This window comes from Streptomyces sp. NPDC058239, assembly GCF_042882185.1.
In the GTDB taxonomy this organism is placed as follows: domain Bacteria; phylum Actinomycetota; class Actinomycetes; order Streptomycetales; family Streptomycetaceae; genus Streptomyces.
The window spans coordinates 2,394-115,060 of the sequence record NZ_JBHVWS010000008.1; the positions used below are offsets into that span (position 1 = coordinate 2,394).

A 112,667-nucleotide genomic window follows, 5' to 3' on the forward strand; every position below is an offset into this window, starting at 1 on the left:
GTTGTTCGCGGTTCTTTTTGATCGCTTGTTTTATGTTTTACCACTCGCCTAGCCCCCATTGTATCCACACGGCGCGGCTCTCGACCTCAGGTCTTCCGGCGCCCGTTCCTCGTGCAGGGGCTGTTCAGCGGCGGTCGTCGAGATCGGTGCCGTCCACACCTTCCGGGCCGTCCGTCCCCTTGTTCTCCGCCTCGGTCTGCTTGGCCTGGACCTCCGGGTCGAGCGAGCTCGGACCACTGCCGTCGACCGAGGACAGGGGCGCGCGGTCGGAGACCTCCGTGGGAGCGGGTGGTTCGACCAGCCAGTCCGGGTTGGCCTGCTTGTCCCACCACCTCCAGGCGGCGTAGGCACCGCCCGCCACGATGCCGACCACGACGAACCCCTTGAACAGCCGCCCGGCCTTCGCCCGCCGCTCGTGCTTTCTGGCCAGCTGCCTGATCTCCTTCGCGGTCACCTGACTGCGCAGCGCGGCCAGCGCGGCGGCGCTGCGGGCCGAGGCCTCCTCGGCCACGGGCTGGGCGACGGCCATCGCGTGCCCGACGCGCGGCACGGTGTAGTCCGCGGCGGTACGGGCGGCCCGGCGGGTGTGGTGCGCGGCGCGCTGGGCGGCCTCGTCGACCTTGGGGGGTACGTGAGCACGGGCCAGTTCGATACGTGGTGCGAGATGCGCGTCGTATTGGACGCGGGCCTGCTGGGCTGCCTTCGACACCTTCGGCGCGAGCCGCGCGCGGGCCTCGTACGCAAGATGTGCGGCCTGGTCCTTGGCCGTGTCGGCGTAGGGCGCCACCACTTCCGCGGCGTGCTGCACGCTGTCCTTCGCCGAGTCGGTTGCGGCGCGCACGCTGTCGATGCGGGTCACGGGATCCTCCTCCTTGGTGGCGGGTTGATACTCCGCCTTTCCACCCATTTCGAGATCATGCCTGCCGGAGGCCTGTACGGCATGCGGGGCAGGCATCCGGGTTATTCAGGTCATCGGTGACGCCTTCGGGCAATGCGGTGCAAGGGGAGCTTGCCGATGACAATGCCACGGTTCGGTTCAGCCCGCGCCGGTTCGTCACGCACTTGGCCGCATTTGTTCCTGCGGGGAGCGGCACGTAAGGGTTTCGGGGAAGCCGCAGGCGAGCGGGGCGAAAACGGCCTGGGCGCACGGGCGCGGAATCGGGCAAGAAGGTGAGTGAGGTGCGTTGGTGGTGGCGGCCGGGCGCCGGAGCGGACGGTCCGTGCGAGGATCGGTGAACGTCACTGAAGACTTACGGAAGGCAGATCGTGGCTGAGCAGCTTTACGCCACCTTGAAGACCAATCAGGGCGACATCGAGATCCGGCTTCTGCCGAACCACGCGCCCAAGACGGTCAAGAACTTCGTCGAGCTCGCCAAGGGTGAGCGTGAGTGGACGCATCCCGAGACCGGCAAGAAGTCCACGGACAGGCTGTACGACGGCACCGTCTTCCACCGCGTCATCAGCGGCTTCATGATCCAGGGCGGTGACCCGCTGGGCAACGGCACCGGTGGCCCGGGGTACGAGTTCGGTGACGAGTTCCACCCCGACCTCGGCTTCAACAAGCCGTACCTGCTGGCCATGGCCAACGCCGGCCCGGGCACCAATGGCTCGCAGTTCTTCGTGACCGTTTCGCCGACAGCCTGGCTGACCGGCAAGCACACCATTTTCGGCGAGGTCGTCGACTCCGCCAGCCAGAAGGTCGTGGACGCCATCGCGGCCACCAAGACCAACGCCCGCACCGACCGTCCGCTGCAGGACGTCGTGATCGAGTCGGTCGTCATCGAGAACCGATGATCGCCGGCGGTCATCAAATGATCACGCTCTGATTGTCCTTTCGGGGAACCAACCGCCCTGCTCGTCCGTACTTGTTACATAGCGGACGAGCAGGGCTGCGTTGTGCGTGCTGCCGCCACGACGAGCACCGAGGGGACCGGGAAGTGATGGGACCGATGGACCAGCAGCCGCCGGGAGACCAGGATCGGTCCGCCGCCACTGACGGCTCGCCCAGCTGCTACCGCCACCCCGGTCGTGGGACGCACATCCGCTGCACCCGCTGCGACCGCCCGATCTGCCCCGAGTGCATGGTCAACGCCTCGGTCGGCTTCCAGTGCCCGGACTGCGTCCGCCAGGGATCCGGTACGGGGCACGGACCGGCGGCCAATCAGCCGCGTACCCTCGCCGGCGGCACCGTCGCGGCCGACCCCCGGCTGGTCACCAAGATCCTGCTCGCTCTCAATGTCGCCCTGTTCATCGTGGTGCACGTGAAGGGGGCGCTGCTCCAGGACCTGACGCTCTTCGGCCGGGCCAACCTCTACTACGGCGGCCCGCCGGAGGGCGTTGCGGAGGGCCAGTGGTACCGGCTGGTCACGTCGATGTTCCTGCACCAGGAGGTGTGGCACATCGCGTTCAACATGCTGGGACTGTGGTGGCTCGGCGGCCCCCTGGAGGCGGCACTCGGGCGCGCCCGCTACCTCGCGCTCTATCTGCTCTCCGGCCTGGCGGGCGGCGCTCTCACCTACTGGATCGCTGCACCGAATCAGCCCTCACTCGGTGCCTCCGGCGCCATCTTCGGCCTGCTGGGCGCCACTGCGGTGCTCATGCGCCGCCTGAACTACGACATGCGGCCGGTCCTCGTGCTCCTCGCGCTGAACCTGCTCTTCACCTTCACCTGGAGCGGAATCGCCTGGCAGGCACATGTCGGCGGTCTGATCGCGGGCACGCTGATCGCGATCGGCATGGTGCACGCACCCCGCGAGCGGCGCGCACTGGTGCAGTACGGCACCTGTGCCCTGGTCCTGGTGGCTGTGGTCGCCATCGTCATCGCCAGAACAGCCGCGCTGACCTGAACGGACGCCGTTCGCCGGGCGTTCCCTCGGTCAGTTGTCCACAGCGTGTGCCGGATCTTGTGCATTCTGTGGGAACAACTGTGCCCCTTGTCGCTGAGCTGGGTTTTTCCAGCAGAGACAAGGGGCGTGCCATCCCCCGATGGGGGAGGCTGCAGTCACATCGGCGTCAACAGCCAGGGAGTTATCCACAGATCGTCTGACCTTTTCCCCTGCCTGTGGATAACGCTGTGGGTAACTCGGGGCAAGGGTTGCAGGACCGGGCCCTGCTGTGGGGTCACGTGCCCTGCGGTGCTACTTCCACTGCGTGGAGACACCGAAGCCGCCGGCGATGAAGCCGAAGCCGACGACGATGTTCCAGTTCCCCAGCGACTTGATCGGCAGATCGCCGTCGGTCACATAGAAAACGACGATCCAGGCCAGACCGATCAGGAAGAGCGCCAGCATCACCGGCGCCACCCAGCTCCGGCTGGACAGCTTTATGTTGGTTGCCTGCTTCGCCGGAGGGGGCGTGAAGTCGGCCTTCTTGCGGATACGTGACTTCGGCACGAGGAACTCTCCTGTCGATGCGCTGCGTGACCGCGCAGGGAACTGTGGCTGGCGCCGGGGCGGGGCGCGAGGGGGAATGCTGCCTCCCCCGGGCGTCCGTTAGCGTAGTGCTTCCGCGGCGCCGAAGGAGATAAGGGTACGTTGAGCAATTCTGCCGACTCCCCCCAAGGACCGGTCCGGCGCACCTTCCGGCACCCGGTCAGGGTGCTCACCGCTGCGGTCTTCGCCCTCGCCGGACTGATCTTCGTCACCAGCGCCAACACGGCCAAGGGCACAAATATCCGCACCGACTCCTCGCTGCTGAAGCTCTCCGACCTCATCCAGCAGCGCAGCGGCAAGAACGCCCAGTTGGACGAGACCAACGCATCCGTGCGCGAGGACATCGACACCCTCGTCCGGCGCGACGACGACAGCACCAAGGCGGAGGACGCCCGGCTCAAGGAGCTGGAGCGGGCCGCGGGCACCACAAAGCTCTCCGGCCGGTCCGTGGCCGTCACGCTCGACGACGCCCCGCCCAACGCCACCGCCAACCCCGGCTACCCCGACCCGCAACCCAATGACCTGGTCATTCACCAGCAGGACCTGCAGGCGGTCGTCAACGCCCTCTGGCAGGGCGGCGCACGGGGCATTCAGGTCATGGACCAGCGGCTGATCTCCACCAGCGCCGTGCGCTGCGTCGGCAACACCCTGATCCTCCAGGGCCGGGTCTACTCCCCGCCGTACAAGATCACCGCAGTCGGTGACCCGGCCGAGCTCAAGCAGGCTCTCGACAACTCCACGGCAATCAGCAACTACCTGCTGTATGTGAAGGCGTACGGACTCGGCTGGAAAGTCGACGAGCACAAGGCGGTGACTCTTCCCGGCTACTCGGGCACAGTGGATCTCCACTATGCGGAGCCGGTGAAGTAGCGAGCAGCTGTGGGGAGGCCGACGAGGTGTCGGTGCGACTGATCGTGAGGACGTTCAGCGAACTCTGCATCACCATCGGCGCCCTGATCGTGCTCTTTGTGGTGTACGTGCTGTTCTGGACCGGAGTGAAGGCCGCCGACGCGACCGAGGGACAGATCGACACCCTGCGCGACCGGTGGGCGCAGGGAACGGTGTCCGCACCCGCGCCGCACACCTCCCCGACGCCGGCGGCGCGCCCCGCCCCGGCGGCGTACCAGGACGGCAAGCCGTTCGCGATGCTGTACATACCCCGCTTCGGGAAGGGCTGGGAGTGGCCCGTCCTGGAGAACACCGAGGTCAGGACCTTACAGAAGGGGCTCGGTCACTACACCGGGACCGCCCGCCTCGGCGCGAGGGGCAATTTCGCGGTCGCCGGACACCGTCGCACATACGGGGATCCGTTCAAGGACTTCCCGAAGCTGCGCCCGGGAGACGCGGTGGTGCTGACGGACGGGGCGACGTGGTTCACGTACCGCATCGACAAGAAGCCCTACCGGACGGTACCGAGCGACATCGGGGTCATCGACCCCGTCCCCCGTAAGTCCGGCTTCGACGGGCCGGGCCGCTATCTGACGCTGACCACCTGCGATCCCGAATGGGGCAGCAGCCACCGGCTGATCGCCTGGGCGCACCTCGATGCGACCCAGCCTGTGACCGACGGCAAGCCGGCAGCTTTCCACAGCTGACCCACGCTCCTGCCCCGGCCCTTTAGTCTGGTCCCGTACCGAATGGAGGGGACAGCATGTACGGCTGGATCTGGCGGCATCTGCCGGGCAACGTATGGGTGCGTGCGCTCATCTCGCTCGTGCTGGCGCTGGCTGTCGTCTACGCGCTTTTCCAGTACGTCTTCCCGTGGGCGGAGCCGCTGCTTCCGTTCGGTGACGTGACGGTCGACGGCTCGACCGGATCGGGGGCCGGCCAGTGAGTGCCCGCATCCTTGTCGTGGACAACTACGACAGCTTTGTCTTCAACCTCGTCCAGTACCTCTATCAGCTCGGCGCCGAGTGCGAGGTGCTGCGCAACGACGAGGTGACCACGGCGCACGCCCAGGACGGCTTCGACGGCGTACTGCTGTCACCCGGCCCCGGCACCCCGGAGCAGGCAGGTGTCTGCGTCGAGATGGTGCGTCACTGCGCGGCCACGGGCGTTCCGGTCTTCGGGGTCTGCCTCGGGATGCAGTCGATGGCGGTGGCGTACGGCGGTGTGGTGGACCGGGCCCCGGAGCTGCTGCACGGCAAGACCTCGCTGGTGACCCATGAGGGCACCGGGGTCTTCACCGGTCTGCCGTCCCCCTTCACCGCGACCCGCTACCACTCGCTCGCCGCCGAACCCGACACGGTTCCGCCGGAGCTGGAGGTGACCGCGCGCACCGCCGACGGCATCATCATGGGACTGCGCCACCGCGAACTGGCGGTGGAGGGTGTGCAGTTCCACCCGGAGTCGGTGCTGACCGAGCACGGCCATCTGATGCTGGCCAACTGGCTGGCACAGTGCGGCGACACAGGAGCAGTAGCGAGGTCGGCGGGGCTCGCGCCGGTGGTGGGCAAGGCCGTCGCGTGACCGCACTCCGCCCCGAACACGACGCCGGACAGGACGGCCCGTACGAGCAAGGAGCGTACGAGGCCGCAGGCGCGTTCGAGGCGGCGGTCGACCAGCTGGCGGATCCGCTGAACGATCCGCTGCCGGGGCAGCATGCCTCGCCCTGGTTCCGGGCGGACAACGTCCCGTCCGAGGAACCGGGGGCGGGGCAGGAGCAGAAGCCGGGGCGGGGGCTGCACCGGGCCCCGGATCAGCCGCCGCAGGCGCAGGCACAGCCACCACAGCCGCCACGGGGGGCGCAGAAGCCCGAGGAGACTCCGCCGGAGTGGTACGACCCCGAGGGGTTCGAACGGGACTGGTACGGGCAGCAGGCGCCCGCGCCGACGCACCGGGCGCAACCTGTCGCCCATCCCTTCCCGCTCGACGACGAGACGGTCGGTCTGCGGACGGCGGACATCCGGCGCCTGGCCGACCAGGCGATGACGACCCGGCAGCCGAATTCCGGGCCGGATCCGGAGCTGGGGTCGGGGTCGGGGTCGGCGAGCGATGCGGAGAGTTTCGCGGAACCGGACACGGGGCCCGAGAAGGACGGTCCGGAACCACGCACCGGAGGCCGCGCCGAGCGCCGGCGCGCTGCCAAGGGGCGCGGCCGTCGACGCAGCGAACCGCAGCCGGAGACAACGGCGTCGGCCGCGAAGCCGATGTCACGCGTCGAGGCACGGCGTGCGGCGCGCGCGGCCAAGGACAGCCCGGCCGTTGTCGCCAGCCGGGTCGTCGGGGAACTGTTCATCACCCTCGGCGTGCTGATGCTGCTGTTCGTCACATACCAGCTGTGGTGGACGAATGTGCGTGCCGAGCAGTACGCCGGCAAGGAGACGCACAAGATCCAGGACGACTGGGCGAAGGGCGACCGCGATCCCGGTGTGTTCGAAGCGGGGCAGGGATTCGCCATCATCCACATCCCCAAACTGGATGTCGTCGCCCCGATCGCCGAGGGCACCAGCAAGGAGAAGGTCCTCGACCGGGGCATGGTCGGCCACTACGGCGAGGGCGCGCTCCGCACCGCGATGCCGTCGGCCAAGCAGGGCAACTTCGCGCTGGCGGGCCACCGCAACACGCACGGCGAACCCTTCCGATACATCAACCGGCTGCGCCCCGGTGACCTGATCGTGGTCGAGACGCAGGATGCGTACTACACGTACGAGGCGACGAAGACCCTTCCGCAGACATCGCCGTCCAATGTCTCGGTGATCGGCCCGGTGCCGCCCGGTTCGGGGTTCACCGGGCCGGGCCGGTACATCACGCTGACGACCTGTACGCCGGAATTCACGAGTACGTACCGTTTGATCGTCTGGGGCAAGATGGTCGACGAACGACCGCGCAGCAAAGGGAAGCCCGACGCACTCGTCGGCTGAGACACCATCACGACAGGGACGGGTGCGGTGACAGCGAGGACCGAGCACGAAGAGCGAATCGGTGAGTCCGCGCCCCCGCAGCGGCGCAGCGGCCGCCATCCCGTCGCGACCGCGGTCAGTGTTTTCGGCGAACTGCTGATCACCGCAGGCCTGGTGCTGGGGCTCTTCGTCGTCTACTCCCTCTGGTGGACAAATGTGCTCGCCGATCGCGAGGCCACCAAACAGGGCCACACCGTCCGTGACCGATGGGCGAGCGGACCGGGGGCGCTGGACACCAAGGACGGCATCGGCTTCCTGCACGTCCCGTCGATGAAGAACGGCGAGGTGCTGGTCAAGAAGGGCACCGACACCGAGAACCTCAACGACGGCATCGCGGGCTACTACACGGACCCGGTGAAGTCGGCTCTCCCCTGGGACAAGCAGGGCAACTTCACCCTGGCGGCACACCGAGACGGGCACGGTGCCAAATTCCACAACATCGACAAGGTGAAGACGGGTGACGCGGTCGTCTTCGAGACCAGGGACACCTGGTACGTCTACAAGGTCTTCAAGGAGCTTCCCGAGACGTCGAAGTACAACGTCGATGTGCTGCAGGCGGTGCCCAAGGGATCGGGAGCGAAGAAGCCCGGCCGCTACATCACGTTGACGACCTGCACGCCGGTCTATACGTCGAAGTACCGCTACATCGTGTGGGGCGAGCTGGTGCGTACGGAGAAGGTGGACAAGGACCGTACGAAGCCGGCGGAGCTGCGGCAACCGTGACTGAGCTCCTTCGAGGAGCTCAGTCGTTCCAGGACGGAGGGGGCCCGAAGTCGCAACCAGCCTTTGCGACTTCGGGCCCCCTTCTTTTCCTGGTGACGGCTACCTCAGGATCGGGAGCGGTACTCCGGCGCTCCACTTTTCGAGGTGAGCGCGGTTGACGACGCTGATGCCGTAGGTCTCGGTGATGGCGCGTGCGTCGGGTGTGAAGGAGGCCGTGGCGACGAAGAGAGCCACATCGGCCCCGTGCTGGACGAAAGAGGCGCCGAGGAACTTCTGTAGCTCTCCGCTCCACACCGGACGGTAGGGCGCGAAGCTCTTGCACTGCACGACGATGCTGCGGCCGTCCGCGGACACTGCTGTGACATCCACACCTCGGTCGCCGCGGCCGCCATGCACCACGACGCCCGTGCAGCCGTCGCGGCGGAGAAGTACGGCGACGTGGTGCTCGAACTCCCGCCAGTTCATGGCGTCGGCAGAAGGCATCGCTGCGGACACAGCAAAGGGCCCCGGTCACCGTTGAGGTGCCGGGGCCCGATGGGTGGTGCGGCTCGAGGTCAGCGTCGTGAGCCGGACGGGCCGCCGAAGATGTTGCCGTCTCCACCGCCCGGCATGGTCTGGACGTTGACCGCACTGTTCTTGTCGACCTGCTGGCCCACGCCGGGCTGGTAGGCGACAACCGTCGCGTTGTCGTCGTTCGGTCCCTGCACCTGGCCGAGCTGTAGACCTGCCTGGGCCAGCAGGGCCTTCGCCTCCGCGAGGGTCTTGCCCTGCAGATCGGGAACCGTGGCCTTCTCCGGCTGCTGCGGACCCTTCGAGACCGTCAGCACGATCTGGGCAGTCAGCGGCTGCGAAGAGTCGGCGGGCGGAGTCTGGCTGATCACCTGGCCCGCGGGCTTGTCCGAATCGACGTCGGTCCTGGAGATGTTGGTGAAGCCCACGCCATTGAGCTGAGCCACCGCGGCGTTGTAGTCCCGGTCGGCCACGTTCGGCACCTTCTGGGTGGCCTGCTTGGCGACGGTGATCGTGACCTCGGAGTTCTTCTCGGCCTTCGTGCCGCCCTCGGGGTCCTGCTTGGTGACCGTACCCGCGGTCTTGTCGGACTCGACCGCGGTGACGTTCACCGTGAAGCCCTTGTCCTCAAGGTCCTTACGGGCGGTCGCCTCGGTCTTCTCCACGACGTCCGGGACCTCGACCTTCGGCGCACCGGTGGAGACCACGACCGTGACGGTGTCCTTCTCCGCCATCGTGCCGTCGGCGGTCGGATCCTGGCTGCAGATCTTGCCCTCGGGCTGGTCCTCGCAGGGTTCGCGCGAGCCGACCTTGAGAATGACGTCGGCGGTTTCCGCGAGTTTCTGTGCTTCCTTCACGGTCGAGCCGACCATGTTCGGCACATCGACCTTGCTGCTGTTGCTGTTGGTGTCACTGAACACCGCCCGGCCGATCAGGATCGCGCCGATGAGCACCAGGATGCCCGCGACGATCAGCAGGATCGTCGAGGTGTTGCTCTTCTTCTGGCGGCGGCGGTCCGGGCGGTCGTCGTAGCCGTAGCCGCCGTCGTCCGGATTGACCGGGGGCAGCATGGATGTGGGCGCGCCGTTCTGGTCCGTGGCGCGCAGCGCGGTGGTGGGCTGGTCGTTGCCGTATCCGTCGTAGCCGCCGTACCCGGGCGCACCCATCGCCGCGGCGGCGGCGACCGGCCGGCCGTCGAGGCAGGCCTCGATGTCGGCACGCATCTCGTCGGCCGACTGGTAGCGGTAGTCGGGGTCCTTGACCAGGGCCTTCAACACGATCGCGTCCATCTCGGGCGTGATCTCGGGGTCGAAGTTGCTGGGCTTCTGCGGTTCTTCCCGTACGTGCTGGTAGGCAACCGCGACGGGTGAGTCCCCGATGAACGGCGGCCGGACCGTCAGCAGCTCGTAGAGCAGGCAACCGGTCGAGTACAGGTCGGAGCGCGCGTCGACCTGTTCGCCCTTGGCCTGTTCCGGGGAGAGGTACTGGGCGGTGCCGATGACGGCCGCGGTCTGGGTCATCGTCATACCGGAGTCGCCCATGGCGCGGGCGATGCCGAAGTCCATGACCTTGACCTGGCCGGTGCGCGTCAGCATGACGTTCGCCGGCTTGATGTCGCGGTGGACGATGCCTGCGCGGTGCGAGTACTCCAGCGCCTGGAGGATGCCGACGGTCATCTCGAGGGTGCGCTCGGGCAGCAACTTGCGGCCGGAGTGCAGAAGTTCCCTGAGCGTCGACCCGTCGACGTACTCCATCACGATGTACGGGATGGAAACCCCGTCGACGTAATCCTCACCGGTGTCGTAGACAGCGACGATCGCCGGGTGATTGAGCGAGGCGGCGGACTGGGCCTCACGGCGGAACCGGGCCTGGAAGGACGGGTCGCGGGCCAGATCGGCCCGCAGCGTCTTCACAGCTACGGTGCGGCCGAGCCGGGTGTCGTGTGCGAGGTAGACCTCGGCCATGCCACCACGGCCGAGCACCGAGCCCAGCTCGTACCGGCCGCCGAGGCGACGCGGCTCTTCCATAACTGTTCCAGCCCTCTCCGTCAGTCCCGACCGCACCGGTGTGCGGTCCGGCGGTGTGCTGCTCGCGCATACGCTACCGGCCGCGCACCACCTGATCGGCCCGGAGTCCGGACCTGATACCTGACCGGTATCCCAATGTGCAGGTATGGCACCCGATGTGACGGGCATCACTTCTTGCTGTCGATGACCGCCTTCATTACAGCCTTTGCGATCGGGGCGGCCAGACCGCCACCGGAGATGTCGTCCCGGTTGGCCTGGCCGTCCTCGACGACCACGGCGACGGCGACCGGGGAGCCGCTGTCGGTCTTGGCGTACGAGATGAACCAGGCGTACGGCTTCTCGCTGTTGTTGAGACCGTGCTGGGCGGTGCCGGTCTTGCCGCCGACAGTGACGCCGTCGATGAGGGCGTTGGTTCCCGTGCCGTTCTTGACCACGGTCTCCATCATCTGCTGGAGCTTCTGGGCGTTCTCACCCGAGAGGGGCTGGCTGAGCTGCTCCTTCTCGTGGGTGTAGATCACGTCCAGGTTCGGGGCCTGGCGCTTGTCGATCATGTACGGCTGCATCAGCTTGCCGTCGTTGGCGACCGCGGCGGCGACCATCGCCATCTGCAGCGGGGTGGCGCGGTTGGACGCCTGGCCGATGCCGGCCATGGCGTTCTGCGGGCGGTTGTCCTTGGGGTAGACGCTGGCGTCGGCGCGGACCGGGGTGAAGATGTCCTTGTTGAAGCCGAACTTGTTGGCCTGGTCGATCATCTTCTGGTTGCCGAGGTCATCGCTGATCTTGCCGAAGACGGTGTTGCAGGACCACCGCAGCGCTTCCCGCAGCGAGGCGTTCTCGCACGGGATGTTGCCCTCGTTCTCCAGGTTGCCGCTGGTCAGCGGGAGCCGGTAGGGCAGCGGCGACTTGGTGTGCTCATCGATGCTGGTGTACAGCCCGTTCTCCAGCGCGGCCGCGGCGGTGACGACCTTGAAGGTCGAGCCCGGAGGGTAGGTCTCGCGCAGTGCCCGGTTGAGCATCGGCTTGTCCTTGTCCTTGGAGAGCTTTTCCCAGGCCTTGGAGTCGGCGTCGGAGTTGCCCGCGAAGGTCGAGGGGTCGTACGACGGGGTGCTGACGAGGGCCAGGATGGCGCCGGTCTGCGGGTCGAGCGCGGCGACGGCGCCCTTCTTGTCGCCGAGTCCCTTGAAGGCAGCCTTCTGGGCGGCGGCGTTGAGGGTGGTGACGACGTTGCCGCCCTGCTTCTTCTCGCCGGTGAACATCGACAGCGTCCGGTCGAAGAAGAGTCGGTCGTCGTTGCCGGTGAGGATGCCGTCCTCGAGCTTTTCGAGGAAGTTGGCGTCGAACGCCTGCGAGGAGTACCCGGTGACGGGCGCCCACATGGGGCCGTTCTTCCAGACGCGCTTGTACTTGAAGTCGCCGACCTTGGTCTCGACGGAGCCGGTCACCGGGTTGCCGTCGACGATGATGTTGCCGCGCTCGTGTGCGTAACGCTCGATGCGGACGCGGCGGTTCTCGTCGCGGCTGTTCAGCTCGTCGGCACGGACGTACTGCAGGTAGTTGGTCCGTACGAGCAGGGCGAGGATGAGGACGCCGCAGAAGATCGCGATCCGGCGGAGGGGCTTGTTCACGGTCGGACCACCTGGGTCATCTCGGCGTCGGAGGACGGGGCGGGGGCCGGGGCGGGACGGCGGGCGGTGTCGCTGATCCGGATCAGAATGGCGATCAGCGCCCAGTTGGCCAGCACGGACGAACCACCGTACGCAAGGAACGGCATGGTCATACCGCTCAGCGGGATGAGCCCCATGACACCGCCGGCGACGACGAAGATCTGGATCGCGAAAGCCCCCGACAGCCCGATGGCGAGCAGCTTGCCGAAGGGGTCACGGGCGGCCAGCGCCGTGCGGACGCCTCGCTCGACGATCAGGCCGTAGATCAGCAGGACGGCCATCATTCCGGCCAGACCCAGCTCCTCGCCGACGGTGGCGAGGATGAAGTCGGCATTGGCGGCGAACATGATCAGGTCCGAGTGGCCCTGGCCCAGTCCGGTGCCGAGCGTGCCTCCGGAACCGAAGGACATCAGTGACTGGGCGATCTGATCGCTCTGCGCCATCGTCGCCTTGGAGAACGGGTCGAGCCAGGCGTTCACGCGGGACTGCACGTGCGGCTCGAAGGACGCCACACCCACCGCGCCTGCCGCGGACATCAGCAGACCGAAGACGATCCAGCTGGTCCGCTCGGTGGCGACGTACAGCATCACCACAAAGAGGCCGAAGAACAGCAGTGAGGTGCCGAGGTCAGTCTCGAAGACCAGGATCAGGATCGACAGAGCCCAGATGGTGATGATCGGTCCGAGATCGCGTCCGCGCGGCAGGTACAGCCCCATGAAACGGCGGCTGGCCAGCGCCAGCGCATCTCGCTTCACCATGAGATAGCCGGAGAAGAACACCGCGATAAGGATCTTGGCGAACTCTCCCGGCTGGATCGAGAACGGGCCGAGGCTGATCCAGATCTTTGCGCCGTTCACCGCCGGGAAGAACATCGGCAGGATCAGCAGGATCAGCGCCGCGGCCATCGAGATGTAGGTGTAGCGCTGAAGGATGCGGTGGTCCTTGAGGATCATCAGCACGGCGACGAAGAAAGCGACACCGATTGCCGAGTAGAGCAGCTGCTTGGGGGCGTCGGGGCTGTACGCCCCGTACGCAGCCTCCGCACGCTGGATCAGTCTCGGTGACTGGTCCAGCCGCCAGATCAGCACCAGCCCCAGGCCGTTGAGCAGGGTCGCCAGCGGCAGCAGCAGCGGGTCCGCATAAGGCGCGAACTTGCGCACCACGAGGTGGGCGACGCCGCCGAGCAGGATGAGCCCGGCTCCGTATCCGAACATGCCGGACGGGAGCTTGCCGTCCATGGCGAGTCCGACATTGGCGTAGGCGAATACCGAGATGGCGACGGCGAAGACCATCATCATCAGTTCGGTGTTGCGGCGGCTCGGTGCGTCGATCGCGCCGATCGTGGTCGTGTTGGTGACAACGCTCATGGTGCTGAAGGCCCCCTACGGCTTTACTGCTTACCGCACTGCGGGACCAGCTTTTTCTCTTCCTCCGAGAGGCTGGGACCAGGAGTGGGAGTTGCGGTCGGCTTGGTCTTGGTGGCACCGGAAGCGGCGGACGTCTTGTTGACGTCCGAGCCCGTACCACCGGCTTGGCTCTCGTCGGAGCGGGCTTTCTCGGCCGCGCGTCGCTGGGCGTCCTTCTTGCAGGCGGATGCCTGGACAGCGAGTTCGTCGATCTTCTCGCGTGCGGCGGTGAGGTTGCCCTCGGCGATGGTCGCCTCGACCTGCTTGCGCTGGTAGGGCGGGAGGTACTTGAGTTCGATCTCGGGGTGGTCCTTCTCGATCTTCGAGAGCGAGACCCAGGCCAGGTCCTGGTTGATGCCACGGAACAGCGCGACATGTTCGTTCTTCGCGCCGACATAGAACTGGTTCTGGGTCCAGCGGTAGCCGCCGTACACACCGCCGCCGATGACAGCGAGCGCGAGCACGACGTAGAAGGATCTCTTGAGCCACTTACGGCCGCCGCCGGGCTTGATGAAGTCGTCGTCGGTGTACGCGTCGAAGGAGCCGTCAGGCATTCCGCCGTAGCCGGCGCCGTCACCGCTTCCGGGCGGACCGAAGCCGCCTGCGGGCGGCGGGGCGGGAGGGCGGCCGAGGCCGGCCGCTCGTCCGGCGGGGGTCTGCATGGCGGCTGTGCTTTCGGCGGCGCTCATCTGTGCTGCCTGGTTCTCGGCGACCGCGCCGACGATGACCGGGGTGTCGTTGAGCTGTCCGGCCAGGGTGTCATTGCTGTCGACGTCGAGGACGTCGGCGACGATGCAGGTGATGTTGTCCGGGCCGCCGCCGCGCAGGGCGAGCTGGATCAGCTCCTGGATGGTCTCCTGGGGGCCCTGGTAACTGGCGAGGGTCTCTTCCATCGTCTGGTGGGAGACGACGCCGGAGAGCCCGTCGGAGCAGATCAGATAGCGGTCGCCGACCCGGACCTCACGAATGGAGAGATCGGGTTCGACGTGGTCGCCACTGCCCAGGGCACGCATCAGAAGGGCGCGCTGCGGGTGGGTGGTGGCCTCTTCCTCGGTGATCCGGCCCTCGTCGACCAGCCGCTGCACCCAGGTGTGGTCCTGGGTGATCTGGGTGAGTACGCCGTCGCGCAGCAGGTACGCACGGGAGTCGCCGACGTGGACGAGGCCGAGGCGCTGGCCGGTCCAGAGCAGGGCGGTGAGCGTGGTGCCCATGCCCTCCAGCTGGGGGTCCTCCTCGACCATCATGCGCAGTTGGTCGTTGGCCCGTTGGACCGCCGTACCGAGCGAGGTGAGGATGTCCGAGCCCGGGACATCGTCGTCGAGCTGGACGAGCGTGGAGATCACCTCGGAGCTGGCGACCTCGCCGGCTGCCTGGCCACCCATGCCGTCGGCGATGGCGAGAAGGCGCGGGCCGGCGTAGCCGGAGTCCTCGTTGCCTTCCCGGATCATGCCCTTGTGCGATCCGGCGGCGAAGCGCAGGGAAAGACTCATGCGCACCTCTCCCGTCGGCTCGGGGTACAGCCGGTCTCGAGCCACACTGCCCACCCTCCGGTCGGGAGCCGGGCCGGGTCCGTTACCCGGACCGCCGCGGCTCGCTCGCTCCGCTCGCTCATTGTCGTACTACTTCCGCAGCTCGATGACGGTCTTGCCGATCCGGATCGGCGCGCCCAGCGGAACAGGTGTCGGGGTGGTGAGTCGGGTCCGGTCGAGATACGTGCCGTTGGTGGACCCGAGATCCTCGACGATCCACTGGCCGTCACGGTCGGGGTAGATCCTGGCATGCCTGCTGGACGCGTAGTCGTCGTCCAGGACGATTGTTGAGTCGTGGGCACGGCCCAGCGTGATGGTCTGCCCCTGGAGCGCCACCGTGGTGCCGGTGAGTGTGCCCTCGGAGACGACCAGCTTTGTGGGTGCCCCCCGGCGCTGGCGGCCGGGTTGTTGACGTTGCTGCGGCGGTGCCGCGGCATTCTGGCGTGCCTGTGGCGGCCGTGCGTCGGTCGCAGTGCGGCGTGAGCCGCGCTGCGTGACGCGCGTTCCGAACAGGTCGCTGCGAATGACCTGAACGGCCACGATCACGAACAGCCACAGAACAGCCAGGAAACCTAGCCGCATGACCGTCAGGGTCAGCTCTGACATTGCCCCCGCTTCACCCTTCGGCTTGCCGGTAAACGATGGTGGTGCTGCCCACGACGATCCGCGAGCCGTCGCGGAGCGTAGCGCGGGTTGTGTGCTGCCCGTCTACCACGATGCCGTTGGTAGACCCGAGATCCTGGATCGTCGAGGGCGTTCCGGTCCGGATCTCACAGTGCCGGCGCGATACACCGGGGTCGTCGATCCGCACGTCGGCGTCGGTGCTGCGTCCCAGCACCAGCGTCGGGCGGGAGATCTGATGGCGTGTGCCGTTGATCTCGATCCAGCGCCGCACCTGCGCGTTCGGCAGGGGGCTGGGTCCGGCCGGCGGGTGCCGGTCGCTACTGGGCGCTCCGGGCCTGCCCGCGCCCGGCGGCGGGGCCGCGGGCATGGGCGGGGCGGAGCTGGGCGGGTAGCCGTAGCCGCCGGTGGGCTGTGCAGGCCGCCCCGGGCCCGGGTAGGGGGGCTGGCCGTGCTGTCCCGGGGCGCTCTGCAGTCCTTGTCGGCCCAGGGGGTCCTGCTGCTGTGACGAACTCGACGCCAGGGTGCGGCTGCGCACCCGGTAGAGCCCGGTGTCGAGGTCGTCGGCCTTCTCCAGATGGACCTTGATGGGGCCCATGAAGGTGTACCGCTGCTGCTTGGCGTAGTCGCGGACCAGGCCGGAGAGTTCGTCGCCCAACTGGCCGGAGTACGGGCTGAGTCGCTCGTAGTCCGGGGTGCTGAGCTCGACGATGAAGTCGTTGGGGACGACGGTCCGCTCACGGTTCCAGATAGTTGCGTTGTTGTCGCACTCGCGCTGGAGGGCTCCCGCAATCTCGACCGGCTGGACCTCGGACTTGAAGACCTTGGCGAAGGTGCCATTGACCAGACCTTCGAGACGCTGCTCGAAACGCTTCATGACTCCCATGGGGCACCTCCTCCGTTGTAGTCGTCCCTGTACTGCTTACTGATCGTATCCACGCGTCGGGAAATCGGCTGGTTCCCCTTGTCTGCCCTGTGGATGAGTGTCACCTCTCACACGGATCGTAGAGGCGGCCTCCTGACAGTGTCCCGCACCTTGGGTGCACTGAGGAGGAGTGGGGGCGGCCGCACGGCGTTCCCGGTTCCCGCCAGGCGTTCGGTGAAACAACGGATGTGAATCCACCCTGTCCAGCGTGCTAATCTTCCGGATGTCGCCAGGCGCTCGCACCAAACGGTGAGAAAGTCTGGAAACACCACTCTTGCGCGAGTGGCGGAACGGCAGACGCGCTGGCTTCAGGTGCCAGTGTCCTTAGGGACGTGGGGGTTCAAATCCCCCCTCGCGCACAAGAGAGAAGCCCCACAGGCCAACGGCCTGTGGGGCTTCTTCGTTCCCGGGTTTGGTTTCACGTGAAACGCCTGATTCGGGGCGTCCCGTGGAGGGATGGGGCTTTCGGGCTTTGTGGGGCTTGTGGGGGCATCGAAGGGGATCCGCTGCAGCCCGCGGAGTCTTGACCTCCGCGGGCTGCAGTTGGGATCCCGGCTCCTGCGGGCCCTGGTGGGCTCTGTGCCGTACGACTCAGGCTGCGAGGCGAGCAGCGAGGGCCTTGGCCTTCTCCGCAGCCGCAGTGAACGCCTGGGCGCGGGAGGCGTCGGCGAGCGGAATGAGCTCGGCCATCGAGGGCTGGGACCGGGCCAGCGTCAGTTCCGGGACGATGAAGTCGACCTCGGCACCGAACATGCTCGTCAGCAGCTTCTCCAGGTAGTTCTGGACGAACTCGGCGTCCTCGCGCGGGGTGCCGGCGGCGTACGAGCCACCGCGGCTGGCGACGACGGTGATCGGGGTGCCCGTCACGGGGCTGTCCGGGCCCGCGTTGTGGCCGACGATGATCACCTGGTCGAGCCAGGCCTTCAGCGTGGACGGAATGCTGAAGTTGTACATCGGAGCGCCGATCAGAACGGCGTCCGCCGCTGCCAGCTCGTCCGCGAGCTCGCGGCGCAGCGGGTCCTCGGTACCGGCGGCGACGGCCGCTGCGTCCAGGTGGGGCAGCGGGGCGGCGGCGAGATCGCGGTAGATGACCTGTCCCTCGGGGTGCTGCTCGCGCCAGGCCTGCACAAAGGCGGCACTGACATCGCGGGACGCGGAGCCCTCGGGGAAGACGGCGGAGTCGAGGTGCAGAAGTGTGGCCATGGGGGTCTCCACGGATATCTAGGGATGACGGCAGGCCGATGAGGCGTGCCTTATTTTCGTTCGTACCTAGTAATAACATAGGTACTTACTATTCGTAAGTCCCGCACGGTGGCGCAGTACCCTGGGTGTATGGCGGAGCACAGCGAGCAGGCGTGTCAGCGAGTCGATGTGGGCATCACCCGCGTCTTCGAGCTGTTCGGCAAGCGTTGGACGGGGCCGATCGTCTCGGTGCTGATGCAGCAGCCGGTGCACTTCGCGGATCTGCGGCGGGCGATTCCGGGCATCAGCGAGCGCATGCTCTCGGACCGGCTTTCCGAGCTGGGTGCGGCCGGGCTGGTAGTCCGCGAGGTCGATGAGGGGCCACCCTTGCGGGTCTCGTACCGCTTGACCCGGGCCGGCGCCGCGATGGAGCCCGCGCTCAAGGAGTTGGCTCACTGGTCGAAGACGTACCTGACCTCCGACGGCCCCTGTTGACGCGTGCCGGATGTCGCGGGCAAGCGGGGGTCTGAGGACGTCCTGGCCGTCGCGCTGGTTGTAGTGGGTCGGAGGATGTTCTGCCGGGTCAGGCCTTCGGCGTCTGCGGGGAGGTCGTGTTCGGGTCGCCCGCCGCGTTGTAGCGCAGCAGGTACTCCGCGAAGCCTGCGAGGTCGTCCGCCGTCCAGTCCGCGAGGCGCTCCTGGTAGGCGGAGCGGCGGCTGGCCTGTGTTGCTGCGAGCGCCTGGGTTCCGGCCTCGGTGGGGTGCAGCACCTGGATGCGGTGGTCGTCCGGGTCCGGGTGCCGCTCGACCAGTCCCAGTTTCTCCAGGGCGCCGATCTGTCGGCTGACCGTCGATTTGTCCAGCATGTAGTGCGCGGCCAGATCTGTTGCGCGGCAGCCGTGCCGGTCGTCGATGTGTGCCAGCAGTGTGTACGAGACAAGGGGCAGTTCTGGATGGAGGCGGGCCGCTGCGGCGCGCGCGCGGCGCGCGAAGGCGGTCAGTTCGCGCTGGATGACATCCAGTGATTCTTGGCGTTCTTCGGGGGTGCCTGGCACTGCTTCGCCTTCCTCGGGATTTCAGTTGTATAGTACAACGGGTTAGGAGTTGTAAAAGCCAACTATTGGAGTGTTCTGAATGTCGTCAGGCCCGAGCGCCGCCACCGGCTCCACCGCCGCCGCTCTGCGTCATGTGCTGAGCCATCTCGTCACGCCGCTGCTGATGTGCATCGGCATGGGGCTCGCCTACCTCGGGGCGTTCCACGCTCCTGAGCCGCACGATCTGCGGGTGGACGTGGTCGGGTCGGGGCCGAGAGCGCAGGTGCTCGCGCAGACGCTGCAGGACAAGGGTGACGGGGCGCTGAGTGTGCGCACGGTCCCCGATCGCGCGACGGCTGTGAACCACCTCAGGACGCAGGCGAGTTACGGTGCCTACCTGCCGGGGAAGCACCCCGAGCTGCTGGTGGCCAGCGCGTCCTCCGACACCAGCGCCACGGTGGTCGAGAAGGTCTTCACCGAGGTTGCGGCCGCGGAGGGGGATCCGCTGAAGGTGACGGACACGGCACCGACCGCTGACGGCGATCCGACCGGCCAGGGCATCTTCTTCCTGCTGGTCGCGGTGAGTATCGGCTCGTACGCATCGGTCGCGGTGATCGGTGGTGCGGGCGCGGTGCTGGCGCTGCGGATCAGGGCCGCTCTGACGGTTGCCGCTTCCCTGGCGGTGAGCATGATCGGAGTGGTCTTCGCAGGTCCGCTGTTCGGTCTCGTGGACCATGGGCTCGGCGGTCTCTGGGCGATGGCCTGGCTCTACTCGCTGGGCATTCTGCTGATCGGCGTCGGACTGCACACCTTCCTCAAGCGGTGGACGACGCTCGGTGTGATGGTGCTCTTCGTGATGCTCAACTTCACCAGCTCCGGCGGCATCTTCCGGCCCGAACTGCAGCCCGGCTTCTTCGGTGCGCTGCACTCCTTCTGGAACGGTGCGGGCTTCATCGAGGGTGTACGCAGCCACGTGTACTTCGGCGGACACGCGCTCGGCCGGCATGTGCTGGTGCTTGCGCTCTGGTTCGTGGTGGGCCTGGCCGTGATGGGTGTGGCGGGGCTGGCCGAGGCGAAGCGGCGGAGGGTCGCCCTGGAGACGGCTCCGGCCGGCGCCGTCGTCGGGTCCACCGAGGCCGGGGGAGCACAGGGACGGGGGCGGCACGTCAAGGCCGAAGCCCGGACCGAGGCGGACGACGAGGAAGAGCTGGAGGAAGAACTGGAAGAGGCGGCCGTCGGCGTCTGACCAGGACAGAGTGTTGTCCACAGGCCGTGAGGTGAGTTTTCCACAGGGGCAGACGGCTCTCGGCGGACGGCGGTACCTTCGTCGCAATTGATCTGCGACAGGGCATGGGGCCGGGAGCGCAGGGCGAAGGCGGGGGAGGCTGCGCGCCATGGGCGAAATCGAAGCGACAGTGCCGGTTCAACGGGCTGCGACAGATGATCCGCGCATTCCGGTCGTGCCCGGATTCGCGTCGCGGCGGACTATGGCGACTGTGGCAGGCAGGAGTGCGCCGCAGTCGCCCAGGGACGCGGGCAAGGCGCTGCGGGAGAGGGTGCCCAGGGCCTCTCACTCCGCCCTTGACCTTCCGGCCGGGCGGCCCGATGCCGTGCAGGCGGTCGAGGAGTCGAGCCGGGGCAGGGTGCCAGGTCTCACCCCGATCCGGGTGGGGCGGATGGCAGCCGCACCGTTCGCGTTTCTGCGTGGCTCGGCCGGGCTGATGGCGCATGACCTGGTGGGCACGCCGGTCAGCGGGGTGGGCGCCCAGCTCTGCGGCGATGCGCATGCGGCCAATTTCGGGCTGTACGGCGATGCGCGGGGCAGCCTGGTGATCGATCTGAATGATTTTGACGAGACCGTGTTCGGCCCCTGGGAATGGGACCTCAAGCGCCTCGCCACCTCGCTCGTGCTCGCCGGGCGCGAGGCCGGGGCGGACGAGGACACCTGCCGCCAGGGCGCATACGACACGGTGGGCGCATACCGGCGGACGATGCGGCTGCTGGCCAAACTGCCCGCGCTTGATGCCTGGAACGCCATCGCGGACGAGGAGTTGGTCTCGCACACGGATGCACGGGATCTGCTCGGCACCCTGGAGCGGGTCTCGGAGAAGGCCCGTAACAACACCAGCGCCCGATTCGCGGCCAAGTCCACCGAGGATTCCGGGGACGGCGGACGCCGTTTCATAGACGCGCCGCCGGTTCTGCGGCGGGTGCCGGACGAGGAGGCAGCGGCGGTGGCGGCGGGACTCGGTGACTATCTGGGCACGATCTCGGAGGACCGGGTACCGCTCCTTGCCAGATACGCGATCCACGATGTGGCGTTCCGGGTGGTCGGCACGGGGAGTGTCGGCACCCGGTCGTACGTGGTGCTCCTGCTCGATCACCGTGGCGAGCCCTTGGTGCTGCAGGTGAAGGAGGCGCGGCCGTCCGTGCTGGCGCCCTACCTCCCGGCTGTCGGGTTCGATGTGCCGGCGGTGGCGCACGAGGGGCGCCGGGTGGTGCTCGGGCAGAAGCGGATGCAGGTCGTAAGCGACATTCTCCTGGGTTGGGCCACCGTCGACGGGCGCCCGTTCCAGGTGCGGCAGTTCAGGAACCGCAAGGGCAGTGTGGACCCGGGGGCACTGGCAGCCGACCAGGTCGACGACTACGGCCGGATGACCGGGGCGCTGTTGGCTCGGGCGCATGCGCACAGCGCCGACCCGCGGCTGATAGCGGGCTACTGCGGCAAGAACGAGGAGCTGGACGAGGCGGTGGCGGCGTTCGCGGTGACGTACGCGGACCGTACTGAGGCGGACCACACGGAGCTGATGCGTGCCATCGGTTCGGGGCGGATAGCCGCCGAACTGGGCGTGTGAGGGGCATTGAGTCGACCGCGCGTCCTCGGGGCGTGGACGGTGGCCATACGCTGGACGGGTGACCCACGAAGCCGCCGGGGTGCCGACCACCCGGAACGACGATGACCGGCAGGAAAACGACCGGCAGCACGAGCAGGATACGCAGCACGGAGGGCCGGCCGGTGCCGGTGCCGGTGCCGGTTCGGAGGCCGACGCTGCCGCTGGGACTGACGGCGGGGCTGCCGACGGAACTGCCGAGGGAGCTCGGCCCGAGGCTCGGCTCGCCAAGGCTGTGCGGGTGGCGGAGCAGGCGCTGATCGAGTTCGAGATCGCGGTGGAGACCTTCCGGGTCGAGGTCGAGAACTTCTCCCGGTTGCACCACCAGAAGCTCGGGCCGATGTACGCCCGCCTCGATGAGCTCGATGCGCAGATCGCGGAGGCCCAGGCCGCCAGGACCGGTGACCCCGAAGACCTTCGCAAGGCGCAGGAGGCCCGGGCGATCGTGATGCCGATGCCGGGCGTCGACGAACTGTTCCACGACTGGATCGACTCCGACGGGCTGTCCCCCGAGGCGGCGGCGATGCTGACCGAGCAGCCGGTTCGGCCGCCCAAGCGGGTCCGGCCGACAGAGGAGGCGCGCAAGCTCTACCGCGAGCTGGCGCGCAAGGCCCACCCGGACCTGGCGCAGGACGAGACGGAGCGGGCACGCCGGGAGGAATTCATCACCCGCGTCAACGCTGCATATGGGCGTGGGGACGAGGCGCTGCTGATGGAGCTGGCGCAGGAGTGGGCGGCGGGGCCGGTGGTGCCGGAGGCGGAGCTCAGCGAGAGCGAGGAGCTCTATGCCCGGCTGAACTGGCTGACCCAGCGCAAGGAACTCCTGACGGTGCTCGCCCAGGAGCTCGAGGAGAGCGCGATCGGAGCCATGCTGCGGATGGCGCCCGACGATCCGGACCGGCTGCTCGACGAGATCGCCGATCAGCTGCTGGGCGAGGTCGCTCAGCGTGAGGCGGAGCTGGCGGGTCTGGTGCAGTAGCGTTCCCGGTGACTCTGGAGCGTACGTACGAGAGAAGGCATGACCCATGAATTTCGCCCCGCTGCCCTCGGTGGATGTCGCGGCGGTTCCGTCGGACGGCTTTGTGCTGGACGTCCGGGAGAACGACGAATGGGCGGCCGGGCATGTCGCAGGCGCCTTGCACATTCCGATGAGTGACTTCGTGGGCCGTTTCGGTGAGCTGACCGAAGCTGCCGAGGACGGTCGGCGTGTCCATGTGATGTGCCGGGTGGGTGGCCGGTCCGCCCAGGTCACCCAGTACCTGGTGCAGCAGGGCATCGACGCCGTGAACATCGATGGCGGGATGCTCGCCTGGGACGGTGCCGGACGTCCGATGGTCACCGACAACGGCAACCCGGCTTTCGTGCTCTGAGACCGGGGCCGCTCGGCTGCTGGAGTGCCGAGCGGACGCTCGGCCTGTGTTGTTTGAGGGCCTGGCCGGTGTCAGCCGAGGAGGTGCCCGGCCAGTAGGTCGCCCAGTGCCTCCTCGTGCGCCGCCGCCGGGCCGAGGGAGAGCTCGATCTGCTTCGCCCAGGCATGGAAGCGGTGCAGCGGGTAGTCGGTGTCCGCGCCGAAGCCGCCGTGCAGATGCTGTGCCGTCTGTACGACCCGGCGGACACCGTCCGACGCCCAGATCTTCGCCACGGCAATGTCGCCCTCAGCGGGCAGCGCACCGCCGGCCCCGGTGGAGATCCGCCAGGCCGCCTGCCAGAGCGTCACTTCCATGGCCCGCAGGTCGATGTAACGGTCCGCGGCCTGTACGGCGACAGACTGGAAGGTCGCGACGGGAAAGCCGAACTGTTCGCGCTTGCCGGTGTATTCGCTCGTCATGGTCAGCACGGCCTCGCCCAGACCCAGTGCGAGCGCGCATGTACCGGTGATGAGCAGGGCGCGCAACCACTCCCAGGCCCCGACGGTGTCGATCAGCGCACGGCTGTCGATCCGTACCGAATCCAGCCGGACCTCGGCGAACAGCTCACCGCTGGTGGAGACCTGCTCGGCCAGAGTGACGCCGTCGTGGGTGGGCCGGATCAGGGCCACAACGGCCCGGCCCTCGCCCGTGTGGGCAGGAACCGCGATCCAGTCAGCGGCCTGCGCCCACGGCACCCCTGACTGCACCCCGTCGAGCACCCAGCCCGCAGCATCACCGTCGGCGTTGCCAGGCCCCTCGCCAGGACCATCGCCAGGCCGGTTGCTCGCGGGGGCTTCCCGGCGGGCGCTGACGGCGAGCTCGGCCGGATCGTGGCCGGTGCGGCCGTTGGCCCCGACGGTGAGGACCAGCTCGCCCCGGCCGACCCGGGGCAGCAGCTCGGCGGCCAGCCCCGCGTCGCCGTAGCGCTGGAGCGCCATCGCGACCGCGCACGTCTCCAGCAGGGGCACCCGCGCAAGTACCCTGGCGGACTCGCGCAGCACCAGACAGAGCGCGACTGGATCGAGCCCGGCCCCGCCATGCTCCGGCGGCAGCGTCAGACTCAACAGGTCGCCTGCGGCGAGCCCGGCCCACAGAGGCCGGTCGATGTCCTCGGCCACCGCTCCCGGTACGAGAGCGGGGCTGGGCACTCCGTCGGGCGCGGCGCCCGAGAAGACCGCTCTCGCTGCCTCAGTGGCTGCCTGCTGTTCCTCGGTGAAGGTGAAGTCCACTGCCCTGGCCTCCCGCGAACCGCTGCTCCCGTACCTGGACCTGACGGATCGTCAAGATAGAACAGGTTCTATGAGAAGGGAACAGGGGGAAGGGGACGGAGAGAGGGCGCGGTCAGCGGTCGAAGTCGAGCTCCACCTCCGGAGTGACGGGATGCGACTGGCACGCCAGCACATAGCCGGCGCCCGTCTCTTCGGGCTCCAGCGCGAAATTGCGGTCCATCCGTACCTCGCCCGAGACCAGGAATGCCCGGCAGGTCCCGCACACACCGCCCTTGCAGGCGTACGGCGCGTCGGAGCGGCTGCGCAGCACGGTCTCCAGCAGCGATTCGCCCTCCTCTACCGGCCATGTGCCGGAGCGGCCGTCCAGGGTCGCGGTGAGGCTGCTGTGAGCAGGCGTTTCGACCCGGGTGCGGGCAGGTGCGTTCGGGCTGTCGTCCACATGGAAGATCTCCTGGTGGATACGGGTACGGTCGACGCCCAGGCCGTGCAGCGCGCCTTCGGCGGCCTGTACCAGTCCGAACGGTCCGCACAGATACCATCCGTCCACCTCCGGCACGGGTAGCAGCGCGGGCAGCAGCTCGGTGAGCCGGTCCCCGTCCAGCCGGCCGGAAGGGAGACCTGCCTGCTGTTCCTCCCGGGAGAGCACCGTGACCAGCTGGAACCGGTCCGGATAGCGGTCCTTGAGGTCGGCGACCTCGTCCAGGAACATCGTCGAGACCGCCGTCCGGTCGCTGCGGATCAGACAGAAACTGGCGTCGGGCTCCCGCGCCAGCAGTGTCGCCGCGATCGACAGCACCGGGGTGATCCCGCTGCCCCCTACGATCGCCGCAAAATGTCCGGTGCGGGGCGTGAGTACGAAGCGGCCCATCGGGGGCATCGACTCGATCAGGTCACCGACGGCGAGTTCCTTCAGCGCGTACGTGGAGAACGCGCCACCGTCGACGAGCCTGATGCCCACTTGCAGCGCCGGATCCGACGGTTCCTCGGTGGCCGGGGAACAGATCGAGTACGAGCGGCGGATCTCCTCACCGTCGACGCTGTAGCGCACATTGAGGTGCTGGCCGGGCTTGTGGCGGAAGGTCTCGCGCAGCTCGGGCGGCACAGTGAAGGTGACGGCCACCGAATCGTCCGTGAGTCGTCCGATCGCGCGGACCCGGAGCGGATGAAACATCTACAACTCCTTGAAGTGGTCGAACGGTTCGCGACACGTCACACAGCGGCGCAGTGCCTTGCATGCGGTGGAGGAGAACCGGCTCAGCAGCTCCGTATCGGTCGAGCCGCAGTGCGGACAGCGGACCGAGAGCGTGAGCGGCACTGGGCCGCCTGCGGGGGCCGTCGCATTGTGCGGGCGCGGGGGCGCGATGCCGAACTCGGCCAGCTTGCGCCGCCCTTCCGCGCTGATGTCGTCCGTGGACCAGGCAGGCGAGAGCACGGTGACCACGGAGACTTCCGGTATGCCGTGGTCGTGCAGCACGCGCTCGATATCGGCGGACATGGCCTCGATCGCCGGGCAGCCGGTGTAGGTCGGGGTGAGGCGCACCGTGACCTTGCCGGGCGCCACCACGTCCACGCCCCGGAGCACCCCCAGCTCGTCCAGGGTCAGCACGGGCAGTTCGGGATCGGGGACGGAGCCTGCCAGTCGGTGCAGCTCCTCCTCCAGGAGCGTCTCGGTCACCATGACGCCCCCGGGTGGCTGCGATGCAGGTGCTGCATCTCGGCGATCATCCGGCCGAAGGGTTCGGTGTGGATGCCCTGGCGTCCCGCGCCCGCCGTCCATGCTCCGGACTGCGGGCCGGCCGGTACGGTCAGCGTGGCCTGCTGCAGCACTGCGGTGACGGACTCCAGCCAGCCGCTGTTCAGCGACTGCCAGTCGATCTCCACGCCCTCGACGGGCTGGAACAGTTCGCCGGTGAACCGCCACAGGGCGTCGACCCCGCGCTGCATCCGCTCATGGCTCTCGGCCGTGCCGTCGCCGAGCCGCAGCGTCCAGTGCTCCGAGTGGTCCTGGTGGTAGGCGACCTCCTTGACCGCTTTCGCCGCCAGCCCGGCGAATGGACTTCCACCGGCCGCCAACTGCCCGTAGAGCAGCCGCTGGTACGTGGAGAAGTAGAGCTGGCGGGCGATGGTGTGGGCGAAGTCGCCGTTCGGCTGCTCGACCAGTTGGACGTTGCGGAAGGCACGCTCCTCGCGCAGATACGCCAGCTCGTCCTCGTCCCCGACAAGGGAGAGCAGCACCCGGGCCTGTCCCAACAGGTCCAGGGCGATGTTGGCCAGGGCCACTTCCTCTTCCAGTACGGGGGCATGGCCCGCCCACTCCCCCAGCCGGTGCGAGAGCACCAGCGCGTCGTCGCCCAGGGCGAGAGCCGCGGTCACAGGTGCTTCACCCCTTCCGGGATCTCGTAGAACGTCGGATGCCGGTACGGCTTGTCACCGGCCGGCTCGAAGAAGGAGTCCTTCTCGTCGGGTGAGGAGGCCGTGACCTGTGCGGACGGGACCACCCAGATGGAGACGCCCTCGGAACGGCGCGTGTACAGATCGCGCGCGTTGCGCAGGGCCATTTCCGCGTCCGGGGCGTGCAGGCTGCCCGCGTGGGTGTGGGACAGCCCGCGGCGCGAACGCACGAACACCTCCCACAGCGGCCATTCGGTCGAGCTGCTCATGCTGTTGCCTCCCCGTTCCGTACTGCTGTGTGCTTATCGGCGTACGCAACCGCCGCGTCCCGGACCCAGGAGCCCTCTTCGTGCGCCCGGCGGCGCTGGGTGAGGCGCTGCTCGTTGCACGGGCCGTTGCCCTTGAGGACCTCCTGGAACTCCTGCCAGTCGATCGCCCCGAAGTCGTGCTGTCCACGCTCCTCGTTCCACCGGAGGTCCGGGTCCGGGAGGGTGAGCCCCAGCGCCTCGGCCTGTGGGACACAGATGTCCACGAAGCGCTGCCGCAGCTCGTCGTTGGAGTGCCGCTTGATCTTCCAGGTCATCGACTGCGCCGAGTGGGCCGATGCGTCGTCCGGCGGGCCGAACATCATCAGGGACGGCCACCACCAGCGGTTCACCGCGTCCTGCGCCATCTCGTGCTGTGCCGGGGTGCCGCGGCTGAGGGTGAGCAGCAGTTCGTAACCCTGACGCTGATGGAAGGATTCCTCCTTGCAGATACGGACCATCGCCCGGGCGTACGGGCCGTAGGAGCAGCGACAGAGCGGAACCTGGTTGGTGATCGCGGCGCCGTCCACGAGCCAGCCGATCGCGCCGACGTCCGCCCAGGTCAGCGTCGGATAATTGAAGATCGATGAATATCTCTGGCGGCCTGCGTGGAGCTTGTCGAGCAGCTCCTCGCGGCCGGTGCCGAGGGTCTCCGCGGCGCTGTACAGATAGAGCCCGTGTCCGGCCTCGTCCTGCACCTTGGCCATCAGGATCGCCTTGCGGCGCAGTGAGGGCGCTCGCGAGATCCAGTTGGCCTCCGGCTGCATTCCGATGATTTCGGAGTGGGCATGCTGGGCCATTTGCCTGACCAGTGAGGCACGGTACGCATCCGGCATCCAGTCACGCGGCTCGATGCGCTCGTCCGCCGCCACCGCTGCATCGAAGGCCGCCTCCAAGGCCTCGTCCGCCCCTTCAGGCCTGTCTGCTCCTGCCTGCGCTGTCTGGTCCGCAGTCACTGCCGTCATCCCGGACTCCCTACCGACCGACCGATCGTTCGGTTCAATGTCTTCAATGGTGAGTCGGTGGCCCGTAGGGTGTCAACCCTGTGGATAACTCACCGGGGATCGACGGGGATCGGGGCGGGATGGATTCGTACGACGACAGGGGTGTCGGGGGCGGGAACGGGAGCGCCGGGCCAGGGCCGGGGCAGCGCGAGGACGCGTCGTCCGGCGCCGGTCGGGGGGCGGGTCAAGGCCCCCGTGTCGGCATGGCTGCCCTGTCTCTTCCGTACCAGATCGTTGCCGCGATCGCACTGTCGGTCATCGGGCTGGTCGCCTGTACTCAGATGGCCATGGTGTTTCTGCACGTTGCACCCTCCAACACCTTGACCAAGCAGCACGGCGAAGCGGTCGACGACTGGATCTATCCCGAGTTCGAGCAGAACTGGAAGCTCTTCGCCCCGAATCCGCTTCAGCAGAACGTGGCCATTCATGTGCGAGCCGAGATAGTCGGCGCCGACGGCCGCCGCACCACCTCCTGGATGAGTCTCTCCGGTGAGGACGGCAAGGCGATACGCGGCAATCTGCTCCCCAGCCACGTCCATCAGAACGAGCTCCGTCGTGGCTGGGACTTCTATCTCGGTTCCCATGACAACGAGAACCGGGCGAATGGCCTGCGCGGTGAGCTCTCCGAGCGTTACATCCGCCGCATCGCGATGCTGCGCCTCGGCGAACACGACTACGGCGGCACCGTCGAGCGCATCCAGATCCGTTCCGAGGTGCGGTCCATCGCGGCGCCCGGATGGAGCGAGGAGAAGATCAGCACGAAGCCGTCCTACCGGGTGCTGCCGTGGTGGACCGTCACCCCCGCCGACCTTCCCGAGAACGCCAAGGGGGCGGACAAGTGAGTACGTTCACCTTCGACCGCAAGCTCGCCCGTGCCATCCAGCGCATTACTTCCTCGGCCATGGGCCCGTACCAGAGCGCCGTCATCCGGATCGGTTTCTCCGCCACCTATCTGCTGTTCCTGCTGCGCGAACTGCCGCACCGCCACGAGATGTACGGACCCGACGCCCCGTGGCGCTGGGACATGGCGCAGCAGCTCATATCGGGCAATCGGTCCTTCACTGTGCTCATGTGGTCGGACAGTACGGTCTGGTTCGAGATCGTGTACGCGGTTGCTCTGCTCTCCGCCGCGCTGCTGATGGTCGGCTGGCACACCCGCGCCATGTCGGTCCTCTTCATGGCCGGTGTGCTCTCCCTGCAGAACCGCAGCATTTTCATGGGCGACGGCGGCGACAATGTCATCCATCTGATGGCGATCTACCTCGTGCTGACGCGCTGCGGGCAGGTCTGGTCGTTGGATGCACGGCGTGCGGCGCGTGTGGGCCGTGTGGCGGATGCGGAAGACGACGGCCCGCGGCGTTCGGTGCGGGGAGATGCGGCCGGTCCGGTTCTCTGGGTGGTGCTCGGCCTGGTTCTGACCGTGGCCACCGTGACGGATGGCCTCGGCGGCACCTGGTGGCTGCCGGTTCTCTTCTGGGTCCTCTGGGCCGGCCAGGGTGCCTGGTGGGCCGTGAATCGCTACGCGCCGCACAGCGAAGCGCGCACCCTGCTGGATGTCGTCGCCAATCTCGCCCACAACGCGACCCTCGTCGTGATCATGGCCGAGGTCTGTCTGATCTACGCGACAGCAGGGTGGTACAAGATCCAGGGTTCGCGGTGGCAGGACGGCACGGCGCTGTACTACCCGCTCAAGCTCGACTACTTCACGCCCTGGCCCGGGCTGTCGGACATCCTCGCGTCCAACGGTGTCATGGTGATGCTGCTGACGTATGGCACGGTCATCGTCCAGGTTGCCTTCCCCTTCACCCTGTTCAACCGGCGGGTCAAGAACGTCCTGCTCGTCGCCATGATGTGTGAGCACGCCGGCATCGCCCTGCTGCTCGGGCTGCCGTTCTTCTCGATGGCGATGATCGCCGCCGACTCCGTCTTCCTGCCGACCGTCTTCCTGGTGTGGCTCGGCGGCCGGGTGACCCTCGGGCGGGAGCTGCTGTTCTCGCGCAGGGGCAAGGTGCCGGGGCAGCGGCGTGCCGTCGATGACGAGGAGGCCCTGCAGCACAGCGGCGACGGGGGCCATACGCTCGTCGGGTGAGTAGTGAGAGCGGCAGCAGTAGCAGCACCGGTAGTGCCGGCAGTACCGGCGGGGATTCGTTGACCGAAGAGTCCGGAGGGTTCGGACGCGAACGGTCCGTCGGATCCGTGCCGACGACGGAACCCATGCAGTACGACGACGGATTCGGGACGGAGATCGGCGTCGGGCCGCATCCGCTGCCCTGGCCCGTGGACGAGCGGTACGACCCCGAGCTGCTTGCCCACGGCGACCGGCGCAACGTGGGCGACGCCTACCGGTACTGGACACGGGAGGCGATCGTCGCCGATCTGGATCTGCGACGGCATGACTTCCATGTGGCGGTCGAGAACTGGGGCCACGACTTCAATATCGGCTCCGTGGTGCGCACCGCGAACGCCTTCCTGGCCAAGGAGATCCACATCGTGGGGCGGCGGCGCTGGAACCGGCGCGGTGCGATGGTCACCGACCGGTATCAGCATGTGCGGCATCACCCCGACACGGAATCGCTGACCGCGTGGGCGGCGGCGGAGGGGCTGCCGATCATCGGGATCGACAATCTGCCGGGGGCGGTGCCGCTGGAGCGGACCGAGCTGCCGCGGCGGTGTGTGCTGCTCTTCGGGCAGGAAGGGCCCGGGCTGACCGAGGAGGCCCGAAAGCACGCGGCGATGGTGTGCTCGATTGCGCAGTTCGGGTCGACGCGGTCGATCAATGCGGGGGCTGCGGCTGCGATTGCCATGCATGCGTGGGTGCAGCGGTATGCGGAGATTTCGGGGGCGGGGCGGGAGTAGGGGCCCGGGCCCCGGGGAGGCGGGCCCCGGGCCCCGGGGAGGGATGAGGTTCTGGCGTAGGTGGGGCGGCGGTGTGGGCGCGGGTGGCCTGCGGCGGGTCTGCTCTCCTACCCGCCCCTTCCCGTAACCAGGGGCTCGCTCCCCCCGGACCCCCGCCCCTCAAACGTCGGAGTGGCTGATTGGAGAGCCCGGAAGACGATTGGCGTAGGAGCGGAGGATTACGCCTGGCGGCGGACTTCCACCATGCGGAAGCGGCTTGCTACGAAGGCTCCGTCGCACAGGGCCGCGTTCGCTGCCGGGTTGCCGCCCGAACCGTGGAAGTCGGAGAACGCCGCGGTCTGGTTGAGGTACACCCCGCCGGTCAGGTTCAGCGAGAGCTGAGCCGACTCTTCCAGACAGACGTCCTCCACCGCGCGCTCCACCTCCGGTGAGGTGGTGTACGCGCCCACCGTCATCGCGCCCTTGTCGCGGATCGTGCGGCGGAGCAGTTCCACGGCGTCGTCTGTCGAGTCGACCGCTACCGCGAAGGAGACCGGTCCGAAGCACTCCGACAGGTAGTGCTCCTCGTCGTCGGGCTTGGTGCCGTCCAGTTTGACGACGACGGGGGTGCGGACCACGGCGCCGGGGAATTCCGGGTTGGTTACCTCGCGGGAGGGAAGGGCGACCTCGCCCAGCTCCGCGGCGGCCTCCAGGCGGGCCTTCACATCGGGGTTGACCAGGGCGCCGAGCAGTGCGTTCGCCCGGGCGTCGTCGCCCAGCAGTCCGTTGACGGCGGTGGCGATGTCGTCGACGACTTCGTCGTACGTCTTGTCGCCGGCATCGGTCGTGATGCCGTCCCGGGGGATCAGCAGGTTCTGCGGGGTGGTGCACATCTGGCCGCTGTACAGCGAGAGGGAGAACGCCAGGTTGGCGAGCATGCCCTGGTAGTTGTCGGTGGAGTCGAGGACGATCGTGTTGACTCCGGCCTTCTCCGTGTAGACCTGGGCCTGGCGGGCGTTGGTCTCCAGCCAGTCGCCGAAGGCGGTGGATCCGGTGTAGTCGATGATCTTGATCTCGTGGCGGACCGCGAGGGTCTTCGCGATGCCTTCGCCCGGCCGTTCGGCCGCCAGAGCTACCAGGTTGGGATCGAAGCCCGCCTCGACGAGCACCTCTCGGGCCAGCTGCACCGTGAGCGCGAGCGGAAGCACGGCGCGCGGGTGCGGCTTGACCAGGACGGGGTTGCCGGTGGCCAGGGAGGCGAAGAGGCCCGGATAGCCGTTCCACGTGGGGAACGTGTTGCAGCCGATCAGGAGCGAGATGCCGCGGGGTGCCGCAGTGAACGACTTGTGCAGTCGGAGCGGGTCGCGCTTGCCCTGCGGCTTGGACCAGTCGGCGCTCTGCGGGGTGCGGATCTGCTCCTCGTACGCGTACGCCACCGCCTCCAGGCCGCGGTCCTGGGCATGCGGGCCGCCCGCCTGGAACGCCATCATGAAGGCCTGGCCGCTGGTGTGCATCACGGCGTGGCCGAACTCATGGGTCCTGGCACTGATCCGCGCCAGGATTTCCAGACAGACCAGGGCCCTGGTCTCGGGTCCCGCCGCACGCCAGGCGGCCATTGCCGTACGCATCGCCGGCAGCAGGACGTCCAGGTCGGCGTGCGGATATTCGACGCCGAGCTCCGGTCCGTACGGAGAGGTCTCTTCGCCCGTCCAGCCGTCGGTGCCCGGCTGGCCGAGGTCGAGCCGGGTGCGCAGCACGGCGTCGAAGGCTGCCTTGCCCTCGGCGGCGCTCAGGCTGCCGGGGGCGCCGCCCTCGCCGTATGCCTTCGGATGCTCGGGATGCGGGGACCAGTAGGCGCGCGTACGGATCGCGTCGAGGGCCTGGTCGAGCGTGGGGCGGTGCTTCTCGGAAAGCAGGTGCAGGGAGAGCTCGGCGGCCATGACGGACCAACTCCTCATCGAGCTGGGCAGGGACGGGCGGACAGAGTTAGAGTAACCGAACGATCGGTCGGGACAAGGGGGCCCGCCAAACCTGTGGACAACTCGTAGGGGAGGATCGCGGACATGACCACGGCCAAGCGGGACACGTACACCCCGGAGACTCTGCTCACCGTCGCCGTCCGTGTCTTCAACGAGCGCGGCTACGACGGCACGTCCATGGAGCATCTCTCCAAGGCGGCGGGCATCTCCAAGTCGTCCATCTATCACCACGTCGCGGGCAAGGAGGAACTGCTCCGCCGTGCGGTCAGCCGGGCGCTGGACGGGCTCTTCGGAATCCTCGACGAACCGGGAGCGACGCAGGGGCGTGCGATCGAGCGGGTCGAGTACGTCACCCGTCGTACCGTCGATGTGCTGATAGCCGAACTGCCCTACGTCACGCTGCTGCTGCGCGTACGGGGCAATACGAAGACCGAGCGCTGGGCCATGGAGCAGCGGCGCGAGTTCGACCATCGGGTGACCGATCTGCTCAGGGCGGCGGTCGCGGACGGCGACCTCCGCTCCGACATGGACATACGGCTGGTGACACGGTTGCTGTTCGGGATGGTCAACTCCCTGGTGGAGTGGTATCGGCCGCAACCGGACGGTGGCGTCGACGGGGAGCGGCTGGCGGACACGCTCGTCCGGGTGGCCTTCGAGGGGATGCGGTCCAGCCGCTGAGCCGTTGACGGCCGGACAGGCCCAGACCACCATCCTTCGGCATGACCGCTGTCGCGCGTGCTCCTGTTCTGCGTGTTCCCGGGATCCTGTCCGCTGCAGTGCTGCTTGCGGCCGTGTCGCTGACCGGATGCGGTGGAGGCGACGGCGACGGAGGGGCCGGCGCGGACGGACGCGGCGGCCGCCTGAGTGCGACCGAGGCCGCGGCGCCGGACGATTTCGGCTGTCTGACGTCGGAGGAGGCGAAGGTTGCTTCCCTCACCTTCAAGTCCGCGGACGGGACCGGGACTGGCGCCTATGCACCGGGCGGTGCGAGCGGCGGCGGGACCGGCGCGGGGATCGTGCTCGCGCACCAGTCCGACGGCACCGCCTGCCAGTGGAAGGACAAGGCCGACGAACTGCACCGGGCCGGCTATCGGGTGCTCGCGGTCAATTCGGCGGGCCAGGAGGTCTCCGAGATCGTAGGGGCGGCCGGGTACCTGCGCGGCAAGGGCGCGAAGAAGCTGCTGCTGATGGGGGCGTCGAAGGGAGGTACTGCGGTGCTCACCGCTGCGCCTGCCATACGGCCGCAGCCGGACGCGGTGATCGCGCTCTCCGCGCCGACGGTGTACTCCGCAATGAACGCTCTGGACGCCGTCCCGAAGCTGACCGCGCCGGTGCTCTACATGGCCGCCGAGTACGACGAGTCCTTCGGGGAGGACGCGAAGGCGCTGAACAAGGCCAGCACCAAGGCGTCGGAGCACAAGCTGATCTACGTCAGGGGTGCGGGCGAGCACGGGGTGGCGCTGCTCGCCGGCGTGAAGAACTGGGCCACGGTCCAGGCATTCCTCAAGAAGTACGGTTCCTGAAGAAGTTCCGGTCCCGATTCGGATTGCTGGTTCCCGCTCACCGGTTCCCGTCAGGTCAGCTCGGTGGTTCCGGCCGGGCCCGGGGCCAGGTCCGTCTCCTCGAACACCAGAAGTGTGCGGGTGGAGAGCACCTCCGGGATGGCCTGGATCCTGGTCAGGACCAGCTCGCGCAGCGACCGGTTGTCCGGGGTGTGCACCAGCAACAGGACATCGAAGTCGCCGCTGACCAGTGCGATGTGCGTGGCCCCCGGCAGCGCCTGGAGCTGCTCGCGCACGGTGCGCCAGGAATTCTGGACGATCTTGAGAGTGATGTACGCGGAGGCGCCCTGCCCCGCCCGCTCATGGTTCACACGCGCGCTGAAACCGCGGATCACACCGTCGTCGATGAGCCGATTGATCCGGGCATACGCGTTGGCCCGGGACACATGGACGCGATCGGCCACCGACCGTATCGAGGCACGGCCGTCCGTCTGGAGCAGTCGCAGGATGTCGCGGTCGATGGCGTCGAGCGGGCGCGCGGGCGGTACCTGGCCGGGGTCCTCGCCCCCGTCGGCCATTTGTTCAGCTGACATGTGCCCCCGCCTCCCTGTCCTGGACGACCTGCCCCTATCCCAGGCTGTGGAGAACCGTTTGTCCACAGGCTGAAGGTGCCTGTAGCCAAAATGCGCTCGCGACCGAACAATCGGTAGGTGAGGCACACCACGTCCGTGCCTCGGACAGCGCTCGACATTTCGAATTATTTCGACACCCCTCGACATCGGACGATCCCCCGATGTCGCAAGACGCCGCTCGAAAACCCCTCGATGCCAGGAGGTGCTTGTCATGACGGTCCAAGAGCTGCCCGGCGCGGCCGCTTACCGGCCCACGCCGCCCCCGGCCTGGAAGCCGCTCACCGATCCCGCGCCGCTGCTCCCGGACCCCGAGCCGTACCGCGTGCTCGGTACGGATGCCGCGGCCGATGCCGACCCCGAACTGCTGCTGCGGCTCTACACGGAGCTGGTGCGCGGACGGCGGTACAACGCGCAGGCCACCGCTCTCACCAAGCAGGGCCGGCTCGCCGTCTACCCGTCGAGCACGGGGCAGGAGGCCTGCGAGATAGCGGCCGCGCTGGTGCTGGAGGAGCGGGACTGGCTCTTTCCCAGCTATCGCGACACGCTGGCGGCCGTGGCGCGCGGCCTGGACCCGGTCGAGGCACTGACGCTGCTGCGCGGCGACCGGCACACCGGTTACGACCCGCGCGAGCACCGCATCGCCCCGCTCTGCACCCCCCTCGCCACCCAGCTGCCGCACGCGGTGGGCCTGGCACACGCGGCGCGCCTCAAGGGCGACGACGTGGTGGCGTTGGCCATGGTCGGTGACGGCGGGACCAGCGAGGGTGATTTCCATGAGGCGCTGAATTTCGCGGCCGTCTGGCGGGCCCCGGTGGTCTTCCTCGTACAGAACAACGGCTTCGCGATCTCCGTACCGCTGGCCAAGCAGACCGCTGCTCCGTCCCTGGCGCACAAGGCCGTGGGATACGGGATGCCGGGCCGGCTGGTGGACGGCAATGACGCGGCCGCCGTGCATCAAGTCCTCGGTGAGGCGGTCGCGCGGGCCCGTAGCGGTGGCGGTCCTACCCTCGTCGAGGCGGTGACGTACCGCATGGACGCCCATACGAACGCCGACGACGCCACGCGCTACCGCGTCGACAGCGAAGTGGAGGCGTGGCGTGCACACGATCCCATTCAGCTCCTGGAGCGGGAGCTGACCGGGCGGGGGTTGCTCGGCGACGACGGGATCGAGGAGGCGCGCGCGGCTGCGGAGCGGATGGCTGCCGCTCTGCGCGAGCGGATGAACGCCGATCCGGTGCTGGAGCCGATGGATCTCTTCGCCCACGTCTACGCGGAGCAGACCACGCAGCTGCGGGAGCAGGCCGCCCGATTGCGTGTCGAGCTGGAGGCCGAGCAGGGGCTGCACGGCCACAACGACCTGGAGGAAGGGCGATGACCATCGCAGCGGCGCCGGCCGGAGAGCGGGCGGCGAAGGCCAAACCCGCCACCATGGCGCAGGCGCTCGGGCGAGCGCTGCGTGACTCGATGGCCGAGGACCCGACGGTGCATGTCCTGGGCGAGGACGTCGGCACGCTCGGTGGGGTCTTCCGGGTCACCGATGGTCTGGCGAAGGAGTTCGGCGAGGACCGTTGCACGGACACCCCGCTGGCCGAGGCGGGCATCCTCGGTACGGCCGTCGGCATGGCCATGTACGGGCTGCGGCCCGTGGTGGAGATGCAGTTCGATGCCTTTGCCTATCCGGCCTTCGAGCAACTCATCAGCCATGTCGCAAAGATGCGGAACCGGACGGCCGGTGCCATGCCGTTGCCGATCACGGTCCGGGTGCCGTATGGCGGCGGGATCGGCGGGGTCGAGCATCACAGCGATTCCTCGGAGGCGTACTACATGGCGACGCCCGGCCTCCATGTCGTCACGCCCGCCACGGTCGAGGACGCGTACGGGCTGCTGAGGGCCTCGATCGCCTCCGATGATCCTGTGGTCTTCCTGGAGCCGAAGCGGCTCTACTGGTCGAAGGCGGACTGGTCGCCCGAGGCGCCGGTGGCCGTGGAACCGATCGGACGGGCTGTCGTCCGCCGGCCTGGGCGCAGCGCGACGCTGATCACGTACGGGCCGTCGCTGCCGGTCTGTATGGAGGCTGCGGAAGCGGCCGTCGACGAGGGCTGGGATCTCGAAGTCGTCGATCTGCGCTCGTTGGTGCCGTTCGACGACGAGACCGTGGCCGCTTCCGTGCGGCGTACGGGGCGCGCTGTCGTCGTCCATGAGTCCTCCGGTTTCGGCGGTCCGGGCGGCGAGATCGCGGCCCGGGTCACCGAGCGCTGTTTCCACCATCTGGAGGCGCCGGTGCTGCGGGTCGCCGGGTTCGACATTCCGTATCCGCCGCCGATGCAGGAGCGGCACCATCTGCCGGGCGTGGACCGGGTGCTCGACGCGGTTGCCCGCCTGCAGTGGGAGGCGGGGAGCTGATGCCCCAGGTATTTGAATTCAAGCTGCCGGACCTCGGCGAAGGGCTCACCGAGGCGGAGATCGTGCGCTGGCTGGTGGAGGTCGGCGATGTCGTCGCCATCGACCAGCCGGTCGTCGAGGTCGAGACGGCCAAGGCGATGGTGGAGGTGCCGTGCCCTTACGGGGGCGTGGTGACCGCGCGGTTCGGCGAGGAGGGAACGGAACTTCCGGTCGGAGAACCGCTGTTGACGGTGGCGGTGGGGTCCGAGGCCTTGGGGTCAGTGGGGCTGGCGGGCTCGGACGCGGGGGCTGGGGCGGTGGTATCGACTGTGGGGTCGGGGGCCGGTTCAGACGGGGCGGGTTCCGGGTCCGGTTCTGGGGCCGGTGAGGCGGAGGCATCCGGCAATGTGTTGGTCGGGTACGGGACGGGCGCACCGGTGGCGCGCCGTCGACGGGTCCGTCCCGAGGCGATGGCGGCGCCTGTTGCCGTACATGTGACGGCTGCGGCTCCGGCGGCTGTTCCGGACGCGGTGCCGGGGCCGGTGGCCGTCGTCTCACCACTGGTGCGGAAGCTGGCGCGGCAACATGATCTTGATCTGCGGCAGCTGGCGGGTTCCGGGCCCGACGGGCTGATCATGCGGGCCGATGTCGAATCCGCCATCAGGGCAGTCACAGAGAGGGCGGCCGCTCCCACGCCGGCCTCGGCCGCGGTCTCGGTGCCGGAGTTGGTTTCGGAACCGACGTCGCTGCCTCCGGTACAGCCGTCGGCGTCTCCTGTGCAGCCGTTGGCGGCTCAGCCGGCTGCGAGCCCGGCCGTGGAGCGGATTCCGTTGCGCGGTGTACGGGGCGCGGTCGCCGACAAGTTGGCGCGCAGCCGACGGGAGATCCCCGATGCCACGTGCTGGGTCGACGCCGACGCCACCGAGCTGATGGCGGCCAGATCCGCGATGAACAGTGCCGGTGGCCCGGCCGCCGGGCCCAAGGTGTCGGTGCTCGCCCTGCTGGCGCGTATCTGCACAGCTGCGCTGGCCCGGTTCCCCGAGCTCAACTCCACGGTGGACCTGGAGGCACGGGAGATCGTGCGGCTGCCGGAGGTCCATCTCGGGTTCGCGGCCCAGACCGAGCGGGGCCTGGTCGTCCCCGTCGTACGGGACGCGCAGGCCCGGAACGCGGAGTCGATCGGGGCCGAGATCGCCCGGCTGACCGAGGCGGCCCGGACCGGGAGGCTGACCCCGGCGGAGCTGACCGGCGGCACGTTCACGCTGAACAACTACGGGGTGTTCGGAGTCGACGGTTCGACCCCGATCATCAACCACCCGGAGGCGGCGATGCTGGGTGTCGGCCGGATCGTGCCCAAGCCGTGGGTACACGAGGGCGAGCTGGCCGTACGCCAGGTCGTCCAGCTCTCGCTGACCTTCGACCACCGGGTCTGCGACGGCGGTACGGCGGGTGGCTTCCTGCGCTACGTGGCCGACTGCGTGGAGCAACCGGCGGTGCTGCTGCGCACGTTGTAGACGTAAAGGGGCGCGGGCTCCCGTTTCCTCCCCTCACTGATCCACTGGATTGCGGACGGGGAGGATCAACGGGAGGCTGCGGCCCGCATACTCGGATACATGACCGCGTATGACGCCATCGTCCTTGCCGGAGGGGCCGCCAAGCGGCTCGGCGGCGCCGACAAGCCCGGAATCCGGGTCGGTGGCCGTGCGCTGCTCGACCGGGTGCTGGCGGCCTGCGCCGATGCCTCGGCCACCGTGGTGGTGGGCGGGCGGCGGCCCACCGTGCGCGCAGTGGCCTGGACGCGGGAAGAACCGCAGGGCGGCGGCCCGTTGGCCGCGCTCGATGCCGGGGTCCGGCGCACCGCCGCGGACTGGGTTCTCGTACTCTCCGCCGATCTGCCGTTCCTCGGGGAGAGCACGGTCGCAGCGCTGCTGGCCGCCGCCGGTGAGGGGCAGCAGGAAGGGGCCCTGTGCACCGATCAGGACGGTCGTGACCAGCCCCTCGTCGCCGTGTACCGTGCCGAACCGCTGCGCCGCGAGCTCGCCCTGCTCGCCACCGAGCACGGCAGTCTGTCCGGACTCCCCTTGCGGTTGCTGACGAATGAACTCGACCTTGCCCGGGTGGAGGCCGGCCCCCTCGCCTCCTTCGACTGCGACACCTGGGAGGACATCGCGTCGGCCCGGGCCCGTATCAGAGAGCATGGGACCGTGCTGGACGAATGGATCAACGCAGTCAAGAACGAACTGGGCATCGAACTCGACGTCGACACCGACGTCCTGCTCGATCTCGCCCGTGACGCCGCCCACGGCGTCGCCCGGCCCGCCGCGCCCCTGACGACCTTCCTGGTCGGGTACGCGGCGGCGAAGGCGAGCAGCGACGGCGACGGACCGGCGGCGGTGGCCGAGGCCGCCCGCAAGGCTGCCGCGCTCGCACTTCGGTGGGCGGACGAGAACGAGACGCAATGACAGCCCATAACGGCAGGTTCGACCCACCTCCGGCGGCCGACGTCGCGTCGATGGACGTCGGGCCCTCGGCAGGTGTCGGGCCTTCGGCCCGTGACCGTCCGGCGTCGGCCGACCGAGGGCTGGATGCGGGCGATCGGTCGTCGGCTGCCAACTCATCCTCGACGGTCAGTTCGCCTTCGGCGGCCAACCCGTCGTCAGGGGTCAACTCGTCCTCGGCGAGCGACCGTCCTGCAACGGCGGGTCGGGGCCCGACTCCGGAGGAACTGCGGGCTGCCGAGGAGGACCGGGCTGTTGAACAGGCCCTCGCTCTGGTCGGGCGCCAGTCGTCGGGTGAGCCCCGCCCCGCACGTCGACCTCAGTCCGCGGATCAGTCCCACTTCATGGACTCCGGCTCCTCGGGGCAGCCGAACTCCACGGATCGGCCCCACCCCACGGAAAGATCCGAGTCCACATCCCAGTTCCCGCCCCCGAACCAGAGCGCCGACCGGCCCCACGGGCGTGACCGGCACAGGCGGGCCGCACCCTGGCGGGAGGCGCGCGCCCTCGCCGCACGGTCGGGCCGGAATGCTCCCGCCCGCGTCCGGCGACTGCCCCTCGACCAGGCGCTCGGACACGTACTCGCCGAGCCGCTCGTGGCGCTCACCGATCTGCCGTCCTTCGACACCTCCGCCATGGACGGCTGGGTTGTCACCGGACCGGGTCCGTGGACCATCCGCGAGGTCGAAGGAGCAGGCAAGGAGAAGGGTTCCGGGGACAGGGGTGTGGGTCCGCACCCAGGCCAGGATCTGGGCATCCTTGCCGGGCACAGCACCCCCGCCGCGCTCCCCGACGGCGATGCCGTACGGATCGCCACCGGCGCCCGCATCCCGGCGGATGCCAACGCCGTGATCCGCAGCGAACACGCTCACGTGGACGAGACCAAGCGGCTGCTCCACGCGAAGCAGCGGGTGCTCCCCGGACAGGACATCAGGCCTCGTGGTCAGGAATGCCGTTCCGGCGATCAGCTCCTGCCCGCCGGGGCCCTGGTGACGCCCGCTGTCCTCGGTCTGGCCGCCGCTGCCGGGTACGACGAGCTCGTCACTGTCCCCCGCCCTCGCGTCGATGTCCTCGTCCTCGGTGATGAACTGCTGACCAGCGGTCTGCCGCACGACGGATTGATCCGCGACGCGCTGGGCCCGATGATCGGCCCCTGGGTGCGAGCGCTGGGCGCCGAGGTCTCCGCCCCGCAGCGCCTCGGCGACGACGCGGCGGCCCTCCGGCGCGCCCTCACCACCTCGGACGCCGATCTGGTCATCACCACCGGCGGTACCGCCTCGGGCCCTGTCGACCACGTCCACCCGGTCCTTGCCGAGATCGGGGCCGAGTTGCTGGTCGACGGCGTCGCGGTCCGCCCCGGTCACCCGATGCTGCTGGCCAGGCTCAGGACGGAGGGTTCAGACGTGGGCCCGTATCTCGTCGGACTGCCCGGCAATCCCCTGGCCGCCGTCTCCGGGCTCCTCACGCTTGCCGAACCGCTGCTCCGCGGGCTGGCCGGCCTTGCGCCGGAGACGCCGTACCGGGTCGTCGTACGTGACGAGGTGCACGGGCACCCGCACGACACCCGTCTGGTGCCTGTCGTCCACAGCACAGGCAGTACCGGCGACAGCGTCGGCTACCTCGGCGACGCGGGAACCGGCGGCGGTGCCGAGCACGTCATACCGCTGCACTACAACGGTCCGGCGATGCTCCGGGGAATTGCCGCAGCGGACGGGCTGGCCGTCGTACCACCGGGCGGGGTACGGTCCGGCACCGAGGTGGAGATTCTCGACTTGCCGTGGGCGTCGGCGACGCCGTGGACGGAAGGGTGTTTCACGTGAAACTTCCCGGCCACGATGCGATGGCCAGGCGCGCCGATGAGCATGTCGCGCCCACACGGGTGCAGCTCCCGCGCAGGGTCGTCCACGGACCGGCGCGGCAGGTCGCCAAGCGGCTGATGATGGCGTTGGTGGTGCTTGCCGCCACCGTGCTGATCGTCTGGCTCGACCGCAGTGGATATCACGACGCCGCCGATGGCAACGTCGACCTGCTGGACGCGGTGTACTACGCGACGGTCACCCTCTCCACCACCGGCTACGGCGACATCACCCCGTACGGGGACAGCGCCCGGCTCACCAATGTGGTGCTCGTGACACCGCTGCGGGTGCTCTTCCTGATCATCCTGGTCGGCACCACTCTCGAGGTCCTTACTGAACGGACCCGGGAGGACTTTCGGCTGAAGCGTTGGAGAACCAACTTGCGTGACCACACCGTTGTCGTCGGCTTCGGCACGAAGGGCCGTTCGGCCATCCAGACCCTGCGGGCCACCGGCCTGAAGAAGGAACAGATCGTCATCGTCGACCCGGCGACCAAGGTGATCGAGATCGCCAACGCCGAGGGATTCGTGGGCGTGGTCGGCGACGCGACGCGCAGCGAGGTGCTGTTGCGGGCCGAGCTCCAGAAGGCGCGTCAGATCATCATCGCCACCCAGCGCGACGACACGGCGGTGCTGGTGGCGTTGACGGCGCGGCAGCTCAACCGCGGCGCGAAGATCGTGGCCGCGGTGCGCGAGGAGGAGAACGCCCCGCTGCTCCGGCAGTCCGGCGCCGATGCTGTGATCACCAGCGCCAGCGCGGCGGGCCGGCTGCTCGGCCTCTCCGTCCTCAGCCCCAGCGCGGGCACGGTGATGGAGGACCTGATCCAGCAGGGCAGCGGTCTCGATCTCGTCGAACGGCCGGTGATAAAGGCCGAGGTGGGCAAGAGCGTCCGGGAGACCGACGATCTCGTGGTCAGCGTGTTGCGGGGGCATCGGTTGATCGGATACGACGATCCGGCGGCCAGTCCGCTGCAGTTGACGGACCGTCTGATCACCATCGTGCGTGCCTCGAACGAACCACCGCTGAGCAACCCCGCTACGGGCACGCCGCGCCCGTAGCGGGCCTCGCGCCGCGCCCGTAGCCCAGACATCGCGTCGGCACGGTTTCCGTCGGCCCGGCCCGCGGCCCAAGGTGTCGCCCGGCCCGCGGCCCACGGTGTCGCCAGGCCTCCCGGAGCCGTGGCGTCGCCCGGCCCGCGCCACGGAGTAGCCTCGCCGCCATGTATGCGATCACGATCTCCGAACCCGGTGGCCCCGAAGCGCTCGTATGGGCCGAGGTGCCAGATCCGGTAGCCGGCGAGGGCGAGGTTCTCGTCGATGTCGTGTCCAGCGCGGTCAATCGCGCCGACGTGCTGCAGCGGCAGGGGTTCTACAACCCGCCGCCCGGCGCCTCCCCGTACCCGGGCCTGGAGTGCGCGGGCCGCATCTCGGCGATCGGTCCCGGTGTCACCGGCTGGTCGGTCGGCGACGAGGTCTGTGCGCTGCTCGCAGGCGGCGGTTACGCGGAGAAGGTCGCCGTGCCCGCCGGGCAGCTGCTGCCCGTACCGGACGGAGTCGATCTGACCCTGGCCGCGGCGCTGCCCGAGGTGACGGCCACGGTCTGGTCGAACGTGTTCATGGTTGCCCATCTGCGCCCCGGCGAGACGCTGTTGGTGCACGGCGGGTCCAGTGGCATCGGCACGATGGCGATCCAGCTGGCCAAGGCTGTGGGCGCAACGGTCGCGGTGACCGCGGGCGGACCGGAGAAGCTCGCGCGCTGTGCGGAGCTCGGGGCCGACATCCTGATCGACTACCGGGAGCAGGACTTCGTCGAGGAGCTGCGCAAGGCGACGGACGGGGCCGGTGCGGATGTCATTCTCGACATCGTCGGCGCGAAGTACCTGGACCGGAACGTGCAGGCACTCGCCGTCAACGGCCGGCTTGCCATCATCGGCCTCCAGGGCGGCGTCAAGGGCGAGCTGAATCTGAACACCCTCCTGCACAAGCGGGCCGCCATCACCGCGACCTCGCTGCGTGGCCGTCCGCTCGCCGAGAAGGCCGCCATCGTCGCTGCCGTATGCGAGCACGTCTGGCCGCTGATCGCCGACGGTGTCGTCCGGCCGATCGTGCACTGCACGCTGCCGATGCCCGATGCCGCCGAGGCCCACCGGGTGCTGGAGTCCAGCGCACACATCGGAAAGGTGCTTCTGCAGACCCCCGCGGGCTGACGCGCGCCCGTCATCGAGCACACATGACGGGGCCCGGCACACAGGTCGTCGACCATGTGTGCCGGGCCTCGGTGTTGCTACGTGATCGGGGTGTACGAACCAATTGCGATGTACGGACTAGAGATACGGGCCCGACCGGATGGCCCCGTGCTGGTCCCCGCTGCCGTCCTCGTCCTCGTGTCCGCTGCCCGGCGGAAGAGCGCGGCGCATCTGCTCCAGCTGGGCCCGCGCCGCCATCTGCTGGGCGAACAGTGCCGTCTGGATGCCGTGGAAGAGGCCTTCCAGCCAGCCCACCAACTGGGCCTGTGCAATCCGGAGTTCCGCCTCGGACGGCACCGACTCCTCGGTGAACGGCAGGGAGAGCCGCTCCAGTTCCTCCACCAGCTCCGGTGCGAGGCCGTCCTCCAGCTCCTTCACGGAGCTTGCGTGGATCTCCTTGAGCCTGACCCGGCTCGCCTCGTCGAGAGGAGCTGCCCTGACCTCCTCCAGGAGCTGCTTGATCATGCTGCCGATGCGCATGACCTTCGCGGGCTGTTCGACCATCTCCGTCACCGGGACCTCACGCGATTCGTCGTCAGTGCCACCGCCGCCGATCGCCATGCCGTCCTGCCCCACTACGAGGACTTGGGGGTGCTCCTGCGACCGTTCATTCCTCGGCATCTCCATGGCGCCATTGTCTCGCACGCCTGCCGTACAACACGGTGGTGCCCCCGCAAACGGTTGATCCACCGTTTTCGAGGGCACCAAATCAGCCGGTCAGGCCACTGACCGCACCGCCCGTGTCATCATCCGGCCCGCCGCGCCAGCGCCAGGCGCGACCGCGTGAACGCCGCCGCGAGCACCCCGGCCAGCAGCGGAATGCACACGACGAGCAGACCGATGGTCGCCCAGGGCAGCACGATGGGCGTGTACGCCGACTGCGTGGGATCGAGCCGCATCGCCTTCAGCGCTTCCCGCAGGTCGGTGAGGCGCAGCGCCACCGCAGGCACCAGGCCTGCCAGTGTGCCGAGCACCACACCTGTGAGCGCCACCACCACGCACTGGAAGCCTGACAGCTTCCGCCGCACGCTCGGAGGCGCACCCACCGCGCTGAGGGTGTTGAGGTCGGCTTCCGCGTCCGCCTTGGCGAGGCCCGTAGTGATCGCGGCCGCGCCCAGTGTCACCATTCCGGCGAACAGGGTCAGGATCAGCAGGATGGTGTCCTGCTCCTGGCTGGGGCCGTAATCGGACTGCACCCAGATGCCGCCGCCGGCCTGCTCGATGGCACCGGAGACCCGCTGGTCCTCGGCGGCCGTCGGCGCATGGGCGACGGCATACACGCTCCCGGACGCCCTGGTGTGCAGGCCGAGCCGCTCCGCGGTCTTCTCCGGGAGGATCATGCGGATTCCAGGGGTGGTGGCGTACTTCGCGGGGGCCACGTACACCTTGAGCTTGTCCGTGGTGGTCCGCGCCTTGCCCGGGTGCTGCTTCCCGTACTTCTTGTCCTTCCCGCTGTACTGGTGGACCGCCTTGACGGTGACCTCGCCGTTCTCCGCGTACACCGGGTTGAGCAGCACCGGTGTGCCCGCGGCCAGTGCCTCGGCGGCTGCGGGGTCGTCGAGCTTCACATACGTGTCGAGCAGGGCCGCGTCCGCGACGACGATGTTGCTCTCATCGGTGTTGAAGAGGCCCGACGCCATCAGGTCGGTGAGGCAGGCGGGGGACCGCATCAGCTTCTTGTGCTCGTCGGCGGAGAGCCGCGCGGCGAGTTCCTTGGCTCCCTTGCGGGTGAGCGGGCAGCTGCGGGCCTTTCCGGTGGGCTTGACCAGTTCCAGCGAACCGCAGTGGTTCTCCTCGTAGTCGTTGCAGTCGCTGCCTGACCAGACCCGTCGGAAGTCCGCGTGTCCGCTGGTGACGGCCATGTTCCGCTCCACCGCCGTCCGTGCCAGCGGGAGGTGCTCGGCCGCTTTCTCGTCGGAGGACGAGACGACGATGGTCCCCTTGGTGAGCGAGGGGATGTAGTTGTACTCGGCCTCGGCGGAATGGCTGGACATGTACGTGGCGATGGCCACCGAACCTGCGACGGCCGCCATCACCGCGGCGACGGCGGGAGCGGTACGGCCACGGTTGCGGGCCGCGTCGCGCAGCGCCATCCGGGGCGAGAGAGGCAGCCTCCTGCCGAGCCGCCCCAGGAAGCCGACGATCACCGGGATGCAGGCGAGCAGCCCGAGTTCGGCGACCATCGAGCCGCCGGCGACCAGTGTCGAATTGTCGCTGGTGCCGCCGTAGAGGGCGATCGCGGCACCGAACGCCAGCACGCAGGCGCCCAGGACGGGCAGCACCCGTGAGGAGCGGCGGACGCCGCGTCGTCCGGTGAGCGACTCCAGTACGGACTGCCGGCTCGCCACGATCGCCGGGGCGAATGCCGCCAACAGGCCGGTGATCAGGCCGATCACGGCGATGAGCAGCAACTCCAGCGGCGGCATCGCAAGAGAGCCGAACCGGTGTCCGGCCCAGTTCTCGATCACGGGCTGGAGAGCCGCGGTGAGCCCGAGGCCGACCATGACACCCGCCACCGCTCCGATGCCACCGAGCACCAGACCGCCACCGAGCACCACGGCCCTGACGTGGCGCCTGTCTCCGCCGCAGGTGCCGAGGAGGCCGAGCTGGCGGCGGGAGCGGCGCGCACCGACCGCGAAGGCCGGACCGGCGAGCAGCACGATCTCCAGGACCGCCATGGCGATCACGGTGACGAGTTCCGGGCTGAGCTTCTCGGAGCCGCTGTCGGCGGTGCCTGGGTTCCTGGCCATCAGCGGGACCTCGGAGTCCGGCGGCGGGTCGAGGGCGACCTGCCGGGACGTGACGAGCACGCCCGACTCATTGGCCTCCATGATGTGCGGCCAGGTCACACCGACCCCTGCGGGGCCTTTGACCAGCCAGTCCGTGGACCCGGCGTTCGGCGGAAGCACCTTCTTGTCGTGGTCGGCCCTGTCCTTCCACGGCGCGATGACCGTACCGGGGTCGGCGTAGAGCGCCTTGGTCCTCAGCTCGCTGGGCAGCTCGACCACACCGGTGATGGTGTACGTCCGTCCGGAGTTGCGCACGGTGGTGGTCGAGCCGACGTGCAGCCCGGTCTCCTTCAGGAACGGCTCGGTGGCGGCCATCTCGTCCTTGCCGTGCGGATGGGCGCCGCGCACGAGGTCGATCTTGCCGCGGGCCATCTTGTCCGACGTCCGGACCTCGAAGATGTCGGTGTTCGTGACGCCGAACCGGGTGGTGACACTCGCCGGGACGGACTGGATGCTGATCGCCCGCGAACCCTTGGGGAACGTCGTCCTGACGTCGACCGGGTCAGCGTTCTCCACGGGCGGTGCGTCGTCGGCGCCCATGTAAATGTTGCTCATCCCCCCATCGGGGAGCTGCTCGATGGGCCCCATCATCTGGTCGCTGAAAAGCGCGTCGGCGGAACCCAATTCGCTGGTCAGCTGCTCGGCGAGGGTCGGCGTCATGCTGCGGTACGTCACATCGACGGCCGTGACACCGAGTACCGGTACGGCAATCATCGCGACCACCAGTGCGCTGCGGCCCTTGGCGCGCATCGCGTCGCGCCTGGCTATGCGGAGGGAGGCGCGCCAGCCCGTGAAGACGCTCACTCGGCGCCCTCGGCGGCCAGCAGCGAGTCGGCGTCGGCGGTGAGCGCCTGGTCGACGATCGAACCGTCCCGGAGGAACACGACCCGGTCCGCCCAGGCGGCGTACCGCGACTCGTGCGTCACCATCACACCGGCCGCGCCCTGGTCGCAGCGGTTGCGCAGCAGCGCGAGCACGGCCTCGCCGGTCTCGGAGTCGAGTGCCCCGGTCGGTTCGTCGGCGAGCACGAGGCGCCGGTCGCCCACCAGCGCACGGGCGATCGCGACGCGCTGCTGCTGGCCGCCGGACATCTCGTCCGGGAACCGGTCGGCGATCTCCAGGAGCTTCAACTCCTCCAGCGCCGCCCGCGCCTCCTTGCGGGCCTTGCGCACGGAGACCCCGTCGAGCTCGCGCGGCAGGGCGATGTTCTCGGCGGCGGTGAGCGCCGGGATCAGGTTGTAGTCCTGGAAGACGTAGCCGACGCTGCGGCGGCGCAGGGCGGCGACGCCCTTGCGGCCGAGGCCGGCGATGTCCTGGCCCTCGATGATGACCTGGCCGCCGGTCGCGGTGTCGAGACCGCCCGCGATGGTCAGCAGGGTGGACTTGCCGGAGCCGGAGGGGCCCATCACGGCGACGAGTTCACCGGCGTGTACGGAGAGGTCGATGCCACGCAGGGCGTGTACCTCGGCGATGCCGGTGCCGTGGGTGCGGCTGAGCGCTCGGAGTTCGAGCACCGGTGCGTCGGCCGACAACGGTGAACCGGACGAGGACGCGGATCGGGACGGGGCGCGCGTGGACATGGTGGGTGGTTCCCCCTTGGAACGGATCTGTGGGACCGGCGCCGGAGACCGAAGCGGTCAGTGGCCGGTGCCGGGTGCGTACGTGGCAGTGTCGGCGGCGCCCAATGCATAAGTGGATGGTCCGAGGGCCGTGCCGGTTTCCGGGTGGTTGGTGGTCAGCGCCGGGTGCGTGGGCGGGCGGTGCGGGCCGGGGCGCGGTTCGCCGTACGTACCTCGGGCCCCGGCTCCGTGGCGGCGGCCTCGGCGAGGCGGACCAGCCGCGACTCGCAGTGATCCAGCCAGCGGGCCTCGGCCTCCGCCTGGAAGATCAGCTGCTCGAGTACGAGCAGCCAGGCGACCTCGTCGCGGTTGGCCGGGACATCGGCGAGGGCCTGCGCCTTGAGGCGGGTGTAGTCCTGCATCGCCTTCACGGTGTGGAGGCGCTGGGACTGGATGACGGCCCGGATGTCGACTCCGGGCGCGCCGACCGCCATGGCGAGCTTGATGGCCAGCTCGTCGCGGGGCGGGTTGCTGCGGTCGACGGGTGTCTCGAACCAGTTCCGCAGCTCGGTGCGGCCGTCGTCGGTGATCGCGTAGAGGGCGTGTCCCTGGTCGTCCTCGTCGTCCTGGGCGACCAGGCCGTCGCGCTCCAGCCGGCTCAGCGTCGTGTAGACCTGGCCGACGTTGAGCGGCCAGGTGGAGCCGGTGCGCGACTCGAATTCACTACGGAGCTGGGAGCCGTATCGGGGCCCCCGCTCCAGCAGGGCCAGTAGCCCGTGACGGATCGACATACTGAGTATGTATACCGAGTATGTTGTTCAACGCAAGCCCCGGCCGGAGCGGTGGGAGGCCTGTGGTTCGTCTCAGTTCGGGCGGCGCAAACGGAATGCCAGGAAGCCCAGCCCCAGTCCTATCAGTGCGATTCCCGCGCCCAGCGACACCCGTTGCACCCGTTCCACGGACGGCCCGTCGAGGGCCTGTGGAGCGAGCGGGCCGGCCTTGGGGGATGTGCTCGCCGCCGGTGTCACGGCGTTCACCGGCGCCGGGTCGGTCGCCGCGGGCCGTGCGTCGGGCTCGTCGAACGAACTGTCCGCGGGGCTGAGCTCCGACGGCGGGAGTTGCCGCCCGGGCCTCGGTCGCCCCTCCCCGGCCTCGCGCCCGGCGAGTGGGGGCTGCGCTTCGGGAGGCGGCGACCCTGCGTTCGCGGCGTCGGAGGAGGGGTCGGAGCGGGGTGAGGCCGAGGGGGAGCCGGAGGCCGGGGAGGAGGGCGAAGGGGATGCCGGAGGTGCGGGGGCGGCCGAGGCGCCCCCCGAGGGAGTGGTCGTAGGTATGTCCGAGCGTACGGCCGAAGGAGTGGTCGAACCCTTGCCTGACGGTTCGGCACCGGGGATGGCGGAAGGCGGGGTGGAAGGTCCGGCCGACGAGGTCGTGGGCGGCGTCACCGAGGTGCTGACCACCCCCGGCGTCCCGCCGGGGGTGCGCCGGTCCGCGTGCGCCTCGCCCGTCGCGGCCCCCAGTGTCGCGACCGCCGAGAATATGAGATGGACCACGCACCTCGTGGACCGTGAAGGGAGAAGTCCTGGAGCCATGAGGGCAGCGTCACATGTGACGGTATGTCCGGCATCTCGGTCATACGAAGCCCCCAGGAGGCGCCGGCACGTGTATGCGGCCCGGGAAGCCCGCCCTCACATGTACCGGGCCGTCACTTCCGTGTACCCGGGTACGCGTCCGGTCAGGCCGGGTCGCCCGTTGCGATGCGCAGCTCGAAGTGTGCGCCCGTCTTGGGCACAGCAGTCCCGGAGGTGGGGAACTGGTCGATGACCTGGTCCTCCGCGTAGGCGTTCCCCGGCACCTTGATCTGCTTGATGGTCCAGCCCGCCGCGTCCGCGCACGTCTTCGCCGAGAGGATGTCCTTGTAGAGGAAGCTCGGTGCGTCGACCTTGTTCGGGTCGTCGTTGTCCTCCATCGCGTCCGTGCAGTCCTCGGTTTTCATCGTCCGGTTCCGCTCCGGATCCTTGTGCTCGCCCGCGGCCGGCGATTCATTCGCGGAGTTGTTGCCGTCCGTACCCGGGTCGTCCTTCAGCGAGAGCACCGTGATCAGCCCGCCGATCGCGATCAGCGCGACCACGATCGAGCCCACGATCACCGGCATGTTCCGCTTGGAGCCGCCCGCGCCGGAGCCGGAGTGCGTCTGCGGCGCGATCGTGTAGGGCGGCGGGGTCTGCTGCTGCATCGGGGACATCGGCGCCTGGCTCTGATACGTCGGAGCCGACTGCGGATAGCCGTACGACGGAGCGGGCGCCGGGGTCGGCGGACCGTACGGCCCCGACTGGTACGGGCCCGGCTGGTACGGCGTCTGGACATTCTGCGGCGCCGGGGCGGACTGGTCGACCGGCGGGAAGACCGCCGAACCGACGCCCGAGCCGCTGTTCGACGGCGCGCCGCCGCCCGCGACGATCGCCGGGGCGCCCGTCTGCCCGCTCGCGCTCAGGACGCGCGCGATCTCGTCCTGCATCGCCGCGGCGCTCGGGAAGCGCTCGTTCGGGTTCTTCTTCAGCGCGCGGGCGACGAGCGCGTCCATCGCCGGGGTGATCGACCGGTTGATGGTGGAGGGCGCGACAGGCTCCTCCTGGACGTGCGCGTACGCGATGGCGAGCGGCGAGTCCGCGTCGAACGGGATCCGTCCGGTCAGCAGCTGGAACAGCATGATGCCGACCGAGTACAGGTCGGAGCGCGCGTCCACCCCGCGCCCCAGGGCCTGCTCGGGGGAGAGGTACTGCGGGGTGCCGACGACCATGCCGGTCTGTGTCATCGATGTGACGCCCGACTGCATGGCGCGGGCGATGCCGAAGTCCATGACCTTCACGACACCGCGCTTGGTCACCATCACGTTGCCGGGCTTGATGTCGCGGTGGACCAGGCCCATCTCGTGGCTGGTGTCCAGCGCGGCCAGTACGTCGGCCGTCACCTTGAGCGCCCTGTCGGCCGGCATCGCACCGTAATGCCGGATGTCCGCCTGGAGCACGGAGCCGAGCGGCTGCCCCTCCACGTACTCCATGACGATGTACGGCATCAGCGCGCCGCCGAGCTCGTCCTCGCCGGTGTCGAAGACCGAGACGATGTTGGTGTGCTGCAGTTTGGCAACGGCCTGCGCCTCGCGCCGGAACCGCTCACGGAAGGACTGCTCGCGGCCCAGCTCCGTGTGCAGCGTCTTGATCGCGACCTGGCGGTCCAGTGCGGAGTCGTACGCCAGATATACGGACGCCATCCCGCCCTCACCGAGCAGGTCGCGAAGCTGGTACCGGCCGCCGGCGACCGAACCGCCCGCATAGCGCCCCTGAGCGCCGTGTGCGCCGTCCTGGCTCATGACTTGCTTCCCCCTCGGCGCGCGACTGACGCGATGATCCCTATCTACGCGCCAAGTCTGCCCGAGGGGTACGACACGTCAAGCCAGGTGCCCGTTCCGTGACCCTACGCACAAGAAGCGTCTCGGAAGCGTTACAGGAACCGCATGGAATTTGCGCGCGCGGCACGCCGGCCGGTTGGATGACCCGTCCCTCTCGGAAACGGTGTGTCCGGCAGAGGCTGTAGCGTGACGTGGCAATGCAGCTAGACACCGTGAGAACCCGCGGACGCGCGGACAGATACGACGGCGAGGACTGATGGCACCCGATTCCGAAGCAAACGGCGGCGGAGTTTCGGATGGCACCGACTCCTGGGGCATCGGCGGCGTCGTCGGTGACGGACGTTACCGGATGACCCACCGGCTCGGCCGGGGCGGCATGGCGGAGGTCTTCGCGGCCGAGGACGTCAGGCTGGGACGTACGGTCGCGGTCAAGCTCCTGCGTTCCGATCTCGCCGAGGACCCGGTCTCCAAGGCCCGGTTCACGCGCGAGGCACAGTCGGTCGCGGGCCTCAACCACCATGCGATCGTCGCCGTGTACGACTCCGGCGAGGACGTCGTGGGCGGCCAGACCGTCCCCTACATCGTGATGGAGCTCGTCGAGGGCCACACCATCCGCGATCTGCTGCTCAATGCCGAGGCCCCGCCGCCCGAGCAGGCGCTGATCATTGTCTCGGGGGTGCTGGAAGCCCTCGCGTACTCGCACCAGCACGGCATCGTGCACCGTGACATCAAGCCCGCCAACGTGATCATCACGAACTCGGGTGCGGTCAAGGTGATGGACTTCGGCATCGCCCGTGCGCTGCACGGCGCGCAGTCGACGATGACGCAGACCGGCATGGTCATGGGCACGCCGCAGTACCTCTCCCCCGAGCAGGCGCTGGGCAAGGCCGTCGACCACCGCTCCGACCTCTATGCCACCGGCTGCCTGCTGTACGAACTCCTGGCACTGCGGCCCCCGTTCACGGGTGAGACGCCGCTCTCCGTGGTGTATCAGCATGTGCAGGACATTCCGGTCCCGCCGTCCGAGGTCCTGGAGGCGGTGCCGCCGGAGCTGGACGGGCTGGTCATGCGCTCGCTCGCGAAGGACCCGGACGACCGGTTCCAGAGCGCCGAGGAGATGCGCGGCCTCGTCCAGTACGGCCTGCAGATGCTTCAGGTGCAGGGCGGCCACACGGGTACGTGGAACACCGGCCCGGTCGCGATGCACGAAGGCGGACACACCCCGGCCATGGGCATCGCCGGGGGCACGATGGCGATGAGCCACCCGCAGCACGGGGACACCTCGCAGGGCCCGATCCTGCCGCCGATGAACCCCGACGACGGTGGCTATGAAGGCGGACACCAGGGCGGTGGCGGCCGCGGCAAGCTGTGGCTGTTCGTCGTGCTCGCGCTGATCGCGATCGGGGCCGGTGTCGCCATCGCCGTCAACGCGGCGAACAGCAACGACAACCAACGCGAGAAGACGCCCACGAAGACCTCCAGCTCGCCGTCCGAGACGGAGAGCTCGCCCTCGCCGAGCGACGAGCAGAGCGAGGAGAGCCAGCAGCCGGAGAACTCCACCGGCAACCAGGAGAACACGCCGCCGCAGCAGTCCTACACCCCGCCGGTCACCCCGAGCGAGTCGTCCGAGCCGCCGTCGACCGAGCCGTCCGCACCGGCCACAGGTGGCAGCACCGACGCCGGCACGGGCACGGCCGACGGCGGTACCGGGACAGCTGACGGAGGCACGGGTACGGCCGACGGCGGTACCGGGACAGCTGACGGAGGCACGGGTACGGCCGACGGCGGTACGGGTACGGCCGACGGCGGCGCCGGTGGCGAGGCCGCCGGGACCACCACCGGCACGTCCACGGGGGCCGGCACCACGGCGGGCACCACCCCTTAACCCCGGACGGCCCGCACGGGGCGGCCTCACCCTGTGAACGCCTCGCGCACCGCCTCGTACTCACGCGTCCACCAGACCGCCAGGGCCGACACCGCAGGGAACTGCGGGTCGGCCCTTCGGTCGTGCAGGCAGTACCGCCAGCGCAGTATCCAGAAGTCGTTGAGCCGCTCCCACCACACCCGGTGCACCGCCGCGGCCAGTTCCGCGGCCCCCGCCCCGGCCGCCCGCCGGTACGCCCCCGCGTACGCCCGTACCTTCTCCAGCTCCAGCTTCCCGGCCGGCTGTACGAAGAAGATCGCCGCGGCCCGTACCGCCTCCTCCGCGCGCGGCTGGACCCCGAGCCGGTCCCAGTCGAGGATCGCGACCGGGTCCGTGCCCCGGTAGAGGACGTTCAGCGGGTGGAAGTCGCCGTGCACCCAGCCGGTGGCCGGGATGTCGGGGGTGGGCGGCCTGCGGTCGGCGTGCTGTTCCAGCAGGGTGCGCCGCTCCAGGAGGCGGTGCTCGGCCAGTTCGTCGAAGGAGTCCCGGGGGCGGCGCCCGCGCGCGGCCGTCAGCAGGTCGTCGATCAGCGCGAAGGTGTCGGCGGGGTCGGGGCTCCGGTAGCCGCTGGACCGCCCTGCGAGTCCCGTGCCCGTCTCCATGACCTGTTCGAGCCCGGTGTGCACGGCCCCGAGCAGCGCTCCGAGCCGCTGCGACTGGGCGGCGGTGAGCTGGGCGCCGGCCCGGTGCAGTCCGTCGACCCAGGGGTGCAGGGCGTAGCACCGGCCGCCGATCTCCGTGACCGTGTCGCCCTCGGTGTCCTCCACGGGCGGCGCGACGGGCACGCCGAGTGACTGCAGCCGCTGGGTGGCGCGGTGCTGGCGGACGATCGTGGCACGGTCGCCGGTGGAGTCGTCGAGGTGATGCTTGAGGAAGTAGGAGCCGCGGGTGGTGGAGACGCGGTAGCCGTGATTGAGCAGGCCCTGGGTGACGGGCTTGCAGGTGAGGGGCTCACCGGCATCCGGGTAGCGGCGCAGCACCTCGTCCACCGGAGGAACGGGCGGACGGGGCACGGACGAGCACAGCACCTCGCCCGGCGGCGGAGCAGACGGAAGGGTTACAGATGAGCGCGGCACTCGCCAGATGTTAGATCACGCTGCGTTGCGGATCAGTTGACTTGCGTGAAAGCCCAGGGTGTGCACGGAGACGAAGTGCGGGTCGACCCCGAGGTAGGCCGGGGCGAACGGCTCCCCGTTCACCTGGAAGGGGGCGGCGCCGAAGTGCTCCCGCTGTTCGGGGGTCGGGTGCACGATCTCGGCGGGGCCGGTGAACTGCACGGACCACAGCTCGCCGTCGTCCCCCGAGGACGCGGCGTTGAAGTTGTCCGCTCCGTATGCCACGACCGTGCCGTCGCAGGCCTCGTGGTAGCCGAGGCCGCTGTGCATCCGCAGGACGACGCGGCCGTCGACCACGATGTGGCGGGCCACCGCCAGTATCGGGAGGGCCCGCATGCTCGTCGCCAGCCGGCCGTACGGGACGCGGCCGAGCAGTTCGATCGCGTGGAGTTCCTCAGAGGGCATGCTCTCCACTCTCCGCCACCGGGGAGGCCGTAAAAAAGAGGCCGCGGCCCCAGGTGGTCCGGGACCAAAGTCCCGAAGGATCACCGGGGACCGCGGCCGCTCCGTGCACGTCCCGGCCCTGTCACCACGCGGCGTTCAGCCCTTTTTCTCCGCCTGCAGCCTGGCCACGTACGCGGCGGCCTGCGAGCGCCGTTCCATGCCCAGCTTGGAGAGCAGACTGGAGACATAATTCTTGATCGTCTTTTCGGCGAGGTGCAGCCGCTCGCCGATGACCCGGTTCGTCAGCCCCTCCCCGATCAGATCGAGGATCTTGCGCTCCTGATCGGTGAGACCGGCGAGCTTGTCGTCACCCCGGCCTTTCTTGCCGTCGCGCAGCCGCTCCAGCACCCGGGCGGTCGCCACCGGGTCCAGCAGCGACTTCCCGGCCGCCACGTCCCGTACCGCGTTCAGCAGTTCGTTGCCGCGGATCGCCTTCAGTACGTATCCCGACGCGCCTGCCATGATCGCGTCGAAGAGCGCCTCGTCATCGGCGTACGAGGTCAGCATCAGGCATTTGATGTTCTCGTCCTGGGAACGGATCTCCCGGCAGACCTCCACCCCGCTTCCGTCCGGCAGCCGCACATCGAGCACCGCCACATCGGGCCGGGTCGCGGGGATACGGACCAGCGCGTCCGCCGCCGTGCCGGCCTCGCCGACGACCTCGATGTCGTCCTCGACCGAGAGCAATTCATGGACTCCGCGCCGGACGACTTCGTGGTCGTCCAGCAGAAAAACGGTGATTTTTCCTTGTTCGCGCACAAAACGCAGTCTCACACACTCGCCTCTTCCCTGCCGCCGAACGGCGGGATAACGTGCCGTTGTTCCGGCGGCCTGCAAGGCTGTTCCCAGTGCTGTGACCAGCGAGAGTTCCCGACTTTTTCGATTTACTTGGAAATCCAAGCAAAATCGCAGGTCAGATAGGGTTTCGCAGTTATGCGGCGTACTGGGTAACGTGCTTTTGGCAGGGCGCTCGCCGGGGCACCTGTCACGCCTGTTCCCGGACCGAGCGGCACCCACCCCGTGCACGGGTACGGACACAGGCGAGCCGCACTGGCTTCCCGGCAGACCCCGGGGGCCGGACCGACGGAGGAGCACGCACGTGACCGTGGAGAGCACTGCCGCGCGCAAACCGCGACGCAGCAGCAAGCGGACCAGCGCCGTGAAAACGCCCGCTAAGACGCCCGCGAAGACGCCACAGAGTTCCGAGCCCGAGCTCGTACAGCTGCTGACGCCCGAGGGCGAGCGGGTGGAGCATCCGGACTATCAGATCGACCTGACCGCCGAAGAGCTGCGCGGTCTGTACCGGGACATGGTCCTGACCCGCCGCTTCGACGCCGAGGCCACCGCTCTGCAGCGCCAGGGCGAGCTGGGCCTGTGGGCCTCGCTGCTCGGCCAGGAGGCCGCCCAGATCGGCTCCGGCCGGGCCCTGCGCGACGACGACTACGTCTTCCCGACCTACCGCGAGCACGGTGTCGCCTGGTGCCGGGGCGTCGACCCGACCAATCTGCTCGGGATGTTCCGCGGCGTGAACCACGGCGGCTGGGACCCGAACACCAACAACTTCCACCTGTACACGATCGTCATCGGCTCGCAGACCCTGCACGCCACCGGCTACGCCATGGGCGTCGCCAAGGACGGTGCGGACTCGGCCGTGATCGCGTACTTCGGCGACGGTGCCTCCAGCCAGGGAGACGTCGCCGAGTCCTTCACCTTCTCCGCGGTCTACAACGCCCCGGTCGTCTTCTTCTGCCAGAACAACCAGTGGGCGATCTCCGAGCCGACCGAGAGGCAGACCCGCGTCCCGCTCTACCAGCGCGCGCAGGGCTTCGGATTCCCCGGCGTCCGGGTCGACGGCAACGACGTACTCGCCTGTCTGGCCGTCACCAGGTCGGCGCTGGAGCGGGCCCGCCGGGGGGAGGGGCCCACGCTCGTCGAGGCGTTCACCTACCGCATGGGCGCGCACACCACCTCCGACGACCCGACGAAGTACCGGGCGGACGAGGAGCGGGCCTCCTGGGAGGCCAAGGACCCGATCCTGCGGCTGCGTACCTACCTGGAGAAGCAGCAGGCCGCCGACGAGGCGTTCTTCACCGCGCTGGAGGAGGAGAGCGAAGCCCTCGGCAAGCGGGTGCGTGAAGCGGTACGGGCGATGCCCGATCCGGACCGGATGGCGATCTTCGACCACGCCTACGCCGACGGGAACCCGCTCGTCGACGAGGAGCGTGCCCAGTTCGCCGCCTACCAGGCATCGTTCGCCGAGGAGGGCAACTAGCCATGGCCATGGAAAAGATGTCCATTGCGAAGGCTCTCAACGAGTCGCTGCGCAAGGCCCTGGACACCGACCCCAAGGTCCTCATCATGGGTGAGGACGTCGGCAAGCTGGGCGGGGTCTTCCGGATCACCGACGGGCTCCAGAAGGACTTCGGCGAGGACCGGGTGATCGACACCCCGCTCGCCGAGTCCGGCATCGTCGGTACGGCGATCGGCCTGGCCCTGCGCGGCTACCGGCCCATCGTGGAGATCCAGTTCGACGGCTTCGTCTTCCCCGCGTACGACCAGATCGTCACGCAGCTCGCGAAGATGCACGCCCGGGCGCTCGGCAAGATCAAGCTGCCGGTCGTCGTGCGGATTCCGTACGGCGGCGGCATCGGCGCCGTCGAGCACCACAGCGAGTCCCCCGAGGCTCTGTTCGCGCACGTCGCGGGCCTGAAGGTGGTCTCGCCCTCGAACGCGAGCGACGCCTACTGGATGATGCAGCAGGCCGTCCAGAGCGACGACCCGATCATCTTCTTCGAGCCGAAGCGCCGCTACTGGGACAAGGGCGAGGTCGAGACCGACTCCATCCCTGGCCCGCTGCACCGGGCCGCAGTGGCGCGTACGGGCTCCGACCTCACGCTCGTCGCGTACGGCCCGATGGTGAAGGTCTGCCTGGAGGCGGCCGCGGCCGCCCAGGAGGAGGGCAAGTCGATCGAGGTCCTGGACCTGCGCTCGATGTCCCCGATCGACTTCGACACCATCCAGACCTCGGTCGAGAAGACCGGCCGGCTCGTCGTGGTCCACGAGGCGCCGGTGTTCTACGGCTCCGGGGCCGAGATCGCCGCCCGGATCACCGAGCGCTGCTTCTACCACCTGGAAGCACCGGTGCTGAGGGTCGGCGGCTATCACGTCCCGTACCCGCCGGCGCGGCTGGAGGACGAGTACCTGCCGGGTCTCGACCGTGTGCTCGACGCCGTCGACCGCTCGCTGGCGTACTGAGGACTGGGGCGTGACAACGATGACCGACACTTCCAACGCTGCTCGCTTCCGTGAGTTCAAGATGCCCGACGTGGGCGAGGGACTGACCGAGGCCGAGATCCTCAAGTGGTACGTACAGCCCGGCGACACCGTCACCGACGGCCAGGTCGTGTGCGAGGTCGAGACGGCCAAGGCAGCCGTGGAGCTGCCGATTCCGTTCGACGGGGTGGTGCACGAGCTGCGCTTCCCCGAGGGCACGACCGTCGACGTCGGCCAGGTGATCATCGCGGTGGACGTGGCGCCGGGCAGCGGTGACGCGGCGCCGGCTCCTGAGCCGGCCGCCGCGCAGCCGGAACCGGAGCCCGAGGCTCCCAAGGGCCGTCAGCCCGTCCTGGTGGGGTACGGCGTCTCCGAGAGCTCGACCAAGCGGCGTGCTCGCAAGGGCGCCACGGCGGCGGTGCCCGCTGCCGCGGCCGCGATCCAGGGCGAGATGAACGGCCACGGCGCCGTGGCCGTTCGGGAGAGCCGGCCGCTCGCCAAGCCGCCGGTGCGCAAGCTGGCCAAGGACCTGGGCATCGACCTGGCGACGGTCGTCCCGACCGGCGAGGGCGGGACCATCACCCGCGAGGACGTGCACGCGGCGGCCACGCCCGTACCGGCACAGGCCCCGGCGCCGATCGCCGTGGAGGCCGCCCCCGCTCCCGAGGCCCCGGCTCCGGCCGTGGTCACCACGGTGGGCGCCCGCGAGACCCGTATCCCGGTCAAGGGCGTACGTAAGGCCATCGCCCAGGCCATGGTCGGCAGCGCCTTCACGGCGCCGCATGTCACGGAGTTCGTGACCGTCGATGTGACGCGCACGATGAAGCTGGTGGCGGAGCTCAAGGAAGACAAGGACATGGCGGGGGTCCGGGTCAACCCGCTCCTGATCATCGCCAAAGCGCTCCTCGTCGCGATCAGGCGCAACCCGGACGTCAACTCCGCCTGGGACGAGGCGAACCAGGAGATCGTGCGCAAGCACTACGTCAACCTGGGCATCGCCGCCGCCACCCCGCGCGGTCTGATCGTGCCGAACATCAAGGACGCGCACGAGCAGACGCTCCCGCAGCTGGCCGCGTCCCTGGGCGAGCTGGTCTCCACGGCCCGCGAGGGCCGGACGTCCCCCGCCGCGATGGCGGGCGGCACGGTGACCATCACCAACGTCGGTGTCTTCGGCGTGGACACGGGGACGCCGATCCTGAACCCGGGCGAGTCCGCGATCCTCGCGGTCGGAGCGATCAAGCTCCAGCCGTGGGTCCACAAGGGCAAGGTGAAGCCCCGTCAGGTCACCACGCTGGCTCTGTCGTTCGACCACCGCCTGGTCGACGGTGAGCTCGGCTCCAAGGTCCTGGCGGACGTCGCCGCGATCCTGGAGCAGCCGAAGCGCCTGATCACCTGGGCGTAGCAGTCACTTCGGTACCTGTACGAGATGGGCCCGCGCGAACGGCTTCGCGCGGGCCCATCGGCATCTCCGGCCCCTGCCGCAGGGCGAGTTCGGCGAACACGGTCTTGCCGACGGAGCGCGGCTCGACGCCCCAGCGGTCCGCGATCCGCGCGACGATCAGGAGCCCCCGCCCGTAGCACTCGTCGTCCCCGGCCTCGCGCAGCCCGGGCAGCCGTTCGCCTCGCGGGTCACTGACCGCGACGCGCAGCGTGGCCGCGCTGAGCGTGAGGTGGACGCGGAAGAGCCGCCCCCTGATGGCGCCGTGCAGTAACGCGTTGGTCGCCAACTCGCTGACCAGCAGGGCCGCGTCGCCGGCCAGCCCCGGATGTCCCCACTCCCGTACGAGACGCGCGGCACGGCGCCGGGAGAAGGAGACGCTGCGGGCGGTGGGGGCGAAGTCGAGCCGGTCCTCGCGGAGGACGGGTTCGGGGACGGAGATTTGTTCGGCTGCGGTCATGGGCGTGTGCCTCCGTGGGTGCGGGCGGTGGCGATGTCGTACCTGCGGGGCGCCGGTTTCGGCGCGGGGCAGGGCGGTGCACTTCCGCCAACTGATTCCGCTGTGCGAGCGGCTGTGTGCCGAACGTAGCGATTCCAGCTATGCCACACAACATCTCGGAGATAATTTTCCCCATCAGGGTGATTGTGAGGTGCCGCCTGCCGGTTGGAGACTGTCTCCGACAACAGGAGGTGTCGAGCTGTGCCGAAGCCGCGCGCAGACATGGGGAACCGTGTGTCCACGGTCCTTGCACGTCAGTTGGGCAGTCAGCTGCTGAGCTTCAGGGAAGCCGCCGGACTGAACCAGACGCAGGCCGCGCAGGCACTCAGTGCTCAGGCGGCCAAGATCGCCAAGATGGAACATGGCTGGGTTCCGTTCCGGGATCCCGACGTTGTGGCGCTGTGCGCGGCGTACGGAGTTGACAGTCCGGACACGGTGGACGCTCTGCTTCGGCTGGCCAAGTTGGACCGGGAACGGCGGAGGGCAAAGGGCTGGTGGGCCACCTCGCTGACGCAAGGGAGCCTGCGCGAGTACATCGCTATGGAGGACGTGGCTCTCAGGCTGCGTACGTGGCAACTTGCTCTGATTCCAGGCTTGTTCCAGACACCTGAGTACATGAGGGCCCTCTCCGTCGCGGCCGTCTCGCCCGACCGGATCGACGAGGTCGAACGTCTGGTCGACGTGCGAGTACGCCGCCAGCGGCGCCTGCATGGCGACAACCCGCTACGAGTTCACGCGGTGATCTGGGAGGCGGCATTGCGACAGATGATTGGCGGCCCGCAGGTCATGCGGCAACAGCTTGAGCATCTGTGCTCACTGGCCGAGATGCCCAATGTAGACGTGCAGGTACTTCCGTTCAGGGCGGGGGTGCACTCGTGCGGTGGAGGGCCCTTCAACATCCTGTCGTTCGTAGAGTCCGGTGCTCTGGACGTGGTGCACATGGACGGATTGCGGTCCACCAACTGGGTTGAGGGGGCCGAAGAGAGCGCCGCCTACACTGAGTTGTTCGCGCGCACCTGCGCCACGAGCCTGTCACCGTACGACTCGCTGCGGGTCATGGAGAGCATTGCCAAGGGGATGAACGAGTGACCGAGTTCCGCTTCAGGAAGTCCAGTTACAGCGAGCCGAACGGCGAGTGCGTCGAGATCGCGCGCAACATACCCCGCACCGTCGCCGTCCGTGACTCCAAGCGCTCCGACGGCCCGCTCCTCGTCCTCGCTCCCGCCGCGTGGGACAGCTTCACGGCGGGCCTGCGCCGGCGACCGTAGACGCGGCGGTGGAACGGCGAGGGCGAGGAGGTCGCCTGCGATGTCCCCCGCGCCGTCGCCGTCCGTGACTTCGAGCTGTCTATTCCACCCACACTGCCGTGTTCTGGCAGGCGTGCAGCAGCCACCTTCCGTCATCCTGCTTCGTCATGACGTAGAGCGGAGCGCCTTCCGTTTCGCCCTCCGGTGAGTGGTAGACCTGCCGAACCTTGACGGCCGCCACGTCGGGCCGCAGGAATTGCGTGTGCACTGCCTCGTAGGTGATCTCACCCTCCCAGTTGGCCGCGGGCAGCACGGTGCGGGTGAACTCGGCGATCGCGTCGAAGCCGATCAGGACCTTGCCGTGGCCGGTCGTCCAGAGGGCGTCGGGGTGGAAGAGTGCGAGGAAGCCCTCGACGTCCTTGGCACGCTGAGCGCGCTCGACGGTGGCGACGACCTGTTCGATGGCTTTGATGTCTGCGGTTTCGGTGTTCATGCAGAACACTCTGGGATCTCAAGCGGACTTGAGGTCAAGGCCGGCTGCGGGATCGCCCCAGAACCTCATCAGCGCGGTACGGCGGCCCCTCTCGCCCTGGGTCCAGCCTCTTGTCAGACACCGTTGTTACGTTGACGCGAGGATCTCGCTTCGACCTCTGGAGAGTGCGCATGCACGACGAACGGCTCGCCGGGTTTTCCCGGGAGCGGCTGGACGGCCGTCCGATACCCGACGATCTGCGCGTGCTGCTGTTGGCGCAGTGGGAAGGCCGCACCGACTTCACCCACCTTCTCGACCTCGACTTCTTCGAGGCGGGAGAGGTCCACCCGCTCCTGGACACCAGCTATCTGAGCGAAAAGGAACTCGCGGACCCGGAGATGCAGGCCGTCAACGCCGCAGCCGCGGAGATGGCCAAGTACGTCAAACTCGTGGCGAAGGGCGGAAAGGGGTGGATTGGCTACTGGCTGCACCCCGACGAACCTGGGGATCGTGCCTGGCACCTCATGGAGCTGGACACCGAGTTCACCTTCTGGGGCCTGGTCGGTCTCACCCTGACCGAGGGGGTCGCCGCCGAGCGGGCAAGCTACCAGGACGAGCCCGACGAGCGAATCGCGTTCACACAACTGGCCGCCGAACTCGCCGAGCTCGGCCTACCGATGAGCACCCAGGACTACGACGCCCTCGATGACACCGAGTACATGGTGGCCCCGGAGGAACTCATGGAGGAGCTGATCGAAGCCGAACGCAAGAAGCGCGGTCTTCGCTGAGCGGGGAGACGCCGACGCCCCGGGTGGGCGAGCGTCGAGGTGCCGTAAGTGTCCAGAAGGACGCTCGGAATCCCGGGCTCAATAATGGGGAACTGGTGTGCGGAGGCCCGCTGTTAGGGTGGCCGAATGGCATCGGTGAGGAAGATCCAGATCACTTTTGACTGCGCGGACCCCGAGCGTGTCGCCCGTTTCTGGTGCGAGGTGCTGGGGTACGTCGCACCTCCGCCGCCGGAGGGGTTCGACTCCTGGGACGCCTATAACGACTCATTGCCGCCCGAGGAGCGGGGTGCGTGGTTCGCGTGCTCCGATCCCACGGGTGAGGGCCCGCGCATGTACTTCCAGCGCGTTCCCGAAGGCAAGGTCGCCAAGAACCGGGTGCACGTCGACGTGCGGGCCGGCACCGGGCTCGTGGGTGCGGAGCGGCTGGCCGTGCTTGAGGCCGAACGTGATCGGCTGGTGGCGCTCGGCGCGGTGTGCACGAAGGTGCTGTATGCCGACGAGGACAACGAGTCGTGCATCAACATGCAGGACATCGAGGGCAACGAGTTCTGTCTCGACTGAGCATCCTCCGGCACAGAAAGAGGGGGCCCGCATGGCGCGGGCCCCCTCTTTGCGTGCGTTGCCGGGCCGGACTACTTCTTGAAGGAGTAGTCCATGATCTTCTTCATGTCCGCGGAACGGGTGGTCGCGCTCGTGGAGGAGAGAACGGTGCCGATGACCGTCTTGCCGTTACGGGTCGCGGCGAAGACCAGGCAGTACTTGGCCGTCGGGCCGGACCCGGTCTTCACGCCGATGGCGCCGCTGTAGCTGCTGAGCATCGTGTTGGTGTTGGACCACGACATGTAGCGGTAGCCACCGGTCTTCGTGGTGACCTTCTGCTTGGTCGACTTGGTCTTCACGACCGCGCGGAACGTGGAGTTCTTCATCGCGCTGCTGGCGATCTTCGTCAGGTCGCGCGGCGTCGAGTAGTTCGAGCCGTTCCCTATGCCGTCGAACGAGTCGAAGTGGGTGTTCTTCAGCCCGAGGGACTTGGCCTGGGCGTTCATCTTGCCGATGAACGACTTCACGCGGGCCGCGCGGGTGGTGCCGGAGCCGAACTTGTCGGCCAGCGCGTAGGCGGCGTCGCAGCCGGACGGCAGCATCAGGCCGTACAGCAGCTGGCGGACGCTGACCTTGTCGCCCACGATCAGGCGGGCCGACGAGGCACCCTTGGAGACGATGTAGTCGCTGTACGCCTTCTGGATCGTGACCTTGGAATCCAGGTTGAGATTCTTCTGGGCCAGGACGACCTTGGCGGTCATGATCTTGGTGGTGGAACCGGTGGAGCGACGGGTGTCCGCGGCCTTGCTGAACAGGGTCTTCGCGGTGCCGTTGTTCATCACGTAACCGCCCTTGGCGGTGATCGTGGGGGTGGGAGGCGTGGCGGCCTGCGCCGTGGAGGCGAACACGCTGCCCGCGATGACGGCACCCGCGGTGAGGGCCACGGTGGCAGTGGCGGAAACGCGGTTTATGCCCTTAATGCCGATTTTCAACTTGAACGCTCCAAATGCCCCTGGAATGCGGCCACATGAGGGTGCCGCTCGGTGGTGAGACTCATGGGACCGGGGGAAGGATGTGCTGATTCCTGAGGCAATTTCGGAGCTAAGCGTGGTTCGGGTCCTGGGGTGGCGCCCATCCCGAACCTGTCCGGATCCCGGACGGCTTTCATCATGTACGCATGTTGTATCTATGCTGTGTACATGCCTGCCGCACCCCCAGCCGTGAAGCCCCCTGCGAAGTCCGCCGCGCAGTCGGCCGTGAAATCTTCCGTCAAGCAGCCCCCCGCCGCCGAGCGCGTCTACGCCCATATCAAGGAGGCGGTCCTGGACCGCCGCTACGAAGGCGGCACGCTCCTCACCGAAGGTGATCTCGCGGAGGCTGTCGGTGTCTCCCGTACGCCTGTGCGTGAAGCGCTGCTGCGGCTGGAGGTCGAGGGGCTGATCAAGCTGTATCCGAAGAAGGGTGCTCTCGTTCTCGCCGTCTCCGCGCAGGAGATCGCGGACGTGGTGGAGACCCGGCTGCTCGTCGAGGAGTTCGCGGCCCGCAAGGCCGTTCCCGCCTCTGCGCAGTTGATCGGACGGCTCGAGGAACTTCTCGATGAGCAGCGGCAGTTGGCCGAGGCCGGGGATCTGGCCGCCGTGTCCGTGAAGGACCGCTGCTTCCACGCCGAGATCGTGCGCAACGCGGGCAACGACATTCTCTCGCGCCTCTACGACCAGCTGCGCGACCGGCAGTTGCGGATGGGCGTCGCCGTGATGGAGGCGCACCCGGGCAGGATCGCCGCCAACATCACCGAGCATGGTGAGCTGCTGGAAGCGATCAGGTCCGGTGACGCGGACGGTGCCGCGCAGGTCGTGCGGCGTCATGTCAGCCGGGTCAAGGTGCTGGTCAGGGGTGAGGACCGGTGAGTTCTGCCGCCGCTCCCACCCTGTCCCTGCCCGGAGATCCACCCGGCGGCCGGCGTGCCGCGTGGGTCTGGGGCATCGGTGTCGCCGTCTACTTCGTCGCCATCATCTTCCGCACCAGCCTGGGTGTTGCCGGACTGGACGCCGCCGACCGGTTCCACGTCAACGCCTCCGCGCTGTCCACGTTCTCCATCCTTCAGCTGCTCGTCTATGCGGGCATGCAGATACCCGTCGGCCTGATGGTCGACCGGCTCGGCACCAAGAGGGTCCTCACCCTCGGGGCCGTTCTGTTCACCCTGGGGCAGCTCGGCTTCGCGCTCTCCCCCTCGTACGGCATGGCGCTGGCGTCCAGGGCGCTGCTCGGCTGCGGCGACGCGATGACCTTCATCAGCGTGCTGCGGCTCGGTGCCCGCTGGTTCCCGGCCCGGCGCGGTCCGCTGATCGGGCAGGTCGCCGCGCTCTTCGGGATGGCGGGCAACCTCGTCTCGACGCTCTTCATCGCGAGGGCCCTGCACGGATTCGGCTGGACCACCACCTTCGTGGCCAGCTCAGCCGCCGGGGTTCTCGTCCTCGTGCTTCTTCTGCTGTTCCTGAAGGACCACCCCGAGGGCCACGAGCCGCCGCCCGTCGAGCATGCGGGCGCCGCCTACGTACGCAAGCAGCTCGCCGCTTCCTGGCGGGAGCCCGGCACCCGGCTCGGGATGTGGGTGCACTTCACCACGCAGTTCCCGGCCATGGTGTTCCTGCTGCTGTGGGGGCTGCCGTTCCTGGTGGAGGCGCAGGGGCTGAGCCGGTCCACCGCCGGTGAGCTGCTCACCCTGGTGGTGCTCTCCAACATGGCGTTCGGGCTGGTCTACGGGCAGATCATCGCCCGCCACCACGCGGCCCGTGCCCCGCTGGCCCTCGGGACGGTCACCGTGACGGCCCTGCTCTGGGCGTCGACCATCTTCTACCCGGGCGACCGTGCGCCGATGTGGCTGCTGATCGTCCTGTGCGTGGTGCTCGGCGCGTGCGGTCCCGCCTCGATGATCGGCTTCGACTTCGCACGGCCCGCCAACCCGCCGGAGCGCCAGGGCACCGCCTCGGGCATCGTGAACATGGGCGGCTTCATCGCCTCGATGACCACGCTGTTCGCCGTCGGCGTGCTGCTGGACGCGACCGGTGACAACTACCGGATCGCGTTCGCCTCGGTCTTCGTACTGGAGGCGCTCGGCGTCGTACAGATTCTGCGGCTGCACTCCCGGGCCACGCACCGCGAGCGGGACCACCATGTGGTCAGCCGCGTGGAAGCCGTGCACGTACCCGTGTAACGCGCCTGATCGGCGGCGCGCCCGCCCTCGCACGACGGGCGCCGCCGACCACGGTGGCGCTACGGCGTCACGGCGAAGTTCTGCAGGATCGCCTCCGCCAGATCCTGGTCGCCCTCGACCTTGATCCGGTCCACGACCGCACCTGCCCGCACCCGTCCGCAGGCGAGGCGGAAGTACGTCTCCCAGTCCATCGCCAGTGTCACTGCGGGTCCGAGCGACGGCGAACCGTCCACCGAACCGCGGCCCTCCGCATCGACCCTGACCGTGCGCAGGAACTCCATCGGCCCGTGCACATCGAGCACGACCGCCGAATTGGCCGGTGCACCCGCGTCCTTGGCGACCACCTTCGGCAGCGCGGCGAGCAGGGTGTCCCGGACGACAGAAGCGCCGGGGGAGTCCAGATTGCCGGGCTGCCCCAGCGTCGCCCGCAGATCCTGCTCATGCACCCAGACGTCGAAGGCCCGCATCCGCAGCGCCAGTTCGAGGGTCTGCTCGGCGCCGAGCGGCGCCCGGACCATGGTCTCGGGGTCACGTGTCTCGTTGCGCAGCTGACGTGCGCGGCGAATGATCGTGTACTCCAGCTCGGAGGTCATCTCCGGCGCGGTGTGGTGGCGCCGCACATCGACCTGCATCTCCATGTAGCGGGCGAAGTCGTTCTGTACATGGTAGAGATCGCGCGGCAGCGTGTGGATCGGACGCGGGTCGCCGAGCTGCTCGCACTCCATGCCGATGACGTGCGAGACGATGTCACGCACCGACCAGGCGGGGCACGGAGTACGGCGGTTCCACTCTCCCTCGGCGAGCGGCTTCACCAGCTCGGCTATCGACTCGATGGAGTGGGTCCAGGCATCGGCGTAGGTCTGGAGGCTGGGATGGACGGTCACGGGACCCCTCGTGCGGTTCTGCGGTGCATGGGCTGGAGTGCTGGGCGCGGGCGGCGGGCTGCGTGGGAGGTTCGATCGCTAAGTTACGCTGCGAGCAGGCACCCCGGCAGTGCTTTCGTGTGACGATCGTAGGCCCGTGTTGACGGCTCGAATGCCAGGACGGTGGTAGTGTGCGCGCCTCCCTCATCCAGATCGCAGTAGACCCGGACGAATCCGTCAATTCCCGTAGGCAACGCGCGGCTTCGCTGATCGCGGCCCAGCGCGGTGCGGATCTGGTGGTTCTTCCCGAACTCTGGCCGGTCGGCGCGTTCGCGTACACCGCCTTCGCGGACGAGGCCGAGCCGCTCCAGGGGCCCACCCACGACATCATGGCGAAGGCCGCGGCCGACGCCGGGGTCTGGCTGCACGCAGGCTCCTTCGTCGAGCGTGCGGCCGACGGCACCCTCTACAACACCGCGCTCGTCTTCACACCCGAAGGTGAGCGGGCCGCCGCGTACCGCAAGATCCACCGCTTCGGCTTCGACAAGGGCGAGGCGGTCATGATGGGCGCCGGCGAGGAGCTGGTCACGGTCGCCCTGCCGCAGACCACCCTGGGCCTCGCCACCTGCTACGACCTGCGCTTCCCGGAAATGTTCCGCGGCCTGGTCGATGCGGGCGCCGAGACGCTGATCGTCGCGGCGGGCTGGCCGGAGCGCCGTCGCGCCCACTGGACGCTGCTGGCCCAGGCCCGCGCCGTCGAGAACCAGTCGTACGTCCTGGCCGTCGGCACCGCGGGCACCCACGCCGGAATCCAGCAGGCCGGACACAGCATCGTCGTCGACCCCTGGGGCGAGGTGCTTGCGGAGGCGGGCGCGGACGAGGAGGTGCTCACCGTGGAGTTCGACCCGTCGAAGGTCGCCGCCACGCGCGAGCAGTTCCCGGCGCTCAAGGACCGCCGCCTGGGGCCGGCCGGGCCACAGACGGGCAAGTAGTCACGTTTCACGTGAAACACGCCGGGGTCAGTCATCGTGCTCCTTGTCCGCGAGCACGATGACGCACACGGATACGGCGATGAGCAGTGCCGCGTCGGCGTCCTCCCGTACGACATCGATCCCGTACATGTCCCGGACGGCCGGCCAACGCCGTGAGATCTGGGCCAGCAGTTCCCCGTCGTAGTCGATGGCGAACTCACGGTCCAGGATCTTGCCGCTGACATCGAGCTCGGTGCCGTCCACCAGCGTGACCCGGTAGTGGTTGCGCAGCAGCGACAGCCGCTTGAGCTTGATCCTGGCGAGCTGTTCGCCGTCGCGTTCGATGAGCATCGTGTCGCGCAGGCTGAGCAGTTTCTGCCGGATCTCGACCAGGACCCGGCCCTGCGTGTCCTTCAGCTCGAAGGTGTCACGCACCCGCATGGCCTTGCCGTCGACGAGGAAGACCTTGCGGCCGTCGGCGTCCTCGATCCAGTAGTCGTCACCGACGGCGAAGAGCCGTTCACGCACCAGGAATCTCATGGCTCACAGGTTCCTCCAAGACCCTCCGGAATGCGTGCGGGCCACGGTGTTGTTGACTGTTCACATGGCAACACGTGCACGCGTCAGGGCCCCCGAGCTGATCGGCAAGGGCGGCTGGCTCAATACAGGCGACCAGCAGTACACCCTCGCTGACCTGCGAGGGCGCATCGTCATCCTGGATTTTTGGACGTTCTGCTGTGTGAACTGTCTGCATGTCCTCGATGAGCTGCGTGAGCTGGAGGAGAAGCACCGCGACACCGTCGTGATCATCGGTGTGCACTCGCCGAAATTCGTTCACGAGGCCGAGCACCAGGCCGTCGTCGATGCCGTCGAGCGGTACGAGGTCCACCACCCGGTCCTCGACGACCCGGAACTGGCGACGTGGAAGCAGTACGCCGTACGGGCCTGGCCCACGCTCGTCGTCATCGACCCCGAGGGCTATGTCGTCGCCCAGCACGCGGGCGAGGGCCATGCGCACGCCATCGCGAAGCTGGTCGAGGAGCTGGAGGCCGAGCACGGCGCGAAGGGCACGCTGCGCCGCGGCGACGGCCCCTACGTCGCGCCCGAGCCGGTCGCCACGCATCTGCGTTTCCCGGGCAAGGCCCTGCTCCTGCCCGACGGCGGGTTCCTCGTCTCCGACACCACCCGCCACCGCCTGGTCGAGATCGAACGTGACAGTGAAACGGTTCGCCGTCACGTCGGGACGGGGGACAGGGGATTTGCCGACGGCGGGCCCGAGGAGGTCCGGTTCTCCGAGCCGCAGGGGCTGGCCGTGCTTCCCGACGGCCGGATCGCGGTCGCCGACACCGTCAACCACGCCATCCGCGCCCTCGACCTCACCACCGGGATGACGACGACCCTCGCCGGTACCGGCCGCCAGTGGTGGCAGGGTTCGCCGACGACCGGCCCGGCCCGCGAGGTCGACCTCTCATCCCCCTGGGACGTCGCCTGGTTCGCGGACCGGCTGTGGATCGCCATGGCGGGCGTGCACCAGCTGTGGACGTACGACCCCGCGACGGAGACCGTGCGGGTCGCGGCGGGCACGACCAACGAGGGCCTGGTCGACGGGCCGGCCGACGAGGCCTGGTTCGCCCAGCCTTCGGGTCTCGCCACGTCGGCTGACGGGGAGCGGCTGTGGGTCGCCGACTCGGAGACGTCCGCCCTGCGGTACGTCGAGCGCGACGGCACCGGCTTCGCCGTCCGTACGGCCGTCGGCACCGGCCTCTTCGACTTCGGACACCGCGACGGTGCCGCAGATCAGGCCCTGCTCCAGCATCCGCTGGGCGTGACCGCGCTGCCTGACGGGTCCGTCGCCGTGTCCGACACGTACAACCACGCGCTGCGGCGCTACGACCCCGCGAGAGGTGAGGTCACCACCCTGGCCACGGATCTGCGCGAGCCCAGCGATGCCGTGCTGGTCGAAGGCGATCTCGTCGTCGTCGAGTCCGCCCGGCACCGGCTGACCCGGCTGCGGCTCCCGGAGGAGGCCGTACGCGTCGCCGGCCAGGCGCACCACACGCAGCGCGCGGCCACCGAGATCGCCCCGGGCACGCTCCGGCTCGATGTGGTCTTCCAGGCGCCCGCCGGGCAGAAGCTGGACACCCGGTACGGCCCCTCGACCCGGCTGCTGGTCTCGGCGACCCCGCCCGAGCTGCTGGCGGAGGGCTCCGGTCCCGGTACCGATCTGTTCCGCGACCTGGTCCTGGCCGACGGCGTCACCGAGGGCGTCCTGCATGTGTCCGCGATGGCGGCGTCCTGCGACGACGACCCGGAGAACGAGTACCCGGCCTGCCATGTCCACCAGCAGGACTGGGGCGTCCCCGTCCGCGTGAGTGCGGAAGGAACGCCCCGGCTGCCGCTGGTGCTGGCAGGGATGGACGAGCAGGCCTGACGGTTCGGGTCCTGATGGTTCGGGACCCGACCGCTCAGAAGTCGTCCGCGCCGTTGCGCAGCTCGTACGTCCAGTAGCCGGTCTTCGCCTTCGCCGGGTCGGCGAAGATGCCGGAGGCACCGGGTGACTGCACGGCGGCCTGGCCGCCGCCGCCCTGGAGCACGACGGAGAAGGCCGTCACCGGCTCGCCGGCCTCGTCCTTGCCACCGTCCGACACCTTCACCAGCGCGTAGGCCGGTGCGCCGGAGCTGAGCACGACGGCGGCGGCCGGCTTGCTCTTGGCGACCGCCGGCACGTTCTCCTTGTGGCTTTCCAGGAACTGGATCTCGGGGAAGCCCTTCATCTCGCACTTGTGGCCCGAGGTGTTCTTCGCCGTCAGGACGATGTGGGTGTAGGGCGGGCCGCCCTGGTAGGCGGCGGTGATCTTGACGTCCTTGGTGGTGCAGACGGGGGCGGCCGCGGATCCGGTGGAGTCCTTCGCGGTGCCGCTGCCCTTCGAGGCGCTGGTGTTCTTCGCGGTGCCGCCACCCGACGTGGTGCCGGTGTCCGCTGTGGTGTCGCCACCCGCCGTGGTGCCGGTGTCCTTCGCGGACTCGGACGAAGAGGCGGCCGATGCGGAGTTGTTCTCCGCCGGGCCGGCGGACTTCGTGCCGGAACCGTCGCCACCGCAGGCGGTGAGGGCCAGGGCGAGCACGGCGGTGGTCGCAGCGGCAAGGACGGTGGTGCGGTTGCGGAACGTACTCATGGAAATTCCCCCGAGTGTGACGGTGAGGCGAACGCCGGGTCATTTGGCGAGCGCCTCTGACCTGCTGACATTCATGAGTCTGGGGTCCGCCGCTCATGTTCTGCTGCCGTCCCGCTAACGTCCGGCTGACGTCCGGGCCCCTCACCCTCACGTCGCTGCGCCGGGGCGCGGCTCACTCGTCGTCGGCGAGCCGCCGGACCGCCTGTTCGTACCGCTTGCGGTACTCCGACTCCGCCGTGACCTGCAGCAACGCTTCGAGGGCCCGTACCGCTCCCTCGTCGTAACCGGCGTGCTCCGCCTCCCGGGCTGCCCGGTCCAGCAACCGGATGCCTTCGCTCTCCTCGCCGAGCGCCAGACGCGCCTCACCGCTGATGGTCAGCAGCAGCACCCGGCGTGCGGCCTCCTCGTGCTCGGGCCCGAGGTCGAGCGCCGTCCGGGCGGAGTCGAGGGCGTCCTGCGGCCGGTTCGCGGCGAGCTGCATCCGGGCGAGGTGCTGCAGCGCGAGCATCTCGGTGTGTGCGTCGCGTTCTTCGCGGGCCAGGCCCACGGCTTGTCCGCAGCCCTCCAGCGCCATGTCGAGCGCGCCTTCTTCGGCGTGCACGACGGCCAGGTTGATCAGCGCGGTCGCCTCGCCGAGCCGGTCACCGGCCTGCCGGGCGAGGCCGGGCGAGCGCTCCAGCAGGGTGACGGCCTCGGCGGTCCTGCCCTCCTCGGTCAGCACCCAGCCCAGCAGATTGATCACCCGCGACTCGGCGTACGGATCGCTCTCGGTGCGGGCGGAGTCCAGCGCCAGTTCCAGCAGCGGGGCCCAGCTGTCCCGTACCCGCCACACCACCTGCGGCCACTGGAGCAGGATGATCCGCCAGGCCCGGTCGTCGAGCCCGGCGGCCCTGGCCGCGACGGCGGCCAGGGCCAGGTCGTCGCGTTCGGTGGCCAGCCAGCGCATCGCCGCCGCCCGGTCGGTGAAGTCCCTTGTCGCGGCGGGGCGGCGGTAGTCGTCCGGCAGGACGAAGCAGGGCTCACCGCCGGGTTCGGCCGTGTCGGCGGCGGCGAGCGCGGTGGCGATGTAGTGGTCGAGGACACCGACGAGGGCCTCGGACCCGGACGCGGGGTCCAGACCGCGGGCGTAGAGGCGTACCAGATCGTGCAGCCCCCAGCGCCCGGGTGCCGTCTCGGTGACGAGGTGGGCGGTGGCGAGCCGTTCCAGCGCCGCTGCCGCGACGATCGGGTCCGTGCCGGCGAGTGCGGCGGCCGTGTACGGGTCGAAGTGGCTGCCGGGGTGGTGGCCGAGCCGGACGAACTGGTGGACGGCGTCCGGCGGCAGCTGCTGCACGGTCAGCCGCAGCGCGGCCGAGACACCGGTGTCGTCCACGTCGAGGTACGTCAGCCGGCTGCGCTCGTCGGCCAGTTCGTCGGCCAGTTCTGCCAGCGTCCAGTGCGGACGCCCCGCCAGCCGGGCCGCGGTGACACGCAGGGCGAGCGGCAGGCCCCCGCAGAGCCCGGCGAGCCGGCGGGCCGCCACCGGTTCGGCGAAAACCCGTTCCTCGCCGAGGACACCGGCCAGCAGGGCCGTGCTGTCCTGCGGTTCGAGTATGTCGAGCGGAACGGGACGGGCCGCGTCCGAGGCGATGAGGCCTTCCAGCCGGTGCCGGCTGGTGACCAGCGTGACGCAGTCGGTACCGCCCGGCAGCAGTGGCCTGACCGTGGCGGAGTCGCGGGCGTTGTCGAGGACGACGAGCAGCCGGCGCCGGTCGGTCAGGGAACGGAAGAGCGCCGCTGCGGCGGGGACGGACTCGGGGACGCGGCGCGGCGCGACGCCGAGCGCCAGCAGGAACTCACGCAGCACTTCGATGAGTGCGGGCTCACCGGTGTCACTGAACCCGCGCAGATCGGCGAAGAGCCGTCCGTCCGGGAAGACGGCGGGGTTGCGGTGCGCCCACTGGAGGGCCAGCGCGGTCTTTCCCACACCGGCCGGTCCGGTGACCAGACAGACAGGCGCCTCGCCGGCCGCGGCCCGGGTGAGTGCGGCCAGTTCGACGCCCCGCCCGTGGAAGCCGCGGGGTGCGCGGGGCAGCAGATCGGTGGGGTGCGGCTCGCCGACGAGGGGCGGTGGGGGGAGGGGACGGGGAGACGGCGGACCGGGGATCAGGGCCGCACCGGCTCCCGCCCCGTCCCCCGTACCGCTGATCAAGGCGCCCGGGCGGTCGGCCGGTTCGGCCCCCGTATCCGGCTCGGCCCGGCGCTCGGCCACCGGACGGGCCACGGACACAGCCCCGTTGCTGGTGGCGATGCCCGTGTCGTTGCCGTTGCCGTGACCGCTCCCGCCGCCCGTGCCACTGCCGGAGCCGATGCGCAGCCGGACCGGACCGCGTATCGGCGCTGCCGGGCCGTCGGCCGTGTTCCGTCGGGCGTCCGGTGCGGTGTCCCGTCCGGCGTCCGGCCCGGGGTCGCCGCGCAGGATCAGCGCGTACGCATCGGCGAGCTCGTGCCCCGGGTCGACCCCCAGCTCATCGGCGAGCAGCCGCCTCGTGCGGTGGAACCAGTCCAGTGCCTCCGACTGACGACCCGCCCGGTACAGCGCCGTCATCAAGGCCGCCGCCAGCGACTCCCGCATCGGATGCGCAACCGCTTCCGCCCGTAGCGCCGATGCCGCCCGGCCGTGCTCCCCCAACATCGTGTAGGCGAGGGCCAGTTGCTCGACAGTCGCCAGCCGTGACTCCTCCAGCGAGTGCGCGGCCGCCTGGAGCGGCGGACCGGCGAACGCGCCGTTGAGCGCCGGCCCCTGCCACAGCGACAGGGCATCCTTGAGCATCAGTACGGAGTCGGCGGGGCTGCGCTGCTCCCGCGCCAGCATCAGCAGTTCCTCGAACCGCTGGGAGTCCAGCAGGGTCTCCGGTACCCGCAGCAGATACGCGGCGCCGAGGGTGACCAGCTCCACCCCGTACGCCTCCGCGTCCGCGCCCACCAGGAGGGCGCGCAGCCGGGACACATGCCCCTGGATGACGCCACGGGCGTGCAGCGGCGGTGTGTCGTCCCACAGGCAGTCCGTCAACCGGGCGATGGAGACCGGCGTGTTGGCGGACAGCAGGAGCGCGGCGAGCAGGCTGCGGCGTTTGGCGGGGCCGAGCGGCAGCGGCCCGGTGAGTGTGTCGACGGAGACGGTGCCGAGCAACCGGAACTCCACGCGTGTCTCCCCTTCCGGGCGGGATGCGCCCGAGGTGGGGCTCGGGACATGTCCCAGAATATCGGGGGTTCCGAGGGGCCGACGACGGGTCACGCCCGGTCGGCGGGGCGCGACCTGACCGGCGCTGTGAGTCAGGGGTAGCGGCGCTCGTCCTCGGACACGACAGTGGTACTGGGCGGCACGACCATCCGGCGACGCCGCGCGATGCTTGCGTAGACGAAGACCCCGATGATGCCGACGATCATCATGATCCAGCCGACCAGGTCGACGTTGACGGTGTCCATCTTCCAGTCGGTGGCGAAGGCCAGTATCGCCCCGGCACCGATGAGGATGATGCATCCTCCGAGTCCCATGAATCCCGCCTCCTCGACGGCCCGGTGGTTCCGGGCCGGTGTACGGATCGCGTACCCGGCCCGGCAACGACCATGCCCGGGGCTGCGGTCGGGGCGGCGGAGACTCAGGGCGCCAGGAACGCCGTCATCGCGTTGGCCAGCAGATACGGGTCGTCCGCGCCGCACAGTTCGCGGGCGCTGTGCATCGACAGGATCGCGACGCCGATGTCCACGGTCTGAATGCCGTGCCGGGCGGCGGTGATCGGCCCGATCGTGGTGCCGCACGGCATCGAGTTGTTGGAGACGAACGTCTGCCACGGCACGTCCGCCTTCTGGCACGCCGCCGCGAACACGGCCCGGCCGCTGCCGTCGGTCGCGTACCGCATATTGACGTTGACCTTGAGGATCGGTCCGCCGTTGACCACCGGGTGGTGGGTCGGGTCGTGGCGCTCGGCGTAGTTGGGATGGATCGCGTGACCGGTGTCCGAGGAGAGACAGACGGTCCCGGCGAAGGCGCGGGCACGGTCCTCGTACGTACCGCCGCGGGCGAACACCGAGCGTTCCAGGACCGTGCCGAGCAGCGGACCGTCGGCGCCGGTGTCGGACTGCGAGCCGTTCTCCTCGTGGTCGAAGGCGGCCATGACCGGGATATACGGAAGTTCGGCGTCCGGCTGCCCGGCGACGGCGGCGAGCGCGGCGGTCGCCGAGTGCACGGAGAGCAGGTTGTCCATCCTGGGCCCGGCCAGCAGCTCACGGTCCCGGCCCAGGTAGGCGGCCGGTTCGACGGCGTGCGGCATCAGGTCCCAGCCGGTCACGTCCTCGGCGTCGACGCCCGCCTCCTCGGCGACGAAGCGGATCAGGTCGCCCTCCTCGACGTCCCCGAGCCCCCAGATCGGCTGCATGTGCTTCTGCCGGTCGAGCTTCAGGCCGTCGGAGTTGGCCGAACGGTCCAGATGCACGGCCAGCTGCGGGACGCGCAGGAGCGGCCGGTCGATGTTCACCAGCCGGTGCGTGCCGTCGCGCAGCGAGATCCGGCCGGCGAGACCGAGGTCCCGGTCGAGCCAGGTGTTGAGGAGCGTCCCGCCGTAGATCTCCACGGCGATCTGCCGCCAGCCGTACGCCCCGGTGTCGGGCAGCGGCTTGACCCGCAGATTCGGCGAGTCGGTGTGCGCCCCGACGATCCGGTACGGAGTGTGCGCCGCGGCGCCCTCCGGCACGTACCAGGCCACGATCGCACCGCCGCGCAGGACGTACTTCCCCCCGCTGGTGCCGTCCCAGGCCGCGGTCTCCTCGACCTGTCGGAATCCGGCCTTCTCCAGCCGCTCGGCCGCGGTGGCCACGGCGTGGTACGGGGAGGGGGAGGCCATCAGGAAGGCCATCAGATCGTCGGTGTGACCGCGGTCGAAGCGGAGGGAGGAACTCATGTTCTTCACTGTAACGAGGCCGGACCGGCCGGAATCACCGTCGTCCGCGACCGGCCGCCGCGGGCGCCGTACATGGTCGCCCGCTCAGTGGCCGGGGACCGCGGCGGAGGGCTTGTCGCCGTTCTGGGCCTGTTGTGCCCGCTCGGCGAACATGGCGGCGAACGCCTTGACCTGCTTGTCGGGGACGACCGATTTGCCCTGGGTGGCGGTGCTGATACCCAGGACGGTCGTGCCGACCCGGATCTGCGTGATCGTGGCCGGACCGCCCAAGGTGCCGACCTCGGCGCGGTTGGCCTCCCGGTCGTCGCCCGGGCTGCCGAGGTCCACCCTCTCGGCGTTCTGGCCGACCCGGTCCCCGCCGTACCACTCGGCCAGGGCGTCGTAGGCGGCGTCCGCCGCCTTCTCGTCCTTGTAGGCGAGGGCCCAGAAGTCCAGCGTGGTCGCGTCGGCCTTCCGAACGAAGGCCGAGGAGCCCCAGGCCGTGGCCTTGCCGCAGGCCGTCTCCCGCTTCTCCTTGCTCGTGGTCCTGCAGACCGGCGGCGGGTAGTCGGGCACCGGCTCCAGGGCCTTCGGCTCCAGGTACATCCGCCAGCCCGGTACGGCCTTCGCGTCCGGCAGTACCGAGGCGACCTGCCCGCTGTCGAGCGCCGCTGCCTTGCTGCCGTCGCCGCTCCCGCCGCCGCAGCCCACGAGCAACAGCGCCGCCGCCCCGGCCACCGCGCCCCGTATGCACCTCTGCTGGTTCTTCATACCGCCTCCTGGGGCGATGGTTGTCACGTACGGTCGAGCGCCGCGGACGGCTTGTCGCCGTTCTGGGCCTGCTGCGCGCGCTCGGCGAACAGGGCGGCGATGCGCTTCGGGAAGTCCTTGTCGAGCCGGTCCGGGGCCACGGTCGACCCGGAGGCACCGATCCAGAGGATGGCGGTGCCCACCCGGATCTGGCCGGTGACCGCTTCGCCGTGCCGCCCGGCCGGTCCGGCGGAGGCGGCGCGCTGCCGGCCCACCGTGCCGAGATCGACGTTCTCGGTGCCCGACTTGCGCCAGGCGTCCCGCCACAGCACCTCGTACGCGGCCTTGGCGTCCAGCTCGTCCTGGTAGGTGAGCAGCCAGAACCGGGCCTCGGCCTTGTCGTCGTCGCGCCGGAAGGCGGCCGAGCCGAAGAAGCGGGAGCGTTCGCAGCCCTGGGTGCCCGCACCGGGACAGAACTGGCTCACCATCAACTTGGTATCCATGGAGCCCGAGGCCGGCCGCTCGGTCACCTGCCAGCCGGGCATCGCGGCCTGGTCCGGCAGCACTGCCTTGACCTGGTCCTCGGCGAGCCAGGCCGCCTTGGCGTCGCCACCGGAACCCGCGTCCGCGCCGCCTCCGCAGGCTGCGAGGAGCAGCGTCGCGCAGGCGGCCGCCGCAGCCCGCACGGCCATGACCCCGGCCCGGGTACGCCGCGTGGACCGTGCGGCTCCGGTGGAACTCACGTGTGGACCTCCCCCTCAGGACTCGGATGCCGATCATAGGGACATGACAACGCCGCCGCCCGAGCGGTCTCGGGCGGCGGCGTTGTCGTATCCGGTGGGCCGGAGGCTAGAAAGCGGCCTCGTCCAGCTCCATCAGCGAGTTGTCGACGGACTCGGCGAGCGCGCGCTCGGCGGAGACGCCCGGCAGGACGTTCGCGGCGAAGAACTTCGCGGCGGCGATCTTGCCCTGGTAGAAGGCGACATCCTTCGCGGAGGCGGCCGGCAGCTTCTCGGCCGCCACGGCCGCGCCCTTGAGCAGCAGGTAGCCGACGACGACATCGCCGGAGGCCATCAGCAGGCGGGTGGTGTTGAGGCCCACCTTGTAGATGTTCTTGACGTCCTCGCCGGTCGCCGTGAGGTCGGTGATCATCGTGCCGACGATCGCCTCCAGGTCCACGGCCGCCTTGGCGAGCGAGTCCAGCGCACCGGACAGCTCCTCGTTGCCCTGGGCGCCCGCGAGGAACTTCTTGATCTCCTCGGAGAGGGTGTTCAGCGAGGCACCCTGGTCGCGGACGATCTTCCGGAAGAAGAAGTCCTGGCCCTGGATCGCCGTCGTGCCCTCGTACAGCGTGTCGATCTTGGCGTCACGGATGTACTGCTCGATCGGATACTCCTGGAGATACCCGGAGCCGCCGAACGTCTGGAGCGACTGCGCCAGCTGCTCGTACGACTTCTCGGAGCCGTAGCCCTTCACGATCGGGAGCAGCAGGTCGTTGAGGCCGTGCAGCGCCTTGGCGTCCTCGCCCGCGGTCTCCTTCTCCTGGATCGCGTCCTGGACGGAGGCGGTGTACAGCACGAGGGAGCGCATGCCCTCCGCGTACGCCTTCTGCGTCATGAGCGAGCGGCGCACGTCGGGGTGGTGCGTGATGGTGACCTTGGGGGCGGTCTTGTCCATGAACTGCGACAGGTCCGTGCCCTGGACGCGCTCCTTGGCGTACTCCAGCGCGTTCAGGTAGCCGGTCGACAGGGTCGCGATGGCCTTCGTGCCGACCATCATGCGGGCGAACTCGATGATGCGGAACATCTGGCGGATGCCGTCGTGCTTGTCACCGATCAGCCAGCCCTTGGCGGGGTGCTGGTCGCCGAACGTCATCTCGCAGGTGTTGGACGCCTTGAGGCCCATCTTGTGCTCGACGTTCGTCGCGTACACGCCGTTGCGCTCGCCCAGCTCGCCGGTGGTCCAGTCGAAGTGGAACTTCGGGACCATGAAGAGCGAGAGGCCCTTCGTGCCCGGACCTGCGCCCTCGGGGCGGGCCAGCACGTAGTGGATGATGTTCTCGGACATGTCGTGCTCGCCCGAGGTGATGAAGCGCTTCACGCCCTCGATGTGCCAGGAGCCGTCCTCCTGCTCGACGGCCTTCGTGCGGCCCGCGCCGACGTCCGAACCGGCGTCCGGCTCGGTCAGCACCATCGTCGAGCCCCACTGCTTCTCGACGGCGATCTCGGCGATCTTCTTCTGCGCCTCGTTGCCCTCGTCGAAGAGGATGCCGGCGAACGCCGGGCCCGAGGAGTACATCCAGACGGCCGGGTTCGCGCCGAGCAGCAGCTCCGCGTAGGACCAGATCAGGGAGCGCGGCGAGGTGGTGCCGCCGATCTCCTCGGGCAGGCCCAGACGCCAGTACTCGGAGTCCATGAACGCCTGGTACGACTTCTTGAAGGTCTCCGGGACCGGCGCGGTGTTGGTCTCCGGGTCGAAGACCGGCGGGTTGCGGTCGGCGTCGGCGAAGGATTCGGCCAGCTCGTTCTCCGCGAGGCGGGCGACCTCGTCGAGGATGCTCTTCGCCGTCTCGACGTCCATCTCGGCGAACGGGCCGGTGCCGTACGTCTTGTCGCGCCCGAGCACCTCGAAGAGGTTGAACTCGATGTCGCGGAGATTCGACTTGTAGTGCCCCATGGGAAGGCTCCGTAATCAATAGCAGTGGCGTGCAGCACCCCGGGAAGGGGTGTGGGCCGGGCGGGCGACGAGCTGGCGGTGCGTATATCAGCTGACCTCTCCGATGATGCTACCCGTCAGTAATAAGACGCAACCCCTCAAGGGCCTGATGTGTCCGATTACTCTTTGCGGTATGTACGGCTACGACCAGAACCCGGGCGCACAGCAGCAGATGGGTGGCGGCTACGGCGAGCAGCCGCTGTATCCCGAGCCCTCGCCGCCGTCCCTGGGGGACGCGGTGCGGGCCTTCACCACCGGCTCGCTGTCCGCCGAGGACTTCCAGCAGATCTTCGCGACGTCGAAGGTCTACTGCCCGCGCGGCGACAACCCCGGATTCCTCGCGCTGCACAACACCCAGCAGCCGGTGATCCCGATGTTCACCACGCTCAAGGAGCTGCGGCTGTACGCGGGCAAGGAGTCCAAGTACTTCGTGATCACCGGGGCCGAGGTGATCGACCTGCTGCCGACCGGCTACGGCTTCGTCCTCGACATGGAGGGTGAGCACCGCATGGTCTTCGACGCCAAGGCCGTGGAGCAGATGGTCGACTTCGCGATGCGCCGTATGTACGGCTGACGTCCGAGTCTTCCGGAAGGGGCCCGTACCGATCGGTACGGGCCCCTTCTCGTTGTCGTGGGCGGTGCGGGAATGAATGACGCCTTGCGGGATGTTCACCATTCAACTAAATTGGGCTCAGGACAATCCCGGAGGTGGCTCCCATGCCCGCAGTGACCGTCGAAAACCCACTGACCCTGCCCAAGGTCGCCGCCTCTGGCGACGCCACGGCCCGTCCCGTGCTCGCCGTCACCACGGCGCCGAGCGGATTCGAGGGCGAGGGCTTCCCGGTTCGCCGTGCGTTCGCCGGGATCAACTACAAGTACCTCGACCCGTTCATCATGATGGACCAGATGGGCGAGGTGGAGTACGCGGCCGGAGAGCCGAAGGGCACCCCCTGGCACCCGCACCGCGGCTTCGAGACCGTCACGTACCTGATCGACGGAACCTTCGTCCACCAGGACTCCAACGGTGGCGGCGGAACCATCCGCAACGGCGACACCCAGTGGATGACCGCCGGGTCCGGCCTCCTCCACATCGAGGCCCCGCCGGAGTCCCTCGTGATGTCGGGCGGTCTCTTCCACGGCCTCCAGCTCTGGGTGAACCTGCCCAAGGCCGACAAGATGATGGCCCCCCGCTACCAGGACATCCGCGGCGGCCAGGTCCAGCTCCTCGCCTCCCCGGACGGCGGCGCGCTGCTCCGCGTCATCGCCGGTGAGCTCGACGGGCACGAGGGCCCCGGCATCACCCACACCCCGATCACGATGATCCACGCCACCGTCCGTCCCGGCGCCGAGGTGACCCTGCCGTGGCGCGAGGACTTCAACGGACTCGCGTACGTGCTCGCCGGGCGCGGCACCGTCGGTGCGGAGCGCCGTCCTGTCCACATGGGGCAGACCGCGGTCTTCGGGTCCGGTTCCTCGCTGACCGTCCGCGCGGACGAGAAGCAGGACGGCAACACCCCGGACCTGGAGGTCGTCCTGCTCGGCGGCCGTCCGATCCGTGAGCCGATGGCGCACTACGGGCCGTTCGTGATGAACAGCCAGGCCGAACTGAAGCAGGCATTCGAGGACTTCCAGGCCGGCCGCCTCGGTACGGTGCCCGCCGTCCACGGAATGTGACATCCGCGGCCGGAGTGTGACAGTCCGTCACCCGTACGGCTTCGCAAGCGGGACATCACACCCGCGCCGTGATCGGGTGGGAGGGTGCAGACCCCAGAGCCCCTCCTGCCCGACGGCGCGCGGCGCACAGCCGCGTGGTGCGGTGTCGTTCTCCTCGTCACCGGGGTCGCCGCGGTCGCCGTCTGGCTGTGCATCATCTTCAAGACCGCGGTCACCCCCGTTCTGCTCGCGCTGCTCGGTACGGCGCTGCTCGGCCCGGTCCACCGCCGGCTGACCGCCCGCGGAATGAACCGCTCGGTGGCCGCGGGACTCACCTGTGCCCTGCTCGTCGCGGTGGTCGGCGGCGCCGGATACATCGTCGTCACCGCACTCGTCGACACCGGCGACCAGATCGTCCGGTCGCTGAAGGACGCCGGGCAGTGGATCATCGACCACTTCGGGATCGGCAAGAACACCAATGTGGACGACCTCGTCGCCAACGCCCAGAAGCTCGTCGAGAAGTTCGGCGCGAGCGCCGCGGGCGGGCTCCTCTCCGGGATCAGCCTGATCGGCTCGCTGATCGCGACCAGCGTCCTCGCCCTCCTGCTGACCTTCTTCTTCCTGCGCGACTCCGACAAGGCCGTGGACCTCGCCCACTCGGTCGCCCCGCGGGGTACCGGGGACCTGGTCGAGGCCATGGGGCGGCGGGCCTTCGAAGCCGTCCAGGGCTTCATGCGCGGCACCACGTTCATCGCGCTGATCGATGCCGTCTGCATCACGGCCGGTCTGCTGATCCTGCGTGTGCCGGGCGCGGTGGGGCTCGGTGCGCTGGTCTTCGTCGGCGCCTACATCCCCTACCTCGGGGCGTTCCTCTCCGGCGCGGTCGCGATCCTGGTCGCGCTCGCCGACCGGGGATTCGTGATCGCGCTATGGGCACTGGGGATCGTGCTCGCCGTGCAGGTGCTGGAGGGCCATGTACTGCAGCCGATGATCCAGAGCCGTACGGTCCAGATGCACCCCGCCACCATCATGATCGCGATCACCGCGGGCGCCAGCGTGGCGGGCCTGCTGGGCATGCTGCTCGCGGTACCGGCCTGCGCGGCGGCCTTCGGCATTCTCGGCGAACTGCGCGGAGAGCGTTCCGGCCCGTCCGCCGTCTGAGGACAGAACCGTCCACGCGGAGAGCCCGGACCCGATTCAGTCCCCTGCCCCCGGCCCCGACTCGTACAGCTCGAACCAGATCGACTTCCCCGCCCCCCGCGGATCCACCCCCCACGCATCGGCGAGCATCTCCATCAGCAGCAGCCCCCGTCCGCTGGAAGCCATCTCCCCGGGCCGCCGCTTGCCGGCAGCTCATCACTGCCGTCGGCCACCTCCACCCGCAGCCGCCGCTCACCGTGCTCCCCCGTCGCCCGGGCGGCCATCAGCGCGTCCCCGTCCGTGTGGACGAGGACATTGGTGGCCATCTCGGAGATCATCAGCACCGCCGCGTCGACCTGCTCCGGATCCGCCCAGTCGTGCAGCAGCTCCCGCAGCTGCTGCCGGGCCGCCGCGACCCGCGCCGGCTCGGCCTGCGCGATGGTGGTGCCCGATGATCGTCAGCCGTTCGCCCGCGATGCCGAAGACCGCCAGGCCGTCCGGCGAGAATCCGGGCATGGAGAGCGAGGCGGCGACCCGCAGCACCTCCTCGGTCGACCGGGCCTCGGCCAGCGCCCGGCCCGCGTCCAGCAGGAACGCCTCGCGGGAGCGGCGCCAGTCACCGGTGATGGGGGTGTGCGCCCCGGTGGTGCCGGGCTGCGGCTCGGCGACCTCCTGAAGGGTGCCGACCAGCACATAGGCCGTGCTGCCCGGCTCCTCGGGAGGGAGCGGCTTGGAACGGCTGCGTACGGTACGCAGCACCCGGCCGCCTTCGTCCACGATCCGCAGCCGGGCCTCGGCGAGGGTGCCCTCGGCGACCGCGAGATTCACCACCCCGTAGATCTCGTTCCAGTCGACCGGATGAAAACGGGAACGCACCGCGGACTCATGGAAGACACCGGCAGCGGCGGGCAGCTCGAGCAGCCGGGCCGCCTCCGCATCGAGCGTGACGGTCCCGGTTCCGTTGTCCCAGCGCCACAGGCCGGTCGCGGTCGCGGCCAGGACGTCCTCGGTGCGCATTGCCCCAATTTAAGAAGATCTGCTCCGTGGACGCCACCGAGGATCGCTGCCCAGGGCCCGTCCGGGCATGGTCCGCCGCCCGCCCGTCGCACTCCGGATGATCTTGAAATGTCAATGTCAATGATTCCGTGCGGGTGCGGGCGGTAGCCTGGGGAGGCTGAATCCACCCCGAACCGCGAAGACTGGATGAACGAGAATGCATCGGTACAGGTCCCACACCTGCGGCGAGCTCCGCGCCTCTGACGTCGGCACCGACGTCCGGCTGAGCGGCTGGCTGCACAATCGCCGAGACCTGGGTGGCATCCTCTTCATCGATCTGCGCGACCACTACGGTCTGGTGCAGCTCGTCGCCCGTCCCGGCACCCCCGGCAACGAGGCCCTGGCGAAGCTCACCAAGGAGACCGTCGTACGGATCGACGGCAAGGTCTCCGCGCGCGGCGCCGACAACGTCAACCCGGAGCTCCCGACCGGCGAGATCGAGATCGAGGTCACCGAGGTCGAGGTGCTGGGCGAGGCCGCCCCGCTGCCCTTCACGATCAACGCCGAGGACGGGGTCAACGAGGAGCGGCGCCTGGAGTACCGCTTCCTCGACCTGCGCCGCGAGCGCATGCACCGCAACATCATGCTGCGCTCGGCCGTCATCGCCTCCATCCGTTCCAAGATGGTGGCCCTCGGCTTCAACGAGATGGCGACCCCGATCCTCACCGCGACGTCCCCCGAGGGCGCCCGTGACTTCGTCGTCCCGTCCCGCCTGAACCCGGGCAAGTTCTACGCCCTGCCCCAGGCCCCGCAGCAGTTCAAGCAGCTGCTGATGATCTCCGGCTTCGACCGCTACTTCCAGATCGCGCCGTGCTTCCGCGATGAGGACGCCCGCGCCGACCGTTCGCCCGGCGAGTTCTACCAGCTCGACGTCGAGATGTCGTTCGTCGAGCAGGAGGACGTCTTCCGGCCGATCGAGAAGCTGATGACAGAGCTCTTCGAGGAGTTCGGCAACGGCCGCCACGTCACCTCGCCGTTCCCGCGCATCCCGTTCCGCGAGTCGATGCTGAAGTACGGCAACGACAAGCCGGACCTGCGCGCCAAGCTGGAACTGGTCGACATCTCCGACATCTTCGCCGACTCGGAGTTCAAGGCGTTCGCCGGCAAGCACGTCCGTGCCCTCCCGGTCCCGGACACCGCGGGCCAGTCCCGGAAGTTCTTCGACGGCCTCGGCGACTACGCCGTCCAGCACGGCGCCAAGGGCCTGGCCTGGGTCCGCGTCGGTGAGGACGGCACCCTTGCCGGTCCGATCGCCAAGTTCCTGACCGAGACCGACATCAAGACCCTCACCGAGCGTCTGTCCCTCGTCCCCGGCCACGCCGTCTTCTTCGGCGCGGGCGAGTTCGACGAGGTCTCCAAGATCATGTCCGCCGTCCGCGTGGAGGCCGCCAAGCGCGCCGGCCACTTCGAGGAGGGCGTCTTCCGGTTCTGCTGGGTCGTCGACTTCCCGATGTACGAGAAGGACGAGGACACCGGCAAGATCGACTTCTCGCACAACCCCTTCTCGATGCCCCAGGGCGGCCTCAAGGACCTGGAGGAGAAGGACCCGCTGGACATCCTCGCCTGGCAGTACGACATCGTCTGCAACGGCATCGAGCTGTCCTCCGGCGCCATCCGTAACCACGAGCCCGAGCTGATGCTCAAGGCCTTCGAGATCGCCGGCTACGACCGCGAGACCGTCGAGCACGAGTTCGCGGGCATGCTCCGCGCCTTCCGCCTCGGCGCCCCGCCGCACGGCGGCATCGCCCCGGGCGTCGACCGCATCGTGATGCTCCTGGCCGACGAGCCCAACATCCGCGAGACGATTGCCTTCCCGCTCAACGGCAACGCCCAGGACCTGATGATGGGCGCCCCGACGGAGCTGGACGAGTCCCGCCTGCGCGAGCTGAACATCCAGCTGCGCAAGCCTGCGGCGACGGCAAAGGAAAAGACGGAGAAGTAGCCGCCTGCTCCTTCTCCTGGTTCCACGTGAAACAGCCCCCGGCCGGACAGGCCGGGGGCTGTTCGCCGTTCCCGGCAGGCGTGGTCGCGAGTCCCGGTCCCCACTCACAGCAACGCACAGCCGACACCCACGCCCCTCCCAGCTCCCCCGCCTAGCCTCACGGCTCATGACAGAGACTCAAGGTCCAGCACACAAGAAGGACATGACGCGCCGCAGGATGGTGCTCGCCGGGGGTGCGGCGATCGTCGCCGCCGGGATCGGGGCGGGCGTTGTGGCCAACGCGTCCGCCGACGAGGACACGGCCGGCGCGAAGAAGTCCGGCGGCGGACAGGGCGAGGAGTGTTACCGGCTCACCTCGGAGACCACCGAAGGGCCGTACTACATCGACGCCGACAAGTTCCGGAAGGACATCACCGAGGACAAGGAGGGCATCCCCCTCACCCTCCGGCTCAAGGTGATCGACTCCGACACCTGCAAGCCGGTGAAGCACGCGGCCGTCGACATCTGGCACTGCGATGCCCTGGGGGTCTACTCGGGTTACGAGGCCATGAGCTCCGGCGGGCCCGGGGGCCCCGGCGGTGGCGGTACGCCGCCCAGCGGAACGCCCACCGACGCGCCCAGCGGTACCCCCACCGGTGCGCCCCCGTCCGGCGGGCCCGGAGGCGGGGGCGGCGGCCACAGTGAGCCCACCGACGACAAGCGGTACCTGAGGGGCACCCAGCTCACCGACAAGCACGGGTACGTGGAGTTCAAGACGATCTTCCCGGGCTGGTACCAGGGGCGCTGCGTGCACATCCACACCAAGGTGCACGTCGGCGGGAAGATGACCGATGCCGGGTACGAGGGCGGACACACCTGCCACACCGGGCAGTTCTTCTTCGCGGAGTCCGCGGTCCTCGACTCGGCGGAGGTCGAGCCGTACTCGACCAGCACCACCACCCGGACGACCCTCACCGAGGACACCATCTACGACCGGAGCGGGGTCACGGGCGGGCTGATGAAGCTCTCGTACCGCAAGCACCACATGGCGCGTGGCGTCGTCGGCTCGATCACGATGGGCGTGGACCCGGACGAGACGCACGACGGCACGGATCTCTGACCTGCCCTCAGACCTCCGTACCCCGCGGAGACGAAGGGCCCGGAACCTACACCCACGAAACGGTTCCGGGCCCTTTCCGCGGGCGGTACAGCCGTATGGCCCTCGTGCGGATTCGCGCTCGCGTGTCGCGGCGTTAACTGGGTTCAGCGGGACGAGGCGTGACGGGGAGGTCGCCCGTGCTGCCTTCACTCACGACCGCTGAGGAGTACCCGTGTCCGTGTTCCGTCCATCGGCTGCCCGGCGTCCCCCGTACGCCGTCTGCGCCGGAACGTGTGCCGCCGCGATTCTGCTGCTCACCGCCTGCGACAACAGCTCCCATACTGCCACGGGAACCCGCGATGTCCGGGTAGGCGCGACGGTTTCCGCCGGTGTCGCGGGCCCACAGGCCGACGGGGGGCGGGGGCGGGCCGCGCCCGGTCCGTACGCTCCGCGCATCAGCCCCCGCGAGATTCCCGCGCTGGGGCCGAAGACCAGGTTCGCGATCCCGGCGGATTCGAGGCAGGCACTCGTCGTCACCGGCGACGCCTACGACTCCAGCCTGTCCACCGCGGTCCTGTACACCCGCGACGACCCCGCCCAGGGCTGGCGCGCGGCCACGGACCGCTGGCCGGCCCACAACGCCCTGAACGGCTGGACGGATGAGCACTGGGAGGACGACCTCCGCACCCCGACCGGGGTCTACGGTCTGACGTCCGCGGGCGGCCTGCTCGACCCCCCGGGCACCATGCTCCCGTACAACCAGAGCCCGGCGTTCGCCGTGAGTGGCGAGGGGCTCGAAGGGGAGCCCCTCGAGGGTTCCTTCGACTATGTCATCGCCATCGACTACAACCGGATCCCCGGCGCCTCACCCCTGGACCAGAAGCGTCCGCTCGGCCAGGAGCGGGGCGGTGGCATCTGGATCCATGTGGACCACGACGGCCCGACCCAGGGCTGTATCTCGCTCCCGGAGGACCGGATGAGGGAACTGCTGCAACTCCTCGACCCGGCGAAGAAGCCGGTCGTCGTGATGGGGGACGCACAGGGGCTGGAGCGGTGAATCCCTGGTACGGGCCCGGAGCCGGGCCCGTACGCTGAAGGGAGCCCGTTTCCTTCAGGAGGCAGTGATGAGTGTGGTCGAGGAGAGTGTGCTGACCCAGGAGGTCTTCGAGGACCTTGCCCGTCACGCCATACGCGCCGAAGAGGCACTGCGTCTGGAGTTCGTGAACGGGAAACTGGGGGTCAAGGCTGTGCCGGACGGGGATCACGGGCGGATCATCGAGTGGCTGACGCGTCTGTGCATGCAGGCTGATCCGGGGCGTTGGCTCTATGCCGAACAGGGGCTTCGGATCGAGACGTACCGCAAGGGCAACGCCCGTCCTGATGGGGCGTTCGCCCGTAGTGGCACGTTTGCCGGCCAGGGCGAGTGGGCCAGCCCCGACGGCGTCCTGATGGTCGTCGAGGTCACCTCGTACGACGAGGACACCGACCGCCGGGACCGCGTCGAGAAGCCGCGTGCGTACGCCGAGACCGGCATTCCCGTCTACTTGCTCATCGACCGCGACACCTGCGAGGTCAAGGTGCATTCGCAGCCCGACGGCGTGCGGTACGAGCAGGTGGTGACGGTTCCGTACGGAAAGACCGTGGAACTGCCCGACCCGGTGGGCATCGCACTGGACACCGAGCCACTGAAGAACTGGGTCCGCTGACCCGAAGGCGGCAGAGCACGGCGAAGGGCCGGGACCGATCGTGGCGGTCCCGGCCCTTGCTGTGTGTACGCGCGCCCGCTTACGCCGGCTTCTCCTCCAGGCGGGGGAACAGCACCGCGCCCTTCGTCACCGTTGCGCCCACCGGGAGCCGGCCCCAGGTGCCCGCGTCCTGTACGCGCTGGTCGGACAGCGCGCCCAGGGACACCTCGGCGCCGAGGGAGTCCCACAGCTTCTGCGAGGTCTCCGGCATCACGGCGTTCAGCAGGACCGCGACACCGCGCAGTGACTCGGCGGCCGTGTAGAGGATCGTTGCGAGACGGGCCTGCCCCTCGGGGGAGGTGTCCTTGGCGACCTTCCAGGGCTCCTGCTCCGTGATGTAGCCGTTGACCTGCTTCACGAAGTCGAAGATCGCCAGGATGCCGGCCTGGAAGTCCAGCTCCTCGCCGATCTTCCGGTCGGCCGTGGCGACGGCCTTCGCCAGCCCCTCCTGGACCGCCTTCTCGGCGTCACCCGCGGCGGTGGCCTCCGGGAGCGCCCCGCCGAAGTACTTGCCGACCATGGCGGCGACACGCGAGGCGAGGTTGCCGTAGTCGTTGGCGAGCTCGGAGGTGTAGCGGGCGGAGAAGTCCTCCCAGGAGAACGAGCCGTCGCTGCCGAACGCGATGGCGCGCAGGAAGTACCAGCGGTACGCGTCCACGCCGAAGTGGGAGGTCAGGTCCTGCGGCTTGATGCCCGTCAGGTTCGACTTCGACATCTTCTCGCCGCCGACCATCAGCCAGCCGTTGGCCGCGACCCGGCCCGGCAGCGGCAGACCCTGCGCCATCAGCATCGCGGGCCAGATCACCGCGTGGAAGCGCAGGATGTCCTTGCCGACCAGGTGGACGTCGGCGGGGAAGGTTCCGTCGAACTTCTCCTGGTTGGCGCCGTAGCCGACCGCCGTGGCGTAGTTGAGCAGGGCGTCGACCCACACGTAGATGACGTGCTTCTCGTCCCACGGCACCGGGACGCCCCAGTCGAAGGTCGAGCGGGAGATGGAGAGGTCCTGCAGGCCCTGCTTGACGAAGTTCACGACCTCGTTGCGGGCGGACTCGGGCTGGATGAAGCCCGGGTTGTTCGCGTAGAACTCCATCAGCTTCGGGCCGTACGCGCTCAGCTTGAAGAAGTAGTTCTCCTCCTTGAGGATCTCCACCGGCTTCTTGTGGATCGGGCACAGCTTGACGCCGTTCTCGTCCTCGATGAGGTCGCCGGGGAGCTTGTACTCCTCGCAGCCCACGCAGTACGGGCCCTCGTACCCGCCCTTGTAGATCTCGCCCTTGTCGTACAGGTCCTGCACGAACTCCTGCACCCGGTCGGTGTGCCGCTTCTCCGTCGTACGGATGAAGTCGTCGTTCGCGATGTTCAGGTGCTCCCAGAGGGGCTTCCATGCCTCCTCGACGAGCTTGTCGCACCACTCCTGCGGAGTGACGTTGTTCGCCTCGGCAGTGCGCATGATCTTCTGACCGTGCTCGTCCGTGCCGGTGAGGTACCACACCTTCTCGCCGCGCTGGCGGTGCCAGCGCGTGAGCACGTCGCCTGCGACGGTCGTGTAGGCGTGGCCCAGGTGAGGAGCGTCGTTGACGTAGTAGATGGGGGTCGAGACGTAGTACGCCGTCGCCCCCTGCTTCTCGGATCCAGTGGCCGCCATGGTCGAAATCCTAACGGCCTGCGGAAGATCGATTCACACCGATAAACCGGGCCCAGTGCGTGGAGACCTTTGCGAAACATTCCTTCCCGTAACAAAGACGCATCCTGGGAGGGAGTGGACACGCATGCACGAGGCAGGGGACATCACGATGCGGGTACTGGTCGCCGAGGACGAGGAGATCCTGGCGGAGCTGGTCGCCACCGGGCTGCGGCGGGCGGGGTTCGCCGTCGACACGGTGTACAGCGGCGACGCCGCCCTCGCCTACCTGGGGCTGCACGACTACGACGTCGTCGTCCTCGACCGTGACCTGCCGCGGGTGCACGGCGACGACGTGGCGCGGAGGCTGGTCGCCTCCGGCTCGCGGACCAGGATCCTGATGCTCACCGCCGCCGGCTCCATGGAGGACCGGGTCGCCGGCCTCGACCTCGGCGCCGACGACTATCTGGGCAAGCCGTTCGAGTTCCCCGAACTGGTGTCGCGGGTACGGGCGCTGCGGCGGCGCAGCGCCCGCCCCGTACCGCCGCAGCTGGAGCGGCACGGCATCCGGCTCGACACCGTACGGCGCACCGCTTCCCGGGAGGGGCGGGAGCTGGACCTCTCGCCGAAGGAGTTCTCGGTACTGCAATTGCTGCTGGAGGCCGACGGCGGGACCGTCAGCGCGGAGGAACTGCTGGAACGGGCCTGGGACGCCAATGCCGATCCGTTCACCGGCGCGGTCCGCGTCTGCATGAGCAAGCTGCGCGGGAAGCTCGGGGAACCGGCCCTGATCCGTACGGTGCAGGGTGTGGGGTACGCCCTGTGAAGCGTCCGTCGCGCGTTCCGCGCGTTCAGCACTCCACGATCCGGACGAGGATCGCGCTCGTGTACGGCGGGGTGTTCCTGGTGCTCGGGACGGCGCTGCTCGTCACCGTCAACCTCGCCGTCGGCGCGGGTACGGACTCCCAGGCGCGTGCCATCGCCCGCACGGCCGTGGTCGTCCAGCCCGGATACGCGGTGAACGGCCCTCTCGTCACCCGGCGCAGACTCGGGCCGCCCACCGTCTACGACCTCACCGACCACGTCAGCGACGCGGCCGGTCATCAGCTGCTCGTGTGGTCTGCGGCCTCGCTGCTCGTCATGACGGCCTGCGCGGTCGGCGTGGGGTGGTGGACCGCGGGGCGGGTCCTGCGGCCCGTCCACGCCATGACCGCGAAGGCGCGCCGGCTCTCCGAGCACACCCTGCACGAACGGATCGCGTCCAGCGGCCCCGATGACGAACTGAAGGAGCTCGGCGACACGCTCGACGCGCTGCTGGCCCGGCTGGAGAAGGCGTTCGACAGTCAGCGGCGGTTCATCGCCAACGCCTCGCACGAGCTGCGGACACCGCTCGCCACTCAGCGGGCCGCGATCCAGATCGGCCTCGACGATCCGTCCCAGGAGGATCTCGTACGGACCCGGCAGACGCTCCTGGACAACAACCGGCGCAGCGAGCGGCTCATCGAGGGGCTGCTGGTCCTGGCGCGCAGCGAGCGCGGGCTCGCCGCGGGCGAGCGGGAAGCGGTGGACCTTGCCCAGGTGGTGGCGGAGGAAGCGGCCCGGCACCCGGGAGTGGAGGTCGATGCCGGGCCCTGTGCGGTACGGGGGAACCGGCTGCTGCTCGCCCAGCTGGTGGCGAATCTGCTGGCCAACGCCGTCACGTACAACGTGCCCGACGGGACGGTGGAGGTGCTCCTGGTGACGGCGGGCGACGGGGTGCTGCTGGAGGTGCGCAACACCGGGCCCGTGGTGGACGCGGCAGACATCCCCGGGCTGTTCGAGCCGTTCCGGCGGGGCGAGGGCAAGGACCGGATGGGGCGCGGTTCGGGGCTCGGTCTCTCGATCGTTCGTTCTATCGCTGTGGCGCACGGCGGCACGGTCACGGCGGTGCCGGGCCCTGAGGGCGGGCTCGCCGTGACCGTACGCCTGCCGGTGGATCAGTTCTCGGCTGCCGCTTGACGGGCCGCGATCCAGGCGGGGAGGGCGGCGAGGACCTCGCGGTAGAACGTGGTGTCCGCGACCTCGCGGGGGGCGGGGCCCGCGTGGAAGAACCCGGCGTTCGGGACGTCCAGCTTCCGCAGGAAGTCGAAGCCCTTCGCGTCCTCGTCGCCGAACGCGACGAACTGGAAGAACAGCGGCAGTCGCGCCGCCTCGGCCAGTGCCTGCTTGGCGGGCTGCTTGGCGTCCGGCGGGCCGTCCGTCTGGAAGATCACCAGGGCGGGGCCGGTGGCCTCCGACTTCTCGTAGTGCGCGACGACCTCTTCGACGGCGCGGTGGTAGTTCGTACGGCCGAGGCGGCCCAGGCCCGCGTTCAGCTCATCGATCCGGCCCTCGTGCGAGGTGAGGTCGACCGTGCCGGTGCCGTCGATGTCGGTGGAGAAGAAGACGACGGGGACGGTGGCGTTCTCGTCCAGGTGGGCGGCGAGGGCCAGGGTGCGGTCGCCCAGGTGCTGGGCGCTGCCGTCCTTGTAGAACGGCCGCATGGAGCCGGAGCGGTCGAGGACCAGGTAGACGGTGGCGCGCAGCCCGGTCAGCCCGCGCGCCTCCAGCCCGGCCCTGGCGGCCTCGTACGAATCGACGAGCTCGGGCGCCTGGGACTTGACCTGGGCGAGGGGGAGAGCGGGCTCGGGGGCCGGGGTTGCTTCGGGGGCCGTGTCGGCCGCGGTTTCGGGCTTCGGCCCGGCTTCGGCGGGGGCCTCGGCGGGTGCCTGGGCCTCGACGGCGGCGGCGACGGGCTCCGGCTCGGCGGGGGCCTCGGCCTCGACCTCGACCTCGGCTTCGACGGCGGCGGGCTCGGGCTCCGGCTCGGCCTCGGCGGCAGACGCGGCCACCGGCTCCGGCGCGGCGTCGGCGGTGACGGGTTCCGGCTCGGTCTCGGAGGGAGCCTCGACCTCAATGGGCTGCGGCTCGGCGGCGGGCGTGGCCTCCGGCTCGACCTCGGCGACGACGGCTGCGGGCTCCGCCTCGACCTCGGCGGTGGGTGCAACCACCGGCTCAACGGGAGCCTCGACATCAACGGGCTGCGGCTCGGCGGGAGCCTCGGCCTCGGCAGCAGGCGCGGCCTCCGGCTCGACCTCGGCAGCGGGTGCAGCCTCCGGCTCCGCAGCCACCGGCTCGGCCTCGACCTCGGCGGGCTTCGCAGCCACCGGCTCCGCAGCCTCGGTCTCCGGCTCCGGCTCCGGTTCCGCCGGCTTCGGCTTCGGCTTCGGGGCCGAGCCCTGTGCCGGGACCGTGGCGATGGACGCCTTGTCGAAGGCCGCCGCCACCAGGTCCGATGCCAGACCGCTGTCGCCGGTGGCGGACCGGTGGGAGGTGGGGGCCGGTACCGAGGCCTTGGTGGCCGAGGCGGTTTCGCGCACCGACGCGGTCTCCGCGGCCGGCTCGTCCACCGTTACCGTGACCGGCTCCGACTCCGCGGGTGCGGTGCGTTCGGTCTGGGGCGGGACCGTGGCCGTCGGCGCCGGCGCCGACGCGTCCTGCTCCGCGCGGTCGCGGCCGAACACCTTGCGCAGCAAGCTCCGAATGCCCATGGGCGAGGCCTTTCGCGTGAGTTGGGTGCGATAAATGTCCGACCTGCGGGATTCATCCCTGGCCAGGGCGGATACGTAAGGTTAGCGGCCGGATCCGGCCGTTCGGCGGTGCGGCCCGCCCGTGGGACAACTGAGCCGCAACCGAGCCCTGAGCGAGTCCTGTGCGCATGCCGTGCGGGCCTGATGTACTTCGTTCAAATGTGCCCATCTGGTCCCGAGTTGCCTTGTTAGCGTGAGCGGACGGTGTGTCTGACAAATGGTCAGGCGCACCGTTGTCTGTTTTATCCGCATGCGTTATCGAGAAGGGCTCTCACATGGGAAAACGATCCCGCAGAACACGTCTTGCGGCCTGTGCCGTGGCGGCGGGGGCGATGCTTTCCGGCCTCGCATCGGCAGCCGGTGCCACCGTCGCCCAGGCGGCCACCCCGTCGTCCGTGGCGTCGGCCGCGGACGATCCCGCACCGGGCCACGAGGGCATGCCGGACGACGGTTTCGACGACGAACCCGAAGGTGAGCAGGACGACTTCGCCGGAACCGGAGCGGGAACCGCCGCGGCCACGCCGAGCGCCGCCGCTCCTGCCGCCCCCGTCCCCGGCCGGGCCGCCGACTTCAAGTTGGCGAAGGGCACCGATATCTCCGCACTCGTCACCCGACTGGACGCCGCGCTGCCCAAGCAGGGCCTCACCGAGCTGATGGAACAGGCCAATCGGCCCGCCGGCTGGGAGGGGGCCTGCGGAACCGCCGGTATCTACGGTTCCGATCTGGCGGCCAACCACCGCGTCTGCTGGCAGAGCGACGACGCCACCTCCTCGGAGTGGGTACCCCAGGCCATCACCGGGGTCTCGGACGCGCAGGAGGACGAGGACTGGGGCACGTCGAACGCCGAGCCGATCGCCGTGGCCGGTTACGACGCGGAGAACCCGGGCCGCAGCGACCTCACCGCGGGCCGCGACAACTGCGTCCAGGACTCCGCATCGGATGCCTGCAACGAGAAGGGCATCCGGGTCAGCTTCTTCAACCAGGCCACCCAGATGTACCGCCATGTGCTGCTGGTCTGGCCGTACATGAACTCCAAGGACCACATCTCCTTCGACGCGCTGCACGCGCGCGAGGGCAAGTGCACCACCAGCGTGACGTCCTCCTGCGCGGCGCAGAACGGCATTCACGCCGGTGGCATGGTCTGGTACGGCAACTACCTGTACGTCGCCGACACCGCCAACGGCATGCGGGTCTTCGACCTGCGCAAGATCATGGACCTCAACCCGGACAACGACGCCGACGTCAACGACCCGACGCCGGACGGCCTGGTCAGCGACGTCCTGGACAAGAAGCGGGTCGGCAGGCAGAGCAACGTCTGGTATTCCTACGGCTACCGCTATGTCATGCCTCAGGTCGCCACGCTGAAGTTCACCACCGCGAAGAACGGCGGAACCACCAGCGGGAACCAGTGCTACGCCACCGGGCGCCCGAAGGCCTCGTACATCTCGCTGGACCGCACCGACACCGACCACATGGTTCTCGGTGAGTACTGCAACACCAACAACGGCGGCAGCAGCCCCGGCCGTGTCGGTACGTATCCGATGACCGAACTGGCGGCCGCGGTCGAGGGCGCGACCGGGACGGCCGCCGACGCCGACCTCGCCTACGGTCTGCCGACCGGAGCCACCTTCAACGGTGAGGATCTGTGGCACAAGATCCAGGGCGTCACGCGGTACGAGGGCAAGTGGTACTTCCACCGCAGCAACGGCTACGACAACGGCCGGCTGCTCCAGGCCACGCCGGGGACGGTCGACGGAACCAGCGGGCTCGTCGGCAACGCCAAGACCCTGGAGTCGGCGTTCGGGCCCGAGGACCTCTACCTCGCGCACGGGCGCGGTGACGGATTCCCGCCGCAGCTCTGGTCGCTGAGCGAGCATGCGCCGAGCAAGTGCGGGGCCTGCAAGCGTGAGGTGTACAGCTACAACATGGCGGAGGTGATCAGCGACTTCGGCTGATCCGCATGACCTGACCGGACGCGCATGCCGCACTAGAGTCGGTTGCATGGTTTCCGGTGAGGCGCCGCAGGCGGAGGGAAGCGTTCGGGTCGACGTCTGGATCTGGTCGGTCCGGCTGACGAAGACCCGTTCGCAGGCCGCTGCCGCCTGCCGCGCGGGACATGTGAAGGTCGCCGGCGAGCGCGCCAAGCCCGCCCAGGCGTTGCACGTCGGCGACGAGGTACGGCTCCGGCACGCGGGCCGGGACCGGATCGTCGTCGTGTCGAAGATCGTGAAGAAGAGGGTCGGCCCTCCGGTGGCGGCGGAGTGCTTCATCGACAACAGCCCGCCTCCGCCGCCGCGCGAGGTGGCGATCCAGGTTCCGGTACGGGACCGGGGCGCGGGGCGGCCGACGAAGCGGGACCGGCGGGAGATGGAGCGGTTGCGAGGGGCCGGGCCCACGGGGTGACCCGGTGACCGGGGCCGTCCGGTGGCCGTTTGTCCTCAGGCACGGACGGGCTGAAAAGACTGTCCTCAATCGCCGGGCGGGCTTGATGGTGCGCCTCGGACGGGCCCGTGGGTGAGCGCCGTCACGGCTGTGGCGAGGCGATCGCCCTCGCCGCCGCCACCTCCTGGCGCAGCGGAGCCAGCACCCCCTCCTCGTCGCCCGGCAGTTCGGCGCGTACGCCGACCAGGGTCTCGCTCGCACGTATCCCGTCCGCCAGTTCCCGCAGCTGCTGCTGGATCTCGGCCACCTCCGCGGCGGGCGGTTCCGGTGCTCCGTGGTTGACGCGGACCCGGGCCGCCGTCGTCGCGTCCACGATGCGTTCGACCGCGACGACCAGTGGCCACCACGCGGCGGCGCGGGTGCCGACCGGGGGCGGTTCCGTCAGGGCGCGCTGGAATTCGGAACGTATGACGGACAGGTCGCGGTAGATACGGCGCCGGGCCCGCACCCGTTCCGCCCGGTCGCCGGAGCCGCCCGGCTCGAACGCGTACGTCACATAGCCGGCGATGTCCGTCACCGCGTCCGCGAGCCGGTGGCCGACCCGGACGTGCCAGCTCTCCGGCCACAGCAGATAGCCCGCCACCAGCACGATGCCGCAGCCGATCAGGCTGTCCAGGAAGCGCGGCCAGACCAGCTGGACGCCCTGGTGGTTCAGCAGGTCGGACAGGAGCAGGATGACCGGGGTGATGGCCGCGGTCTGGAACGCGTACCCCTTCGCCGTGAGCGCCGGGATCAGGGCGGCGAGCATCACCATCACCGGCACGTCCCACCAGCCGATCGGTACCGCGGCGAGCACCGGCGCGGCGATCACGAGACCGGCCGCCGTGCCCACCGAGCGCAGGACGGCCCGCGAGAACACCGAGCCGAAGTCCGGCTTCAGGACGAACGTGACGGTCAGCGCGACCCAGTAGGAGCGCTCCACCGGGACCAGCGAGGTCAGTGCCTGGGCCAGGCCGATGCAGAGGGCGAGGCGCAGTCCGTACCGCCACGAGGGCCCGGACAGCAGCACGTCGCGCGTTGTCCGCCGGATCCGCACTCCGAGCGCGGCGGGGCGTCCGAGCCGGTCGTCCACGTTGTACGGATCGGGGTCGGCCTTGTGCACGACGGCCGCGGCGTGCCGCAGAGCGCTGTCCACCGCCCGGGTGGCGGGTGAGTCCGGGGCGGGCAGGCCGGGTTCGGCGCCACCGGTGCGGCTCTCCTCGACGGCGGCGGCCAGTTCACGTACCGCCGCCGGGATCTCGTCCGGGAGCGGGCGCCGCCGGACATGTACCGCGGGCGCCGCCTCGACGAGCGGGATGACGACATTGAGCTGGGCGAGCAGCCGCACACCGGCGTTGCTGCGGCCGTGGTAGCGGGCCCGGCGGGCCAGGATCAGGTCGTATGAGGTGTTGAGGGACTGGGTGACGGCGTGCCGCTGCTCCTCGTACGCATCGGTGCCCGCGGCGGCGAGCATGTCGGCGACCGCGAGGTAGGTGCCCGCGACCGCGACCCGTTCCGGCAGTTTCCGCCGCAGCGGCCACGCCAGCAGCGACATGGTGAGGACGATCAGGCCGCCGACCGTCAGCAGCAGCGGCGCCACCCACCAGGGGTTCGGCATCGGGAGCCCGGCGCCGACCACAGCGTTGAGCAGGAGCAGCAGCCCGGACACGGAGGCGATGGCGCCGATCGTCGACATCATTCCGGAGACCAGACCGACGAGGGTCAGCGCGGCGACGGCCGCCCAGCCGGTCCCGAACACCAGCGTGCCGAGCAGGATGCCGAGCGCGCCGAAGAGCTGCGGTACGGCGATGTTGAGGATGCGCATCCGGTACGCGTCGGCGGTGTCGCCGATGACGCCGGAGAGCGCGCCCATGGAGACGAGTGCGCCGTACGCGGGCCGGTCCAGCGCGAAGCCGACGGCGAGCGGTGCGGCCAGGGCGACGGAGGCGCGGACGACCGCGGCCCAGGGGATGGGGGTGGACGACTGGGGGCGAAGTCCGCTCAGCAGCCAGGGCGGTGGTGCGGCACGCCTGCGTCCGGATTCCGCCTCCGTGTCGGTCAACGCGTCCCCCTGTGTCGTGTGTTCAGCCCCAGTAGCCCTCGACCTCGTCGGCCGGCCGGACCTTCGCCCCGGACGGGTCCTCGCCGAACTCACTGAGGGCGCGGCGCTGGCGCAACAGGTCCCAGCACTGGTCGAGCCGGACCTCCACCGTACGCAGGCGGGACTTCTCGTCCTCGGTGAGGCCCATGTCCTCGGTGGAGCGGTTGCGCAGGTCCCGTTCCTCGGAGATGAGTCCGCCGATGTTGTCGATGATGTCGCGTTCCTGGTCGTCCATGACGCCTCCTTCGGGTCTCGCGCGCGGGGCGTGGGATCAGAGCACGATGACCGTCTTGCCGCGTGCGCCGCCCGTCCGGTTCCGGTCGAGGGCCTGCGGGGCCTTCTCCAGCGGGAGTTCGATGTCGATGGGCACGCGCAGTACGCCCTCGGCGGCTCCCTCGGCCAGGACGTCGAGCAGGACCGGGGTGGGTTCGAGCCGGAAGTCGATGCCGGTCACGTCCGCGGGGAGGGCGGCTGCGGCGGCGACGCCCCGCGTGGTGAGGGCGATCCCGCCGCCGCGTACCAGCGCGGCACGGGCGGCGAAGGCGTCGGGGGTGGTGGAGACCAGGTCGACGAGTGCGTCGACGCCGTCCGGGCAGGTCTCCCGTACCGCCGCTTCGAGGGGGCGGTCCGTGGTGTCGATCGTGACGGTGGCGCCCAGGGCCGCCATCCGCTTGCGTTCGTCGCCGCGCACGGCCGCGAGCACGCGTACGTCGCGGGCCGACGCGAGCTGGGTCAGATAGCTGCCGACGCCGCCCGCCGCCCCGATGACCAGCAGGCTCTCGTGGCCGCGGAGCACGGCGATCTCCAGGATCTCGGCGGCCGTCATCCCGGCGGACGGCAGCGCCGCCGCGGTCCGGAGGGGAAGGCCGTCCGGGACGAGGGTGATGGCGGAGTCCTGCGGTACGGACACGTAGTCGCAGTAGGTTCCGGCTCCGGACGCAGACGCGGCCACCCGGCCGAAGACCTGGTCGCCGACCCGGAAACGGTTCCCGCCGCTGCCGATCATGTCCACCCGGCCGGCGAAGTCCACGCCGACGACCAGCGGGAACACACGCGGGGCGGGTCCGTCGTCCAGGGAGCCCTGTGCGGCCTGCCAGTCGCACGGGTTGAGTGCGGCGTACTCGATCCTGACCCGTACCTCACCGGCTTCCGGCTCGGGCTTGGGTATCTCGACCAGTGCGGGGTCGGCCCGGAATGCGCTGACGGCTATGGCTCGCATATGGAAGACCTCTCAGTCGTCCCCGATCCGGCAGTCACGTCAACCACTCTTCCCCGGCCCGCCCGCCGCCGCACGTCGAACCAGGTCCGCTACGGACGCTGCCCGCAGGCGTGCACTCTGCGCGCCGCCCACAGCCGCCCGAGCACCGCGCACAGCGCCACCGCCAGCCCCGTGGCGAACACGATCCACACCGTCGTGCGCAGCGAACTCGTCAGCGCGTCGTACACCGCCGCCACACTGCCCGTCTCGCCGTCCGGCACCTCGGACAGCACCCGGTCGCGGGCGACCGCGATCACCGCGCGCAGCACGAGTGCCCCCAGCGCGAAACCGAACCCGGCCACTGCCACGGCCGAGAGCGCGGCGAGCGCGGAGCGCCCGCGCCCCGGTCCACCGCGCACCCAGGCCACGACCACGGTCAGGACGGCGAACACGACCGTGCCCACGGCGGGCCAAATGCTGCCGGCCCGCAGCCACCGGAAGGTCTGGCGCAGCTGGTCGGCGCCGTCGGCGGAGACGATCGTGATGTCGGTGTGCTGGACGGGGATCCGGTCGGCGAACGGCACCCCGTTCGCTTCCAGGTTCTGTTTGATCCGCTCGGTCACGGGCGCCAGATCAATGATCACGGCCTCGCCGGTGGTGCCGTTCAGCGCGGCGGTGACGGCCTTGTGGGCGGTGCGGTTGGCGGCGTTCCACGCGGCCTGGAAGGCGTCGGTGGTGGTGAAGGACATCACCGCCCCGTGCAGGAAGTCCCGCACGGTGCTCTGGAGCGGCCCGGCGTCGATCTGCGTCATCGTCGCGTCGGTGATGAGGTCGCCGACAGTGCTCCGCACCTCGGGGTCGGAAGCGAGCGGGGCCACCGCGGCGACGTAACGGTCCGTGTTGTCGATCTCCAGATCCACCCAGGCGGAGAGTGCGCTCAGCGGGACGAGCACGGCGAGCAGCACCGGCACCACCACCGCCAGAGCCACCGAGAGATACGTCCGCACCTCTCCAGGGAATCGCGTACGGGAGCGGCGCGCCCCGGGCCCTGCGCCATCCGAGTTGCCGGGCGGCGCGGCCGGGTGTGCTCTGGAGGGAAAAGGGGCGACGGAAGGAGTTCTCCGCCATGGCCACTCATGCAGCGATGCCGGCCCGTGGACGGGCCGGGGCCGGGTCAAGCGAACGTCGGCACAGCGCGCTCGCCTGGGCCATTCCCGTCACGCTGGGTGCGGCGTACGGCCTCTACGCCTCGTTCATCCTCCGCAACAACGGCGCGAGCGGCGGCCGGCAGTTCTGGTACGGCCTGATCTGTGCGGTGGTGCTCGCCGCTCTCTGCTTCGCGCTGGGCCGGATCCAGCACACCATGATGCCCCTGGTGCGTGCGGTGGCGTACGGCGCGCTGACGGCTGCGGCGATCGGCCTGCTGGTCGGGCTGACCGATTCGAGCGTGCTGCGGTCCTCGGCGCTGGGACTGGCGGTCGGCCTCGGGATGTTCATCACCACCTTCTACATCTTCTACACGCGAGAGAAGACGTGAGCGCGTCTCCCGTCGCATCCTTGGACCTTCTCCGTGGGGGAAGCCTCGGCATCATCGGTGCCGGGGCTTCTCCCTCGGCATGAGCAGGTACGGGGGCGCGCCCGGCTGTGCCGGCTGCTCCCGCACCGGGTGGGGCAGCGCCGACATGAGGACGGGCCCGCACAGGGCGCGGGCCCGTCCTCATCTGCCACGCGGTTGCGGTCAGTCGCGCACGACCGTCACCGGGCACGGTGCGTGCTGGGTGACATGGAGGCTGACCGAGCCGAGCAGGGTCGCCTTGAAGCCGCTGTAGCCACGAGCTCCGACGACCAGCAGGTTCGCGCCCTTGGCGCGTTCCAGCAGGGACTGGGCCGGGTTGCCGATCACCACGACCTTGCTGACCGCCGCCGCGCCCTCGGCGCCCAGAGCCTCCTCCAGTGCCTCGGTGAGGGACACGGTCGCCACCGCCTGCGGGTCGAAGTCCTCCGGCATGCCCGGCATCATGGACGCCCAGCTGGTCGCGGGGTACTCCCAGCTGTTGACGGCCTCCACCGTGTCACCGGTCAGTTCCGCCTGGCGTACGGCCCAGTGCAGTGCCTTGATCGACGACTCGGAGCCGTCAACGCCCACCACGATCCTGCCCATCTCTGCCTCCAGCTCGTTTCGGCTCAGTGCGCAGAGGCGTCGCGCGAGAAGATCTCGCACGACGCATCTTTCGGTCCAACTCTAATCAAACCGGACAGGGCTTCGAGTGGCGGGTCCTCTCAGTCCAGCCGGAGGTCGGCGAGTTGCTGCTCGAACGGCACGACCTCGTCGTCGAGCCCGAGCGCCCTCGATGCCCCGGAGGCTGCCCGGCCGCCCGCGATCATGGTCGCGAGCTCGCCGCCCGCACGCCGGATGCGGGACGGCAGGCCGTCGGTGTACTCGTCGCCGGACGAGCCCCAGTCCTCCGATGCCGCGTACACGGAGGTCGGCACGACGGTGGCCCGCAGGTAGGCGAAGAGCGGACGCATCGCGTGTTCCAGGACGAGGGAGTGGCGGGCGGTGCCGCCCGTCGCCGCGATGACGACGGGCTTGCCGGTCAGCGCCGTGTTGTCGATCAGGTCGAAGAACGACTTGAACAGTCCGCTGTACGAGGCGGTGAAGACGGGCGAGACGGCGATCAGGCCGTCCGCCTCCGTCACCTCCTTGATCGCCTCGTCCAGGGTGCTGGGCGGGAACCCGGTGACCAGGTGGTTGGCGATGTCGACGGCCAGGTCGCGCAGATCGATCACCCGGACCTCGACCGTGCGGTCCTGCTCGGCCATCAGGCGCTCGCGGGCGGCGCCGGCCAGCCGCTCGGCCAGCAGCCGGGTCGAGGACGGCCGGCTGAGCCCGGCCGATACGGCGACGATCTTCAGGGGCTCGGTGGCGAACACGGTGGTCACGGTGGTCAGGCCTCCTTCGTGGCCGTACGGGCGGCGACGGCCGGGTGTACGGGGGCGGAGTCCGGGACTCCGGACGGCCGCAGGTTGGCGAATTCCTTGCGCAGCACCGGGACGACCTCCTCGCCGAGGATGTCGAGCTGCTCCAGGACCGTCTTCAGCGGCAGCCCCGCGTGGTCCATCAGGAACAGCTGGCGCTGGTAGTCGCCGACAGCATCCCGGAAGGACAGGGTCCGTTCGATGACCTCCTGCGGGGAGCCGACGGTCAGCGGGGTCTGCCGGGAGAAGTCCTCCAGGGAAGGGCCGTGCCCGTAGACCGGCGCGTTGTCGAAGTACGGGCGGAACTCCCGTACCGCGTCCTGCGAGTTCTTCCGCATGAACACCTGGCCGCCGAGGCCGACGATGGCCTGCTCGGCGGTGCCGTGCCCGTAGTGCGCGTACCGCTGCCGGTAGAGGTTCACCATCTTCTGGGTGTGCTCGATGGGCCAGAAGATGTTGTTGTGGAAGAACCCGTCCCCGTAGTAAGCGGCCTGCTCGGCGATCTCCGGGGAGCGGATGGAGCCGTGCCAGACGAACGGCGGGACGCCGTCCAGCGGGCGCGGGGTCGCGGTGAAGGACTGCAGCGGCGTACGGAACTTGCCCTCCCAGTCGACGACGTCCTCACGCCACAGCTTGTGCAGCAGGGCGTAGTTCTCGATGGCGAGCGGGATGCCCTGGCGGATGTCCTTGCCGAACCAGGGGTAGACCGGTCCGGTGTTGCCGCGGCCCATCATCAGGTCGACGCGGCCGTCCGCGAGGTGCTGCAGCGTCGCGTAGTCCTCGGCGATCTTCACCGGGTCGTTGGTGGTGATCAGCGTCGTGGACGTGGACAGGATGATGTGGTCGGTGCGGGCGGCGATGTAGCCGAGCGTGGTCGTCGGCGAGGACGGGACGAACGGCGGGTTGTGGTGCTCACCGGTCGCGAAGACGTCCAGGCCGACCTCCTCGGCCTTCTGCGCGATGGCGATGGTGGCCTTGATCCGCTCGTGCTCGCTCGGTGTCCTGCCGGTCGTCGGGTCGGTGGTGACGTCTCCGACGGTGAAGATCCCGAACTCCATGGCGCCCGCCTCCAGAACTGTTGTTGTTGAATGTTGAACTATATAGGCACACCCTACAACGGAGTACCCCCCTGACCTATTCCGCCCGGGGAGGGACTGGGGCCGTGCGTACCCTGGAGAGGTTGCGGAGGCCGGGCGCGCCTCTGTCGGACGGAGGCGGGGCCCGTGAGCGAGGGCAGCGAGAGCGAGCGCTGGAAGGAGCGCGGCGTAGCGCTGCGCGTCTTCGTGTACGTCTTCGCCACGCACCTCTTCGCGGGCTTCATCTGGATCCTCTTCTACGTGGGCGAGCACGCCAAGAAGTGAAGTGAGCGGGGCGGGGTGGGAGACATGGACGGCACCACACGGGCGCGCCTGGACGCAGCGCTCGCGGCGGACGACATCTGGAGCGCTCTCTTTGCGCTGACCGAGGAGGCGCCGGCCGATCTGCCCGCCGCCGTCGAGGCGCGCTACGGCCAGGCGTCGAAGGATGAGCGGCGTCACCTCTCGTGGCTGCTCTGGTGTGCCGGCGAACGGGGCGATCCGGCGCTCCTGCGCCTGCTGGGGGTGAGCGGCGGCGACAGCGCGGAGGATCTGCTGCGCACGGCGGTGCATCGGCAACTCCAGCTTCCGGAAGCCGAGTTGAACCGACTCGCCAAGGAACTCGGCGCGGTGGAACCCCTTGTGGACGCGATGGGCCTGTCGCGCGACCCAGGCTTCGCACCGTTCCTCGGAGCCCTGCTGAGCCACCAGACCCTCGGCGGGCGCGCGGCCCTGGCGCTGGGGCGGCTCGGGGCGCGGGAGTGGACGATCCCGATCGCGCGACGGCTGCCCGGTCTGACGGGACTGGAGCACGGCGCCTTCGTCGTGGCCCTGGAACTGCTGGACGACCCCGCGGCGATACCCCATCTCCTGCGGGAGCTGGAGGAGAAGCGGGCCCCGGCGGGCGATGTGCACCACGCCCTGGTCGCCCTGACGGGCCAGGACCCGCTGCTGCCCCTGGCTCCCCCGAACGGTAACTGCAGCGAGTTCTTGCACCGCGTCTGGTCCGAGCGCCGAATCGACAGCCGGTACCCGCCGGCGGTGGGTCCCGTCACGCCGTATTCCCCGCGCCACGCACGCTTCATCCTCGACGACGGCCGGGGCCGGATCCGAATCGACTACGACCCGCCCACGCCCGGCTCGTCCTGGCCCCGCTGGGACAAATCCCTCCGTATCGACGGGGAGCCGGTCTACCACGTCGGATCGGACTGCGACACCTGCGAGACGACGATGTCCCTCCTCGGCTGGCCGCCCCGGGCGGCCCGGAAGCGTGCGAACCGCCTGCGCACCGCACTGGCCGACATCGACGACCTGGGAGCCGGCGTCCTCGACGCGGCCGCTCCCCTCATCGAGGAGCTCCCGACCGGCCACTACCGCGCCCACCTGGCCGACCTCGCCCTGGAGCGGGTGAGCGACCCGGAGGCGTCGTGGTGGGCCCGGCGCCACGAGCTGCGCGTGGACGCCGAGCAGTACAGCGGGGACGCTCTCGACGACTGGCCGGGCACCGACCACTTCCAGCTGCGCGACCGCATCCCCGGCGAGACCCCGACGTACGGCGTGCTGCTCCCGTCCCAGCCACTGGACGCGCCCGACGCGGAGACGGTGGCCCGGTACACCTCGGCGATCGCGGCAGGCCGCCGCCCCGCCGCCCTGGCCCTCGCCTGGGTCGAGGACGTCTGCGTCCAGGCCGAGCACGACGAGCGCTTCCTGGTCGCCGCGATCCTGGACGGCCACCACAAGCTCGCCGCCTACGCGGAGTCCGGCATACCGGCGAGGGTCCTGCTCCTGTCGAGGGCGGAGGACAACCGGGGCCCGGAGGAGGGGTGGAGCGTGGCGTTCGGCGAGGTGATGGGGCGGCTGTAGGGGCGGCGGCCAACCCTGAGCAGTGCGAGGGGGTCTTCGTTCGACGTGACACTCAGGGGCATGTTCGACACGTTCAGGAATGACCGCATCGGTGCCCCGGAGGGGGCGTAGGTCTTCCGCCGCAGGAGATCGGTCGCGGGGACCAGGAAGCTGTGCCGATGCGGGCGAGGGGGCCGGATGCCTACGCTGCGGACTCGGTGCGCAGACGGGCGCCCGCTGTCAGGGAGGAGCTCCCCGTGCCGTTCACCGGCCAGAGCCATGTTCGTCTTGCCCGGCCGTCCCGCGATCTCGCCGCAGCCGAGCGGTTCTGGTCCGGGGGACTCGGGCTCAAGGTCCTTTTCCGAGCCGGAGCGGGCCGGAACCCCGGGGCGCACGATCTGCTCATGGTGGGGCACCCGGACGCGTCCTGGCACCTGGAGCTTGTCCACGGCGGCGACCACCCCGCCGAACCCCGCCCCACCGAGGAGGACCTGCTCATCCTCTACCTCGACGAATCCGTGCCCCAGGAACTGGTGGACCGGCTGGAGGAGCACGGGGGACGGCGGATCCTGTCGCCGAATCCGTACTGGAACGAGTGGGGCGTCACCATCGAGGACCCGGACGGCTACCGCCTCGTCCTCTGTGCCCGTGGCTGGTCCAACTCCTGAGACATCGATGCGGCCTGCCGCGTCCGCGTCGGTTGCCGCGCTCCTGCTCCGGCTGCGCGCCCGAGCCGAGCACACCCGCTTTCCGCTGGACGACCCGGCAACCAGCACCGAAATCCGCTTGATCCACTGCCTTGTCGTTCCCCCATGACGACCACGCTGCGCCTGGAGAAGATCACCACAGCCAACTTCGATGCCGCGATCGCACTGAAGGTGCGTCCGGACCAGGAGCATCTGGTGGCTCCGGTTGTCAGGTCACTGGCCGAAGCGTATGTGCACCCGGGTACGGCCTGGCCCCGGCTCATCCTCGACGGCGATCGGCCCGTCGGGTTCCTGATGGCCTTTCTCGACATCGACTTCGCCGGCGACGGCACGCGCACCGACGTGCGCTCCGGCCTTTTGCGGTTGAACATCGCAGCCGGAGAACAAGGCCGTGGATACGGTCGCTTCGCAGTCCGATCCGTGGCCGAAGAGATCCGCCGCCGCGGGGGCACCCGCATGGCAGTCGGCTGGGTCCCGGGCGAAGACGGTCCGGAAGGCTTCTGCCTGGGGCTCGGATTCCGGCCGACCGGGGAAATGGACGGAGACGAGCGAGTCGGCGAACTCGACCTGACCTGAATCCTGATCCGTCGGAGAGGGCCGTGACCGTAGGGCCGGGGCGCGCTACCATCGGCGCATGACCTCCGTACCGTGCCGAAACCGGTGGCGCTCCTTCTAGGAGCGGCCGCCTCGTCTGCACGGAACCAGGGCCGTTCGAAATGGACGGCCCTTTTTCTCTGCCCTCGTACGGGCACGGATTCCGGTGACCACGGCGGGCCGTCCTCCACGCAACCAGCACTCGCGAGGAGAGAGCCCCCGATGACCACAGCCATCGACACCATCGTCCCCGTCGCTGCCGCACCCGCCCGGCGCCGCAGTGCCGAGCTGGAGCGGCTGATTCAGCAGACCCCCGGCCGGTTCCGGGTGATGACCGGGGACCGGCCCACCGGGCCGCTGCACCTCGGGCACTACTTCGGCACCCTCCACAACCGTGTCCGGCTCCAGGAGCTGGGTGTGGACGTCTTTGTGATCATCGCCGACTACCAGGTGCTCACCGACCGGGACGTCGCCGACCGGCTCACCGAGCACATGGAGGCGATGCTGCTGGACTACCTCGCCATCGGGATCGACCCGGCACGCTCGACGGTCTTCAACCACAGTGCCGTGCCCGCGCTCAACCAGCTGATGCTGCCCTTCCTCAGCCTCGTCTCCGTCGCCGAGCTGAACCGCAACCCCACCGTCAAGGACGAGATCGCGCACTCCCGGCAGTCCGCCGTCAGCGGACTGATGTTCACGTATCCCGTGCACCAGGCCGCCGACATCCTGTTCTGCAAGGGCAACCTCGTCCCTGTCGGGCAGGACCAGCTGCCGCACCTGGAAGTGACCCGGACCGTCGCCCGCCGCTTCAACGAGCGGTACGGGGTGGTCTTCCCGGAGCCGGACGCGCTGCTCTCCGCCGCGCCGCTCCTGCTCGGTACCGACGGCACCAAGATGAGCAAGAGCCGGGGCAATTCCATCGCGCTCGGCGCCACCGCCGACGAGACGGCGCGCCTGATCCGCGGGGCCAAGACGGATGCCGAGCGGCACATCACGTACGACCCGGAGACCCGGCCCGGGGTGTCCTCGCTCGTGTTGCTGGCGGCGCTCTGTCTGGACCGCGATCCGCACGCCGTGGCCGAGGAGATCGGCGGCGGGGGTGCGGCCGCCCTCAAACGGACGGTGACCGATGCCGTCAACGGCCGGATGGCACCGATCCGGGCCCGGCGCGCCGAGTACGCGCAGGACATGGCGTACGTACGGTCGGTGCTCCGGGCCGGCAACGAGCGCGCCAATGAGATCGCCGAGGCGACGCTGGACGAGGTGCGGGGGGTGATGGGCGGCGGGCTCTAGCCCCAGGTGGCGGGTTCCGGCCAGGCGCCCCGTGCGGCCACCTCCAGGACCAGTGCCGCGATGTTCCAGGCGTCGTCCGCGCCGCTGTGGTGGCGGCCCTCCAGGGGGAGGCCCGCCACCTTCAGGGCCTGAGCCATGCCGGGGCGCTTGCGCAGGTCGTAGGCGGAGGTGAAGGGGAGCTTGGCGTTGGTGTGGCGGTGGCCGAACGGATAGCGGGTTCCGGTCGCCCGGCACTGGCGGGTGAACTGGTTGCGGTCGTAGTCGCCCCAGCTGGCCCAGGGGCGGATGCCCGACCCGTGCTCGGACGCCAGCAGGCGGCAGGCTTCGGCGAAGGACACGCCCGTGTCCACCTCGGCCCGGGTGAGGCCGGTCAGCTCGGTGCAGAAGGCGCTGACCGTGGACCGGGCGGGCCGGACCAGGATCCGGTGGCGGGCGACCCGCTCGGCCGCGTGCAGGTCGACGACCGTCAGACCGATCTCGATGATCTCGCTCACCGCACCGGGCGGTGGCTGCCCGTCCCAGCACGTCGCCTCGATGTCGATCACGTTCAGGAGTTCGGGGGCCGTGTCCATGGGGGCAGGGTAGGGAGCGGGGCGCGTGCCGGGCATCCGGGTTTCGGTGTCCACCGGCCACGGACCGCCTCCCGCCCCACTACATTCTCGGGGCCACCGGGCTCCGCCTGCGGAGCAGTTCGGCCAGGCCCCGCCGCGTCGCCGCGATCACCACGCGGTCCTCGGGGCGCAGTACGTACCCGGGGTGCAGGTCCCAGACCAGGCCCGACGGGCGGTCCGGGGAGGCGGGGGTGGGTGCGGCCAGGTCCGGGCGGCGGTGTTCCGGCGGGGTGGCGTCCAGGGCGAGGACCCGCCAGGCGCCCGCCCGGAACGCCTGCTCCACCGTGCGGCCCTCCAGCTGCCGGTGCCCCGCCACCTCGACCGCCGCGAACAGCATCACCTTCCGCTCGACCGGGATCGCGCCCAGGATCTGCCGGCCCATCATGGCGACCGCGAAGGACGGAGCGGCCAGGTGGGAGACGGATCGGGAGCGGGTCAGGGCCTGCGGGTGGGCGGTGCGCAGGGTGCGGTAGACGGCGGTGGCGAACTCGTCGTCGAACAGGCGCAGGGCCACACGCAGGTCCGGCTTGACCGAGCGGGCGTACAGCGCGGCCTCCAGATTGGTGGTGTCCGCGCTGGTCAGGGCGAGAAGTGCGCGGGAGCGCTGGATCTTCGCCGCCTCCAGCACGCCCTCCTGCGTGACGTCACCGAGGACCACCGGTACGTGCAGCCGCCGGGCCACCGGGATTCCGCGCGCGTCCGGGTCCTCCTCCACGCACACCACGGGAATGCCGAGCTCGCGCAGCCGGACGAGGACCCGCGTACCGATCTTGCCGAGGCCGAGCAGCACCACATGGCCGGACAGGCCCCGTGGCGGCCGACGCAGGGACGAGGCCGTACGGAGCGATCCGAAGGCCTCCAGCACACCCGCCACGAGCAGCGGCAGCAGCATCAACCCGGCCACGCCCGACAGGAGTTGGATCACCTGACGGGCCAGCGGGTCACCGGTCGCCGGGTCGCCCATCGCGAACAGGTCCAGCAGCGTCAGATAAGCGGCGTGCATCGGATCGTCGCCGGTGGTGAGCGTGGAGGCGACGGCGAGGCCCAGCACGGCCAGGCCGACACCCAGCGCCGACCAGCGCAGCCGCCGTGAGAAGAACTGGCTGAGCGGTGCGCCCCTGCCGCCCATCCGGGGCGGCGGACCGGCCGGTCCCGCCCGGCTGACCGCCTCCAGCACGACCGTGCCACGCCCCGTCGCGGCGGCCACCTGCCGTTCGTCGGGCAGGAGTTGAGGGCCTTCCTCGCCGCTGCTGTCGGAGCCTTCGGCGCCCGCCGGGTCATGGGTGGTGGAGGAGAGCAGCGCGAGGGTGCACAGGCCGGGGTCGGCGATCCGGCCGTCCTCGGGCGGGGTGCGTTCGGCGGCGCGCAGCAGCAGGCCCTCCGCCTGGATGACCTTGCTGGAGCCGGTGACGGCGGTCGCCGCGAGGGCGGGCGCGGCGGTGTCGGCGTCGGAGAGGACGGTGGTCGATGCGTCCAGCGCGCTCGGGTCCAGGCCGGGTGCGGTAACGGCGGCGGCCTGGTCGAGCAGGGTCTCCAGATACTGGCCCAGCTTGCGGTTGTAGAGCCGGATGACCAGCCGGACACGGGGGTTGAGACGGCGGGCGGTCAGCGCGGCGCGGATGTTGCGCTCGTCGTCGTCATAGACCAGGGCCAGTGCGGCGGCCGATTCGACGCCCGCCTCCTCGAAGGCCTCGTCGGACGGCTCCGGTGCCTCCAGGATGCGTACCGCCTCGACCCCGGCGTTGGTGTCGCCGTTCCCGGGAGCACCCGCGGACCCGTTCCCGCCGTTCCCGCCGTTGCGGTTCATCGCCTGCGACATCCGGCCGAACAGCGCCGCCGCCCGGCCCCGACCGGTCAGCGGCAGCTCCGGCCGGTGCGCGTCGCGCCCCGGCGGCAGTACGAGGGTGACCCGCTCCCCGTACACATAGCGCAGCTCCACGGCGAGCCGCTGGGCCAGTGCGTCGTCACCGCAGACGACCATGTGCCCGCTGAACGGGGTGCGTTGGGGCTGCTGGGGAAGTGTAGACACGGGACCCAGCATGCCTTGCTCCTCTCCGTCGTACCCGCCCGGTCAGTGATCTTCCTGCGGAACGGCGGATGGCGGCGCCGCGTGCCGGGCCTGTGGGCCTGCGAGCAGATGGCGCGGGTCCGCGACCCGGACGATCGCCGACTCGACCGCCGCGATCCGGTCCGCGAGCAGCCCCAGTGCGGCGACCGCTCCGGCTGCGGGGTCGCCGTCCGGGGCGCCGAGCGCCTGCGCACGGACGTAGGAGGCGGTGATCGCGGACCAGCGCGCGGACTGCTCGGCGGTGAGGCGGCCGCGCAGCGCGGCGAGTTTCAGCAGGTTGGACTCCGCGCCCGTGGCCAGCGTCTGGGCCTCGCCCGCGTAGTGGTCGTCGATGACGGCGAGGAGTTCCGCGTCGTTCATCACCGGCACGATCCGCTCGGCGATCTTGTTCATGTTGCGGTACGAGCCCTGCAGCCGGAACGGCGGCTCGGTGCGCGTCGCGTCCGTCTGCGCGGCCGAGGCGATGTACGCCGCGTTCACGGCCAGGACCGTGTCCCGGGCGGTCAGCAGATGGCGCAGGACCGCGACGATCCGGTCCACCTCGGCAGGCGTGTACGGGTGTTCGAGCCGGTCCGCGCGGGTTGCGGGGTCCGTGCCGGAGGCGAGCCGCACGAGCAGGGCGAGATCTTCGCGGGAACGCCCGGCGAGCGGGGCGAGCACCGGGTTGGCGGTCAGCGCGTTCTCGACGAAGCTCAGCGCGAAGACGTCCTCGCGGCCGCTCAGCACCTCGCCGAGATTCCACACGTCGGCCCGGTTGGCGAGCATGTCGGGGATACGGAACCGTGCCCCCGACTCGGTGTACGGATTGCCCGCCATGCACACCGCGAACCGCTTGCCCCGCAGGTCGTAGCTGCGCGGCTCGCCGTCCCTCACGCCCTCGACACGGCGGGTGGCGTCGCAGAGCGGAATGAATTTCTGGAGCAGTTCGGGCGAGGTGTGCTGAATGTCGTCGAGGTAGAGAAGCGTGTTGTTGCCCGTCTCCAGAGCAAAGTTGATCTTCTCGATCTCCTGGCGGGCGGTCGCGGTGCGCGCCTGCGCCGGATCGAGGGAGGTCACGTCGTGGCCGAGGTTCGGCCCGCTGATCCTGACGAGGACCAGGCCGAGCCGGTCGGCGACGTACTCCATGAGCGTCGTTTTGCCGTAACCGGGCGGTGACACGAGCAGCAGCAGGCCCTGCGAGTCGGTACGCCGGTCGGCGTCGGCGGTGCCGAGCTGCTTGGCGAGGCTGTCGCCGATCAACGGCAGATACACCTCGTCCAGGAGCCGGTTGCGGACGAACGCCGACATGACGCGCGGCCGGTGGTCATCCAGCCGCAGCCGGGCACGCTCGGCGGCAACGAGTTCGGTGCGCAGGCGCTGATAGGCGCGGAACCCGGGGACGGTGGTGGTGCGGAACCCTTCGGTGCGGGCGAGGAGTTCATCGAGGCGGACGGTCAGCCGGCCACGGTCGATGCGCGGGTGGGTGCCGAGCAGGCCGTCCACGGTCGCGGTGAGCGGTGCCTCGCACTCGTACCGGGCGAGCACCGGCTCCGGGCAGAGCTCCACGGCGACGGCCTCCGCCAGATCGCCCGCGTCGATCTCCGTACCGCTCGCGGCGGCGTACGAGGCGAGCCAGCCCTCGACCAGCTGACGCCGGGCGGAGAAGTCGTCGTGGAGTGCGGCGAGGTCCTCGTCGTACGCCGAAGATCCCGTCGTACGACGGAACTTGTCCAGGAACGTGC

The 112,667-nt window shown here is 69.5% G+C and carries 106 protein-coding genes, 1 tRNA gene and 1 pseudogene (1 of these 108 only partly in view); 55 read left to right on the forward strand and 53 right to left on the reverse strand.

Annotated features, from left to right (window positions below; translation table 11 throughout):
- Positions 1-124: 124 nt before the first annotated feature.
- Positions 125-859: a DUF5324 family protein gene (locus ACFVYE_RS12150; RefSeq protein ID WP_383977907.1), complete on the reverse strand. Its 735-nt coding sequence runs from the start codon at positions 857-859 to the stop codon at positions 125-127.
- 407 nt (positions 860-1,266) lie between these two features.
- Here ACFVYE_RS12150 and ACFVYE_RS12155 point away from each other — a divergent pair, with 407 nt between their 5' ends.
- Together ACFVYE_RS12155 and ACFVYE_RS12160 are read left to right on the forward strand one after the other, a co-directional pair.
- A complete protein-coding gene (locus ACFVYE_RS12155; protein ID WP_383977904.1) occupies positions 1,267-1,794 on the forward strand; it encodes a peptidylprolyl isomerase in 528 nt (175 codons plus the stop codon).
- 155 nt (positions 1,795-1,949) lie between these two features.
- The gene (locus ACFVYE_RS12160; protein ID WP_383977902.1) at positions 1,950-2,846 is read left to right on the forward strand and encodes a rhomboid family intramembrane serine protease; all 897 of its coding nucleotides are present in this window, start codon (positions 1,950-1,952) and stop codon (positions 2,844-2,846) included.
- A 291-nt stretch (positions 2,847-3,137) separates the two neighbouring features.
- Here ACFVYE_RS12160 and crgA read toward each other — a convergent pair whose 3' ends face one another.
- Positions 3,138-3,392, reverse strand: coding sequence for a cell division protein CrgA (gene crgA, locus ACFVYE_RS12165; RefSeq protein ID WP_383977899.1), 255 nt, complete (start codon positions 3,390-3,392; stop codon positions 3,138-3,140).
- Positions 3,393-3,533: 141 nt separating this feature from the next.
- Here crgA and ACFVYE_RS12170 point away from each other — a divergent pair, with 141 nt between their 5' ends.
- The 6 genes from ACFVYE_RS12170 to ACFVYE_RS12195 are packed head-to-tail and all read left to right on the forward strand — an operon-like array spanning position 3,534 to position 8,056.
- A complete protein-coding gene (locus tag ACFVYE_RS12170; RefSeq protein ID WP_383977896.1) occupies positions 3,534-4,301 on the forward strand; it encodes a DUF881 domain-containing protein in 768 nt (255 codons plus the stop codon).
- Positions 4,302-4,327: 26 nt separating this feature from the next.
- The gene (locus tag ACFVYE_RS12175) at positions 4,328-5,026 is read left to right on the forward strand and encodes a class E sortase (RefSeq protein WP_383977894.1); all 699 of its coding nucleotides are present in this window, start codon (positions 4,328-4,330) and stop codon (positions 5,024-5,026) included.
- A gap of 56 nt (positions 5,027-5,082) precedes the next feature.
- Positions 5,083-5,265: a hypothetical protein gene (locus ACFVYE_RS12180; RefSeq protein ID WP_383977891.1), complete on the forward strand. Its 183-nt coding sequence runs from the start codon at positions 5,083-5,085 to the stop codon at positions 5,263-5,265.
- Positions 5,262-5,900 (forward strand): aminodeoxychorismate/anthranilate synthase component II, encoded by a 639-nt coding sequence (locus ACFVYE_RS12185; RefSeq protein ID WP_093895028.1) that lies wholly within the window; start codon positions 5,262-5,264, stop codon positions 5,898-5,900. Before ACFVYE_RS12180 ends, ACFVYE_RS12185 begins: the two co-directional genes overlap by 4 nt.
- Positions 5,897-7,294, forward strand: a complete 1,398-nt coding sequence (locus ACFVYE_RS12190) for a class E sortase (RefSeq protein ID WP_389605314.1) — start codon at positions 5,897-5,899, stop codon at positions 7,292-7,294. Before ACFVYE_RS12185 ends, ACFVYE_RS12190 begins: the two co-directional genes overlap by 4 nt.
- A 27-nt stretch (positions 7,295-7,321) precedes the next feature.
- A complete protein-coding gene (locus ACFVYE_RS12195; RefSeq protein ID WP_383977885.1) occupies positions 7,322-8,056 on the forward strand; it encodes a class E sortase in 735 nt (244 codons plus the stop codon).
- Between the two features lie 99 nt (positions 8,057-8,155).
- Here ACFVYE_RS12195 and ACFVYE_RS12200 read toward each other — a convergent pair whose 3' ends face one another.
- The 7 genes from ACFVYE_RS12200 to ACFVYE_RS12230 all read right to left on the reverse strand — a co-directional run bounded on the left by ACFVYE_RS12200 (position 8,156) and on the right by ACFVYE_RS12230 (position 16,699).
- Positions 8,156-8,539, reverse strand: coding sequence for a restriction endonuclease (locus tag ACFVYE_RS12200; protein ID WP_383977418.1), 384 nt, complete (start codon positions 8,537-8,539; stop codon positions 8,156-8,158).
- A 71-nt stretch (positions 8,540-8,610) separates the two neighbouring features.
- Positions 8,611-10,593, reverse strand: a complete 1,983-nt coding sequence (pknB, locus tag ACFVYE_RS12205) for a Stk1 family PASTA domain-containing Ser/Thr kinase (protein ID WP_389605317.1) — start codon at positions 10,591-10,593, stop codon at positions 8,611-8,613.
- Positions 10,594-10,760: 167 nt separating this feature from the next.
- Positions 10,761-12,218: a peptidoglycan D,D-transpeptidase FtsI family protein gene (locus ACFVYE_RS12210; protein WP_389605319.1), complete on the reverse strand. Its 1,458-nt coding sequence runs from the start codon at positions 12,216-12,218 to the stop codon at positions 10,761-10,763.
- Positions 12,215-13,624 (reverse strand): FtsW/RodA/SpoVE family cell cycle protein, encoded by a 1,410-nt coding sequence (locus ACFVYE_RS12215; protein WP_383977410.1) that lies wholly within the window; start codon positions 13,622-13,624, stop codon positions 12,215-12,217. Before ACFVYE_RS12215 ends, ACFVYE_RS12210 begins: the two co-directional genes overlap by 4 nt.
- A gap of 23 nt (positions 13,625-13,647) precedes the next feature.
- The gene (locus tag ACFVYE_RS12220; RefSeq protein ID WP_383977408.1) at positions 13,648-15,153 is read right to left on the reverse strand and encodes a Stp1/IreP family PP2C-type Ser/Thr phosphatase; all 1,506 of its coding nucleotides are present in this window, start codon (positions 15,151-15,153) and stop codon (positions 13,648-13,650) included.
- Positions 15,154-15,282: 129 nt separating this feature from the next.
- A complete protein-coding gene (locus tag ACFVYE_RS12225; protein WP_093895021.1) occupies positions 15,283-15,798 on the reverse strand; it encodes an FHA domain-containing protein in 516 nt (171 codons plus the stop codon).
- Positions 15,799-15,808: 10 nt separating this feature from the next.
- Positions 15,809-16,699, reverse strand: coding sequence for an FhaA domain-containing protein (locus tag ACFVYE_RS12230; protein WP_383977405.1), 891 nt, complete (start codon positions 16,697-16,699; stop codon positions 15,809-15,811).
- A 315-nt stretch (positions 16,700-17,014) separates the two neighbouring features.
- Between ACFVYE_RS12230 and ACFVYE_RS12235 the strand changes: the two genes are divergently transcribed.
- Positions 17,015-17,097: transfer RNA gene (locus ACFVYE_RS12235), tRNA-Leu, on the forward strand.
- Positions 17,098-17,329: 232 nt separating this feature from the next.
- Here ACFVYE_RS12235 and ACFVYE_RS12240 read toward each other — a convergent pair.
- Positions 17,330-17,941 (reverse strand): FMN-dependent NADH-azoreductase, encoded by a 612-nt coding sequence (locus ACFVYE_RS12240; RefSeq protein WP_383967068.1) that lies wholly within the window; start codon positions 17,939-17,941, stop codon positions 17,330-17,332.
- A 129-nt stretch (positions 17,942-18,070) separates the two neighbouring features.
- On the opposite strand from ACFVYE_RS12240, the gene ACFVYE_RS12245 reads away from it, so the two are divergent.
- Positions 18,071-18,415, forward strand: coding sequence for a helix-turn-helix domain-containing protein (locus tag ACFVYE_RS12245; protein ID WP_327274176.1), 345 nt, complete (start codon positions 18,071-18,073; stop codon positions 18,413-18,415).
- 88 nt (positions 18,416-18,503) lie between these two features.
- Here ACFVYE_RS12245 and ACFVYE_RS12250 read toward each other — a convergent pair whose 3' ends face one another.
- Positions 18,504-18,974 carry a MarR family winged helix-turn-helix transcriptional regulator gene (locus ACFVYE_RS12250; protein WP_389605323.1) on the reverse strand — a complete coding sequence of 157 codons (471 nt, stop codon included), beginning with the start codon at positions 18,972-18,974 and terminating at the stop codon, positions 18,504-18,506.
- A gap of 79 nt (positions 18,975-19,053) precedes the next feature.
- Between ACFVYE_RS12250 and ACFVYE_RS12255 the strand changes: the two genes are divergently transcribed.
- The 4 genes from ACFVYE_RS12255 (at position 19,054) to ACFVYE_RS12270 (ending at position 23,214) form a co-directional block, all read left to right on the forward strand.
- The gene (locus ACFVYE_RS12255) at positions 19,054-20,199 is read left to right on the forward strand and encodes a hypothetical protein (protein ID WP_389605325.1); all 1,146 of its coding nucleotides are present in this window, start codon (positions 19,054-19,056) and stop codon (positions 20,197-20,199) included.
- A 148-nt stretch (positions 20,200-20,347) separates the two neighbouring features.
- Entirely contained in the window at positions 20,348-21,808 is a 1,461-nt protein-coding gene (locus ACFVYE_RS12260) for a DUF2252 domain-containing protein (RefSeq protein ID WP_389605327.1), read from the forward strand.
- A gap of 58 nt (positions 21,809-21,866) precedes the next feature.
- The gene (locus ACFVYE_RS12265) at positions 21,867-22,823 is read left to right on the forward strand and encodes a J domain-containing protein (RefSeq protein WP_389605329.1); all 957 of its coding nucleotides are present in this window, start codon (positions 21,867-21,869) and stop codon (positions 22,821-22,823) included.
- Between the two features lie 46 nt (positions 22,824-22,869).
- Positions 22,870-23,214 (forward strand): rhodanese-like domain-containing protein, encoded by a 345-nt coding sequence (locus ACFVYE_RS12270; RefSeq protein WP_266359861.1) that lies wholly within the window; start codon positions 22,870-22,872, stop codon positions 23,212-23,214.
- Positions 23,215-23,285: 71 nt separating this feature from the next.
- Here ACFVYE_RS12270 and ACFVYE_RS12275 read toward each other — a convergent pair whose 3' ends face one another.
- The 6 genes from ACFVYE_RS12275 to paaA all read right to left on the reverse strand — a co-directional run bounded on the left by ACFVYE_RS12275 (position 23,286) and on the right by paaA (position 28,143).
- The gene (locus ACFVYE_RS12275) at positions 23,286-24,482 is read right to left on the reverse strand and encodes an acyl-CoA dehydrogenase family protein (protein ID WP_389605331.1); all 1,197 of its coding nucleotides are present in this window, start codon (positions 24,480-24,482) and stop codon (positions 23,286-23,288) included.
- Positions 24,483-24,594: 112 nt separating this feature from the next.
- Complete coding sequence (locus ACFVYE_RS12280; RefSeq protein WP_389605333.1) at positions 24,595-25,653, reverse strand: 2Fe-2S iron-sulfur cluster-binding protein; 1,059 nt, start codon at positions 25,651-25,653, stop codon at positions 24,595-24,597.
- On the reverse strand, positions 25,654-26,160 hold the full coding sequence (paaD, locus tag ACFVYE_RS12285; RefSeq protein WP_383967089.1) for a 1,2-phenylacetyl-CoA epoxidase subunit PaaD: 507 nt from the start codon (positions 26,158-26,160) through the stop codon (positions 25,654-25,656).
- Positions 26,154-26,855, reverse strand: coding sequence for a 1,2-phenylacetyl-CoA epoxidase subunit PaaC (gene paaC / locus ACFVYE_RS12290; RefSeq protein WP_383967092.1), 702 nt, complete (start codon positions 26,853-26,855; stop codon positions 26,154-26,156). Before paaC ends, paaD begins: the two co-directional genes overlap by 7 nt.
- Positions 26,852-27,142: a 1,2-phenylacetyl-CoA epoxidase subunit PaaB gene (gene paaB / locus ACFVYE_RS12295; RefSeq protein WP_093548044.1), complete on the reverse strand. Its 291-nt coding sequence runs from the start codon at positions 27,140-27,142 to the stop codon at positions 26,852-26,854. The genes paaC and paaB overlap by 4 nt, the downstream gene beginning before the upstream one ends.
- Complete coding sequence (paaA, locus tag ACFVYE_RS12300) at positions 27,139-28,143, reverse strand: 1,2-phenylacetyl-CoA epoxidase subunit PaaA (protein WP_383967095.1); 1,005 nt, start codon at positions 28,141-28,143, stop codon at positions 27,139-27,141. The genes paaB and paaA overlap by 4 nt, the downstream gene beginning before the upstream one ends.
- 119 nt (positions 28,144-28,262) lie before the next feature.
- Here paaA and ACFVYE_RS12305 point away from each other — a divergent pair, with 119 nt between their 5' ends.
- The 3 genes from ACFVYE_RS12305 (at position 28,263) to ACFVYE_RS12315 (ending at position 31,038) form a co-directional block, all read left to right on the forward strand.
- Positions 28,263-29,024 carry a DUF5819 family protein gene (locus ACFVYE_RS12305; protein ID WP_383967098.1) on the forward strand — a complete coding sequence of 254 codons (762 nt, stop codon included), beginning with the start codon at positions 28,263-28,265 and terminating at the stop codon, positions 29,022-29,024.
- Positions 29,021-30,271, forward strand: coding sequence for an HTTM domain-containing protein (locus tag ACFVYE_RS12310; protein ID WP_389605336.1), 1,251 nt, complete (start codon positions 29,021-29,023; stop codon positions 30,269-30,271). Before ACFVYE_RS12305 ends, ACFVYE_RS12310 begins: the two co-directional genes overlap by 4 nt.
- 125 nt (positions 30,272-30,396) lie before the next feature.
- On the forward strand, positions 30,397-31,038 hold the full coding sequence (locus ACFVYE_RS12315) for a TrmH family RNA methyltransferase (RefSeq protein WP_383967103.1): 642 nt from the start codon (positions 30,397-30,399) through the stop codon (positions 31,036-31,038).
- 218 nt (positions 31,039-31,256) lie between these two features.
- Here ACFVYE_RS12315 and paaN read toward each other — a convergent pair whose 3' ends face one another.
- Positions 31,257-32,957: a phenylacetic acid degradation protein PaaN gene (gene paaN / locus ACFVYE_RS12320; RefSeq protein WP_389605338.1), complete on the reverse strand. Its 1,701-nt coding sequence runs from the start codon at positions 32,955-32,957 to the stop codon at positions 31,257-31,259.
- A 123-nt stretch (positions 32,958-33,080) separates the two neighbouring features.
- Here paaN and ACFVYE_RS12325 point away from each other — a divergent pair, with 123 nt between their 5' ends.
- The gene (locus tag ACFVYE_RS12325; RefSeq protein WP_383967109.1) at positions 33,081-33,674 is read left to right on the forward strand and encodes a TetR/AcrR family transcriptional regulator; all 594 of its coding nucleotides are present in this window, start codon (positions 33,081-33,083) and stop codon (positions 33,672-33,674) included.
- Between the two features lie 41 nt (positions 33,675-33,715).
- The gene (locus ACFVYE_RS12330; RefSeq protein WP_383967112.1) at positions 33,716-34,519 is read left to right on the forward strand and encodes an alpha/beta hydrolase family protein; all 804 of its coding nucleotides are present in this window, start codon (positions 33,716-33,718) and stop codon (positions 34,517-34,519) included.
- 50 nt (positions 34,520-34,569) lie between these two features.
- On the opposite strand, the gene ACFVYE_RS12335 is transcribed toward ACFVYE_RS12330, so the two are convergent.
- Positions 34,570-35,076 (reverse strand): Lrp/AsnC family transcriptional regulator, encoded by a 507-nt coding sequence (locus ACFVYE_RS12335; protein WP_383967163.1) that lies wholly within the window; start codon positions 35,074-35,076, stop codon positions 34,570-34,572.
- A gap of 265 nt (positions 35,077-35,341) precedes the next feature.
- Here ACFVYE_RS12335 and pdhA (ACFVYE_RS12340) point away from each other — a divergent pair, with 265 nt between their 5' ends.
- From pdhA (ACFVYE_RS12340) to ACFVYE_RS12370, 7 genes are all read left to right on the forward strand, one after another.
- Positions 35,342-36,505 (forward strand): pyruvate dehydrogenase (acetyl-transferring) E1 component subunit alpha, encoded by a 1,164-nt coding sequence (gene pdhA / locus ACFVYE_RS12340; protein ID WP_383967115.1) that lies wholly within the window; start codon positions 35,342-35,344, stop codon positions 36,503-36,505.
- On the forward strand, positions 36,502-37,533 hold the full coding sequence (locus tag ACFVYE_RS12345; protein WP_389605341.1) for an alpha-ketoacid dehydrogenase subunit beta: 1,032 nt from the start codon (positions 36,502-36,504) through the stop codon (positions 37,531-37,533). The genes pdhA (ACFVYE_RS12340) and ACFVYE_RS12345 overlap by 4 nt, the downstream gene beginning before the upstream one ends.
- The gene (locus ACFVYE_RS12350; RefSeq protein ID WP_389605343.1) at positions 37,533-39,026 is read left to right on the forward strand and encodes a dihydrolipoamide acetyltransferase family protein; all 1,494 of its coding nucleotides are present in this window, start codon (positions 37,533-37,535) and stop codon (positions 39,024-39,026) included. The genes ACFVYE_RS12345 and ACFVYE_RS12350 overlap by 1 nt, the downstream gene beginning before the upstream one ends.
- Before the next feature lie 99 nt (positions 39,027-39,125).
- Complete coding sequence (locus ACFVYE_RS12355; RefSeq protein ID WP_383967124.1) at positions 39,126-39,974, forward strand: NTP transferase domain-containing protein; 849 nt, start codon at positions 39,126-39,128, stop codon at positions 39,972-39,974.
- Positions 39,971-41,830, forward strand: a complete 1,860-nt coding sequence (locus ACFVYE_RS12360; RefSeq protein ID WP_389605345.1) for a molybdopterin-binding protein — start codon at positions 39,971-39,973, stop codon at positions 41,828-41,830. The genes ACFVYE_RS12355 and ACFVYE_RS12360 overlap by 4 nt, the downstream gene beginning before the upstream one ends.
- A complete protein-coding gene (locus ACFVYE_RS12365; RefSeq protein ID WP_383967130.1) occupies positions 41,788-42,924 on the forward strand; it encodes a potassium channel family protein in 1,137 nt (378 codons plus the stop codon). Before ACFVYE_RS12360 ends, ACFVYE_RS12365 begins: the two co-directional genes overlap by 43 nt.
- 161 nt (positions 42,925-43,085) lie before the next feature.
- Complete coding sequence (locus tag ACFVYE_RS12370; RefSeq protein ID WP_383967132.1) at positions 43,086-44,072, forward strand: NAD(P)H-quinone oxidoreductase; 987 nt, start codon at positions 43,086-43,088, stop codon at positions 44,070-44,072.
- Positions 44,073-44,189: 117 nt separating this feature from the next.
- On the opposite strand, the gene ACFVYE_RS12375 is transcribed toward ACFVYE_RS12370, so the two are convergent.
- From ACFVYE_RS12375 to ACFVYE_RS12400, 6 genes are all read right to left on the reverse strand, one after another.
- Positions 44,190-44,738 (reverse strand): bacterial proteasome activator family protein, encoded by a 549-nt coding sequence (locus ACFVYE_RS12375; RefSeq protein ID WP_323183884.1) that lies wholly within the window; start codon positions 44,736-44,738, stop codon positions 44,190-44,192.
- A 119-nt stretch (positions 44,739-44,857) separates the two neighbouring features.
- The gene (locus ACFVYE_RS12380) at positions 44,858-47,704 is read right to left on the reverse strand and encodes an FtsX-like permease family protein (RefSeq protein WP_389605348.1); all 2,847 of its coding nucleotides are present in this window, start codon (positions 47,702-47,704) and stop codon (positions 44,858-44,860) included.
- Positions 47,701-48,480, reverse strand: coding sequence for an ABC transporter ATP-binding protein (locus ACFVYE_RS12385; RefSeq protein WP_383967139.1), 780 nt, complete (start codon positions 48,478-48,480; stop codon positions 47,701-47,703). Before ACFVYE_RS12385 ends, ACFVYE_RS12380 begins: the two co-directional genes overlap by 4 nt.
- Before the next feature lie 155 nt (positions 48,481-48,635).
- On the reverse strand, positions 48,636-49,250 hold the full coding sequence (locus tag ACFVYE_RS12390; RefSeq protein ID WP_383967142.1) for a PadR family transcriptional regulator: 615 nt from the start codon (positions 49,248-49,250) through the stop codon (positions 48,636-48,638).
- Positions 49,251-49,322: 72 nt separating this feature from the next.
- On the reverse strand, positions 49,323-50,009 hold the full coding sequence (locus ACFVYE_RS12395) for a hypothetical protein (RefSeq protein WP_383967144.1): 687 nt from the start codon (positions 50,007-50,009) through the stop codon (positions 49,323-49,325).
- A gap of 182 nt (positions 50,010-50,191) precedes the next feature.
- Entirely contained in the window at positions 50,192-51,826 is a 1,635-nt protein-coding gene (locus ACFVYE_RS12400) for a protein kinase (protein WP_383967147.1), read from the reverse strand.
- A gap of 295 nt (positions 51,827-52,121) precedes the next feature.
- Here ACFVYE_RS12400 and ACFVYE_RS12405 point away from each other — a divergent pair, with 295 nt between their 5' ends.
- Positions 52,122-53,750 (forward strand): protein kinase, encoded by a 1,629-nt coding sequence (locus tag ACFVYE_RS12405; RefSeq protein ID WP_383967149.1) that lies wholly within the window; start codon positions 52,122-52,124, stop codon positions 53,748-53,750.
- 26 nt (positions 53,751-53,776) lie between these two features.
- Here ACFVYE_RS12405 and ACFVYE_RS12410 read toward each other — a convergent pair whose 3' ends face one another.
- The 3 genes from ACFVYE_RS12410 to ACFVYE_RS12420 form a co-directional block, all read right to left on the reverse strand.
- On the reverse strand, positions 53,777-54,769 hold the full coding sequence (locus ACFVYE_RS12410; protein WP_383967166.1) for a phosphotransferase: 993 nt from the start codon (positions 54,767-54,769) through the stop codon (positions 53,777-53,779).
- A 111-nt stretch (positions 54,770-54,880) separates the two neighbouring features.
- Positions 54,881-55,309 carry a pyridoxamine 5'-phosphate oxidase family protein gene (locus ACFVYE_RS12415; RefSeq protein WP_383967152.1) on the reverse strand — a complete coding sequence of 143 codons (429 nt, stop codon included), beginning with the start codon at positions 55,307-55,309 and terminating at the stop codon, positions 54,881-54,883.
- Between the two features lie 135 nt (positions 55,310-55,444).
- Positions 55,445-56,107, reverse strand: coding sequence for a response regulator (locus ACFVYE_RS12420; protein WP_383967169.1), 663 nt, complete (start codon positions 56,105-56,107; stop codon positions 55,445-55,447).
- 340 nt (positions 56,108-56,447) lie between these two features.
- On the opposite strand from ACFVYE_RS12420, the gene pdhA (ACFVYE_RS12425) reads away from it, so the two are divergent.
- The 3 genes from pdhA (ACFVYE_RS12425) to ACFVYE_RS12435 are packed head-to-tail and all read left to right on the forward strand — an operon-like array spanning position 56,448 to position 60,023.
- Positions 56,448-57,620 (forward strand): pyruvate dehydrogenase (acetyl-transferring) E1 component subunit alpha, encoded by a 1,173-nt coding sequence (gene pdhA / locus ACFVYE_RS12425; protein ID WP_383967155.1) that lies wholly within the window; start codon positions 56,448-56,450, stop codon positions 57,618-57,620.
- A 2-nt stretch (positions 57,621-57,622) separates the two neighbouring features.
- Positions 57,623-58,603, forward strand: coding sequence for an alpha-ketoacid dehydrogenase subunit beta (locus ACFVYE_RS12430; protein WP_383967158.1), 981 nt, complete (start codon positions 57,623-57,625; stop codon positions 58,601-58,603).
- Between the two features lie 10 nt (positions 58,604-58,613).
- A complete protein-coding gene (locus ACFVYE_RS12435) occupies positions 58,614-60,023 on the forward strand; it encodes a dihydrolipoamide acetyltransferase family protein (protein ID WP_389605352.1) in 1,410 nt (469 codons plus the stop codon).
- Here the strand turns inward: ACFVYE_RS12435 and ACFVYE_RS12440 are convergent.
- The gene (locus tag ACFVYE_RS12440; protein ID WP_389605354.1) at positions 60,010-60,519 is read right to left on the reverse strand and encodes an ATP-binding protein; all 510 of its coding nucleotides are present in this window, start codon (positions 60,517-60,519) and stop codon (positions 60,010-60,012) included. The two genes, ACFVYE_RS12435 and ACFVYE_RS12440, sit on opposite strands and share 14 nt — an antisense overlap.
- 240 nt (positions 60,520-60,759) lie before the next feature.
- On the opposite strand from ACFVYE_RS12440, the gene ACFVYE_RS12445 reads away from it, so the two are divergent.
- Both ACFVYE_RS12445 and ACFVYE_RS12450 read left to right on the forward strand, forming a co-directional pair.
- Positions 60,760-61,647 carry a DUF5753 domain-containing protein gene (locus tag ACFVYE_RS12445; RefSeq protein ID WP_389605356.1) on the forward strand — a complete coding sequence of 296 codons (888 nt, stop codon included), beginning with the start codon at positions 60,760-60,762 and terminating at the stop codon, positions 61,645-61,647.
- Positions 61,644-61,826 (forward strand): DUF397 domain-containing protein, encoded by a 183-nt coding sequence (locus ACFVYE_RS12450; RefSeq protein ID WP_383976275.1) that lies wholly within the window; start codon positions 61,644-61,646, stop codon positions 61,824-61,826. Before ACFVYE_RS12445 ends, ACFVYE_RS12450 begins: the two co-directional genes overlap by 4 nt.
- 79 nt (positions 61,827-61,905) lie before the next feature.
- Here the strand turns inward: ACFVYE_RS12450 and ACFVYE_RS12455 are convergent, their stop codons facing one another.
- On the reverse strand, positions 61,906-62,298 hold the full coding sequence (locus ACFVYE_RS12455; protein ID WP_266731429.1) for an SgcJ/EcaC family oxidoreductase: 393 nt from the start codon (positions 62,296-62,298) through the stop codon (positions 61,906-61,908).
- Between the two features lie 170 nt (positions 62,299-62,468).
- On the opposite strand from ACFVYE_RS12455, the gene ACFVYE_RS12460 reads away from it, so the two are divergent.
- Positions 62,469-63,065, forward strand: a complete 597-nt coding sequence (locus ACFVYE_RS12460) for a hypothetical protein (RefSeq protein ID WP_389605358.1) — start codon at positions 62,469-62,471, stop codon at positions 63,063-63,065.
- Between the two features lie 126 nt (positions 63,066-63,191).
- Positions 63,192-63,626, forward strand: coding sequence for a VOC family protein (locus tag ACFVYE_RS12465; protein WP_383976279.1), 435 nt, complete (start codon positions 63,192-63,194; stop codon positions 63,624-63,626).
- A 71-nt stretch (positions 63,627-63,697) separates the two neighbouring features.
- Here the strand turns inward: ACFVYE_RS12465 and ACFVYE_RS12470 are convergent, their stop codons facing one another.
- The gene (locus ACFVYE_RS12470) at positions 63,698-64,597 is read right to left on the reverse strand and encodes a D-alanyl-D-alanine carboxypeptidase family protein (protein WP_383976281.1); all 900 of its coding nucleotides are present in this window, start codon (positions 64,595-64,597) and stop codon (positions 63,698-63,700) included.
- Positions 64,598-64,804: 207 nt separating this feature from the next.
- On the opposite strand from ACFVYE_RS12470, the gene ACFVYE_RS12475 reads away from it, so the two are divergent.
- Both ACFVYE_RS12475 and ACFVYE_RS12480 read left to right on the forward strand, forming a co-directional pair.
- The gene (locus ACFVYE_RS12475; RefSeq protein ID WP_383976283.1) at positions 64,805-65,512 is read left to right on the forward strand and encodes a GntR family transcriptional regulator; all 708 of its coding nucleotides are present in this window, start codon (positions 64,805-64,807) and stop codon (positions 65,510-65,512) included.
- On the forward strand, positions 65,509-66,819 hold the full coding sequence (locus ACFVYE_RS12480; RefSeq protein ID WP_383976285.1) for a nitrate/nitrite transporter: 1,311 nt from the start codon (positions 65,509-65,511) through the stop codon (positions 66,817-66,819). Before ACFVYE_RS12475 ends, ACFVYE_RS12480 begins: the two co-directional genes overlap by 4 nt.
- A gap of 59 nt (positions 66,820-66,878) precedes the next feature.
- Here ACFVYE_RS12480 and ACFVYE_RS12485 read toward each other — a convergent pair whose 3' ends face one another.
- Complete coding sequence (locus ACFVYE_RS12485; protein WP_382947193.1) at positions 66,879-67,703, reverse strand: maleylpyruvate isomerase family mycothiol-dependent enzyme; 825 nt, start codon at positions 67,701-67,703, stop codon at positions 66,879-66,881.
- Positions 67,704-67,873: 170 nt separating this feature from the next.
- Between ACFVYE_RS12485 and ACFVYE_RS12490 the strand changes: the two genes are divergently transcribed.
- A complete protein-coding gene (locus ACFVYE_RS12490; protein WP_383976287.1) occupies positions 67,874-68,674 on the forward strand; it encodes a carbon-nitrogen family hydrolase in 801 nt (266 codons plus the stop codon).
- Between the two features lie 27 nt (positions 68,675-68,701).
- Here the strand turns inward: ACFVYE_RS12490 and ACFVYE_RS12495 are convergent, their stop codons facing one another.
- On the reverse strand, positions 68,702-69,193 hold the full coding sequence (locus ACFVYE_RS12495) for an LURP-one-related/scramblase family protein (RefSeq protein WP_389605361.1): 492 nt from the start codon (positions 69,191-69,193) through the stop codon (positions 68,702-68,704).
- 64 nt (positions 69,194-69,257) lie between these two features.
- On the opposite strand from ACFVYE_RS12495, the gene ACFVYE_RS12500 reads away from it, so the two are divergent.
- On the forward strand, positions 69,258-71,084 hold the full coding sequence (locus ACFVYE_RS12500; protein WP_383976291.1) for an NHL domain-containing thioredoxin family protein: 1,827 nt from the start codon (positions 69,258-69,260) through the stop codon (positions 71,082-71,084).
- A gap of 34 nt (positions 71,085-71,118) precedes the next feature.
- On the opposite strand, the gene ACFVYE_RS12505 is transcribed toward ACFVYE_RS12500, so the two are convergent.
- The 7 genes from ACFVYE_RS12505 to ACFVYE_RS12535 form a co-directional block, all read right to left on the reverse strand.
- Entirely contained in the window at positions 71,119-71,829 is a 711-nt protein-coding gene (locus ACFVYE_RS12505; RefSeq protein ID WP_383976293.1) for a DUF4232 domain-containing protein, read from the reverse strand.
- A 172-nt stretch (positions 71,830-72,001) separates the two neighbouring features.
- Positions 72,002-75,013 (reverse strand): BTAD domain-containing putative transcriptional regulator, encoded by a 3,012-nt coding sequence (locus tag ACFVYE_RS12510; protein ID WP_389605364.1) that lies wholly within the window; start codon positions 75,011-75,013, stop codon positions 72,002-72,004.
- 131 nt (positions 75,014-75,144) lie between these two features.
- Complete coding sequence (locus tag ACFVYE_RS12515) at positions 75,145-75,366, reverse strand: DUF6458 family protein (protein WP_266359943.1); 222 nt, start codon at positions 75,364-75,366, stop codon at positions 75,145-75,147.
- 104 nt (positions 75,367-75,470) lie between these two features.
- The gene (locus ACFVYE_RS12520; RefSeq protein ID WP_383959466.1) at positions 75,471-76,769 is read right to left on the reverse strand and encodes a M18 family aminopeptidase; all 1,299 of its coding nucleotides are present in this window, start codon (positions 76,767-76,769) and stop codon (positions 75,471-75,473) included.
- 84 nt (positions 76,770-76,853) lie between these two features.
- The gene (locus tag ACFVYE_RS12525) at positions 76,854-77,519 is read right to left on the reverse strand and encodes a hypothetical protein (protein WP_383959464.1); all 666 of its coding nucleotides are present in this window, start codon (positions 77,517-77,519) and stop codon (positions 76,854-76,856) included.
- 23 nt (positions 77,520-77,542) lie between these two features.
- Positions 77,543-78,241 (reverse strand): hypothetical protein, encoded by a 699-nt coding sequence (locus tag ACFVYE_RS12530; protein ID WP_383959462.1) that lies wholly within the window; start codon positions 78,239-78,241, stop codon positions 77,543-77,545.
- A 106-nt stretch (positions 78,242-78,347) separates the two neighbouring features.
- On the reverse strand, positions 78,348-80,174 hold the full coding sequence (locus tag ACFVYE_RS12535; RefSeq protein ID WP_383959460.1) for an acyl-CoA dehydrogenase: 1,827 nt from the start codon (positions 80,172-80,174) through the stop codon (positions 78,348-78,350).
- 172 nt (positions 80,175-80,346) lie between these two features.
- Between ACFVYE_RS12535 and ACFVYE_RS12540 the strand changes: the two genes are divergently transcribed.
- The 3 genes from ACFVYE_RS12540 to ACFVYE_RS12550 all read left to right on the forward strand — a co-directional run bounded on the left by ACFVYE_RS12540 (position 80,347) and on the right by ACFVYE_RS12550 (position 83,027).
- Complete coding sequence (locus tag ACFVYE_RS12540) at positions 80,347-80,787, forward strand: SseB family protein (RefSeq protein ID WP_072487501.1); 441 nt, start codon at positions 80,347-80,349, stop codon at positions 80,785-80,787.
- Positions 80,788-80,930: 143 nt separating this feature from the next.
- A complete protein-coding gene (locus ACFVYE_RS12545; protein ID WP_389605367.1) occupies positions 80,931-81,887 on the forward strand; it encodes a pirin family protein in 957 nt (318 codons plus the stop codon).
- Positions 81,888-81,971: 84 nt separating this feature from the next.
- On the forward strand, positions 81,972-83,027 hold the full coding sequence (locus ACFVYE_RS12550; protein WP_383959456.1) for an AI-2E family transporter: 1,056 nt from the start codon (positions 81,972-81,974) through the stop codon (positions 83,025-83,027).
- A 36-nt stretch (positions 83,028-83,063) separates the two neighbouring features.
- Here ACFVYE_RS12550 and ACFVYE_RS12555 read toward each other — a convergent pair.
- Positions 83,064-84,023: pseudogene (locus ACFVYE_RS12555) on the reverse strand (ATP-binding protein).
- A 196-nt stretch (positions 84,024-84,219) separates the two neighbouring features.
- Between ACFVYE_RS12555 and aspS the strand changes: the two are divergent.
- The 4 genes from aspS (at position 84,220) to ACFVYE_RS12575 (ending at position 88,788) form a co-directional block, all read left to right on the forward strand.
- Positions 84,220-86,004, forward strand: coding sequence for an aspartate--tRNA ligase (aspS, locus tag ACFVYE_RS12560; RefSeq protein WP_389605370.1), 1,785 nt, complete (start codon positions 84,220-84,222; stop codon positions 86,002-86,004).
- A gap of 166 nt (positions 86,005-86,170) precedes the next feature.
- Positions 86,171-87,103 carry an intradiol ring-cleavage dioxygenase gene (locus ACFVYE_RS12565; protein ID WP_383959452.1) on the forward strand — a complete coding sequence of 311 codons (933 nt, stop codon included), beginning with the start codon at positions 86,171-86,173 and terminating at the stop codon, positions 87,101-87,103.
- A 217-nt stretch (positions 87,104-87,320) separates the two neighbouring features.
- The gene (locus tag ACFVYE_RS12570) at positions 87,321-88,139 is read left to right on the forward strand and encodes a L,D-transpeptidase family protein (protein ID WP_389605500.1); all 819 of its coding nucleotides are present in this window, start codon (positions 87,321-87,323) and stop codon (positions 88,137-88,139) included.
- 67 nt (positions 88,140-88,206) lie between these two features.
- Complete coding sequence (locus ACFVYE_RS12575) at positions 88,207-88,788, forward strand: Uma2 family endonuclease (protein WP_383959450.1); 582 nt, start codon at positions 88,207-88,209, stop codon at positions 88,786-88,788.
- 79 nt (positions 88,789-88,867) lie between these two features.
- Here ACFVYE_RS12575 and metG read toward each other — a convergent pair whose 3' ends face one another.
- Positions 88,868-90,472: a methionine--tRNA ligase gene (gene metG, locus ACFVYE_RS12580; protein WP_383959448.1), complete on the reverse strand. Its 1,605-nt coding sequence runs from the start codon at positions 90,470-90,472 to the stop codon at positions 88,868-88,870.
- Between the two features lie 148 nt (positions 90,473-90,620).
- On the opposite strand from metG, the gene ACFVYE_RS12585 reads away from it, so the two are divergent.
- Together ACFVYE_RS12585 and ACFVYE_RS12590 are read left to right on the forward strand one after the other, a co-directional pair.
- Positions 90,621-91,274, forward strand: a complete 654-nt coding sequence (locus ACFVYE_RS12585; protein ID WP_382217330.1) for a response regulator transcription factor — start codon at positions 90,621-90,623, stop codon at positions 91,272-91,274.
- Positions 91,271-92,446, forward strand: coding sequence for a sensor histidine kinase (locus ACFVYE_RS12590; protein WP_389605373.1), 1,176 nt, complete (start codon positions 91,271-91,273; stop codon positions 92,444-92,446). The genes ACFVYE_RS12585 and ACFVYE_RS12590 overlap by 4 nt, the downstream gene beginning before the upstream one ends.
- Here the strand turns inward: ACFVYE_RS12590 and ACFVYE_RS12595 are convergent.
- On the reverse strand, positions 92,425-94,017 hold the full coding sequence (locus ACFVYE_RS12595) for a VWA domain-containing protein (RefSeq protein ID WP_389605375.1): 1,593 nt from the start codon (positions 94,015-94,017) through the stop codon (positions 92,425-92,427). The genes ACFVYE_RS12590 and ACFVYE_RS12595 overlap by 22 nt on opposite strands.
- Positions 94,018-94,331: 314 nt before the next feature.
- On the opposite strand from ACFVYE_RS12595, the gene ACFVYE_RS12600 reads away from it, so the two are divergent.
- Together ACFVYE_RS12600 and ACFVYE_RS12605 are read left to right on the forward strand one after the other, a co-directional pair.
- A complete protein-coding gene (locus ACFVYE_RS12600; RefSeq protein ID WP_389605377.1) occupies positions 94,332-96,011 on the forward strand; it encodes a hypothetical protein in 1,680 nt (559 codons plus the stop codon).
- Between the two features lie 46 nt (positions 96,012-96,057).
- On the forward strand, positions 96,058-96,459 hold the full coding sequence (locus ACFVYE_RS12605; RefSeq protein WP_383959440.1) for an RNA-binding S4 domain-containing protein: 402 nt from the start codon (positions 96,058-96,060) through the stop codon (positions 96,457-96,459).
- 121 nt (positions 96,460-96,580) lie between these two features.
- On the opposite strand, the gene ACFVYE_RS12610 is transcribed toward ACFVYE_RS12605, so the two are convergent.
- From ACFVYE_RS12610 to ACFVYE_RS12625, 4 genes are all read right to left on the reverse strand, one after another.
- Positions 96,581-98,539, reverse strand: coding sequence for an FUSC family protein (locus ACFVYE_RS12610; RefSeq protein WP_389605380.1), 1,959 nt, complete (start codon positions 98,537-98,539; stop codon positions 96,581-96,583).
- Between the two features lie 22 nt (positions 98,540-98,561).
- Positions 98,562-98,813 carry a DUF2630 family protein gene (locus ACFVYE_RS12615; protein WP_383959436.1) on the reverse strand — a complete coding sequence of 84 codons (252 nt, stop codon included), beginning with the start codon at positions 98,811-98,813 and terminating at the stop codon, positions 98,562-98,564.
- A gap of 36 nt (positions 98,814-98,849) precedes the next feature.
- Positions 98,850-99,797, reverse strand: coding sequence for an NADP-dependent oxidoreductase (locus tag ACFVYE_RS12620; protein ID WP_383959435.1), 948 nt, complete (start codon positions 99,795-99,797; stop codon positions 98,850-98,852).
- 89 nt (positions 99,798-99,886) lie between these two features.
- Complete coding sequence (locus ACFVYE_RS12625) at positions 99,887-100,783, reverse strand: hypothetical protein (protein WP_389605382.1); 897 nt, start codon at positions 100,781-100,783, stop codon at positions 99,887-99,889.
- 119 nt (positions 100,784-100,902) lie between these two features.
- On the opposite strand from ACFVYE_RS12625, the gene ACFVYE_RS12630 reads away from it, so the two are divergent.
- Positions 100,903-101,313 (forward strand): hypothetical protein, encoded by a 411-nt coding sequence (locus ACFVYE_RS12630; protein ID WP_383959431.1) that lies wholly within the window; start codon positions 100,903-100,905, stop codon positions 101,311-101,313.
- Positions 101,314-101,514: 201 nt separating this feature from the next.
- On the opposite strand, the gene ACFVYE_RS12635 is transcribed toward ACFVYE_RS12630, so the two are convergent.
- The 3 genes from ACFVYE_RS12635 to ACFVYE_RS12645 form a co-directional block, all read right to left on the reverse strand.
- Positions 101,515-101,937 carry a universal stress protein gene (locus ACFVYE_RS12635; protein ID WP_327274239.1) on the reverse strand — a complete coding sequence of 141 codons (423 nt, stop codon included), beginning with the start codon at positions 101,935-101,937 and terminating at the stop codon, positions 101,515-101,517.
- 119 nt (positions 101,938-102,056) lie between these two features.
- A complete protein-coding gene (locus tag ACFVYE_RS12640; protein WP_383959472.1) occupies positions 102,057-102,710 on the reverse strand; it encodes an FMN reductase in 654 nt (217 codons plus the stop codon).
- A 14-nt stretch (positions 102,711-102,724) separates the two neighbouring features.
- Positions 102,725-103,813 carry an LLM class flavin-dependent oxidoreductase gene (locus tag ACFVYE_RS12645; protein WP_383959429.1) on the reverse strand — a complete coding sequence of 363 codons (1,089 nt, stop codon included), beginning with the start codon at positions 103,811-103,813 and terminating at the stop codon, positions 102,725-102,727.
- A gap of 165 nt (positions 103,814-103,978) precedes the next feature.
- Between ACFVYE_RS12645 and ACFVYE_RS12650 the strand changes: the two genes are divergently transcribed.
- The 5 genes from ACFVYE_RS12650 (at position 103,979) to trpS (ending at position 108,267) form a co-directional block, all read left to right on the forward strand.
- The gene (locus tag ACFVYE_RS12650) at positions 103,979-104,116 is read left to right on the forward strand and encodes a DUF6126 family protein (protein WP_164495278.1); all 138 of its coding nucleotides are present in this window, start codon (positions 103,979-103,981) and stop codon (positions 104,114-104,116) included.
- Positions 104,117-104,140: 24 nt separating this feature from the next.
- Entirely contained in the window at positions 104,141-105,694 is a 1,554-nt protein-coding gene (locus ACFVYE_RS12655) for a hypothetical protein (RefSeq protein WP_389605385.1), read from the forward strand.
- Between the two features lie 236 nt (positions 105,695-105,930).
- A complete protein-coding gene (locus tag ACFVYE_RS12660) occupies positions 105,931-106,341 on the forward strand; it encodes a VOC family protein (protein WP_389605387.1) in 411 nt (136 codons plus the stop codon).
- A 144-nt stretch (positions 106,342-106,485) separates the two neighbouring features.
- Entirely contained in the window at positions 106,486-106,956 is a 471-nt protein-coding gene (locus ACFVYE_RS12665) for a GNAT family N-acetyltransferase (protein WP_383959425.1), read from the forward strand.
- Between the two features lie 240 nt (positions 106,957-107,196).
- Positions 107,197-108,267 (forward strand): tryptophan--tRNA ligase, encoded by a 1,071-nt coding sequence (gene trpS, locus ACFVYE_RS12670; RefSeq protein WP_383959423.1) that lies wholly within the window; start codon positions 107,197-107,199, stop codon positions 108,265-108,267.
- On the opposite strand, the gene ACFVYE_RS12675 is transcribed toward trpS, so the two are convergent.
- The 3 genes from ACFVYE_RS12675 to ACFVYE_RS12685 all read right to left on the reverse strand — a co-directional run.
- Positions 108,264-108,839 carry an exonuclease domain-containing protein gene (locus ACFVYE_RS12675; protein WP_389605390.1) on the reverse strand — a complete coding sequence of 192 codons (576 nt, stop codon included), beginning with the start codon at positions 108,837-108,839 and terminating at the stop codon, positions 108,264-108,266. The two genes, trpS and ACFVYE_RS12675, sit on opposite strands and share 4 nt — an antisense overlap.
- A 79-nt stretch (positions 108,840-108,918) precedes the next feature.
- Positions 108,919-110,919, reverse strand: a complete 2,001-nt coding sequence (locus ACFVYE_RS12680) for an NAD-binding protein (protein WP_383959419.1) — start codon at positions 110,917-110,919, stop codon at positions 108,919-108,921.
- 30 nt (positions 110,920-110,949) lie between these two features.
- Positions 110,950-112,667, reverse strand: partial view of a DNA repair ATPase gene (locus ACFVYE_RS12685; RefSeq protein ID WP_389605392.1) — the 3' portion only. Its footprint extends 3,256 nt past the window's final position; only the last 1,718 of its 4,974 coding nucleotides appear in the window; the start codon falls outside the window, past its right edge; it ends in the stop codon at positions 110,950-110,952.

Excerpts from the sequence above, each read along its gene's own strand:
- ACFVYE_RS12390 (WP_383967142.1), bottom strand. The coding sequence starts at position 49,250 with ATGTCGATCCGTCACGGGCTACTGGCCCTGCTGGAGCGGGGGCCCCGA.
- ACFVYE_RS12575 (WP_383959450.1), top strand. The coding sequence starts at position 88,207 with ATGAGTGTGGTCGAGGAGAGTGTGCTGACCCAGGAGGTCTTCGAGGAC.
- ACFVYE_RS12225 (WP_093895021.1), bottom strand. The coding sequence starts at position 15,798 with ATGTCAGAGCTGACCCTGACGGTCATGCGGCTAGGTTTCCTGGCTGTT.
- ACFVYE_RS12630 (WP_383959431.1), top strand. The coding sequence starts at position 100,903 with ATGGCCACTCATGCAGCGATGCCGGCCCGTGGACGGGCCGGGGCCGGG.
- paaB (WP_093548044.1), bottom strand. The coding sequence starts at position 27,142 with ATGAGCAGCTCGACCGAATGGCCGCTGTGGGAGGTGTTCGTGCGTTCG.
- ACFVYE_RS12345 (WP_389605341.1), top strand. The coding sequence starts at position 36,502 with ATGACCATCGCAGCGGCGCCGGCCGGAGAGCGGGCGGCGAAGGCCAAA.
- ACFVYE_RS12405 (WP_383967149.1), top strand. The coding sequence starts at position 52,122 with ATGGCACCCGATTCCGAAGCAAACGGCGGCGGAGTTTCGGATGGCACC.
- pknB (WP_389605317.1), bottom strand. The coding sequence starts at position 10,593 with ATGGAAGAGCCGCGTCGCCTCGGCGGCCGGTACGAGCTGGGCTCGGTG.
- ACFVYE_RS12605 (WP_383959440.1), top strand. The coding sequence starts at position 96,058 with ATGGTTTCCGGTGAGGCGCCGCAGGCGGAGGGAAGCGTTCGGGTCGAC.
- ACFVYE_RS12665 (WP_383959425.1), top strand. The coding sequence starts at position 106,486 with ATGACGACCACGCTGCGCCTGGAGAAGATCACCACAGCCAACTTCGAT.
- ACFVYE_RS12355 (WP_383967124.1), top strand. The coding sequence starts at position 39,126 with ATGACCGCGTATGACGCCATCGTCCTTGCCGGAGGGGCCGCCAAGCGG.
- ACFVYE_RS12350 (WP_389605343.1), top strand. The coding sequence starts at position 37,533 with ATGCCCCAGGTATTTGAATTCAAGCTGCCGGACCTCGGCGAAGGGCTC.
- ACFVYE_RS12585 (WP_382217330.1), top strand. The coding sequence starts at position 90,621 with ATGCGGGTACTGGTCGCCGAGGACGAGGAGATCCTGGCGGAGCTGGTC.
- ACFVYE_RS12335 (WP_383967163.1), bottom strand. The coding sequence starts at position 35,076 with ATGGCCGACGGGGGCGAGGACCCCGGCCAGGTACCGCCCGCGCGCCCG.
- ACFVYE_RS12325 (WP_383967109.1), top strand. The coding sequence starts at position 33,081 with ATGACCACGGCCAAGCGGGACACGTACACCCCGGAGACTCTGCTCACC.
- ACFVYE_RS12230 (WP_383977405.1), bottom strand. The coding sequence starts at position 16,699 with ATGGGAGTCATGAAGCGTTTCGAGCAGCGTCTCGAAGGTCTGGTCAAT.
- ACFVYE_RS12545 (WP_389605367.1), top strand. The coding sequence starts at position 80,931 with ATGCCCGCAGTGACCGTCGAAAACCCACTGACCCTGCCCAAGGTCGCC.
- ACFVYE_RS12375 (WP_323183884.1), bottom strand. The coding sequence starts at position 44,738 with ATGGAGATGCCGAGGAATGAACGGTCGCAGGAGCACCCCCAAGTCCTC.
- ACFVYE_RS12635 (WP_327274239.1), bottom strand. The coding sequence starts at position 101,937 with ATGGGCAGGATCGTGGTGGGCGTTGACGGCTCCGAGTCGTCGATCAAG.
- ACFVYE_RS12515 (WP_266359943.1), bottom strand. The coding sequence starts at position 75,366 with ATGGGACTCGGAGGATGCATCATCCTCATCGGTGCCGGGGCGATACTG.
- pdhA (WP_383967115.1), top strand. The coding sequence starts at position 35,342 with ATGACGGTCCAAGAGCTGCCCGGCGCGGCCGCTTACCGGCCCACGCCG.
- ACFVYE_RS12400 (WP_383967147.1), bottom strand. The coding sequence starts at position 51,826 with ATGAGCCAGGACGGCGCACACGGCGCTCAGGGGCGCTATGCGGGCGGT.
- ACFVYE_RS12525 (WP_383959464.1), bottom strand. The coding sequence starts at position 77,519 with ATGAAGAACCAGCAGAGGTGCATACGGGGCGCGGTGGCCGGGGCGGCG.
- ACFVYE_RS12620 (WP_383959435.1), bottom strand. The coding sequence starts at position 99,797 with ATGCGAGCCATAGCCGTCAGCGCATTCCGGGCCGACCCCGCACTGGTC.
- metG (WP_383959448.1), bottom strand. The coding sequence starts at position 90,472 with ATGGCGGCCACTGGATCCGAGAAGCAGGGGGCGACGGCGTACTACGTC.
- ACFVYE_RS12455 (WP_266731429.1), bottom strand. The coding sequence starts at position 62,298 with ATGAACACCGAAACCGCAGACATCAAAGCCATCGAACAGGTCGTCGCC.
- ACFVYE_RS12270 (WP_266359861.1), top strand. The coding sequence starts at position 22,870 with ATGAATTTCGCCCCGCTGCCCTCGGTGGATGTCGCGGCGGTTCCGTCG.
- ACFVYE_RS12315 (WP_383967103.1), top strand. The coding sequence starts at position 30,397 with ATGCAGTACGACGACGGATTCGGGACGGAGATCGGCGTCGGGCCGCAT.
- ACFVYE_RS12500 (WP_383976291.1), top strand. The coding sequence starts at position 69,258 with ATGGCAACACGTGCACGCGTCAGGGCCCCCGAGCTGATCGGCAAGGGC.
- ACFVYE_RS12615 (WP_383959436.1), bottom strand. The coding sequence starts at position 98,813 with ATGGACGACCAGGAACGCGACATCATCGACAACATCGGCGGACTCATC.
- ACFVYE_RS12675 (WP_389605390.1), bottom strand. The coding sequence starts at position 108,839 with ATGGACACGGCCCCCGAACTCCTGAACGTGATCGACATCGAGGCGACG.
- ACFVYE_RS12655 (WP_389605385.1), top strand. The coding sequence starts at position 104,141 with ATGGACGGCACCACACGGGCGCGCCTGGACGCAGCGCTCGCGGCGGAC.
- ACFVYE_RS12240 (WP_383967068.1), bottom strand. The coding sequence starts at position 17,941 with ATGGCCACACTTCTGCACCTCGACTCCGCCGTCTTCCCCGAGGGCTCC.
- ACFVYE_RS12460 (WP_389605358.1), top strand. The coding sequence starts at position 62,469 with ATGCACGACGAACGGCTCGCCGGGTTTTCCCGGGAGCGGCTGGACGGC.
- ACFVYE_RS12600 (WP_389605377.1), top strand. The coding sequence starts at position 94,332 with ATGGGAAAACGATCCCGCAGAACACGTCTTGCGGCCTGTGCCGTGGCG.
- ACFVYE_RS12305 (WP_383967098.1), top strand. The coding sequence starts at position 28,263 with ATGGATTCGTACGACGACAGGGGTGTCGGGGGCGGGAACGGGAGCGCC.
- ACFVYE_RS12495 (WP_389605361.1), bottom strand. The coding sequence starts at position 69,193 with ATGAGATTCCTGGTGCGTGAACGGCTCTTCGCCGTCGGTGACGACTAC.
- ACFVYE_RS12540 (WP_072487501.1), top strand. The coding sequence starts at position 80,347 with ATGTACGGCTACGACCAGAACCCGGGCGCACAGCAGCAGATGGGTGGC.
- ACFVYE_RS12475 (WP_383976283.1), top strand. The coding sequence starts at position 64,805 with ATGCCTGCCGCACCCCCAGCCGTGAAGCCCCCTGCGAAGTCCGCCGCG.
- paaA (WP_383967095.1), bottom strand. The coding sequence starts at position 28,143 with ATGACGGCAGTGACTGCGGACCAGACAGCGCAGGCAGGAGCAGACAGG.
- ACFVYE_RS12680 (WP_383959419.1), bottom strand. The coding sequence starts at position 110,919 with ATGCTGGGTCCCGTGTCTACACTTCCCCAGCAGCCCCAACGCACCCCG.
- ACFVYE_RS12360 (WP_389605345.1), top strand. The coding sequence starts at position 39,971 with ATGACAGCCCATAACGGCAGGTTCGACCCACCTCCGGCGGCCGACGTC.
- ACFVYE_RS12415 (WP_383967152.1), bottom strand. The coding sequence starts at position 55,309 with ATGCCCTCTGAGGAACTCCACGCGATCGAACTGCTCGGCCGCGTCCCG.
- ACFVYE_RS12385 (WP_383967139.1), bottom strand. The coding sequence starts at position 48,480 with ATGTCCACGCGCGCCCCGTCCCGATCCGCGTCCTCGTCCGGTTCACCG.
- ACFVYE_RS12595 (WP_389605375.1), bottom strand. The coding sequence starts at position 94,017 with ATGGGCATTCGGAGCTTGCTGCGCAAGGTGTTCGGCCGCGACCGCGCG.
- ACFVYE_RS12260 (WP_389605327.1), top strand. The coding sequence starts at position 20,348 with ATGGGCGAAATCGAAGCGACAGTGCCGGTTCAACGGGCTGCGACAGAT.
- ACFVYE_RS12565 (WP_383959452.1), top strand. The coding sequence starts at position 86,171 with ATGACAGAGACTCAAGGTCCAGCACACAAGAAGGACATGACGCGCCGC.
- ACFVYE_RS12330 (WP_383967112.1), top strand. The coding sequence starts at position 33,716 with ATGACCGCTGTCGCGCGTGCTCCTGTTCTGCGTGTTCCCGGGATCCTG.
- paaD (WP_383967089.1), bottom strand. The coding sequence starts at position 26,160 with ATGGTGACCGAGACGCTCCTGGAGGAGGAGCTGCACCGACTGGCAGGC.
- ACFVYE_RS12535 (WP_383959460.1), bottom strand. The coding sequence starts at position 80,174 with ATGGGGCACTACAAGTCGAATCTCCGCGACATCGAGTTCAACCTCTTC.
- ACFVYE_RS12255 (WP_389605325.1), top strand. The coding sequence starts at position 19,054 with ATGTCGTCAGGCCCGAGCGCCGCCACCGGCTCCACCGCCGCCGCTCTG.
- trpS (WP_383959423.1), top strand. The coding sequence starts at position 107,197 with ATGACCACAGCCATCGACACCATCGTCCCCGTCGCTGCCGCACCCGCC.
- ACFVYE_RS12180 (WP_383977891.1), top strand. The coding sequence starts at position 5,083 with ATGTACGGCTGGATCTGGCGGCATCTGCCGGGCAACGTATGGGTGCGT.
- ACFVYE_RS12505 (WP_383976293.1), bottom strand. The coding sequence starts at position 71,829 with ATGAGTACGTTCCGCAACCGCACCACCGTCCTTGCCGCTGCGACCACC.
- ACFVYE_RS12200 (WP_383977418.1), bottom strand. The coding sequence starts at position 8,539 with ATGCCTTCTGCCGACGCCATGAACTGGCGGGAGTTCGAGCACCACGTC.
- ACFVYE_RS12520 (WP_383959466.1), bottom strand. The coding sequence starts at position 76,769 with ATGAGTTCCTCCCTCCGCTTCGACCGCGGTCACACCGACGATCTGATG.
- ACFVYE_RS12245 (WP_327274176.1), top strand. The coding sequence starts at position 18,071 with ATGGCGGAGCACAGCGAGCAGGCGTGTCAGCGAGTCGATGTGGGCATC.
- ACFVYE_RS12215 (WP_383977410.1), bottom strand. The coding sequence starts at position 13,624 with ATGAGCGTTGTCACCAACACGACCACGATCGGCGCGATCGACGCACCG.
- ACFVYE_RS12280 (WP_389605333.1), bottom strand. The coding sequence starts at position 25,653 with ATGTTTCATCCGCTCCGGGTCCGCGCGATCGGACGACTCACGGACGAT.
- ACFVYE_RS12220 (WP_383977408.1), bottom strand. The coding sequence starts at position 15,153 with ATGAGTCTTTCCCTGCGCTTCGCCGCCGGATCGCACAAGGGCATGATC.
- ACFVYE_RS12160 (WP_383977902.1), top strand. The coding sequence starts at position 1,950 with ATGGACCAGCAGCCGCCGGGAGACCAGGATCGGTCCGCCGCCACTGAC.
- ACFVYE_RS12430 (WP_383967158.1), top strand. The coding sequence starts at position 57,623 with ATGGCCATGGAAAAGATGTCCATTGCGAAGGCTCTCAACGAGTCGCTG.
- ACFVYE_RS12370 (WP_383967132.1), top strand. The coding sequence starts at position 43,086 with ATGTATGCGATCACGATCTCCGAACCCGGTGGCCCCGAAGCGCTCGTA.
- ACFVYE_RS12465 (WP_383976279.1), top strand. The coding sequence starts at position 63,192 with ATGGCATCGGTGAGGAAGATCCAGATCACTTTTGACTGCGCGGACCCC.
- ACFVYE_RS12440 (WP_389605354.1), bottom strand. The coding sequence starts at position 60,519 with ATGACCGCAGCCGAACAAATCTCCGTCCCCGAACCCGTCCTCCGCGAG.
- ACFVYE_RS12645 (WP_383959429.1), bottom strand. The coding sequence starts at position 103,813 with ATGGAGTTCGGGATCTTCACCGTCGGAGACGTCACCACCGACCCGACG.
- aspS (WP_389605370.1), top strand. The coding sequence starts at position 84,220 with ATGCATCGGTACAGGTCCCACACCTGCGGCGAGCTCCGCGCCTCTGAC.
- paaN (WP_389605338.1), bottom strand. The coding sequence starts at position 32,957 with ATGGCCGCCGAGCTCTCCCTGCACCTGCTTTCCGAGAAGCACCGCCCC.